This window comes from Acinetobacter seifertii, from assembly GCF_000368065.1.
Lineage (GTDB): Bacteria > Pseudomonadota > Gammaproteobacteria > Pseudomonadales > Moraxellaceae > Acinetobacter > Acinetobacter seifertii.
Genome location: NZ_KB851203.1, coordinates 230,686 through 346,028, shown reverse-complemented (window position 1 = coordinate 346,028; position 115,343 = coordinate 230,686). Strand labels below are relative to the sequence as shown.

The 115,343-nt window shown below is 39.4% G+C and carries 106 protein-coding genes, 8 tRNA genes and 6 pseudogenes (2 of these 120 only partly in view); 54 read left to right on the top strand and 66 right to left on the bottom strand.

Features of this window, described 5'->3' with window-relative positions; translation table 11 throughout:
- The 15 genes and pseudogenes from F985_RS21695 to F985_RS21625 all read right to left on the bottom strand — a co-directional run.
- On the bottom strand, nucleotides 1–1,167 hold the 5' portion of the coding sequence (locus tag F985_RS21695; RefSeq protein ID WP_004705217.1) for a PglL family O-oligosaccharyltransferase. It extends 462 nt beyond the left edge of the window; 1,167 of the gene's 1,629 nt are visible here — the first part of the coding sequence; the start codon lies at nucleotides 1,165–1,167; its stop codon lies beyond the left edge, outside the window.
- A 98-nt stretch (nucleotides 1,168–1,265) separates the two neighbouring features.
- Nucleotides 1,266–1,976 (bottom strand): TfpX/TfpZ family type IV pilin accessory protein, encoded by a 711-nt coding sequence (tfpZ, locus tag F985_RS21690; protein ID WP_004705215.1) that lies wholly within the window; start codon nucleotides 1,974–1,976, stop codon nucleotides 1,266–1,268.
- A gap of 55 nt (nucleotides 1,977–2,031) precedes the next feature.
- Nucleotides 2,032–2,541 (bottom strand): pilin, encoded by a 510-nt coding sequence (locus F985_RS21685; RefSeq protein ID WP_004705212.1) that lies wholly within the window; start codon nucleotides 2,539–2,541, stop codon nucleotides 2,032–2,034.
- A gap of 341 nt (nucleotides 2,542–2,882) precedes the next feature.
- Nucleotides 2,883–3,443 (bottom strand): TPM domain-containing protein, encoded by a 561-nt coding sequence (locus F985_RS21680; protein WP_004705211.1) that lies wholly within the window; start codon nucleotides 3,441–3,443, stop codon nucleotides 2,883–2,885.
- Nucleotides 3,437–4,519: a TPM domain-containing protein gene (locus tag F985_RS21675; protein ID WP_004705209.1), complete on the bottom strand. Its 1,083-nt coding sequence runs from the start codon at nucleotides 4,517–4,519 to the stop codon at nucleotides 3,437–3,439. The genes F985_RS21680 and F985_RS21675 overlap by 7 nt, the downstream gene beginning before the upstream one ends.
- Nucleotides 4,520–4,540: 21 nt before the next feature.
- On the bottom strand, nucleotides 4,541–5,131 hold the full coding sequence (locus F985_RS21670; protein WP_002051712.1) for a LemA family protein: 591 nt from the start codon (nucleotides 5,129–5,131) through the stop codon (nucleotides 4,541–4,543).
- A gap of 131 nt (nucleotides 5,132–5,262) precedes the next feature.
- On the bottom strand, nucleotides 5,263–6,150 hold the full coding sequence (locus tag F985_RS21665; RefSeq protein WP_004705204.1) for a metal-dependent hydrolase: 888 nt from the start codon (nucleotides 6,148–6,150) through the stop codon (nucleotides 5,263–5,265).
- A 173-nt stretch (nucleotides 6,151–6,323) separates the two neighbouring features.
- On the bottom strand, nucleotides 6,324–7,745 hold the full coding sequence (locus F985_RS21660) for a glutamate synthase subunit beta (RefSeq protein WP_004705203.1): 1,422 nt from the start codon (nucleotides 7,743–7,745) through the stop codon (nucleotides 6,324–6,326).
- Nucleotides 7,746–7,814: 69 nt separating this feature from the next.
- Nucleotides 7,815–12,290: a glutamate synthase large subunit gene (gene gltB, locus F985_RS21655; RefSeq protein WP_171063681.1), complete on the bottom strand. Its 4,476-nt coding sequence runs from the start codon at nucleotides 12,288–12,290 to the stop codon at nucleotides 7,815–7,817.
- 461 nt (nucleotides 12,291–12,751) lie between these two features.
- A pseudogene (locus F985_RS21650) lies at nucleotides 12,752–13,625 on the bottom strand (hypothetical protein).
- 15 nt (nucleotides 13,626–13,640) lie between these two features.
- On the bottom strand, nucleotides 13,641–14,723 hold the full coding sequence (aroB, locus tag F985_RS21645; RefSeq protein ID WP_004705197.1) for a 3-dehydroquinate synthase: 1,083 nt from the start codon (nucleotides 14,721–14,723) through the stop codon (nucleotides 13,641–13,643).
- A gap of 28 nt (nucleotides 14,724–14,751) precedes the next feature.
- Nucleotides 14,752–15,321 (bottom strand): shikimate kinase AroK, encoded by a 570-nt coding sequence (gene aroK / locus F985_RS21640; RefSeq protein WP_004705195.1) that lies wholly within the window; start codon nucleotides 15,319–15,321, stop codon nucleotides 14,752–14,754.
- Between the two features lie 11 nt (nucleotides 15,322–15,332).
- A complete protein-coding gene (gene pilQ, locus F985_RS21635) occupies nucleotides 15,333–17,459 on the bottom strand; it encodes a type IV pilus secretin PilQ (protein WP_004705194.1) in 2,127 nt (708 codons plus the stop codon).
- A gap of 61 nt (nucleotides 17,460–17,520) precedes the next feature.
- Entirely contained in the window at nucleotides 17,521–18,048 is a 528-nt protein-coding gene (locus F985_RS21630) for a pilus assembly protein PilP (RefSeq protein WP_004705193.1), read from the bottom strand.
- A gap of 10 nt (nucleotides 18,049–18,058) precedes the next feature.
- Nucleotides 18,059–18,796 carry a type IV pilus inner membrane component PilO gene (locus F985_RS21625; protein WP_094078918.1) on the bottom strand — a complete coding sequence of 246 codons (738 nt, stop codon included), beginning with the start codon at nucleotides 18,794–18,796 and terminating at the stop codon, nucleotides 18,059–18,061.
- Between the two features lie 6 nt (nucleotides 18,797–18,802).
- Here F985_RS21625 and F985_RS21620 point away from each other — a divergent pair, with 6 nt between their 5' ends.
- The gene (locus F985_RS21620; protein ID WP_001223318.1) at nucleotides 18,803–19,504 is read left to right on the top strand and encodes an IS1-like element ISPa14 family transposase; all 702 of its coding nucleotides are present in this window, start codon (nucleotides 18,803–18,805) and stop codon (nucleotides 19,502–19,504) included.
- An 87-nt stretch (nucleotides 19,505–19,591) separates the two neighbouring features.
- Here F985_RS21620 and F985_RS21615 read toward each other — a convergent pair whose 3' ends face one another.
- Both F985_RS21615 and F985_RS21610 read right to left on the bottom strand, forming a co-directional pair.
- On the bottom strand, nucleotides 19,592–20,236 hold the full coding sequence (locus tag F985_RS21615) for a PilN domain-containing protein (RefSeq protein WP_004705190.1): 645 nt from the start codon (nucleotides 20,234–20,236) through the stop codon (nucleotides 19,592–19,594).
- A complete protein-coding gene (locus F985_RS21610) occupies nucleotides 20,236–21,294 on the bottom strand; it encodes a pilus assembly protein PilM (RefSeq protein ID WP_004705187.1) in 1,059 nt (352 codons plus the stop codon). The genes F985_RS21615 and F985_RS21610 overlap by 1 nt, the downstream gene beginning before the upstream one ends.
- 161 nt (nucleotides 21,295–21,455) lie before the next feature.
- Here F985_RS21610 and ponA (F985_RS21605) point away from each other — a divergent pair.
- From ponA (F985_RS21605) to ponA (F985_RS21595), 3 genes and pseudogenes are all read left to right on the top strand, one after another.
- Nucleotides 21,456–23,087 (top strand): annotated as a pseudogene (ponA, locus tag F985_RS21605) (penicillin-binding protein PBP1a); the annotation flags it as partial.
- Nucleotides 23,088–23,145: 58 nt separating this feature from the next.
- Entirely contained in the window at nucleotides 23,146–23,847 is a 702-nt protein-coding gene (locus F985_RS21600; RefSeq protein ID WP_001223318.1) for an IS1-like element ISPa14 family transposase, read from the top strand.
- Nucleotides 23,848–23,874: 27 nt separating this feature from the next.
- A pseudogene (gene ponA, locus F985_RS21595) lies at nucleotides 23,875–24,807 on the top strand (penicillin-binding protein PBP1a); the annotation flags it as partial.
- 17 nt (nucleotides 24,808–24,824) lie between these two features.
- Here the strand turns inward: ponA (F985_RS21595) and F985_RS21590 are convergent.
- From F985_RS21590 to F985_RS21550, 9 genes are all read right to left on the bottom strand, one after another.
- On the bottom strand, nucleotides 24,825–25,649 hold the full coding sequence (locus F985_RS21590) for a putative RNA methyltransferase (RefSeq protein WP_085945714.1): 825 nt from the start codon (nucleotides 25,647–25,649) through the stop codon (nucleotides 24,825–24,827).
- 2 nt (nucleotides 25,650–25,651) lie between these two features.
- A complete protein-coding gene (locus F985_RS21585) occupies nucleotides 25,652–25,984 on the bottom strand; it encodes a DUF7709 family protein (RefSeq protein WP_004705180.1) in 333 nt (110 codons plus the stop codon).
- Between the two features lie 60 nt (nucleotides 25,985–26,044).
- Nucleotides 26,045–27,163, bottom strand: coding sequence for a phospho-N-acetylmuramoyl-pentapeptide-transferase (gene mraY, locus F985_RS21580; protein ID WP_004705178.1), 1,119 nt, complete (start codon nucleotides 27,161–27,163; stop codon nucleotides 26,045–26,047).
- A complete protein-coding gene (locus F985_RS21575) occupies nucleotides 27,164–28,564 on the bottom strand; it encodes a UDP-N-acetylmuramoyl-tripeptide--D-alanyl-D-alanine ligase (RefSeq protein WP_004705175.1) in 1,401 nt (466 codons plus the stop codon).
- Between the two features lie 8 nt (nucleotides 28,565–28,572).
- A complete protein-coding gene (locus tag F985_RS21570; protein WP_004705174.1) occupies nucleotides 28,573–30,072 on the bottom strand; it encodes a UDP-N-acetylmuramoyl-L-alanyl-D-glutamate--2,6-diaminopimelate ligase in 1,500 nt (499 codons plus the stop codon).
- 3 nt (nucleotides 30,073–30,075) lie between these two features.
- Nucleotides 30,076–31,908 carry a penicillin-binding protein PBP3 gene (gene ftsI, locus F985_RS21565; RefSeq protein ID WP_004705171.1) on the bottom strand — a complete coding sequence of 611 codons (1,833 nt, stop codon included), beginning with the start codon at nucleotides 31,906–31,908 and terminating at the stop codon, nucleotides 30,076–30,078.
- 11 nt (nucleotides 31,909–31,919) lie between these two features.
- Nucleotides 31,920–32,252, bottom strand: a complete 333-nt coding sequence (ftsL, locus tag F985_RS21560; RefSeq protein WP_004705170.1) for a cell division protein FtsL — start codon at nucleotides 32,250–32,252, stop codon at nucleotides 31,920–31,922.
- Nucleotides 32,252–33,175, bottom strand: a complete 924-nt coding sequence (gene rsmH / locus F985_RS21555; protein ID WP_004705167.1) for a 16S rRNA (cytosine(1402)-N(4))-methyltransferase RsmH — start codon at nucleotides 33,173–33,175, stop codon at nucleotides 32,252–32,254. The genes ftsL and rsmH overlap by 1 nt, the downstream gene beginning before the upstream one ends.
- Nucleotides 33,176–33,401: 226 nt before the next feature.
- On the bottom strand, nucleotides 33,402–34,400 hold the full coding sequence (locus tag F985_RS21550; protein WP_004705166.1) for a sulfate ABC transporter substrate-binding protein: 999 nt from the start codon (nucleotides 34,398–34,400) through the stop codon (nucleotides 33,402–33,404).
- 400 nt (nucleotides 34,401–34,800) lie between these two features.
- Between F985_RS21550 and F985_RS21545 the strand changes: the two genes are divergently transcribed.
- The 8 genes from F985_RS21545 to F985_RS21510 all read left to right on the top strand — a co-directional run bounded on the left by F985_RS21545 (nucleotide 34,801) and on the right by F985_RS21510 (nucleotide 39,888).
- Nucleotides 34,801–35,100, top strand: coding sequence for a hypothetical protein (locus tag F985_RS21545; protein WP_004705163.1), 300 nt, complete (start codon nucleotides 34,801–34,803; stop codon nucleotides 35,098–35,100).
- Between the two features lie 117 nt (nucleotides 35,101–35,217).
- Nucleotides 35,218–36,726 (top strand): glutamate--tRNA ligase, encoded by a 1,509-nt coding sequence (gene gltX, locus F985_RS21540; RefSeq protein ID WP_004705162.1) that lies wholly within the window; start codon nucleotides 35,218–35,220, stop codon nucleotides 36,724–36,726.
- Nucleotides 36,727–36,783: 57 nt separating this feature from the next.
- Nucleotides 36,784–36,859: transfer RNA gene (locus F985_RS21535), tRNA-Ala, on the top strand.
- Nucleotides 36,860–36,884: 25 nt separating this feature from the next.
- Nucleotides 36,885–36,960, top strand: a tRNA-Glu gene (locus F985_RS21530).
- A gap of 135 nt (nucleotides 36,961–37,095) precedes the next feature.
- Entirely contained in the window at nucleotides 37,096–38,514 is a 1,419-nt protein-coding gene (locus tag F985_RS21525; protein WP_004705160.1) for an amino acid permease, read from the top strand.
- 115 nt (nucleotides 38,515–38,629) lie between these two features.
- Nucleotides 38,630–39,514: a PGAP1-like alpha/beta domain-containing protein gene (locus tag F985_RS21520; protein WP_004705157.1), complete on the top strand. Its 885-nt coding sequence runs from the start codon at nucleotides 38,630–38,632 to the stop codon at nucleotides 39,512–39,514.
- A 134-nt stretch (nucleotides 39,515–39,648) separates the two neighbouring features.
- Nucleotides 39,649–39,724 (top strand) — tRNA-Glu (locus F985_RS21515).
- Between the two features lie 88 nt (nucleotides 39,725–39,812).
- Nucleotides 39,813–39,888 (top strand) — tRNA-Glu (locus tag F985_RS21510).
- Between the two features lie 92 nt (nucleotides 39,889–39,980).
- On the opposite strand, the gene F985_RS21505 is transcribed toward F985_RS21510, so the two are convergent.
- Complete coding sequence (locus F985_RS21505; RefSeq protein WP_004705155.1) at nucleotides 39,981–40,928, bottom strand: hypothetical protein; 948 nt, start codon at nucleotides 40,926–40,928, stop codon at nucleotides 39,981–39,983.
- Nucleotides 40,929–41,201: 273 nt separating this feature from the next.
- On the opposite strand from F985_RS21505, the gene F985_RS21500 reads away from it, so the two are divergent.
- Nucleotides 41,202–41,540 carry a zinc-ribbon domain-containing protein gene (locus F985_RS21500; protein WP_004705152.1) on the top strand — a complete coding sequence of 113 codons (339 nt, stop codon included), beginning with the start codon at nucleotides 41,202–41,204 and terminating at the stop codon, nucleotides 41,538–41,540.
- An 18-nt stretch (nucleotides 41,541–41,558) separates the two neighbouring features.
- Here F985_RS21500 and F985_RS21495 read toward each other — a convergent pair whose 3' ends face one another.
- The 8 genes from F985_RS21495 to F985_RS21465 form a co-directional block, all read right to left on the bottom strand.
- Complete coding sequence (locus F985_RS21495; protein ID WP_004705149.1) at nucleotides 41,559–42,515, bottom strand: cation diffusion facilitator family transporter; 957 nt, start codon at nucleotides 42,513–42,515, stop codon at nucleotides 41,559–41,561.
- 130 nt (nucleotides 42,516–42,645) lie between these two features.
- Entirely contained in the window at nucleotides 42,646–45,804 is a 3,159-nt protein-coding gene (locus F985_RS21490) for an efflux RND transporter permease subunit (protein WP_004705148.1), read from the bottom strand.
- On the bottom strand, nucleotides 45,794–47,002 hold the full coding sequence (locus F985_RS21485) for an efflux RND transporter periplasmic adaptor subunit (protein ID WP_004705147.1): 1,209 nt from the start codon (nucleotides 47,000–47,002) through the stop codon (nucleotides 45,794–45,796). The genes F985_RS21490 and F985_RS21485 overlap by 11 nt, the downstream gene beginning before the upstream one ends.
- Complete coding sequence (locus F985_RS21480; RefSeq protein WP_004705145.1) at nucleotides 47,002–48,411, bottom strand: TolC family protein; 1,410 nt, start codon at nucleotides 48,409–48,411, stop codon at nucleotides 47,002–47,004. The genes F985_RS21485 and F985_RS21480 overlap by 1 nt, the downstream gene beginning before the upstream one ends.
- Nucleotides 48,412–48,468: 57 nt before the next feature.
- Nucleotides 48,469–48,864 carry a cation efflux protein, CzcI-like gene (locus tag F985_RS21475; RefSeq protein ID WP_025465216.1) on the bottom strand — a complete coding sequence of 132 codons (396 nt, stop codon included), beginning with the start codon at nucleotides 48,862–48,864 and terminating at the stop codon, nucleotides 48,469–48,471.
- Nucleotides 48,865–49,061: 197 nt separating this feature from the next.
- A complete protein-coding gene (locus F985_RS25505; RefSeq protein ID WP_002050594.1) occupies nucleotides 49,062–49,235 on the bottom strand; it encodes a hypothetical protein in 174 nt (57 codons plus the stop codon).
- A 137-nt stretch (nucleotides 49,236–49,372) separates the two neighbouring features.
- Nucleotides 49,373–49,990, bottom strand: coding sequence for a methyltransferase family protein (locus tag F985_RS21470; RefSeq protein WP_025467861.1), 618 nt, complete (start codon nucleotides 49,988–49,990; stop codon nucleotides 49,373–49,375).
- Between the two features lie 230 nt (nucleotides 49,991–50,220).
- A complete protein-coding gene (locus F985_RS21465; protein ID WP_025469236.1) occupies nucleotides 50,221–50,619 on the bottom strand; it encodes a cation efflux protein, CzcI-like in 399 nt (132 codons plus the stop codon).
- Between the two features lie 278 nt (nucleotides 50,620–50,897).
- Here F985_RS21465 and F985_RS26235 point away from each other — a divergent pair.
- Both F985_RS26235 and F985_RS21460 read left to right on the top strand, forming a co-directional pair.
- Nucleotides 50,898–51,013 (top strand): annotated as a pseudogene (locus tag F985_RS26235) (hypothetical protein); the annotation flags it as partial.
- Between the two features lie 368 nt (nucleotides 51,014–51,381).
- Entirely contained in the window at nucleotides 51,382–51,762 is a 381-nt protein-coding gene (locus F985_RS21460) for a tetratricopeptide repeat protein (protein WP_004705135.1), read from the top strand.
- A 42-nt stretch (nucleotides 51,763–51,804) separates the two neighbouring features.
- Here the strand turns inward: F985_RS21460 and ettA are convergent, their stop codons facing one another.
- Complete coding sequence (gene ettA / locus F985_RS21455; protein WP_004705132.1) at nucleotides 51,805–53,466, bottom strand: energy-dependent translational throttle protein EttA; 1,662 nt, start codon at nucleotides 53,464–53,466, stop codon at nucleotides 51,805–51,807.
- 220 nt (nucleotides 53,467–53,686) lie between these two features.
- Nucleotides 53,687–55,408 (bottom strand): thiamine pyrophosphate-dependent enzyme, encoded by a 1,722-nt coding sequence (locus tag F985_RS21450; RefSeq protein ID WP_004705130.1) that lies wholly within the window; start codon nucleotides 55,406–55,408, stop codon nucleotides 53,687–53,689.
- Nucleotides 55,409–55,663: 255 nt separating this feature from the next.
- Here F985_RS21450 and F985_RS21445 point away from each other — a divergent pair, with 255 nt between their 5' ends.
- From F985_RS21445 to F985_RS21430, 4 genes are all read left to right on the top strand, one after another.
- Nucleotides 55,664–56,947, top strand: coding sequence for an O-acetylhomoserine aminocarboxypropyltransferase/cysteine synthase family protein (locus F985_RS21445; RefSeq protein ID WP_031944572.1), 1,284 nt, complete (start codon nucleotides 55,664–55,666; stop codon nucleotides 56,945–56,947).
- Between the two features lie 273 nt (nucleotides 56,948–57,220).
- The gene (locus F985_RS21440) at nucleotides 57,221–58,111 is read left to right on the top strand and encodes an SDR family NAD(P)-dependent oxidoreductase (RefSeq protein ID WP_004705127.1); all 891 of its coding nucleotides are present in this window, start codon (nucleotides 57,221–57,223) and stop codon (nucleotides 58,109–58,111) included.
- 253 nt (nucleotides 58,112–58,364) lie between these two features.
- Entirely contained in the window at nucleotides 58,365–59,288 is a 924-nt protein-coding gene (locus F985_RS21435) for a DUF2167 domain-containing protein (protein ID WP_004705125.1), read from the top strand.
- Nucleotides 59,289–60,038, top strand: a complete 750-nt coding sequence (locus tag F985_RS21430) for a hypothetical protein (protein WP_004705124.1) — start codon at nucleotides 59,289–59,291, stop codon at nucleotides 60,036–60,038.
- 73 nt (nucleotides 60,039–60,111) lie between these two features.
- On the opposite strand, the gene F985_RS21425 is transcribed toward F985_RS21430, so the two are convergent.
- Together F985_RS21425 and F985_RS21420 are read right to left on the bottom strand one after the other, a co-directional pair.
- A complete protein-coding gene (locus tag F985_RS21425) occupies nucleotides 60,112–62,301 on the bottom strand; it encodes a bifunctional SulP family inorganic anion transporter/carbonic anhydrase (protein ID WP_025469235.1) in 2,190 nt (729 codons plus the stop codon).
- A 299-nt stretch (nucleotides 62,302–62,600) separates the two neighbouring features.
- Nucleotides 62,601–64,952: a Tex family protein gene (locus tag F985_RS21420; RefSeq protein WP_004705119.1), complete on the bottom strand. Its 2,352-nt coding sequence runs from the start codon at nucleotides 64,950–64,952 to the stop codon at nucleotides 62,601–62,603.
- 659 nt (nucleotides 64,953–65,611) lie between these two features.
- Between F985_RS21420 and ompR the strand changes: the two genes are divergently transcribed.
- The 5 genes from ompR to F985_RS21400 all read left to right on the top strand — a co-directional run bounded on the left by ompR (nucleotide 65,612) and on the right by F985_RS21400 (nucleotide 70,117).
- Nucleotides 65,612–66,376, top strand: a complete 765-nt coding sequence (gene ompR / locus F985_RS21415) for an osmolarity response regulator transcription factor OmpR (protein WP_000060753.1) — start codon at nucleotides 65,612–65,614, stop codon at nucleotides 66,374–66,376.
- A gap of 17 nt (nucleotides 66,377–66,393) precedes the next feature.
- Complete coding sequence (locus F985_RS21410; protein WP_004705117.1) at nucleotides 66,394–67,851, top strand: ATP-binding protein; 1,458 nt, start codon at nucleotides 66,394–66,396, stop codon at nucleotides 67,849–67,851.
- 59 nt (nucleotides 67,852–67,910) lie between these two features.
- Nucleotides 67,911–68,006 (top strand): hypothetical protein, encoded by a 96-nt coding sequence (locus F985_RS25495; protein ID WP_228128590.1) that lies wholly within the window; start codon nucleotides 67,911–67,913, stop codon nucleotides 68,004–68,006.
- Between the two features lie 35 nt (nucleotides 68,007–68,041).
- Complete coding sequence (locus F985_RS21405) at nucleotides 68,042–69,556, top strand: acetyl-CoA hydrolase/transferase family protein (protein ID WP_002116671.1); 1,515 nt, start codon at nucleotides 68,042–68,044, stop codon at nucleotides 69,554–69,556.
- Nucleotides 69,557–69,685: 129 nt separating this feature from the next.
- Nucleotides 69,686–70,117, top strand: coding sequence for a GNAT family acetyltransferase (locus tag F985_RS21400; RefSeq protein WP_004705115.1), 432 nt, complete (start codon nucleotides 69,686–69,688; stop codon nucleotides 70,115–70,117).
- Between the two features lie 170 nt (nucleotides 70,118–70,287).
- Here the strand turns inward: F985_RS21400 and F985_RS21395 are convergent.
- From F985_RS21395 to F985_RS21385, 3 genes are all read right to left on the bottom strand, one after another.
- Nucleotides 70,288–70,363 (bottom strand) — tRNA-Phe (locus tag F985_RS21395).
- Between the two features lie 126 nt (nucleotides 70,364–70,489).
- A tRNA-Phe gene (locus F985_RS21390) sits at nucleotides 70,490–70,565 on the bottom strand.
- A 105-nt stretch (nucleotides 70,566–70,670) separates the two neighbouring features.
- The gene (locus F985_RS21385) at nucleotides 70,671–71,054 is read right to left on the bottom strand and encodes a GNAT family N-acetyltransferase (RefSeq protein ID WP_004705113.1); all 384 of its coding nucleotides are present in this window, start codon (nucleotides 71,052–71,054) and stop codon (nucleotides 70,671–70,673) included.
- Between the two features lie 103 nt (nucleotides 71,055–71,157).
- Between F985_RS21385 and hisB the strand changes: the two genes are divergently transcribed.
- The 5 genes from hisB (at nucleotide 71,158) to hisA (ending at nucleotide 74,621) form a co-directional block, all read left to right on the top strand.
- Nucleotides 71,158–71,751: an imidazoleglycerol-phosphate dehydratase HisB gene (hisB, locus tag F985_RS21380; protein WP_002116767.1), complete on the top strand. Its 594-nt coding sequence runs from the start codon at nucleotides 71,158–71,160 to the stop codon at nucleotides 71,749–71,751.
- Nucleotides 71,751–72,368, top strand: a complete 618-nt coding sequence (hisH, locus tag F985_RS21375) for an imidazole glycerol phosphate synthase subunit HisH (protein WP_004705110.1) — start codon at nucleotides 71,751–71,753, stop codon at nucleotides 72,366–72,368. Before hisB ends, hisH begins: the two co-directional genes overlap by 1 nt.
- A gap of 152 nt (nucleotides 72,369–72,520) precedes the next feature.
- Nucleotides 72,521–73,069: a DUF805 domain-containing protein gene (locus F985_RS21370; RefSeq protein WP_004705109.1), complete on the top strand. Its 549-nt coding sequence runs from the start codon at nucleotides 72,521–72,523 to the stop codon at nucleotides 73,067–73,069.
- An 84-nt stretch (nucleotides 73,070–73,153) separates the two neighbouring features.
- Nucleotides 73,154–73,795: a 3'-5' exonuclease gene (locus F985_RS21365; protein WP_004705107.1), complete on the top strand. Its 642-nt coding sequence runs from the start codon at nucleotides 73,154–73,156 to the stop codon at nucleotides 73,793–73,795.
- Between the two features lie 94 nt (nucleotides 73,796–73,889).
- The gene (gene hisA / locus F985_RS21360; protein ID WP_002052186.1) at nucleotides 73,890–74,621 is read left to right on the top strand and encodes a 1-(5-phosphoribosyl)-5-[(5-phosphoribosylamino)methylideneamino]imidazole-4-carboxamide isomerase; all 732 of its coding nucleotides are present in this window, start codon (nucleotides 73,890–73,892) and stop codon (nucleotides 74,619–74,621) included.
- A gap of 55 nt (nucleotides 74,622–74,676) precedes the next feature.
- On the opposite strand, the gene F985_RS21355 is transcribed toward hisA, so the two are convergent.
- Both F985_RS21355 and F985_RS21350 read right to left on the bottom strand, forming a co-directional pair.
- Nucleotides 74,677–76,368 (bottom strand): ATP-binding cassette domain-containing protein, encoded by a 1,692-nt coding sequence (locus F985_RS21355; protein WP_004705106.1) that lies wholly within the window; start codon nucleotides 76,366–76,368, stop codon nucleotides 74,677–74,679.
- 183 nt (nucleotides 76,369–76,551) lie between these two features.
- Nucleotides 76,552–77,103, bottom strand: a complete 552-nt coding sequence (locus F985_RS21350) for a helix-turn-helix domain-containing protein (protein ID WP_025469234.1) — start codon at nucleotides 77,101–77,103, stop codon at nucleotides 76,552–76,554.
- A gap of 98 nt (nucleotides 77,104–77,201) precedes the next feature.
- On the opposite strand from F985_RS21350, the gene F985_RS21345 reads away from it, so the two are divergent.
- On the top strand, nucleotides 77,202–78,104 hold the full coding sequence (locus tag F985_RS21345) for a DMT family transporter (RefSeq protein ID WP_004705104.1): 903 nt from the start codon (nucleotides 77,202–77,204) through the stop codon (nucleotides 78,102–78,104).
- A gap of 34 nt (nucleotides 78,105–78,138) precedes the next feature.
- On the opposite strand, the gene F985_RS21340 is transcribed toward F985_RS21345, so the two are convergent.
- The 3 genes from F985_RS21340 to F985_RS21330 are packed head-to-tail and all read right to left on the bottom strand — an operon-like array spanning nucleotide 78,139 to nucleotide 80,163.
- The gene (locus F985_RS21340; protein ID WP_004705102.1) at nucleotides 78,139–78,534 is read right to left on the bottom strand and encodes a DUF4870 family protein; all 396 of its coding nucleotides are present in this window, start codon (nucleotides 78,532–78,534) and stop codon (nucleotides 78,139–78,141) included.
- A gap of 37 nt (nucleotides 78,535–78,571) precedes the next feature.
- Nucleotides 78,572–79,201, bottom strand: a complete 630-nt coding sequence (locus F985_RS21335; RefSeq protein ID WP_004705101.1) for a DUF1294 domain-containing protein — start codon at nucleotides 79,199–79,201, stop codon at nucleotides 78,572–78,574.
- Nucleotides 79,202–79,212: 11 nt separating this feature from the next.
- Nucleotides 79,213–80,163: a homoserine kinase gene (locus F985_RS21330; RefSeq protein WP_004705099.1), complete on the bottom strand. Its 951-nt coding sequence runs from the start codon at nucleotides 80,161–80,163 to the stop codon at nucleotides 79,213–79,215.
- 112 nt (nucleotides 80,164–80,275) lie between these two features.
- Between F985_RS21330 and hisF the strand changes: the two genes are divergently transcribed.
- Nucleotides 80,276–81,034, top strand: a complete 759-nt coding sequence (gene hisF, locus F985_RS21325; protein ID WP_000880078.1) for an imidazole glycerol phosphate synthase subunit HisF — start codon at nucleotides 80,276–80,278, stop codon at nucleotides 81,032–81,034.
- A 41-nt stretch (nucleotides 81,035–81,075) separates the two neighbouring features.
- Here hisF and F985_RS21320 read toward each other — a convergent pair whose 3' ends face one another.
- A complete protein-coding gene (locus F985_RS21320) occupies nucleotides 81,076–81,714 on the bottom strand; it encodes a hypothetical protein (RefSeq protein ID WP_004705096.1) in 639 nt (212 codons plus the stop codon).
- A 109-nt stretch (nucleotides 81,715–81,823) separates the two neighbouring features.
- On the opposite strand from F985_RS21320, the gene F985_RS21315 reads away from it, so the two are divergent.
- Together F985_RS21315 and aqpZ are read left to right on the top strand one after the other, a co-directional pair.
- The gene (locus F985_RS21315; protein WP_004705095.1) at nucleotides 81,824–82,828 is read left to right on the top strand and encodes an AraC family transcriptional regulator; all 1,005 of its coding nucleotides are present in this window, start codon (nucleotides 81,824–81,826) and stop codon (nucleotides 82,826–82,828) included.
- 132 nt (nucleotides 82,829–82,960) lie between these two features.
- On the top strand, nucleotides 82,961–83,650 hold the full coding sequence (gene aqpZ / locus F985_RS21310; RefSeq protein WP_004705093.1) for an aquaporin Z: 690 nt from the start codon (nucleotides 82,961–82,963) through the stop codon (nucleotides 83,648–83,650).
- Between the two features lie 221 nt (nucleotides 83,651–83,871).
- On the opposite strand, the gene F985_RS21305 is transcribed toward aqpZ, so the two are convergent.
- The 3 genes from F985_RS21305 to F985_RS21295 form a co-directional block, all read right to left on the bottom strand.
- On the bottom strand, nucleotides 83,872–84,114 hold the full coding sequence (locus F985_RS21305) for a hypothetical protein (RefSeq protein ID WP_004705090.1): 243 nt from the start codon (nucleotides 84,112–84,114) through the stop codon (nucleotides 83,872–83,874).
- Nucleotides 84,115–84,158: 44 nt separating this feature from the next.
- Entirely contained in the window at nucleotides 84,159–84,758 is a 600-nt protein-coding gene (locus tag F985_RS21300) for a LysE family translocator (protein WP_004705089.1), read from the bottom strand.
- 98 nt (nucleotides 84,759–84,856) lie between these two features.
- Entirely contained in the window at nucleotides 84,857–85,939 is a 1,083-nt protein-coding gene (locus F985_RS21295) for a DNA/RNA non-specific endonuclease (protein WP_025469233.1), read from the bottom strand.
- Between the two features lie 255 nt (nucleotides 85,940–86,194).
- Between F985_RS21295 and F985_RS21290 the strand changes: the two genes are divergently transcribed.
- Nucleotides 86,195–86,614 carry a hypothetical protein gene (locus tag F985_RS21290; protein WP_004705086.1) on the top strand — a complete coding sequence of 140 codons (420 nt, stop codon included), beginning with the start codon at nucleotides 86,195–86,197 and terminating at the stop codon, nucleotides 86,612–86,614.
- A gap of 55 nt (nucleotides 86,615–86,669) precedes the next feature.
- Here the strand turns inward: F985_RS21290 and F985_RS21285 are convergent, their stop codons facing one another.
- Nucleotides 86,670–88,547 (bottom strand): potassium transporter Kup, encoded by a 1,878-nt coding sequence (locus tag F985_RS21285; RefSeq protein ID WP_004705082.1) that lies wholly within the window; start codon nucleotides 88,545–88,547, stop codon nucleotides 86,670–86,672.
- Nucleotides 88,548–88,664: 117 nt separating this feature from the next.
- Between F985_RS21285 and F985_RS21280 the strand changes: the two genes are divergently transcribed.
- The 3 genes from F985_RS21280 (at nucleotide 88,665) to elbB (ending at nucleotide 90,455) form a co-directional block, all read left to right on the top strand.
- Nucleotides 88,665–88,754 (top strand) — tRNA-Ser (locus F985_RS21280).
- Between the two features lie 136 nt (nucleotides 88,755–88,890).
- Nucleotides 88,891–89,703, top strand: a complete 813-nt coding sequence (locus tag F985_RS21275; RefSeq protein WP_004705081.1) for a helix-turn-helix transcriptional regulator — start codon at nucleotides 88,891–88,893, stop codon at nucleotides 89,701–89,703.
- An 89-nt stretch (nucleotides 89,704–89,792) separates the two neighbouring features.
- The gene (elbB, locus tag F985_RS21270; RefSeq protein ID WP_004705077.1) at nucleotides 89,793–90,455 is read left to right on the top strand and encodes an isoprenoid biosynthesis glyoxalase ElbB; all 663 of its coding nucleotides are present in this window, start codon (nucleotides 89,793–89,795) and stop codon (nucleotides 90,453–90,455) included.
- A gap of 60 nt (nucleotides 90,456–90,515) precedes the next feature.
- Here the strand turns inward: elbB and F985_RS21265 are convergent, their stop codons facing one another.
- From F985_RS21265 to F985_RS21255, 3 genes are all read right to left on the bottom strand, one after another.
- Nucleotides 90,516–90,857 carry a DHCW motif cupin fold protein gene (locus F985_RS21265; protein WP_004705075.1) on the bottom strand — a complete coding sequence of 114 codons (342 nt, stop codon included), beginning with the start codon at nucleotides 90,855–90,857 and terminating at the stop codon, nucleotides 90,516–90,518.
- 133 nt (nucleotides 90,858–90,990) lie between these two features.
- On the bottom strand, nucleotides 90,991–91,770 hold the full coding sequence (locus tag F985_RS21260) for a hypothetical protein (RefSeq protein WP_004705073.1): 780 nt from the start codon (nucleotides 91,768–91,770) through the stop codon (nucleotides 90,991–90,993).
- Between the two features lie 144 nt (nucleotides 91,771–91,914).
- Nucleotides 91,915–92,472: an NAD(P)H-dependent oxidoreductase gene (locus F985_RS21255; RefSeq protein WP_004705070.1), complete on the bottom strand. Its 558-nt coding sequence runs from the start codon at nucleotides 92,470–92,472 to the stop codon at nucleotides 91,915–91,917.
- Nucleotides 92,473–92,587: 115 nt separating this feature from the next.
- Between F985_RS21255 and F985_RS21250 the strand changes: the two genes are divergently transcribed.
- The 7 genes and pseudogenes from F985_RS21250 to F985_RS26230 form a co-directional block, all read left to right on the top strand.
- Nucleotides 92,588–92,923 (top strand): winged helix-turn-helix transcriptional regulator, encoded by a 336-nt coding sequence (locus F985_RS21250; RefSeq protein WP_005300806.1) that lies wholly within the window; start codon nucleotides 92,588–92,590, stop codon nucleotides 92,921–92,923.
- Between the two features lie 27 nt (nucleotides 92,924–92,950).
- On the top strand, nucleotides 92,951–93,169 hold the full coding sequence (locus tag F985_RS21245; RefSeq protein ID WP_004705067.1) for a DUF6500 family protein: 219 nt from the start codon (nucleotides 92,951–92,953) through the stop codon (nucleotides 93,167–93,169).
- Nucleotides 93,170–93,246: 77 nt separating this feature from the next.
- A pseudogene (locus F985_RS21240) lies at nucleotides 93,247–93,510 on the top strand (hypothetical protein); the annotation flags it as partial.
- 43 nt (nucleotides 93,511–93,553) lie between these two features.
- Nucleotides 93,554–93,982, top strand: coding sequence for an IS66-like element accessory protein TnpA (gene tnpA / locus F985_RS21235; protein ID WP_000364662.1), 429 nt, complete (start codon nucleotides 93,554–93,556; stop codon nucleotides 93,980–93,982).
- Nucleotides 93,979–94,314 (top strand): IS66 family insertion sequence element accessory protein TnpB, encoded by a 336-nt coding sequence (gene tnpB / locus F985_RS21230; protein ID WP_000618090.1) that lies wholly within the window; start codon nucleotides 93,979–93,981, stop codon nucleotides 94,312–94,314. The genes tnpA and tnpB overlap by 4 nt, the downstream gene beginning before the upstream one ends.
- A 74-nt stretch (nucleotides 94,315–94,388) precedes the next feature.
- Nucleotides 94,389–96,035, top strand: coding sequence for an IS66-like element ISAba17 family transposase (locus F985_RS21225; RefSeq protein WP_001094416.1), 1,647 nt, complete (start codon nucleotides 94,389–94,391; stop codon nucleotides 96,033–96,035).
- A 32-nt stretch (nucleotides 96,036–96,067) separates the two neighbouring features.
- A pseudogene (locus F985_RS26230) lies at nucleotides 96,068–96,211 on the top strand (hypothetical protein); the annotation flags it as partial.
- A 34-nt stretch (nucleotides 96,212–96,245) separates the two neighbouring features.
- Here F985_RS26230 and F985_RS21220 read toward each other — a convergent pair.
- Nucleotides 96,246–96,560, bottom strand: coding sequence for a winged helix-turn-helix transcriptional regulator (locus F985_RS21220; protein WP_004705064.1), 315 nt, complete (start codon nucleotides 96,558–96,560; stop codon nucleotides 96,246–96,248).
- 111 nt (nucleotides 96,561–96,671) lie between these two features.
- Here F985_RS21220 and F985_RS21215 point away from each other — a divergent pair, with 111 nt between their 5' ends.
- Entirely contained in the window at nucleotides 96,672–97,088 is a 417-nt protein-coding gene (locus F985_RS21215) for a carboxymuconolactone decarboxylase family protein (protein WP_004705061.1), read from the top strand.
- Nucleotides 97,089–97,143: 55 nt separating this feature from the next.
- Here the strand turns inward: F985_RS21215 and F985_RS21210 are convergent, their stop codons facing one another.
- Nucleotides 97,144–97,695 carry a TetR/AcrR family transcriptional regulator gene (locus F985_RS21210; protein ID WP_004705060.1) on the bottom strand — a complete coding sequence of 184 codons (552 nt, stop codon included), beginning with the start codon at nucleotides 97,693–97,695 and terminating at the stop codon, nucleotides 97,144–97,146.
- Between the two features lie 762 nt (nucleotides 97,696–98,457).
- Here F985_RS21210 and F985_RS21205 point away from each other — a divergent pair.
- Nucleotides 98,458–99,360 (top strand): helix-turn-helix domain-containing protein, encoded by a 903-nt coding sequence (locus F985_RS21205; protein WP_004705058.1) that lies wholly within the window; start codon nucleotides 98,458–98,460, stop codon nucleotides 99,358–99,360.
- Nucleotides 99,361–99,471: 111 nt separating this feature from the next.
- Nucleotides 99,472–100,473: an aldo/keto reductase gene (locus F985_RS21200; RefSeq protein WP_004705057.1), complete on the top strand. Its 1,002-nt coding sequence runs from the start codon at nucleotides 99,472–99,474 to the stop codon at nucleotides 100,471–100,473.
- A gap of 47 nt (nucleotides 100,474–100,520) precedes the next feature.
- Here F985_RS21200 and F985_RS21195 read toward each other — a convergent pair whose 3' ends face one another.
- Both F985_RS21195 and F985_RS21190 read right to left on the bottom strand, forming a co-directional pair.
- Nucleotides 100,521–100,916: a hypothetical protein gene (locus tag F985_RS21195; RefSeq protein WP_004705055.1), complete on the bottom strand. Its 396-nt coding sequence runs from the start codon at nucleotides 100,914–100,916 to the stop codon at nucleotides 100,521–100,523.
- A gap of 24 nt (nucleotides 100,917–100,940) precedes the next feature.
- A complete protein-coding gene (locus tag F985_RS21190; protein ID WP_004705054.1) occupies nucleotides 100,941–101,684 on the bottom strand; it encodes a hypothetical protein in 744 nt (247 codons plus the stop codon).
- Between the two features lie 230 nt (nucleotides 101,685–101,914).
- Between F985_RS21190 and F985_RS21185 the strand changes: the two genes are divergently transcribed.
- Nucleotides 101,915–102,802: a DMT family transporter gene (locus F985_RS21185; RefSeq protein ID WP_004705051.1), complete on the top strand. Its 888-nt coding sequence runs from the start codon at nucleotides 101,915–101,917 to the stop codon at nucleotides 102,800–102,802.
- On the opposite strand, the gene sxtR is transcribed toward F985_RS21185, so the two are convergent.
- Entirely contained in the window at nucleotides 102,799–103,719 is a 921-nt protein-coding gene (gene sxtR, locus F985_RS21180) for a multidrug efflux pump transcriptional activator SxtR (protein WP_004705049.1), read from the bottom strand. The two genes, F985_RS21185 and sxtR, sit on opposite strands and share 4 nt — an antisense overlap.
- A 139-nt stretch (nucleotides 103,720–103,858) precedes the next feature.
- Between sxtR and sxtP the strand changes: the two genes are divergently transcribed.
- The 3 genes from sxtP (at nucleotide 103,859) to F985_RS21165 (ending at nucleotide 105,640) form a co-directional block, all read left to right on the top strand.
- Nucleotides 103,859–105,103 (top strand): multidrug efflux MFS transporter SxtP, encoded by a 1,245-nt coding sequence (sxtP, locus tag F985_RS21175; protein WP_025469232.1) that lies wholly within the window; start codon nucleotides 103,859–103,861, stop codon nucleotides 105,101–105,103.
- Between the two features lie 23 nt (nucleotides 105,104–105,126).
- Entirely contained in the window at nucleotides 105,127–105,453 is a 327-nt protein-coding gene (locus F985_RS21170) for a gamma-glutamylcyclotransferase family protein (protein ID WP_004705045.1), read from the top strand.
- A 111-nt stretch (nucleotides 105,454–105,564) separates the two neighbouring features.
- A tRNA-Thr gene (locus F985_RS21165) sits at nucleotides 105,565–105,640 on the top strand.
- A 334-nt stretch (nucleotides 105,641–105,974) separates the two neighbouring features.
- Here the strand turns inward: F985_RS21165 and F985_RS21160 are convergent.
- From F985_RS21160 to F985_RS21145, 4 genes are all read right to left on the bottom strand, one after another.
- The gene (locus F985_RS21160; RefSeq protein WP_004705043.1) at nucleotides 105,975–106,400 is read right to left on the bottom strand and encodes a GFA family protein; all 426 of its coding nucleotides are present in this window, start codon (nucleotides 106,398–106,400) and stop codon (nucleotides 105,975–105,977) included.
- Between the two features lie 8 nt (nucleotides 106,401–106,408).
- Nucleotides 106,409–107,236 carry an SAM-dependent methyltransferase gene (locus F985_RS21155; RefSeq protein ID WP_025469231.1) on the bottom strand — a complete coding sequence of 276 codons (828 nt, stop codon included), beginning with the start codon at nucleotides 107,234–107,236 and terminating at the stop codon, nucleotides 106,409–106,411.
- Nucleotides 107,237–107,240: 4 nt separating this feature from the next.
- A complete protein-coding gene (locus tag F985_RS21150) occupies nucleotides 107,241–108,539 on the bottom strand; it encodes an FAD-dependent oxidoreductase (protein ID WP_031944570.1) in 1,299 nt (432 codons plus the stop codon).
- Nucleotides 108,540–108,978: 439 nt separating this feature from the next.
- Nucleotides 108,979–109,851 carry a pirin family protein gene (locus F985_RS21145; protein WP_004705040.1) on the bottom strand — a complete coding sequence of 291 codons (873 nt, stop codon included), beginning with the start codon at nucleotides 109,849–109,851 and terminating at the stop codon, nucleotides 108,979–108,981.
- Nucleotides 109,852–110,127: 276 nt separating this feature from the next.
- On the opposite strand from F985_RS21145, the gene ycaC reads away from it, so the two are divergent.
- A complete protein-coding gene (gene ycaC / locus F985_RS21140; protein ID WP_004705039.1) occupies nucleotides 110,128–110,754 on the top strand; it encodes an isochorismate family cysteine hydrolase YcaC in 627 nt (208 codons plus the stop codon).
- Nucleotides 110,755–110,774: 20 nt separating this feature from the next.
- Nucleotides 110,775–111,749 carry a LysR substrate-binding domain-containing protein gene (locus F985_RS21135; protein ID WP_025469230.1) on the top strand — a complete coding sequence of 325 codons (975 nt, stop codon included), beginning with the start codon at nucleotides 110,775–110,777 and terminating at the stop codon, nucleotides 111,747–111,749.
- A 103-nt stretch (nucleotides 111,750–111,852) separates the two neighbouring features.
- On the opposite strand, the gene F985_RS21130 is transcribed toward F985_RS21135, so the two are convergent.
- Nucleotides 111,853–113,301 (bottom strand): NAD-dependent succinate-semialdehyde dehydrogenase, encoded by a 1,449-nt coding sequence (locus F985_RS21130; RefSeq protein WP_004705037.1) that lies wholly within the window; start codon nucleotides 113,299–113,301, stop codon nucleotides 111,853–111,855.
- On the bottom strand, nucleotides 113,298–114,590 hold the full coding sequence (gabT, locus tag F985_RS21125; RefSeq protein ID WP_004705036.1) for a 4-aminobutyrate--2-oxoglutarate transaminase: 1,293 nt from the start codon (nucleotides 114,588–114,590) through the stop codon (nucleotides 113,298–113,300). Before gabT ends, F985_RS21130 begins: the two co-directional genes overlap by 4 nt.
- 156 nt (nucleotides 114,591–114,746) lie before the next feature.
- Here gabT and pdxR point away from each other — a divergent pair, with 156 nt between their 5' ends.
- Nucleotides 114,747–115,343, top strand: the start of a protein-coding gene (gene pdxR / locus F985_RS21120; RefSeq protein ID WP_004705035.1) for a MocR-like pyridoxine biosynthesis transcription factor PdxR. Its footprint extends 903 nt past the window's final position; only the first 597 of its 1,500 coding nucleotides appear in the window; it begins with the start codon at nucleotides 114,747–114,749; its stop codon lies beyond the right edge, outside the window.

The following is a 115,343-nucleotide window of genomic DNA, read 5'->3' as shown; positions in this document are numbered from 1 at the left end:
TAAGAAATAGGCATAGCGCTGCGGAAACTCTAACATCGCATGAATAAGTACTGTGCATACCATCATTATTGCAATGATTGAGATCGTTTCTTTCGCTTGTTGGTTCAACCAAAACAACCAACATGTAAAGTAGGCAATCATCACAGTAGCAATTGGAATACCATTCCAAATAATAAGATCAAGCAGCACATTATGAGCGCTGGTCGTCCACTCTGTTGTTGGGAAAAGAGCATAAGCGGACATTTGAGCAACACTGGTTTGATTCCAGCCATATCCCAGCCACGGATGTTGCTGTACAGCGAGTAACATTTGAGTCCAGATATTAAAGCGTAAGTAACCAGAACTTGCCCGTTCAGCCAAGCTACTCGCCTGAGTTATATCAGTATGTGACCACGTTTCAATTAAGCTTGTAATAAACGGTAAAACCAAACCAGCCATTAAAAAAAAGCCAGCGCACCAAAGTAGGCCTTGAAATAGTCCAAAACGCTTAGGTTTATTAAATTGCTTAACAACCCAATAGATGAGTAAAAAAGGCAAAACAATCCAAGAGGTTCGTGATTGACTCAGAACAACTGCAAATAAAATAGTTAGTGCTGATGGCAAGAGCAACCAAACTGAAGCCTTGTTCTTTTCATATAAATATAAGCACCCTAATAGCCCCATAATGAGAAATGTTGCCATATTATTAGGTTGGCCAAAATTTCCGTAAGGTCTATTACCTATTAAATGCAGCATGTGTGCAAAATGTGTATCAACGTTTAACCACTGACAAATTGCAATAACGCTTGTTGCAACTGAAACAATAACAGTAAGAAAACTAAAACCTATAAAAATCTCATCTCTTTTTTGTGGCTCTAATGATAGGTTATAGCCCGCTACAACCATAAACCAGAAGCCTAAAAAATAAAGTGAACTTAACAAAGCTGTACTAAAATCAAAAACTAACCCCAAAGCCCACTGCACCACTGGAATTAAAATAAATGGTAACAACAATAATTGTGCACGCGGAATTTTAATATTTTGATGAAAAAGCGCAGCTAAGACACCTAGACCTGCTGCAAAGGTACTCATTTCGCTAGAAAACATCACCCAAGGGTTATAGTGAAATGGCGATAGCCACGCAAAACCTAACAGGATTGCTGCGAGGAACAGAAAGAATACTTGCATAATGACAGGTTATAGGCCAAAAACTTGAGAAGGATTATACATGGAAGAAAGTGAGAAGAATTAGCTTGTATATGTATCTTCTCACAAGAGTTCCTGATTTATTTCCATGGTCGTAGGTCTACAATTTTAACCACTTGAGCCGAGTTTTTATCCATTAAAACAACCATATCTACAGCATTTGCTTTTAAAGGAACCCATGCATTCGCTTCTGGATATTTTTTTAAAATATTTTCTACTTGCTGTTTAGAGTTAAATTTTTCAAGTATTTCTAGACCTTGTAAATGTTGTAAGAGTTGTGGTTTTATTTGACTTAATTTTTTATAGTTTTTGGGATCTTGTGCTAAAGCTATTCCACTGAATAACTCTTGAAACATTTCTTTTTGCTTTAATTGAGGAACATTAGAATATTGGATACCAACAAATTTTGGGCCTAAAAATGAAGATTGATATGATTTAGAAACCACTTCATTGTCACGTATTAATTCAAATTGATCGACACTGTATACTATCCATACAGGTCTGCCCTTAAACACATGATAACAGCCAAAAAGAAACGCACTAATTTGTAAAATACAAATTATAGCCAAATCAAACTTTAGAGTTTTTTTACCTTCTTTATAAATCAACAATCCTAAAAGCGGCCCAACAATAACATCGACTAAAATTAGTAAAAATAATATGTGTTCTAGTCCTGTCGCTTTACTCAAAGGGGTGGGATACCACATAAGAAAAATACAACAAATTAATAAACTAATGACTATAAGTGAAAATGTTATATGTAGTATGAAGAACTTAATACGTTTACTCATATGTAATCCAAATAAAAAGCTGGAATAAATCCAGCTTTTCACTTTAAAAAAATATTTAGTTTTTGCAAGAACCAGGTAGGTATTTAGCATCAATGGTTGTATTATTTGTTGCAGTAGTAGCTAATGTTACACCTTTAGGCGTTGAAGCATTACCACAAACCCAAGTAACGTTTTTAGCTGTATCAGAACCAGGAATAAGTGATAACACTTTGGTCGCTAATGCATTTGTGTTTGCTTTATTACCATAAGTAATATCAACGCCACCATTCGTCACATCAACTTGTGTTACATAATTACCTTTATAATCAGTATTTGTACCACCAGCACAAACTTTAGTTGCATTTTTACCGCAAACAGCAGCTTGAATATTAGCTGGCCAATCACCTACATCAGCAAAATAATCATTTACAGCTGTTTTAACACCACCCGCCACATTCAACCCTTCTGTTACTTGTGCACGAACAGTGTAATCCTGATACGCAGGAATCGCGATTGCCGCCAAAATACCAATAATCGCAACTACGATCATAAGTTCAATTAATGTAAAACCTTTTTGTGCATTCATAGCCTTTTCCCCAAAGATTGTATATATGTTTTTATATAAGCTTTTTAAGCTAACAACTATATTGCAGCAACCATGCCAACTTTTATTTTTTATTTAAAAACAGTAAGTTAAGATTTATCAAAATTAATTTTATTTGTATATTAAGCACATAACTGACAAAAATTGTCACCATAATTTTATTAGTATTGAATCACTAATAAAAATTACTTCACATCCTATTTCTTTTTTTCACTCTTTAATGTGACAAAAATCTCTTTAAAAGCAGTTAAATAGGTGACATTTTTTGTCAACCACCATATCAAGAATAAATACTAAAAATAGTTAATTTCTAGAGCAATAAACTAATTAATAATAATCGGTGCATTTCCCAATTCATCATTTTGATCTGGCATATTCTCATCGTAAAAGCGAGACATCACATCACCAATTTGCTGAACCCCAATTACTACAGCTTGTAGATACTGTTTTTGTTTGAGCTGTTGAACAATAGACTCACAAATCTTTTGCCACACTTGATCAGTAGTTGCATTGCTAATACCGCGGTCAAATATAATTTCTACTGTGCGTTCACATAAATTTAAATAGAGCAGCACACCGCTATTAAGTTCGGTATCCCAAACTCCAAGTTCTGCAAATAGTTGTTGTGCCCTTAAGCGCGTATTTTGTCTATACGCTTGTGAACAAGGAATATGCCCTTCTATAACGACCTGTATTTCACCGACATGACCAAGTTCTGCTTGTTGAACAGCTTTAGTAATCGCTTGTTTATCCTTTTTACTAAAATAACGGCTACTCGCAGGAAAATAACATATATGCTTAAACCAACGTTTTAAACTTGGCTCTACAAATTCCTCAATTTTGGGTTGAGTAATAATTTGTGTTGTTTCTGATGTTGTTACCATGAGCCTGAAGCACCTCCACCACCAAAACGACCTCCGCCGCCACCATAACCGCCGCCTCCACCACCGAAGCCGCCTCCGCGTCCACCACCACCAGAACCACTTAAAATAGCCTGTAAAATAAGTTGGGCAATTGAGGTAATGAGTAAAAAGAAGATACCAAATCCAAGTAATAAACTAGTGACCACGCCTGCACCGTTAACAAAACCTGCTACTGCAGCGGCAACACCTGCGGTAGAAGCACTAAGAGGTCGACCAACAATAAATGAGCCTACAATTCCGGCAATAAGAATAAATAATGCCATCGTCAGCGTTGTTTGTTTGGCTTGTTGTTCTTCGGCAGCCTGATGTTGGCGCTCTTTTAAATCTTGGGCAGCTTGCTGAGCAACTTCCGGATCTAGATTTAAAATTCTTGTAATTTCATCGACACCAGCATTTAAGCCTTGTGCATATTGGGCTTGTTTAAAGTAAGGTGTAATTTGATTTCGAATAATTCGGCTTGCAACGATATCTGGTAATACGCCTTCTAAACCATATCCAGTTAGAATTTGTATTCTATGATCATTAATTGCAACTGCGATAAGCAAACCATTATCACGTTTACTTGAACCAAGTTGCCATTTCTCACCGACACGCAAAGCGTAATCAAAAATATCTTCTTGGCCCGTAGTCGGCACAATCACGATACCTATTTGTGCCTTACCTTGCTGATATAAATTTAAAATTTTCTGGTTAAGTTGCTGCTTTTCAGCTTCACTTAAAATATTGGCTTGATCAATGACAGGCTGATTTAATGTAGGTAAACCACGAATTGATTCACCAGCAGCTATGTCATTTGCAACCTGAGCTCGAGGCGCGGCACTTGAAGCAGCCTGCTCATTTACTTTAGGCTTCGATGCTTGAGCTTGCTGCTGTTGAATAATTTTACCTGCCACCACCGTGTCAGTTTCATCTGTAGCAGTGGCAATATTATTCTCACTCCAAGCCGCACTCTGAAAAAGAACACTGCAGCAAAGCACCATTAAGGTAATAACGAATACCTTAATTTGCTTAGACTGAAGCAATATCGTATTTCTCATGCGGCACTTCCTTGATTTAAATTAATCAAAAGAAACTTTTGGAGCCTGCTGAGCCGATGCTTCCGCAGAGAAATTAGCTTTTGGATGCATACCAATCACTTTCGCTGTTACAGCTTGTGGGAACTGACGGACATAAGAGTTATAGTCTTGAACAGTTGTAATATAACGATTACGTGCCACAGCAATTCGGTTTTCTGTACCCTCAAGCTGAACCTGTAATTCTTGGAATTGGGTATTGGCTTTTAAGTCTGGGTAATTTTCTGAAACAGCAATCAGTCGAGATAACGCACCAGTTAACTGGCTTTGCGCTTGTTGATATTTTTCAAGTAATGCTGGGTCTTCCAATACTTCTTTATCGACTTTCAACCCTGCTACATTTGCGCGTGCCTGAGTTACTTCAGTTAATACTTGCTCTTCGTGCTTAGCATAACCTTTAACTACGTTTACAAGATTTGGTACTAAATCTGATCGACGTTGATATTGGTTCTGTACCTCAGACCAAGCCGCTGTTACAGCCTCATCTTTGACCTGTAAAGTATTATAGCCACAGCCGGAAAATAGTAAGGTGCTTGCAAGTGTTGTCGCGATTACAAGTTGTTTAAACGTTTTCATCGTCACTTTATCCTCAAGTTTTTCTTTATATTTTTAACCTCTTGTCTCGATTGTATGATGAATTTGGCATTATTGTGTTGCTTTTATTTTATAGATTTAAAAAAACCGGATCTTTAAATCCGGTTTTTATTCTAGCTTGGTCTTAACCTTGTTTCCTTTTGGAAACTTGTCATTTGGTATTCATCGGCCAAATAACTCTTCCAGTAATCGACCATCTGGCCATAATTTTTTTGGCTCGGATGAAAGTCCTTTTTGTAATAAGCAAAGTATTCTGGTGTCAGTTGTATAATCATTTTAACAAGCAAATATACGCCAAAAATATTTCCTCCCATTTTAGGCAAGCTTTTCCATTTATCTTGCCAAAATAATCGCGTTGTACCATAGAAAGCAAGACTCGCAAATCCTGTAGTGACACTACGCATGAGTAAACGGCGAATACGGTCATCGCCATAAACATGTTGATAGACATCAAATGCAACTGAACGATGTTCAATTTCCTCAATAGCGTGCCAGACCCAAAGCTTTAGAGCATCTTGATCTAAAGTTTTTAGTAGTTCAGGATGCTGTAAAATATATCCTCCAAGCAAAGCCGTAAAATGCTCAAATGCACATGTCAGTGCCAGCTGTAGCTTAGGTGGAATTGTCCTTAAGTATTTATCACGTTCATTTAACCACGCTTGAAAACGATCCAAATTATAGTCATCACGGCGCCAAGCCTCATTAAATTCACCATGCGCTTTTGAATGCATTGCTTCTTGCCCAATAAAAGCTGCAATTTGTGCCTGTAGTTGAGGGTCTGAAACTTTGTCGCGTACATTGCGCACACTATTTACAAAAAACTGTTCTCCAACTGGAAATGTTGAAGAGAGTGCAGTTAAAAAATGGGACATTAAAGGCGAATTTGCAAAATAATAGCGCTTGATTGCTTGAGGATTAAACTCAAGCCGACGCACCGTAATACCCAACGCTTTTCGACGATTTAAATATGATTTTTCTGCCGTCATACCTGCGATGTTCATGCTCAACACCTACTGTATTGAAGAAGAGAGCTTTGAGTATGTCGTGGGACTTAGGCACTAAAAAGGGCAAAAAAGCTTATTGTATTTGCCAAAAACGTCAAACCGATTAATGGCAAAAAATAAAGCCTGCATATCGCAGGCTTTATCAAAAACTTTAGTAATGATTTTTTAGATTAAACACCAAGGTAATCTAAAATACCTTCAGCAGCTTGGCGACCTTCCCAGATTGCTGTAACCACAAGGTCTGAACCACGGACCATATCACCACCAGCAAAGATTTTTGGATTTGATGTCTGGAATTTAAATTCTTGCTGTTCAGGTGCAACAACACGGCCTGAACCATCAAGATTGATATTTACATTACCAAACCAGTCTGCTGGGCTTGGGCGGAAACCGAATGCTAATAAAACTGCATCAGCTGGTAATACTTCTTCAGAACCTGGGATTGGCTCAGGACTACGACGGCCACGACTATCTGGTTCACCCATTTGAGTCGTCACCACTTTTACGCCTGTCACTTTGCCATTCTCACCAACAATCTCGATCGGTTGACGATTGAATAGGAATTTCACACCCTCTTCGTAGGCATTTTTTACTTCACGTGCAGAGCCTGGCATGTTGCTTTCGTCACGGCGGTATGCACAAGTTACATCGTGAGCACCTTGACGTAAAGAAGTACGGTTACAGTCCATTGCGGTATCACCACCACCTAGAACAATAACTTTTTTACCATCTAAGCTAATATATTCACTTGGATCTTTTTCCCAACCTTGACAACGGTTTACGTTAGAGATCAAGAAATCCAGTGCATCATAAACACCATCAAGATCTTCACCAGGGAAACCACCCTTCATATAAGTGTAAGTTCCCATACCCATGAATACTGCATCATATTCTGCAAGTAATTCATCAATAGTGACGTCTTTACCAATTTCAGTATTTAAACGGAATTCGATACCCATACCTGTGAAAATTTCACGGCGGCGTTTCATGACATCTTTTTCCATTTTGAATTCTGGAATACCAAATGTCAGCAAGCCACCAATTTCAGGACGCTTATCGAATACAACTGGCTTAACACCACCACGAGCTAAAATATCTGCACAGCCTAGACCCGCTGGACCTGCACCAATAATTGCAACTTTTTTACCTGTCCACTTCACATGTGACATGTCTGGGCGCCAACCCAAAGCAAAAGCTGTGTCATTGATATATTTTTCAGCATTACCAATAGTGACCGCACCAAACCCATCATTTAAGGTACAAGCGCCTTCACACAAACGGTCTTGCGGACATACACGACCACATACCTCAGGTAAGGTATTTGTTTGATGGCAAAGCTCAGCAGCTTGGAAAATTTGACCTTCAGCGATGAGTTTGAGCCAGTTTGGAATGTAGTTATGTACTGGACATTTCCATTCACAATAAGGGTTACCACAACCTAAACAACGGTGTGTCTGATTAGTGACTGTTTCCGAAGTAAAAGGTTTATAAATTTCCACAAATTCTGCTTTGCGGACAGTAATATCTTTTTTCTCTGGATCTTGACGTGGTACATCCAGAAATTGAAAGTCATTATTTAGGCGTTCTGCCATGTCTCTCTCCGTGGGTAGGCGCGGATTTCACTGTTGCCCGCACCTGCCTATGTCTTTGCAGTCGTGGAATTATTGTGGGTCAGCTTGTGTAGTTTTCAAAAGCGATTGCAAGTTAGCAGCTTTTGGTTTTACAAGCCAGAATTTACGGCTGTAGAAGTCGAACTCATTGCGGATTTTATAAGCCCAAGCACTACCTGTTTCTTTGATATGCTCGTCAATAATACGCAACAAGAACTCTTTATGATCTTCCATAGATTCTGTTGAAATACGAGTTAAGTCAATTAACTCGTGGTTGTAGTAATCTACAAAGTCATTATCGAGGTCAAGTACATAAGCAAAGCCACCTGTCATACCTGCACCGAAGTTATGACCCACTTTTCCAAGCACAGTCACAACACCACCAGTCATGTATTCACAGCAGTGGTCGCCTGCACCCTCAATAACAGCGAACGCACCAGAGTTACGAACTGCGAAACGCTCACCTGCCGTACCAGCTGCAAATAACTTACCGCCAGTTGCACCATATAAACAGGTATTACCAATAATTGCTGTATTTTGGGTTTGGAAAGGTGAACCTTTTGGTGGGAAGATCGAGATACGACCACCAGCCATACCTTTACCTACATAATCGTTTGCATCACCTTCAAGACGGATATGCAAACCACCAGCGTTCCATACACCAAGTGACTGACCAGCTGTACCTGTTAAGTTCATTACAACTGGATGTGCTTCCATACCCAAGTTGCCATAACGACGAGCAATTTCACCCGATACACGTGCGCCAATTGAACGGTCACAGTTCACGACGTTAAAGTTGAATTGACCACCTGCACTTGACTCAATTGCAGGAAGCATTTCTGCAACCATTTTCTCAGCCAATATACCCTTATCAAATGGCGCATTACCTTGAACTTCACAATACTGCGCTTTACCTTCAGCAGAAGGATGAGAAGTTAATAATGCACTTAAATCAAGGTGAGCATGTTTTTCAGTTTCACCCGGTAATACTTCAAGCAAGTCCACACGACCAATTAAGTCTTTCAATGAAGAAACACCTAATGCTGCCAACCATTCACGAGTTTCTTCCGCAATAAAGTGGAAGAAATTAATGAGCATTTCTGGCTCGCCAATATAATGTTCTTGACGTAAATGATCTTGTTGAGTTGCAACACCAGTTGCACAGTTGTTTAAGTGACAAATACGGAGGTATTTACAACCTAAAGCGATCATTGGTGTTGAACCAAAACCAAAACTTTCAGCACCTAAAATTGCAGCCTTGATCACATCAAGACCAGTTTTTAAACCACCGTCAGTTTGTACACGTACTTTGCCACGTAAGTCATTTACACGAAGTGCCTGATGCGCTTCACTTAGACCAAGTTCCCATGGCGAACCTGCATGGTGAATTGATGAAAGCGGAGATGCAGCAGTACCACCGTCATAACCTGAAATGGTAATGAAGTCCGCATAAGCTTTTGCAACACCAGCAGCAATCGTACCTACACCTGGTTCAGATACCAACTTCACAGATACCATTGCTTTCGGATTAACTTGTTTCAAGTCAAAAATTAACTGAGACAAATCTTCAATTGAGTAAATGTCGTGGTGTGGCGGAGGTGAAATAAGTGTCACGCCCGGTACTGAGTAACGTAAACGCGCAATCAAGCCATTTACTTTACCGCCTGGTAACTGACCACCTTCACCCGGTTTTGCACCTTGAGCAACTTTAATTTGCAATACTTCAGCAGAAGTTAAATATGCAGGTGTTACACCGAAACGACCAGATGCGATTTGCTTGATTTTCGAGTTACGAATTGTGCCGTAACGCGCAGGGTCTTCACCACCCTCACCAGAGTTTGAACGACCACCAATGGTGTTCATCGCAATTGCAATCGCTTCATGAGCTTCTGGAGAAAGCGCACCTAAAGACATCCCTGCCGAGTCGAAACGAGGCAAGATCTCTTCAACCGATTCAACTTGTTCAACTGGGATCGGATTAGTTGTTTTTAACTTAAATAAGTCACGAATAGTCGCTACTGGACGGTTATTTACCAATTCAGCATATTCTTTAAAGTCTTCGTATTTACCAGAGCGAACCGCTTTATGTAGTGAGTTAATCACATCTGGGTTAAACGCATGGTACTCTTTACCAAATACGAATTTAAGCAAACCACCCTGATCAATTGGTTTACGACTTGACCAAGCTGTTGCTGCTAATTTTTTCTGATCATTTTCAAGATCAACAAAAGTTGCACCTTGGATACGACTTGGAACGCCCAAGAAACACTGATCCACAACTTCAGAAGATAAGCCTACTGCTTCAAAAAGCTGACCACCACGGTAAGAAGCAACTGTAGAGATACCCATTTTTGAAAGAACTTTTAATAAGCCTTTCTCAATACCTTTACGGAAGTTTGCTTGTGCATGAATCGGATCACCTAAAAGCTCACCTTTAGCAATCAAGTCATTGATGACGTCATATGCAAGGTATGGGTAAACAGCAGTCGCACCAAAACCAAGTAATACCGCAAATTGGTGCGGATCACGTGCAAAACCAGTTTCAACCATAATGTTTGCATCAGTGCGCAAACCAGTTTTAATGAGGTAATGGTGTACCGCACCTGTTGCAAGTGCTGCGTTTGCTGGTAATAAACCTTGGCTGACATTTTTATCTGTTAAGACAATTAAAGTTTTGCCATCACGAACTGCTTGCGCCGCTTCTTCACAGATACGTGTAATCGCAGCTTGCAAACCTTCTTCTTCGGCATAGTTTAAGTTGATATCAACTGCTTCATAACCCGGACGCTCAATGCTACGGATTTGCTGCATTTTTGAATTTGACAATACTGGACTAGAGATGATGATACGATCAGCATGCTCAGGGCCTTGCTCAAATACATTTTGCTCACGACCCAAACAGGTCTCTAACGACATTACAATTGACTCACGTAGCGGGTCAATTGGTGGGTTTGTTACTTGTGCAAACTGTTGACGGAAATAATCTGTCACATGGCGTACTTGACGAGACAATACAGCCATAGGTGTATCATCACCCATAGAGCCTACTGCTTCCTGTCCACTTTCAGCGATTGGGCGTAATAACTGGTCACGCTCTTCAAATGTCACCATAAACATTTTTTGAGCTACTTTTAATGCCTCACCAGTTAAACCTTTATCAACAAGTTGTTCTTCAAGTTCTGGGTCTGCTTTTAAACGAATTGCATGATCACGTAGCCATTCGCGGTACGGACGCATGTTTTTCAAATGTGTACTCACATCTTTAGTATCGAGTACTTTACCTGTTAGGGTATCAACTACCAAAATTTGACCCGGACCTACACGGCCTTTAGAAACTACATCTTCAGGTTCATAGCCCCAAACACCGATTTCAGATGCTAAGGTGATGTAATCATTTTTGGTAATTACCCAACGTGCAGGACGTAAACCATTACGGTCAAGCATACAAATCGCATGACGACCATCTTGAATAACAAGACCGGCAGGACCATCCCAAGCTTCCATATGCTTAGAGTTAAACTCATAGAATGCACGTAAGTCTGCATCTAAAGTTTCAACGTTTTGCCAAGCTGGTGGAACGAGCATGCGTAATGCACGGAATAAATCCATACCACCACCCACCAAAATCTCAAGCATGTTATCTAGGCTTGAAGAGTCTGAACCTGTGCGGTTTACAATCGGATTAAGCTCAGTAAGACCAGGTAATAATGGGTTTTCAAATTTAGGCGTACGTGCCAATGCCCAGTTACGGTTTGCTGTAATGGTATTGATTTCACCATTATGCGCAAGGTAACGGAATGGCTGAGCCAAAGGCCAACGCGGTAATGTATTTGTAGAGAAACGTTGGTGGAATACCACAATATGCGATTTTAAGCGCTCATCTGCCAAGTCTGTATAGAACTCAGCAATTGCCGCAGGCATCATCAAGCCTTTATAGCTAATGACTGTTGAACAAAGTGTAGTCACATAAAATAGCGGATCTTTTTGGAGTTGTTGTTCCGCACGGCGACGCGCCAAGAATAACTTACGGTTAAATTCAACCTCAGTTACACCCATTGGACAGTTCACAATGACTTGTTCAAAAGCTGGTAAAGATTGAAGCGCAATTTCACCTAATGCATCGTTATTTGTAGGAACGATACGCCAAGCAAGTACACGTAAACCTTCTGACTCGATTTCTTTCGTTAAAATATTTTTAGAGTGCTGTGCTAATGCTGGATCAATATTTAAAAATACCGTACCCACAGCAAAAATTTCACTGAGTGTAATATCACTTAGTTTTTTTGCTTCATCACGGAAAAATTGCTTTGGCATCGCCAATAATAAGCCGCAACCATCTCCCGTCTTGCCATCTGCGGCAATACCACCACGGTGCGTCATGCAACTTAAACTGTGAATCGCGGTTTCTACTAGATGATGACTTGATTCACCCTTCATATGGGCAATTAGTCCAAAACCACAGTTATCCTTAAACTCATCAGGCTGATATAAACCTTGAGCGGGAGCTACAGTATTAGGCGATGGCATGTGCATAGCGTACCCTTCTTTCAATAATGCTCTTTCGAGCGTCAAACAAACAACTTCTTTTTGCGATAGTGCCTACCGATGATAGTTAGCTCAATGTTTCGCAAATAAAAAATTTTGGGCTGATAAGCCAATATACGCTGTTCCATTTTTACGTACACTGGTTTTTGCTAGAAAAATGTTTTGACTTATTTCGCACTCTTTTAAAGCAGTTCGACCCCACGACTCTGCATAGAATTCACTTCTTAGAGGGCTAAAATAGTTTGCAGCACATTAATAAGCACAACAATAAAGCAAAAAGTGTGCCATATAATAAAAATTAATCTAAGTACTTATATTCAATATAAATATATCTATTTTATTCGCGTTATCACACCAAAAAATGACTAAATATGCACCAGATATGGTCAAAAAATATTATTAGATTCTATTTTGCACTAATATTGTGCATATTATTGAGCAAATTATCTCCTTTTCCCGCCCTTATTTGAGGCATTTTTATTGAACATCGTTTGACCGTGTTTGAGCTGGCTTATTCGGTTGATCAATATTTGAATTCGATTGTTGTACATCCACTACATTTCCTTGAGCATCACGGCGAACAATAGTGGTATTAGTGGCTGAATTGGTTGCTGGAGCTTTCGGCTGAACATTAACTGCGGCATTAGTTGATCCAGCCATCAATAATGATTCATCAATTGTAGGTAGAGCGGCTGGACGCAGACGAACCTCATAAAGCTGATTATTCCCACCTTTCATCTCATCTGCACCCAAATCATTGACCAAAGGAGCATAACTTGAGAACTGTTGTGGCTGAGGCTTAATAGACTCAGGCAATTGTAGGTTAATCTGCGTTAACTGCTGAATTGCATCGTCTGAGCGTTTAAAGGTTCCATAAACCAAAACATACTGCTCCGCTTGCTGTTCACCACTTAAGCGAAAATAAATAAATTTATTACGATCACTACGATTTTTTAAAAAGTTTTTAATGATGTCTTCATCAGAGGCTCTAAATATCTCAAGCGTCCATTGTTTTTTATTTTCGTTAATAAATTTCGTACCACGAAACTCTGGCTCATGCTCACCAGATGCAACTGTACGAGTTGTTAGATCAAGTGGACGAACTTCATCAGCTAAAGCACCTAAGTTAGGTGTCGTAGCAACTTTCTCTGGTTGAATTTGAACAGGCGCATCAGAATCAGCTGACTTTTCAACTTCAACCAACTTCTTACTATCGGTAATTACCCAAAAAATAAAAGCAAGGAATAAGCAGGCAATACCACCAACCAACCAGATATATTGTTGAACATTCTGCCAAAGTGTACGTGATACAGTCATGCTTTACCTTATTTTTTATCCGTGTTGATTTGCCAAAATAGCTTGCTTCATCAATTCGACATCAAAGTCTTTAGTAATGACAGCTTGTCCAAGTTGTTTTAATAACACCAAACGTAATTGCCCATTGAGAACTTTTTTGTCATGCGCCATGTATCCAAGGAAATCATCCAATGGAATTTGTGGACATGATATCGGCAAATTCGCACGTTGAATGATTTTTTTTGTACGTGCTACATCTTCAGTTGAGATCCAGCCCAAACGCTGAGATAAATCTGCTGCCATGATCATACCGGTTGCAACAGCTTCACCGTGTAACCAAGTACCATAACCAAGATATGACTCAATCGCATGACCGAAAGTGTGGCCTAAATTAAGTAAAGCACGTTCACCTTGTTCCTTTTCATCATTCGCAACGATACGCGCTTTGTGAGCACATGAACGATAGACAGCTTCTGCAAGTAAATTAGCATCTCTCGCAACAAGCCCATCCATATTTTCTTCAAGCCATACCAAGAAATCGACATCACCTAAAAGAGCATATTTAATCACTTCAGCTAAACCTGCTGAAAGTTCACGTTCTGGTAATGTATTGAGTTGTGCCATATCAGCCAGAACAACTTGCGGCTGTTGAAAAGCACCTAACATATTTTTACCAAGTGGATGATTGATTCCTGTTTTTCCACCAACACTTGAATCTACTTGTGAAAGTAATGTGGTAGGAACCTGAACAAAGTAAACTCCACGCTGGAAACAAGCAGATGCAAAACCAGCCATATCACCAATCACGCCACCACCCAAAGCTAAAACGGTACAATCACGGTTAAAACCAGCTTCAAGTAATGCATCAAAAATCAAATTTAGATGTTGAATATCTTTGTATTTTTCACCATCAGGCAAAATACAAGTCGCAACTGTTTTACCTAAACTTTTTAAAGCTTCCTGATAGTGGCTTAAATATAAAGGCGCAACCGTCACATTACTGACTATCATGACCTGTTGACCATGAATATAAGGCTCTAGTAATTGTTTCGGGTCAAGTTGACTACCAATAAAAATAGGATAACGGCGTTCGCCTAATTCAACATGTAATGTTTGCATGAATTTATAAAACCACTAGTCAGTTTGTCTATTTTAGCTTGTTCGATAGAATAAGTTGCAAAATCTTTTGTGCGAGATCACGTGCAGCGCCTTGATTCGTTTCAATCGTATAATGTGCAACTTCACGATACAAAGGGTCTCTGATCTTTAATAGGTCTCGCAATTTCTGTTCAGGATTTTCAACTTGTAATAATGGTCTGTTTTTGTCGCGGTAGGTTCTTTGTAATTGTAATTCGACAGGTGTATAGAGATAAATAACTATTCCGCGTTGCTTTAAAAATTCTCGATTAGGCGCTTGGGTAATTGCGCCACCACCTGTTGCCAAAACCAACGCTTTACGTAAGGTCAGCTCATTTAAAACCACAGTTTCACGAGTTCGGAACCCAACCTCTCCCTCTTTTTCAAAAATCCAAGGAATAGTAGCCCCTGTCTTGCGCTCAATTTCATGATCACTATCTAAAAATTCACGCCCTAATAGTTCTGCTAAATGACGTCCAACGGTTGTTTTTCCTGCCCCCATGGGCCCTACCAAATAAATATTTGGTAGGGTTTCAAACGCTTTGCTTGGCAAGGCGCCACCTATTTCAATTGCTTTCATTGAAAAATATATTAATGATTTCTCGCCAAAGTGTCATTAACAATTCGTGGTGTTACGAAAATCAGTAACTCTTGTTTATCATCAGACTTTACATCTTTTCTAAATAAACGCCCAACTAAAGGAATATCCCCAAAGAATGGAACTTTAGTTTGGGTATTTGTCGTTGTTTGCTCGAATACACCACCCAAAATGACGGTTTCTCCGTTATCAACCAGCACATTGGTATTAATATTATTCTTATTCAGAATTAACTCACCATTTGGCGCTTCACCCGCTACAGAATCCTTAGAAATATCTAATTTCATTTGAATTTTACCGTCAGGCGTAATGCTAGGTGTAACATCAAGACTTAAAAGAGCATCTTTAAATGATGTTGTGGCTGCTGAACCCGCACCAGATATCGTTGTCGTTAGATAAGGAACTTGTTGACCCGTGGCAACTTTTGCAGTTTGCTTATCGGCAGTCATGACTTTAGGGGTTGAAATGACTTCACCATAACCATCAGCCTGTAAAGCTGAGAGTTCAAGATCTAACATAAAATCAGACATACTGATAAGACCAAAGGCAATACTTCCCGCCGGATTAGAGACTCCCAAATCAACGTTTAAGTTATCTGGACGTTCGATGGTATATTTATAGCCTCCAGTAGTTTCATCTTTTTTAGGGTCACGTAAATTCCATAAAGTTGTTTCACTACCACCAACCAATAAATTTTTATTATTAGTAATACCTTGTGAAAGAATACCCCACTTAACTCCAAGTTCTTTAGTAAATGACGTAGACGCTCTGACGATACGCGCTTCAACCATCACCTGCTTAACTTGCACATCAAGTAGTTCAATCATTTTACGAACTTTATCAATATTTTGTGCTGTATCATTTACAATCAAAGTATTAGTCCGGGTATCAGCAACAGCGCTACCACGTGAACTTAATAAGCTCTCCAACGCAAGAGAATCAGAGTTTGCGGTACGATTTGCAACTGCACCTTTACCATCACGAGTATCTTCAATCAACTTAAGCACATCAGTCGCTTTTGCATAACTCAAACGAATATAATCTGTTTGGATTGGCGCTAACTTAATCGTTTGAGCTAAGGCTTTTGCCTCATCATCTTCTGCTTTAATTAATTCAGTAACAGGAGCAATCCAAATTACATTTCCATTACGACGTTTATCAAGATTTTTAGTTTTTAAAATAATATCTAGTGCTTGATCCCAAGGTACATCTTTCAAACGTAGCGTGATGTTACCTTGCACACTATCAGCAGCCACCATATTGATGCCTGTAAAATCGGCAAGCAACTGTAATACACGACGCACTTCAATGTCTTGGAAGTCTAATGAAAGCTTATTACCAGAATAACTTGGTGCTTTATACGAAGCTGATGTACTTTTATCTTGTGGACGTTTCAAACTAATAGTGAGCTTATTTTCAGCTTGATAAGCCATATATTCATAACTACCAGATGACTGAATTGTGATTACACCAGCACCTTTTTCATTATAAGCATCGATACTTGATACGGGCGTTGCAAAATCATTTACATTTAAACGACGTGCTAAATGTGTCGGAATCTTTGTACCTAATGTTCTTATAACAACCTTACTGCCTTGTTGTTGAACATCTACAGGTGTATTACTTCCCAAAAGATCGACAACAACTAAACCTTCTCCCTGACTACCACGCTGAAAGCCAATATTTGAAACACCTTGTGGTTGTGCGGTAGCTGCTAGTATCGGTTTATTCGTTGTTTGAGCTGAATTAATTTTTAGAATAAAAGTATTGCCTTCCACGCGCGTTGTAAAAGCACCAGCATCTTTTAGATTTACAGTTAAGCGTGAACGTACATCATCTGAAGTCACATCAACGGAACTTGCTTCATTCGTTGCAACAGCAATTTTAGACTGCTTTAAACTTTGTTGCGCTTTATCAAAATCTAGTATTAAACGCGAAGGGTTTTCAAGTTGGTAAGCTTGTGGCTGTGGAGGCAAACCATTAAACATGACTCTAATTTCTGTACCCTGACCTGCAATTTGCGTTGGTACAATATTGGTCATGCTGACCTGTGCAGATGCAGCCTGCATAATTGCAATCGCTACAGCCCCCATAGAAAACTGACGGAATACCTGATTCATTGTCTGACCATCCCCAATAAATAATCTTTAAAAATACTTTTTCGTTGTTATTCCCTAAATATTAGGGTGCAGGCCCAATCAAGACCAATGTTCTCGGTCTTTCGACATAGCCTTCTCGACCATCTGGCACAATCTCGACCAAATCAATCTGAGTCGGACTAATCTGGGTAATACGGCCCTGATTCATGCCCATATAATTGCCCACTTGTACGCGTTCAACTTGATGATCTGGCGTCTGAATGAGAGCTAATATTTGACCACGACTATTCCGCATGCTTCCTTTCATACTTAAAGCCTCAAGTGCATAGCTTTCTAATGGCTGTGGCGTACGTGAGAAATTTGGATAAACACGTTTTCCAGCCATAATTTTGAGTTCAGCAGCCAGTGAGCTTGGCATAAATGGACTTTTTAATTGATGAGCAGCATAATTAAATTGTGGTACAGGAGTAAAAATAGGTGCTGGTTCAATAGCTAGCGGCGGTTGATTACGGATATTTGCCATTTGCTGATTGACTGCATCAATTCTTGAATCACATCCTACAAGCGCAGCACAAGCCAAAATATAAAGAGTAATTTGCTTAATTTTCATCATAACTCTCCTATTTCGGCTGAACATTAGCGCTAGTTGAAGCAGGTGTTGTTGGAGCTTGGGTCGATTGCTTCGCTGTATCTGTTGCTTCTACATAACGATAGGTTTTCGCTTTAATAGAATAGTTCAATACAGGAATATCTGACTTGCTGTCTTTAGCTGGAGATACATCAACAGTAAAGTCGTGCATGGTTACGATACGCGGCAACGCAGCAATACTACTCACAAAAGCTCCAAAAGCGTGATAATCACCTGTGGCTTCTATCGCAATCGGTTGTTCAATAAAGACTTCCTGTTTTACTTCATTCTCCAAGCGAATATTTTTAAATTTCAATCCTGAGTTCACACCCGTTAAATTGATATCTTCAACTAAACTAGGAATCTCTGTTTCTTTAGGCAACTGCTCTAATTGTTGATTAAAATTTGCTTGCATCTCCTGAAGTTGAACTTGATACTGCTGCAAGTTACGTAATTTCGAATCTTTTTCTCGAAATTCGTTTAACAAGTTACTTTCCTGAGCTTGAGCATTATCAATTGCTTGTAGCTTTGGCTGAATGGCAATAAAATAACCCAAGGCTAATACAGCAAAGAAAATAAAAATCCAACAAGTAATTTTTACAGATATGGGCCAACTACCGTAGTTGTTCATATCCAGCGTATTAAATTGTTGAAGGAATTTATCGAGATTAAATTTCGGTGGTGTTTCAAAAAGTATGCTGAAACAAAGCAGGTTGAATTTTGATAAAATAGAGAAATGCGAATAACTCTAGAAATCAAATGTCCAACCTGCCTCAGTGACAGTATAAAGAAAAATGGCATCAAAGTAGATGGGAAACAAAACTATCAGTGCAAAGACTGTAAACGTCAGTTTATTGGTGACCATGCTCTGAGCTATCTAGGATGTAATTCAGGCATTACTCGAAAAATATTACAGTTGATGGTCAGAGGTAGTGGTATACGAGATATCGCTGAAGTTGAGCGAATCAGTATCGGTAAAGTTTTACGTACTTTAACCGAATCGACCTACCAAATTCAGCCTAAACAAAGTCATTATGAGTCTCTTGAAGTTGATGAGTTTTGGACTTTTGTGGGAAATAAAAATAATAAACAATGGCTTATTTACGCCTACCATCGAGAAACAGGTGAGATTGTTGCTTATGTTTGGGGTAAAAGAGACTTAGCTACAGTTCAACGATTGAAAACAAAGCTTAAACAATTAGGTATTCACTACACCCGAATTGCAAGTGATCATTGGGACAGTTTCATAACTGCTTTTAAAAACTGCAAGCAAAGTATTGGTAAATTTTTTACTGTAGGTATTGAAGGTAATAATTGCAAAATAAGGCATCGAATTAGGCGTGGTTTTAGAAGGAGTTGTAATTTTTCAAAAAAGATTGAAAACCATTTTAAAGCTTTCGACTTAACCTTTTTTTACATCAATAATGGCTTCATTTAATGTCAGCATACTTTTTGAAACACCACCTAAATTTCTTGTTCTTTGAAGATGTTTGCTCTAATGATAATTCTTGAAGTTCATCTTGACTCATTTTGCTGCCCCCGTATCTTTAGCTACGGCTGGTTTATCAGCATTATTATCAGCTGTGGTCATGCCCATTTCCCCTAAATCGACAGTCACAACAAAACTACCGTAATGATCTTCTACCCTAGGAAGAAGAGAACTTGCTGCCTTATCTTTTTTATCTTCAGTAGCCAAGAAAGAGTTCATAAAAGCATTTCGATACCAAGGAGATGCTTCTAGATTACGGAGTAGTTCAGCTACCGTATTTGGACTTTCAGCTTTACCTTCAATCGTAAATTTATCCCCAGTTCGGCTAAATTTCGTTAAATACATTGCAGGCGGCGTGACTCTGACTAACTCATCAACCAGTCTTACCACGACTGGACGCTGACTCTGTAAATCTTGAATCAATTTCATACGCTCAATGATGGCATCACGTTGTTCTTGTAAACCATTTAATGCTTTTAATTGCTGATCAAGGTTTTGATTAGTACTTGTAATAAGTTGATTTGCTTGTTCTTGATCATCTAATTTATGATCAAAATAGAACCACCCCCCAAATACGGTTGTAATTCCTAACACAACCACCCCAAAGCATAACGTTATAAATTGTTTTTTTCTTTGCTCCCTCAGCTCTTCACGCCAAGGTAGTAAATTAATTGTTGCCATTAATCAAAACTCCTTAAAGCCAAGCCACACGCCACCATTAAAGAAGAGGCATCATTTTCAATTTTTTGAACGTCGACTTGAGGAGAAAAACCCATCTGTAAAAATGGATTGGCAATAGTGACACGGTAACCTAATTTTTGCTGCAAAAGCTTGGCAAGACCTGGAATATTCGCATTTCCGCCTGCAAGCAGAATATGGTCTATTTCGTTAAACTGAGATGAAGAAAAGAAGAATTGTAAAGAGCGAGCCGCTTGCTGAACTACGGCATCTAGAAACGGATCTAATACTTCAATTTCATAGTCATCCGGTAAAGAACGATCTTTTTTCGCTCGACTTGCTTCGTCTAAAGACAAACCATAACGACTTTGAATTTCAAGCGTAAGTTGTTTTCCGCCAAAAACTTGCTCACGGGTATAAATAATTTTGCCGTTTTGCATGACAGACAATGTTGTCATGGTATGGCCAATATCTAAAACCCCTATCGTATTTGCACCCATAGGTAAGCTATCAGCAAACACACTAAATGCGCGCTCAACAGCATAACTTTCAACATCAGCCAATTTAGGATTTAAATCTGCCAACTCAAGAACCTCAACGCGCGTTTCTACGTTTTCCGTTCTTGTTGCGACTAAGAGTACATTTACACGATTTGAATTCGCGAGTCGGTCAGGTAGAACCTCAAAATCTAGGCTCACCTCATCCAAAGGGAACGGTATATACTGCTCCGCATCTACACGAATCTGAACTTCACGTTCATCATCGCTCATATCCGCATCCATCTCGATAGTTTTATGAATAACCGTCGATGTAGGAACAGCAATTGCAGCATTTTTAGTTTGGGGATTTGCTAAGTTAATCGCCCTTTCCAATGCTTCCGCTACTGCTTCTGGATTTAAGATATTTTTTTCAACTACACTGTTTTCAGGTAAAGGCATCAAAGCATAGCTTTCAACCCAATATTTACCGTTCTTGACAGAGAGCTCTAACAACTTAACAGAAGTCGAACTAATATCGACGCCCATTAACCCCTTATTAGGTTTACGATATAACCTGAGCACACTATTGTCCTATTATTTTTTTATCCCCAAAAAAAATTACAAACCAACAATCTCGGTCTTTATTTTTACACGGATACAATATCTCATCTAACAATCCGCATGTCTAAAGGCTATACTGACCACAATTAGTTTGTATTCGATCTTATTAAAGCTTACTTATCATGAAAAAGCTATCCAGTTTGGGCTTCGTGCGTCCAATTTTTTTGATCATTATTATTATCTTAGTCTCACTTCCGATGGGATTTTATGGCATGTATCTCTATATTGCCCCAACCCTCCCGGAAATGAGTTCATTAAAGAAAGCACCACTTCTAAAACCATTACAAGTCTATACAGCCGATAATCAACTTATTGCTGAGTATGGTGGTAAACTTTCGATACCGGTTGAATACAAACAAATTCCTCCTGCTTTTATTCATGCATTTTTAGCTGCAGAAGACTCATCTTTCTTTGAGCATAGCGGTATTAGCTTTAAAGGTTTAGGTCGTGCTTTAAGCGAGAGTGTGACTGGTTCCGATGTGCAAACTGGTGGCTCTACCATCACAATGCAGGTCGCAAAAAACTATTATTTAAGTCCCGAGAGAACACGAAAACGTAAACTAACAGAAATCTTTTTGGCTCGGAAAATTGAGCAAAACTTATCTAAAGAAGACATCTTAAGTCTTTATGTCAATAAGATTTTCTTGGGGAAAAATGCGTACGGTATCGCAGCAGCAGCCAAAATTTACTATAACAAGAGCATTAATGAACTTAGCATTGCTCAGATGGCAATGATTGCAGGTTTACCAAAAGCGCCATCCAAATATAACCCTGTTGTTAATCCTGAACGTGCACTTGAACGCCGTAACTGGATTTTAGGCCGTATGTTGCAACTCGGTTATATTTCTCAAGCGGAATATCAAAAAGCTGTGGCTGAGCCTATTAATTTGAATATGCCCAACCGCGACTTAAATAATATTCATCCATATGCTGGTGAAATGGTTCGCTCAGAGCTTGTAAAACATTTTGGTGAACAAGCAATTGACTCAGGTTATAAGGTTTATACGACCATTAATGCCCAACGTCAGGCTATTGCAGAGAAATCTGTACAAGATGGTCTTGAGGCTTATGACAGACGTCATGGTTGGCGTGGCGCAGAAGCACATGATAAACCATTAAGCCAATTTAGAGCTTATGCTAACACCTACCCCGCAGAAGTGACTAAAGTAAATAGCAACTCTTTTGATGCTTTAATGCAAGATGGTTCAACCGTCACTGTGCAATGGTCTGGTATGTCATGGGCCCGCCCCTATCGCAATGCAAATAGCGTAGGTGGAGCACCTTCACGTGCATCTCAAATTGTTAAAGTGAAAGATATTATTCGCTTACGTCCAAATGAAGCTAAAACTGCATGGTCGCTAGTTCAAGTACCAAAAGTTCAAGGCCAGCTTATTGCAATTAATCCAAATGATGGCTCAATTGAAGCGATTGTTGGTGGCTATAATTTTTATCAATCAAAATTTAACCGTGCTTTGCAAGGCTGGCGTCAACCGGGTTCTACCATCAAGCCATTTCTTTATGCTTTGGCATTAGAACGTGGTATGACACCTTACACCATGGTCAACGATAGTCCGATTACCATTGGCAAGTGGACACCAAAGAACTCTGATGGTCGTTACCTAGGTATGATCCCATTACGACGTGCTTTGTATTTATCTCGTAATACTGTATCAGTAAGACTTTTGCAGACTGTAGGGATTGAACGTACTCGTCAATTATTCATGGATTTTGGTTTACAAGAAGATCAAATTCCGGTGGTGTTTCAAAAAGTATGCTGAAACAAAGCAGGTTGAATTTTGATAAAATAGAGAAATGCGAATAACTCTAGAAATCAAATGTCCAACCTGCCTCAGTGACAGTATAAAGAAAAATGGCATCAAAGTAGATGGGAAACAAAACTATCAGTGCAAAGACTGTAAACGTCAGTTTATTGGTGACCATGCTCTGAGCTATCTAGGATGTAATTCAGGCATTACTCGAAAAATATTACAGTTGATGGTCAGAGGTAGTGGTATACGAGATATCGCTGAAGTTGAGCGAATCAGTATCGGTAAAGTTTTACGTACTTTAACCGAATCGACCTACCAAATTCAGCCTAAACAAAGTCATTATGAGTCTCTTGAAGTTGATGAGTTTTGGACTTTTGTGGGAAATAAAAATAATAAACAATGGCTTATTTACGCCTACCATCGAGAAACAGGTGAGATTGTTGCTTATGTTTGGGGTAAAAGAGACTTAGCTACAGTTCAACGATTGAAAACAAAGCTTAAACAATTAGGTATTCACTACACCCGAATTGCAAGTGATCATTGGGACAGTTTCATAACTGCTTTTAAAAACTGCAAGCAAAGTATTGGTAAATTTTTTACTGTAGGTATTGAAGGTAATAATTGCAAAATAAGGCATCGAATTAGGCGTGGTTTTAGAAGGAGTTGTAATTTTTCAAAAAAGATTGAAAACCATTTTAAAGCTTTCGACTTAACCTTTTTTTACATCAATAATGGCTTCATTTAATGTCAGCATACTTTTTGAAACACCACCCAAATTCCACGTAACTACACTATTGCCTTAGGTACACCTCAAGTATTACCAATTCAAATGGCAACGGGTTATGCAACCTTTGCAAATGGTGGTTACCGTGTTCAACCACATTTCATTCAACGTATTGAAGATGCATACGGTAAAGTTATTTACGAAGCTAAACCAGAATATGCATGTATTCCATGTATTAACGCACCTGAAACAACAGATGATGCTCAAGCAACCACGCCAGATGATCAAGTTGTTGAAGTGACCAATAAAGAGTTGGAGCAGAAAGAAAAAGCAGCAAAACAGCTTAATCTTAAACAAACAGATAAAAATAACAGCCAATATCGACAAGCTCAGCGCATTTTAAAATCAAGCTCTGCTTATGATATGGCGAATATCTTACGTGATGTAATTGAGCATGGTACTGGTCGTGCTGCACTTAAAATTGGCCGTAGTGATTTAGGTGGTAAAACAGGTACAACAAACGATGCAAAAGATGCATGGTTTGCAGGTTTTAATGGCAAATTAGTCGCTATTACTTGGGTTGGCTTCGACCAACCGACAACACTTGGTCGTCGCGAGTATGGTGGTATTGCCGCATTACCAATCTGGATTAACTTTATGGATCAATCGCTTAAAGGTACTCCAGCGTCTTGGGTTCGTTTAGAGAAAGATGCTCAAGCACCTATTTCTCGTGAAAAACAAGATGTCGCAAGTGAAGTTGGCGATAAGAAAACATATCGCGCAGCACCACCATTGGCTCGACCACTTTATCGTCCTGCACCGCCACAGCCTAAAAACACTACCAATGACTTCGATGACTTACCAGGCGAAGAAATTGTAATTCCATCTAAGGCAGCGCCTCCAGCAATGAAGCCTGCACAAGGAGCAGCACCGAAGCGTGACAAAGATGAATTAGAAAACTTGATTAACCAAATTGAGTAAAAATAAAAAAGCCATCGTTAGATGGCTTTTTTATTACGCTTTTGAAAAAGATAGATTTGAAAAGATGCCGTTACCTCTAATTGAGACTGCTGCTCTAACTGCATTCGACGTTCTGGAGAGGCCTTGTATGCATATGGCGTCATAGCGATCAGATTTTTTAAAGCCTCTTGGTCAAGTAATAAAGGAGCATCTATAACTTGCTGTTCTTTCAACTCAAATAAATCTTGCAGTTGTTCAACAAACTTTTGCGGTGTGTGCGGATTGACCTGCTCAAACAGTGCCTCACGCATCGCATATAAATGTTCAGTTGCAGGTGTGACAACAATTAAATATCCATCATCTTTTAGCACACGTAAAATTTCTGCTTGGGGAATTGGACTAAAAAGGCTGGTACACGCATCCATACTTCGATCGATTACAGGCAAAGTCGCTCCTGTACCAACAACCCATGTCACGTTGTGATTTAACTTTGCTGCACGTTGTACTGCATTTTTTGCAATATCTACGCCTATACACTGCTCAACAACATGCTGCATTGCACTAGTGTAATAACCCTCGCCACAACCAATATCAAGTACAACGTTGGCTTTAAGCTGTTTCAGTAAATCAACCATAGCTTGCTGTAAAGGTTGATAATAACCACCTTGTAAAAAGGCACGGCGCGCATCTACAGACTCGGGAGTATCCCCCGGATTTTTACTGTGTTTATGCTGTACAACGTGTAAGTTTACATAACCTTGTTTTGCAATGTCATAACTATGGCCTTGATCACATCGCCAAGTTTTACTTACTAATTCGAGTCTTTGACGACACACGGGACACATTAAATTTTGCATAGTCACTTTTAATTATTCTCTTGTTCTTTTTGTTGTAAATAAGCCTTTGCATGCAGTCCAACAAATGTGCGGCCTGCATTTTTTCCAGAAATCCATTCATCTACATCAAACAAATCAAATAAACCAATTTTAATTAAAGTCGGAATCGCAATTTTTAATTCCTCTTCAATTTGGCCTCGCTGCCCTGCATTATACAAATCAATATTATGCAACATCGTCGCTACTGTTCCAGTTTGTACTTTACTACCATCTTTAAGTACAACTTGAGGTAATACTTCCCCATCACTAACCACTTTTTGGTTAATTACAGATAATTGGTCTAGTCCAACAACCTTTGTCATTTACCACTCCAATAAAAAAAGCCAGTAGAAACTGGCTTTATATTGACACCAAAATAATTTCTAGCGCAATTTTAAGGTCATTAAGCCTAATACGACTAGTATAATCGTAATAATCCAGAACCGGATAACCACTTGAGTTTCTTTCCAGCCTTGTTTTTCATAGTGATGATGTAAAGGCGCCATCAAGAAGACACGCTTATTCCGCATCCGTAGCGACCCAATTTGCAGGAATACCGAAACAGCTTCCATCACAAAAACACCGCCCATAATCGCAAATACGATTTCTTGGCGCACCATCACAGCAATTGTTCCAAGCATTGCACCTAGAGCTAAAGCACCCACATCACCCATAAAGACTTGCGCCGGGTGTGCGTTATACCAAAGAAACGCCAAGCCTGCACCAATCATAGCAGAACAGATTACAACCAGCTCTGAAGTATATTTCACATATGGAATATGCAAATAATTAGCAAAACGGATGTCACCAGATAAGTAAGCAAATACACCTAAACCTGAAGCAACCATAACCACTGGCATAATGGCCAAACCATCCAAACCATCAGTTAAGTTAACCGCATTAGATGCACCATTAATGACTAAATAAGTGAATACAATAAATGCTAAACCCAAAGGAACGATAGAAAGTGGAATAGAAAGATTCTTAAAGAAAGGAATCAATAAATCCAACATATTTGCAGTATGTTCTGCATTAGATTGTTCAGTTGCAATTAGATATAACGCAATACCAGCACCGAGTGACGCAATAGAAGTCCAGAAGAATTTCTTACGAGCAGGTAAGCCAGCATTGTCTTTGTAGCGGATTTTAATCCAGTCATCTGCCCAGCCAACCGCACCAAACACAACCATCACACCAAGCACAATCCAAACATACGGATTAGATAAATCAGCCCACAATAGAGTACTAATACCAATTGAAAGCAGGATTAGAATCCCCCCCATCGTTGGTGTACCCATTTTTTTTGCATGATTTTCAGGAGCAAACGAACTTACTGCCTGACCGTATTTTAACGCTTGTAATTTACGAATCATGATCGGTCCGAGAACCAAACCAATGGTCAGTGACGTTAATACACTGAGTAAAGAACGTAATGTTAAATAACGAACGACTTGAAACGAACTGTGATAGCCCGCAAGTTGTTCAAACAACCATAACAGCATTTAAAGTTTCTCCATCAAATCAGCCATCAACGTTTCCATATGAGTAAAGCGAGAACCTTTAAACAGGAAACTCATGGACTGGGGTTGATGTGTTTGGATTAGATTGATTAAAAATGGAAGCGCCTCAGCTTGAGTCTGAAATGCTTTCAATTTATTAGAATGAAGGCCTGCACCTTCAAGAGCTGCCGAGGCAAACTGCCCAACTGCAACAATATGGTCTAAAGGAAGTTCTGCAAGATCTCGACCTAAGTCGTGATGCTCTTGCCAACTACTATCGCCAAGCTCTCCAATATCACCCATCACCATGACTTTAATGCCATTTTGCTGAAGTAATACTTGTGCCGCAGCACGCATAGAGGTTGGATTGGCGTTATAAGTATCATCAATAAACAAGTAAGGCGCTTTTTGAATAAAGTTCAAACGACCTTTCGCACCTTGCGCTTGCTCTAAACCTTTTACAATATCTTCTAGGCTAATACCTAATGCTAAAGCAAACGCTACGGCTGCCGTTGCATTTTGTACATTATGCTCGCCAGCAAATGGCAATCGTACAAGGCTAGAACCTTGAGGCGTATATAGCTGAAAATTGGCAGACTGTGGTAGCAGCTCAACTTCTGTAGCAAATACATCACCACCTATACCAAAGCTAGAAATTTGATGATCTTTGGCTGCTTCACGAATCTCGGCAGTGAAATCGTCTTGTTGCGGAACAATAGCAACGCCCTGAGGCAAAATATGACGATAAATTTCCGATTTAGCACGGCAAATGCCATCACGTCCACCGAACTCACCTAAATGAGCAGTTCCAATATTTAAAATGCCCGCGACGTGTGGCTGAACGAGTTTTGATGTGTAATCAATTTCACCTTGATGATTTGCACCAAGTTCCATCACCGCGTATTGATGTTCCTTGCGAAGCTCAAGCAGCATCATCGGCACGCCAAGGTCATTATTTAAGTTGCCTCGGGTGATGAGTGTAGGTGCCAAACGTGACAGTATGCTTCCTAGCATTTCTTTCGTGGTAGTTTTGCCACTACTTCCCGTTAAAGCAATCACTTTCAATTGAGCATTTTGTTGACGGCGATAAGCACCAAGTTGCCCCAAAGCTAAACGAGTATCAGCAACCACAAGCTGAGCAATATCAACATCTAATGGACGTTCAACAATTGCAATTTGACAACCCTTTGCTGCAACTTGTGCAACGAAATCATGTGCATCGAAACGTTCACCTTTTAGTGCTAAAAAGGCGTCCCCACTTTCTGCATGACGCGAGTCAGTCAAAATACGTTTAATTTCAGTTTGAGGGATCTGGTCTTTATGCCAGTAACCCTGTGTTGCCTGTTGTAATTGTTGAGCTGTCCACGGTTCCAAAGGCACGGTACTGGTGGTTGAAGTATGCATAATTGTTCCTATTGTGCAGGGTAAGCAGCATCTACCGTATGATGTTGTGCATCAATCGCAGAACGCACTTCAACCACATCATCAAACCAGTGACGCACACCATTAATTTCTTGATAATTTTCATGACCTTTACCGGCAATCACCACAATGTCACCAGCTTGAGCTTGTTCTGCAACAAATTTAATTGCCTCACGGCGGTCATGAATTTCATGCATACGGTGCCCTGAAAAATCGATTCCTTGCTTCATGTCAGCAAAAATCTGTTCAGGGTCTTCTGTTCTTGGGTTATCTGAAGTCAAAATAACCGGATTTGCACCATCTAAAGCGGCTTGGGTCATGAGTGGGCGCTTGCCACGGTCACGGTCTCCACCACATCCAAATACTGCCCAAAGCTCATTAGAGACATGTCGCTTTAAGGTCTTAAGCACTTGAATTAATGCATCTGGTGTATGTGCATAATCGACTACAAACAGTCGCTCATCATCACGAATGACTTGCATTCGGCCTGGGGCACCAAATAATTTAGGAACAAAATTAATTAATGCTTGTAAATCGAAACCAGCTTGCTCAGCAGCTATGAGCGCGGCAATCAAATTTTCAACATTAAAATGGCCTAATAGCGGACTTTCTACCGCAAATGAACCTTGCAGACATACCAGATTAAAGGTTGCACCAGTCAAGCTATAGCTTAAATCGGTAATGTAATAATCGGCTGTATTTTGAGTTAATGAATAAGTCAAAATTTTAGGTTGCGCTGGATTATTCTGAGCAGACTTAATCATTACATCTGCATGTGCATCATCTAAATTAATAACAGCAATTTTTAATGAATTAAATTGGAACAAACGAGCCTTTGCTTCTGCATAAGCTTCTAAAGTGCCATGATAATCAAGATGGTCACGACTTAAGTTACTATAAACAGCAATTTCAATCTCACAGCCATTTAGTCGCCCCTGCTCAAGACCATGCGAACTCGCTTCTAATGAAGCAAAAGTTGCACCCTGCTTAGCATAAGCATGTAATTCATTTTGTAATTGTAAAGCATCAAGAGTGGTATGCGTAGAAGGAGTCAAGTCTGGCAAAATACCATTACCAGTTGTCCCCATCACTGCACAGCGCTGCTGTTGTGAACTAATTAACTCAGCAATTAAGCGAGAAATAGTCGTTTTACCATTCGTCCCTGTTACAGCAATAATCCTTAATGGTTTAACTGTATCAGTCTGTTGTAAATAACGTTTTTGCCACTCACCCATGCGCTGGCGCACATCAGGGCATACCCACTCATTTGCAACACCTAATTCGGTTTCACTAATTACAGCAAGTGCCCCATTTGCTAAAGCTGCTTCAGCAAATGTACGTGTTTTTTCAGGTTGGCTATAACTGGTCAACGCAATAAAAATTTGGCCTGTTTCGATTTTACGACTATCTAAACCAAAGCCATGAAATGGCTGGTGAGGCCATTGTGCATCAATCTCGATTGGATTAATTTCTTGAAAAGAAACAGTCATAGCTTACCTGCGAGTAGGATTCTGTGGAGTATTAAGTGGCTTATCAAGCGGTACGTTCATTAAACGCAGTGACTCTTGCATAATACGAGCAAAAACTGGTGCAGCAACCAAACCACCGTAGTAACGACCTTGTGGATTCTCCACAACCACGATAACTGCTAAACGCGGGTCACTAATTGGTGCAACGCCTGCAAATAAAGCACGATATTCACTATTTGAGTAGCCTTTACCATCCGCACGTAATTTATGAGCGGTACCTGTTTTACCACCTACTCTATACCCTGGGATATTGGCCTGTGTCGCCGTACCACCCGGCATAGTCACTTGCTCAAGCATTAACAAGACTTGATCAGCAATTTTAGGATTTAAAACCTGCTCACCTTTAGGTGCCTGATCCAATTTATGCAAGCTTAATGGCATTTCGACGCCATGATTTGCAAGCATCGCATAGCCTTGTGCCAACTGAAGAATAGTTGCGTTTAGACCATAACCATAAGCCATGGTACCAATTTGAGAAGAGTTTAATTTACTTACAGGAAGTACTAAACCAGCACTTTCACCCGGGAACTTCACTGCTGAACGCTTACCAAATCCAACACGCTTAAAGAAGGTCGGCAATGTCTCTTTCGGAAGTGATAATGCAATTTTTGCAGAACCTACGTTTGATGACTTAATAATGACACCAGTTACAGTCAAAGCCCCGTAGTTATGGGTATCACGAATCGTATGCCAACCCAGACGCATTGAGCCGGGTGAGGTATTTACAATGGTATTCGGCGTATATTGCCCAGTTTCCAAAGCAGATGAAATCGTGAATGGTTTCATGGTTGAACCTGGCTCGAACATATCGATCGCACCACGGTTACGCATAGCATCTTTATTCGATAAACCATTCTTATCATTTGGGTTATAAGATGGCCAACTGGTCATTGCTAAAATCTCACCAGTTTTAACGTCAACTGCAATTGCCGTTGCTGAACGTGCATTATTCGCAACGCCTGCGGCCGTCAATTCACGGTACATAATGTACTGTAAGCGAGAGTCGATACTTAAAGTGATGTTCTCACCCGGCTCGCCCTCACGGATTACTTCAGAAACTTTTAAGCGATTCCCACGCTTATCACGAATAATTTTTTGTTCGCCATCGACGCCAGAAAGCTGTTTATTCAACTGCATTTCCAAGCCCTCGACACCTTTTCCATCACTATTGGTCAAGCCAATAATTTGGGCATTCGGCTGTGGTTGAGGATAATAGCGTTTGTAAGTTTTCTCCGCATAGACCCCTTGGAAGTTGCCTTTCATAATAAGGTCAGCTTGTTGCGGTGGAACTTCTTTTTTCAAAACTAGATAGCGAGAACGCGGACGCGCATTCATCTGCTTCTTAAGATCAGCACGGTCAACACCAACTACATCAGCAAGCTCATCTAGGTTTAAATTTTTATCAGGTAGCTGACGTTTTAATTTACGATTTTTTGGATCTTGTTTTAGTTCAGCCGTAATCTGATCGTATAAATGTTTGGTTTCAAAATAATCACGCGGATCCATCACAATTTTCATGATTGGACTACTAATCGCTAAAGGCACACCGTGGCGATCGCTAATCACCCCACGCATAGCTTCTATACGTTCAGTACGCAAAATATTGGCATTGGCCTTATTTTGTAAAAAGTCCTTATTAATGATTTGAACATAAAATGCACGCGCAATTAATACCACAAAACACAGTAGTACCATTGCCCAGAGCAGATAAAACCGCCACATATCAAAGGCAAGACTTGGTTTTTCCGAAATAGACTGCTGTTTTTTTCGTGTTTGCTTTGTTCGCTTATCTACCATACAGCAAGGCCTTACTTATTGTGCTCTGGAGTCATCGGTAAAGAAATTACCACCGTTTCTGCAGCAGGTGGCGAAAACATTCGTAATTGTGTGACAGCACGTGTACCAATTTGAGCAGTAGCACCAAACGTTTGCTGCTCAATCAATAAACGTCCCCATTCAGCATTGAGATCGTCACGTTCACGCATATAAGAGCTTAGCTCTCTATAATCATGACGATACTCAAACACCTGTAATACCACCATCATGGCACTGATAAAAACCACTGCCACCATGACTGCATACACTACGAATTTTTTGACCACTTTTTTTCCTGTGGTTTCGATTTCATCACTGCTTTTCATTACTCGCCTTTTTGTTCCAAGCGTTCAGCAACCCGAAGCCATGCACTACGTGAACGTGGGTTCGCTTTTACTTCTTGTTCACTCGCACGAACCCGCGAAATTTTCTTTAATCTTCTCGTATCAATCTGCTGCTCTGGCATACCCCAACCAGAATCCTCGGCCAAAGTTGATTCTTTTTGAATAAATTGTTTAATCAAGCGGTCTTCAAGCGAATGGAAGCTGATCACCGACAAACGTCCTTTTGGTTTAAGCAAGTCTACAGCTTGCGGCAAAAACACTTCAATATCATCCAGTTCTTTGTTAATAGCAATACGGATTGCCTGAAAAGTACGCGTAGCTGGATGCTTATGCTTTTCCCATTTTGGATGAGCTGTTTTTACAAGTTCAGCCAATTGCGCCGTAGTATCTAATTTTCCGGCTTGTTTAATTGCTTTCGCAATACGTCGACTATATCGTTCTTCACCGTATTGATAAATGATATTAGCCAATTGTTCTTCTTCAATTTCAAGTAACCATTCAGCAGCCGTCAAGCCTTTAGAATTATCCATGCGCATGTCTAAAGGGCCGTCTTGCATGAAACTAAAACCTCGTTCTGCGTGGTCTAATTGAGGAGAAGACACACCTAAGTCAGCCATAATCCCATCAACGCTTTGCACCCCAATTTCCTGCATTTTTTCTTTAATTTCAGCAAAACTTGCATGAATAATGGTAAATCTTGGGTCTTCTTGTGCTAAAGCAGCCGCAACTTCCAGAGCTTGAGGGTCTTTATCAAAGGCATATACTCGAGCATTTTCATCGAGTTTAGACAATAATAAGCGCGTATGCCCGCCTCGTCCAAAGGTTGCATCGATATACACCCCAGTTGTGCGATCTGCCAATAAGCTTTCAACGGTCTCAAAAAGTAAGACAGAAATATGCGACATAGGAGTTAAATCATAGCGTAAAAATGTAACTGCACATTATCACCTTGTTTATGATGAACACCAAACGGCTTTTTGTAGGAAAATATTAATTTTTCATAGAGAAAACCGTTTTCTTTGCATTTTTTAAGCAAAATAAAAAAGCAAGCTCACCTTTTCAGGTTCACTTGCTTCAATATTAAAAGTTTAAGTAATTTTTAAACGGATACTCTAGCTATATTTAGCTCTACTATTTTCCTTCATAAATCTGATCGAAGATGGCTCCATTGGCAAAGTGAGTTTGCTGAGCTTTTGCCCACCCACCAAAGACATCGTTAATCGTAAATAATTTAATTTTTGGAAATTGTGCTGCATATTTTGCAGCAACCTGAGGATTACGTGGTCGGAAGTAATGTTTAGCGGCCAACTCTTGTCCTAAAGGTGAATATAAAAAGTTAAGATAGCCTTTTGCCAAGGTACGGTTACCATCCTTATCGACTGTTTTATCTACAATCGCAACAGATGGCTCTGCCAAAATTGAAATGGATGGGTAAACAATTTCATATTTATCTTTATCAAGGCCTTTAGTTGCCAATAATGCTTCATTCTCCCAAGAAAGTAGAACGTCTCCAATTCCGCGCTCAGCAAATGTAGTAAGCGAACCACGTGCCCCAGAATCTAGCACTTTGACATTGTGATAAAGTTTTTTAACCAGCTCTTTTGCTTTTGCATCATTTCCACCTGGCTGTTTTAAAGCATATCCCCATGCAGAAAGATAAATCCAGCGCGGTGCTCCCCCCGTTTTCGGATTAGGCGTAATAATTTCAACACCCGGCTTAGTTAAATCATTCCAGTCACGAATATTCTTTGGATTACCTTTTCTAACTAAAAACACGACTGTAGATGTATAAGGTGCCGAGTTATTGGGAAATTCTTTTTGCCAGTTTGGCTGGATATATCCTGCTTTAACAATTTCATCAATATCGTTTGCTAAAGCCAAAGTCACCACGTCAGCCTGAAGACCAGTTGCTACAGCACGCGCCTGTTTTCCTGAACCACCATGGGATTGTTTAAAGTCGACATCTTGACCGGTGCGCTGTTTCCAAAATTTTCCGAATGCCTGATTATATTCTTGATAAAATTCACGAGTTGGATCATAAGAAACATTTAAAAATGCAGTCGCAGCCTGCACCGCAGTTACTGCCAACCCCATATATGTTGCGACTGCAATTATTGCTATTTTTTTCATTTATTAAAAAATCCAATTTATTTTAAACCCTAATATATTTTTATTTTTTTATTTTTCAATCAAACACTTATAATATTTTAAGGTTTGCTAATTACTTTAAAAGATATAACCAACGATTACTTTTTATTCATAATTTCGAAAAGTTTTGTAATTATTCTTATAGTTTATTTATAGTCTTCACTTTATCTACACATTAATTTGTTAAATAATGAGACGTAATGGATACAGATAGGCTACATTTGAAAGATACCAAGGTGAAATAAAGGTATTTTTTGTAAAAAGTGTGACATAGTTCTACTTTTTTATTAAAATTTATGTTTGAATCGTAGCGTTACCGTAATTTACATTTGGTTAAACTCAAAAAATAGACGAAATGTACATACTGAGGGGATGAGCAAAAATGAAAATTAATTATGGAAAAGCTTTGAGTTTGGGTTTGGTGCTCAGTTTTGCATCGCAATTATCTACTGCCGCAGCACTCAAAGATACACCGAGCAAAAGCGTTTCTGACCGTCAGTCTTCGCTTATTGAAAAAGCGTTAGACCAACAAAAACGTAATACCATAGCCTTACCATCTACAGATGATGAGCTAAAAGTACTTAACACTATTCGTGTAACACCTACTCAAAATTTTCTTGCTGCACAGCATGAACGTTTTTCACGTTTTGTTCAGGCAATCTTCCAGCCGCATACCTCTTAATATTTGAAACGGCCCCTCATCGTTTCAAATTAAGCCCAGTCTGTCGTTAAATAAAAACGTCAGAATACTGGGCTTTTTCGTTATAATAGTTTCAATTTTTATTTTGACCCATAATCTATGAAAGTTCGTACTCGTATTGCACCTTCTCCTACTGGTTTCCCACATGTTGGTACTGCCTACATTGCTTTATTTAATATGTGTTTTGCAAAACAACACGGTGGGGAATTTATTTTAAGAATTGAAGATACAGACCAACTTCGCTCTACGCCAGAATCTGAAAAAATGATTTTAGATTCATTACGCTGGTTAGGTTTAAACTGGTCTGAAGGTCCAGATGTAGGCGGCCCTCACGCACCTTATCGCCAATCAGAGCGCATGGGAATTTATAAGCAATACGCGTTAGAACTTGTTGAAAAAGGTCATGCTTTTTACTGTTTCGCGACAGCCGAAGAACTAGATCAAATGCGTGCCGAGCAACAAGCTCGTGGTGAAACACCAAAATATGATGGTCGTGGTTTAAAGCTTTCTCAAGAAGAAGTTACTCGCCGCCTTGAAGCAGGTGAACCTCATGTCATTCGTATGAAAGTACCAGAAGAAGGTGTATGTAAATTTAATGACTTATTGCGTGGGGAAGTAGAAATTCCTTGGGCACAAGTCGACATGCAAGTCCTTCTTAAAACAGATGGTTTGCCAACTTACCATTTAGCCAATGTAGTTGATGACCATTTAATGGAAATCACTCATGTATTACGTGGTGAAGAATGGCTTCCATCTGCGCCAAAGCATCAGTTGCTTTACCAATACTTTGGTTGGGAAATGCCAACACTTTGCCATATGCCATTGTTACGTAACCCAGATAAATCGAAGTTATCTAAACGTAAAAATCCAACATCAATTAACTACTACCGCGATATCGGCGTTCTACCAGAAGCCTTACTCAACTATTTAGGCCGTATGGGCTGGTCAATGCCAGATGAGCGTGAAGTATTTACCCTGCAAGACATGATGGATCACTTTGATATTCAACGTGTATCTTTAGGTGGTCCAATTTTTGATGTCGAAAAACTCAATTGGTTAAATGGTCAATGGATTAAAGGCTTAACACCAGGCCAACTATTAGACCGATTACTTACTTGGAAAAGTGATCGCAACACTTTAGAAGACATTGCTGCCGCTATTCAACCACGTATTAATTTACTTTCTGAAGCTGTGAATTGGGCTGGTTTTTACTTTAACCATATGCCACAAATTACAGCCGAAATGTTTGAAAGTAAAAAATTGACTCAAGAACAAGTTCGTCAAAGCTTACAATTTGCAATTTGGCGTCTTGAAGGTCAATTTACTTGGAATAATGACACGGTTAGCCAAACCTTAATGGACTTGGCAAATCAGATGGGCATTAAATTACGTGACTTTATGCCAGCGTTCTTTATTGCAATTGCTGGTTCAACTAGTTCAACACCAGTTATGCAATCAATGGTTACGATTGGCCCTGATTTAACCTTTGCTCGCTTACGACATGCATTAGAAATTGTAGGTGCACCGAGCAAAAAAGAGGTAAAAATCTGGGAAAAACTCAATGAAAGCTTAAAACTGCCGAAAAATGAAGCAACTAGCGAAGCTTAATTCATTTTTTTGTTGACGTGTGAGCGCATTCACCCTAATATTGCGCTCACACAAACTGGGGCCATAGCTCAGTTGGTAGAGCGCTACAATGGCATTGTAGAGGTCAGCGGTTCGATCCCGCTTGGCTCCACCAAGATCCTTTGTGTTTGCCTCATCAAGTCCCTATCGTCTAGAGGCCTAGGACATCGCCCTTTCACGGCGGTAACCGGGGTTCGAATCCCCGTAGGGACGCCATTTTCTATTAGAAAAACTCATTTTAAAGACTCTTTCGTCATCTTCCTGTCTATTCTTTGACACCTTCTTGATTGCACATTTGTCTATTTTATCTAAAATAGCGTCTTTCTCAAATTCTCTCAATGTGTATGTAATATGCAGCCATCTGACAATCAACTAGATGCTCAGCATCAGAACAGTACTGCACCTTTAAAAAGAGCCATGAGTACTCGCCACCTTGTGATGTTATCGCTCGGGGGAGCAATCGGTACTGGTTTATTTTTGGGTTCAGGGGAAGTCATTTCACAAACTGGACCTATTGGCGCAATTATTGCCTACATTCTTGGGGGCGCGATTGCTTACATGGTTATGCTCTGTTTAGGCGAGCTGGCTGTCCACATGCCTGTATCTGGCTCTTTTGGTGCATATGCTCAAAAGTACATTAGTCCAAGTACAGGTTATATGATTTCATGGATGTATTGGCTAACATGGACAGCAACGCTAGGAACCGAGTTTACTGCTGCTGCTCTACTGATGCAGGAATGGTTTCCACAAGTCTCAATGTGGATTTGGACTCTCATATTTGCAGTGACGATTTTTGGACTCAATATTAGTTCAACTCGAGTATTTGCTGAGTCTGAGTTCTGGCTAGCACTGGTTAAAGTGGTAACTGTTATTGCATTTATTGTGCTTGGGTTATTAGCCATTTTTGGTTTAATTCCTTTTCATGGCGCTCAAACTGCTCCTCTATTTAGTAATTTAACTGCCCAAGGCTGGTTCCCACACGGTTTCCTTCCTATTTTTACGACCATGCTGATTGTGAATTTTGCGTTCTCTGGAACGGAACTGATTGGTGTGGCTGCTGGCGAAACTAAAGATCCTGCTCAGAATGTTCCTAAAGCGATTAATGCTGCGATCTGGCGTCTTCTTATTTTCTTTGTCGGCACCATTATCGTGATCAGCGCATTACTTCCTTTCCAGCTTGCAGGCTTAAGCAGTGAAAGTGTAAGTAGCAGCCCTTTTGTTACTGTATTTAATTATATTGGCATTCCATATGCTGACGACATCATCCGTTTTGTAATTATTACTGCTCTACTTTCAGCTGCCAATTCAGGTTTGTATGCAGCATCACGCATGATGTGGTCTTTATCAGAACAAAAGCTTCTTCCAAGTGTATTTTCAACTCTTTCAAAAAGCGGAACGCCTATTGTTGCTTTAGTAGTAACTATGTTTGGTGCAATTCCCGGTTTATTGTCAGAACAATTTGCACCTGAAACCATCTTTAAAAACTTACTCGGTGTTGCAGCTTTCACCATGGTTATTGTCTGGATGAGTATCTGTTTAAGTCAGTTCAATTTCCGTAGGCAGTGGTACCGAGCTGGGCATACAGTTAAAGATTTAAAATATGCAGCGCCATTATTTCCTATCGTTCCAATTTTAGGTTTTCTTTTCTGCTTTATTACCTGTTTAAGTATGGCAGCAGATCCTCAAATGCGAGCTGGTTTTGTAGGTTGCTTAATTTTTACTGCTTTATGTTATGTGAGTTACTTTATTTTTTATCGTGACAAAGCTTAAGTACTTGTAATTAAAAGTGTAGCAAAAAGCTACACTTTTTTTTGCCTAGACACTGGCTTTATATAACCTACCGTTGTAGATTAAAATTCATATTAAAAACAATTCTTTGCCTACAATGAAAATTATATTTATCCACGGGATGAATCAGCAAAATTACACAGCACATAGCTTAAAGGAGCATTGGCTAAAAGTATTTAAACTGGGCTTAAAACAATTACATTGTAGAGTTAATTTAAGAGATCTACATATACATATGCCATTTTATGGCGATTTAATGACGAAATATCAATTATCCAATCAATTAGACCTAAACACCCTACTTCCAAAATCTTTTAACTTTCATTTACCTGTTCATCTACACCAGCAACAATCTACACCTAAGGAACATACTCCTTTTGTTCCTCAGCTTCCGCTTTCCCCAGATCAACCAGCAGAAAACCTATCAGAGCGCTTATATCTAACCTCTCAGCTAGTAAAAGACCGTGTTCTTAAAGAAATGGTGATCCTTCTAAATAGTTTTCCAAAACTACATGAGAGCTTAATTCAGCAATTCCTGATTGAAACGTATATGTATTTATCAAATCCTGATTTTATGCATGAAGTTCACCAAAGAATTTTAAAACAAATGCACGATGATGAAGACTGCATTGTAGTTGCGCACTCTTTGGGTTCTGTAATTGCATTTCACTTATTATCAGATCCGGCTTATCATTTTTCAGTACAACGCTTTGTTACCTTGGCTTCACCACTTTCTTTTCGGGTGATCCAAAGTAAACTTCCTATTCCGATTGAACGACCAAAATGCCTCAATGGTGATTGGTATAATTTCTACTCAAAAGATGATTTTTTAACAGCTTTCCCATTAAGTGAAGCACCTTTTGATTTTACCCCACCAATTATCAATCAAGAAATTTTTACTTTTGCCAACCAGCCTCATGAAATTGTAGGGTACTTACAACACCATGCCGTCATAAAAGCCATTATTGAACCTTTTCAATAAAAATTAGCCATAAATGCCTATATTTTCTACAATTTGAGTTATTTTTAAGCGCTTGACCGTTTTTTTTAATATTTCTTCAGAAAACTATTTGACACTTTTATTAAATCGACCTAATATACGCCCACCTCTGAAACGTCCCTATCGTCTAGAGGCCTAGGACATCGCCCTTTCACGGCGGTAACCGGGGTTCGAATCCCCGTAGGGACGCCACTAAATTCGAGGAAAAGCAAAGTTTAATTATCTTTGTCGAGAATTTAGGTAAGCAGTTTACTGCACACAGGTAACTAGCCTCATATAAGTCCCTATCGTCTAGAGGCCTAGGACATCGCCCTTTCACGGCGGTAACCGGGGTTCGAATCCCCGTAGGGACGCCAAATTCTAAAAAGCCACTGCATAATGACAGTGGCTTTTTTCTTATCTAGACAATAAGAAAGCTGATCATCAACCAGCTTTCCATCATTTTAATTTAATTCGCGATTCCAACTTGGACTTCAAGACGACCCGATTGAACTCGCAAACCTTTTATTTCGAACTGATCTACCAATTGCTGTACAAGCTCACGGCTTTCTCTCAAAATATTAAGTCCCGGTAAAATACTAAAGTCGGTTAAGTTTAAAAGCTTCTCGACCATCCATGAACGGTTATTAATGAAGTCAATAAATCCGGCCTGTTCAAGGTCAATAAACCACATACGGTGACCATCACGCTGAATGCCTGGAATATCACGAATCAAATGATTAATCAGCGATGGTATAGGCAACATGTTAATCACTTCAAAACCAACTCGTCCAATTCGACGCACAGCCCAATTCGACAAAGTTCCCCCATGACGAATTTGCACATCTAAACTTTCATCCATTTGGCGTAAGCGTAAAAATTTTTCTTGCCCAATTCGACATTCCAACACACGGAAATCTAAACTAAGTCGATATATAAAACGGCGATAGTGTCCATCTATTTCAACCTGAAATCGATCGTTCCCACACTGAACTTTAATATCATCAATTTCTGAACGATCTATTCGTTTACGAATTTGACTGTTTAACAGCATTTCAGGCAAATATAAATTCAGCGTGCTTTTACCTAAAAAGGTACGTGCCATGATTAAGGCAACTTGCCGCGCAGTTTCGCTCGTTTCAGACACCATGTCTCTAACAGTTCCAGCTGCCAGATTGGTCATGCCAACAACTCCTCTCTTTGTATGAGTTGTTACATGGTCTAAAGCATCTAAAGCTGCATCTGCAACCTCTGCAAGATTACGTGTCCTATCACTAGCAAAGCCAACTGCATCATGAGCATGTTGCAAGGTCTTATGCAGCAATCGGCGTGAGAATGACAGTTTTATAGGGTCAGGGGCCCCTGAAACTGTTGATGTCGTTATAGGCTCCGACTTATTGTCATCTTCTTGACCCAAGTCCTTCTCCTTTTTATATTTCTTTCGCATCCTACTAATAAGCTTTTCAGCTCATTTCCAGTGTTGAATACACTTGGTTTTTATCTAGATTAGCATGCTCTACAGTATTATTTTAACTTTTATGTGTACGCATAAATCATCATTTATTCATATACCCTTGTTTCAAAAAAGTATTTTATATCTCATTTTCACGCCACTTTTTAAAAAGCCTACAATTTTTTTTCTTTCTTTGCATTTCCGTTAGAATAGATTCAAATTTAATGTGGAGCTGTCATGCAATATCGTTGCCCTCAATGTCAAAGTGTTAAAATTATGCCTGTAAGCCAAGGTGTTAACAGTGCCAAACCTGTTGTGCCTAAAAGCTTAGTGATTTTAGTTCCTGCCATTTTTGTACTATTACTCTTGGTGGTGATTAGTATTTTTATGTGGATTTTTGGCAACGGTGCAGGCACTTCTCTACAAATTGCAACGGTCGTTGTTTTTGTTGTGACTTTAGGGACAGGTTTTATGTTCTGGCGTGATTTGCCGGACTTTAAATTGTCTATGCAAGCATTTATGCAGTCACAAAAACATTGGAAATGTCGTGACTGCAATCACGAATGGGAAATTTAAAAAAGTATTCACATCAGCTTAGTGCTGATGTGAATGTTCTTTGTCAGTCTCATCATGTTCATGTGAAGCATGTTGAGCAATATGCTGGCAATTGATCTCGGCATCATCTTCAATTTGCAATGTCACTTCGCCAATACCATGCTCATGGGAAAGCATTTCAACAGCATCTTGATAGAGCTTAGTACGGTCAGCGTCAGGTGCAAATAAATGCACAGTTAAATGGATGTTTTTAGAAGTAATTGCCCATACCTTGAGTTGGTGAATACTTTCAACACCATTTAAAGACAGTAAATCAGCACGTAACTTTTCAATATCGACTTCTTCGGGTACACCTTCGAGCAAAATATTAATACTTTGTTTGAGCAAAACCCATGTTCTTGGTAATACCCAAAAACCAATCAGTACCGCAATAATCGTATCGACCCAGTACCAGTTGGTGAAATAAATCACAACTGCACCAATAATAACGCCAACCGAGCCTAGCGCATCACTCAAAACCTCTAAATAGGCACCTTTGACATTTAAGCTGTTATTAGCACTCGACATGAGGATTTTCATTGAGATGAGGTTAATCACCAAACCAATGGTTGCTACAATGAGCATGCCCACACTTTGAATTTCAGGTGGCTTAGAGAAACGGATATAAGCTTCATATAAAATATAAATCGCCACCACGAAAAGCATAAGCGCATTAAATAATGCAGCCAGAATTTCAAAGCGCTGATAACCAAAAGTACGTTTATTATCAGCTGGACGCTTCGCGATCTGAATTGCAACCAAAGCAATTGCCAGAGCAGCTGCATCGGTAAACATATGCGCGGCATCGGAGAGTAATGCCAAACTTTGCGTGATTAAACCAGCAACGACCTCAACAATTAAAAATGTTGAAGTCAGTGCTAAAGCAATCATTAATTTCTTAGCATTACCTTCAGTCACTACAGCATGACTATGATCATGACCATGTTGTCCACCCATTTTGCGGACTCCTTATTATTTATCTTTATGGAGAGGTAAAAGTAACAATAGATACATTTTACTTTTACCTCTTTCAAATACTTTTTTGAATTGACGCTGTCATCAAAAAAGATATCTCAAAACGATGACATTATGAATGCTCAGCGTTTTTTGCTTTGCTTTCATTCATCCATCGGTAAATCACTGGTAATAAAACCAAAGTTAATATCGTAGATGAAATAATGCCACCAATTACAACCGTTGCCAAAGGTCGTTGTACTTCTGCTCCGGTTCCTGTCGCCAAGGCCATCGGAATGAAACCAAGTGAAGCTACGAATGCTGTCATTAATACTGGACGTAATCGTAATACCGCTCCTTTCCAAGTTGCCGCATGAACATTTAAGGTTATTCTTAGCTCTTTAATAAATGTGAGCATGACCAGACCATTCAATACAGCAACACCCGATAAAGCGATGAATCCGACCCCAGCAGACATGGAAAGTGGAATATCCCTCAACCATAAAGCGACTAATCCACCGGATAAAGCGAAAGGAACACCACTAAATACCAGTAAGCTATCTTTAAAATTGCTAAATACAGCCATCAGCAACACAAAGATCATGATGAGTGCCATAGGTACGACGATTTGCATTCTTGCAGTAGCAGAAGCAAGATTCTCAAACTGTCCGCCATAGCCTAACCAATAACCGCTAGGTAGCTTTTGCTGTGATAGCTTGCTTTGCATTTCTTGTACAAAAGACCCAAGGTCCCGATCACGCACATTTGCTGTCACAACAACACGGCGTTTACCATTTTCACGACTTACTTGAGCAAGGCCTAAAATATTCTCAACCTTAGCAACGTCTTGTAACTGGATCAAACCACCGTTTGGTAAGCGAATCGGTAACTGGGCTAACTGCTGAGGTGTACGCATGTTTTCCTGTAGGCGGATCACAAAATCGAAACGTCTATCACCCTGTAAAATTTGTCCTACACTCTGCCCACCGATGCTGGCAGCCACAATATCCTGAATCGATTTAACTGATAATCCGTATTGGGCAGCCAATGCATGATCAACATCTACATTCAGTAATGGCAAACCGTCAGTCTGTTCAACCTTAACTTCACTAGCACCTTGAATACTACGTAGTTGTTGGGCTATTTTCTCCGCTTCCTGATTGAGGACCTGCATATCATCCCCAAAAACTTTCACACCAATATCACTTCGTACACCTGAAATAAGCTCATTAAAACGTAGTTCAATTGGTTGTGAGAATTCACTGTTATTACCAGGAATCTGGTTAACGAATTGCAGCATTCTGGCACGCAATTCATCTATTGTTTCTTTAGGGTTTGGCCACTGATCGTGTGGTTTTAATAGCACAATACCATCAGAAATATTAGGAGGCATCACATCTGTAGCAACCTCTGCCGTTCCTGTTCTGGCAAAAATGGCTTTAATTTCGGGGAAAGCTTTCAGTAACTGTTTTTCAACGTTCTCCTGAATCTTAAGTGATTCCTCTATACCTGTACTCGGTGCACGCATGAGTTGCAACGCAAAATCACCTTCACTTAACTGAGGCGCGAACTCACTTCCCACTCTTGTTGCAATTGCACTTGTCAAAATCAAGATGCTGACCGCTGCTGTGACAACAACATATCGGAAGGCATATGCTTTATCGAGTAAGCCTGCATAACCTTTTTTCAAGGTCATCATCCAACGGCTTTCTTTTTCCTTCACTTCACCCGTAACAAACAAAGCGACAGCTGCCGGTACAAAGGTCACAGATAGAATAATTGCTCCCAATAGCGCTAGGACAACGGTCATTGCCATAGGATGGAACATTTTTGCTTCTACGCCTGCCAGAGCAAAAATTGGTAGGTACACGACCATAATAATGATCTGACCAAATATTAGTGGGCGTCGTGCCTGTTTAGCTGCGAGGAAGACCTCTGTAAAACGTTCTGAACGTGTTAATAAACGGCCTTTTAAATGCTGTGCTTCAGCTAAACGCCGAATACAGTTTTCAACAATAACAACTGCCCCATCCACAATGATCCCGAAGTCTAAAGCTCCTAAGCTCATGAGGTTAGCACTGATTTTTTGTTCTGCCATACCCGTTAAGGTAAAAAGCATTGCCAAGGGAATAATACAAGCGGTGATTAAAGCGGCGCGAAAGTTTCCTAAAAAAATGAAAAGGATAACAATGACTAAAATCGCCCCTTCAATCAAATTTTTGGCTACCGTTTTAATCGCTTTATCTACGAGACTACTACGATCATAGACTGTCTCAATCACAACACCCTGTGGGAGTGATTTTTGAATTTCTTGAACTTTCTGATCAATCGCTTTGGCAATGGTTTTACTGTTTTCACCCATCATCATCATGGCGATACCTAAAACAGTTTCCTGTCCATTATAGGTAGCACCACCAGTACGCAAGTCATGACCAATCGATACTGAAGCCACATCAGCAACCCGTATAGGTAAACCGTTTTTAGTTGCGACCGTAACGTTCTGAATGTCTTGTATCGACGTCAGCATACCCGGAACACGAACTGTGAGTTGCTGACCATTCTCTTCAATAAATCCAGCACCGCGGTTTTCATTGTTATTTTGAAGCGCATCCTGTAAGTCGGTGAGTGGAATCTGCAACTGCTGTAACCGCGTCAGATCTGGTGAAACCACATAGGTTTTGTTATATCCACCAATACTATTAACCTCGGCTACCCCTTGTACGCGTTGTAACTGAGGACGAATAATCCAGTCTTGAATTTCACGTAGATCCATCGCGCTATAGGCTGAACCATCTGCTTTTTTGGCATTTGGCTCTGCTTTTACCACCCATTGATAAATCTCACCCAGTCCAGTTGAAATTGGAGACATTTGTGGATCAATGCTATCGGGTAAAGCACTCTTAGCCTCTTGTAAACGCTGGTTAATCAGCTGTCTTGCCCAGTAAATATCTGTACCATCTTTAAAGATAATCGTGACCTGAGAAAGACCATATCTGGAAATTGAACGCGTCTGTTCCAGATTTGGAATACCAGACATGGCATTTTCAATCGGATAAGTGATCCTTTGCTCAACTTCTGGTGCCGTAAAACCATTGGCCTGACTATTGATTTGTACCTGCACATTGGTGATATCTGGCACGGCATCAATTGAAAGTTTCTGGTAGCTATAAATTCCAACACCAATCCAAGCAATAACAAACATCATGACCCAGATGGCATTTTTAATTGAAAACTGAATGATCCGATCAAACAAACCTTCAGCCTCTGGCAAATCAGGTTTATTAATGTCCATGCTCAGCCTCCCCTTTTTCAAGTTCGGACTTGAGCAAGAAACTACCTTGAGTCACATATTGCTGCTTTTCAGTAATTCCGGATTTAACCTCGACCCATTGTGCATCTGAAGAATAATTGCCTAACTCTACGGTAACTGGAGCGAAATGAATTTTGTCTTTCTCTTGTTTTGCAACAAAGACCACATTCTTTCCATCAATCTGTTGTACCGCTGCCTTGTTAACCCGTAATACCGTCGCTGCATTATTTTGTTTCAGTAACACGTTGACCATTAAGTTAGGACGTAATTCTTTTGAAGGTGTCAGCACCTTGGCACGAACCTGTAATCGACCAGTTTGACTATCCGCTTCTGAAGTTAAACTTTGTACCTGCGCTTTGAAAATATTGTTCGTTTGCAGTGATTTAAATTCAATTTCCTGATTAGGCTGAATATTGGTATTTGTACTTGGTAACACAAACTCAACCCATAGCTGATCTAGGCGATCAATCACAAATAACTGTTTTTCAGGGCCAATTTGCTCACCAATGACGATGTCTTTATTGCTGATTACACCGCTTAAAGGCGCTGTTAAAACATATCGACCGCTACTTGAACGATTCGCTCCCAAGGCACTTAAACGGCTATTTGCAGCTTGTACCTGAATTTGTGCCTGACGATAAGCATTGTAAGCACGCTGATAATCTTGACGTGCTGAAACACCTTGTTCCCACAATTGCTTTTCACGTTGATAATCTTGCTGAGCTAATGTGAGTGCTTCTTGTGCCATGCTTAAGTTAGCTTGTTGATCGACCAAATCTGGTACAAATAAAGTCGCAAGCGCCTGACCCTTTTCAACTTGTTGTCCCAGCGCAACATTTACACTATCCACTCGTGCAGAAAAAGTAGAAGAGACATGTGCTTGCTGATCTGTATTTACGACAAGTTTGGCAGGATAAGAGAGACTCTGCTCAACCTCCCCACGCCCTACTTGCTCTAACTTCACACCATATTCAACCAGTTGCTTAGAAGTCAGATTTAAACTTCCTTCCTCTTTTTCAGACTCACTATGGCCTGCTTCACCTTCTGTATGTCCTTCTTCACTTTTCTCAGTATTAGGCTGTTTTTTCCCTGAGAAAAATAACCAAGCACTTATAACAAGACAGACTATCAGGAGCAAAATAGCAATAAGCCATTGGTTTTTCATTTTTTTAACTGACATTAATCTGCCCCTCCAACTGTCGGCAACTTATAAGTGTCTTGCCATAAATTTTGATTGATTTGATTTAATGCATCCCCAGCCATCACCATATTAGGATCGATCCCGAGAGCTAAACTTTCTGCTTCAATTGCTTTTTGCCAAGCAGATTTAAGTAGTTGAACTTTTTTCAACCTTTGTTCTTGTAATTGCAAGGTAGATTGCTGAACATCAGTAATTGCAAATTTACCGACTTTGAAACCAAGCAACATTTTCTCCTGTACCGTTTCTGATAAAGGAATCTGCTGTTCATTCATCAAGTTATATTGCTGCTTTAAACCAGCCAACTCGTACTGTAAGGTGCGTATAGAATCTAAGCTTTGCTTTTTATAAAAACTTTGCTGCTGAGCAATTAAATCAAGTTTGCTTTGAGCAATTTTCAGGGCATATTGTTGACGATTAAAAATATTTAAGGGAACTGCAATACCTACTCGAATCTGATTTTCAGTACTATTTGTATCTGCAGTTTTACTACGAACCACACCCATATTTACCGTAGGCGTAGGGCGATTTTTTGCTTTTAAATAATTAATTTCAGAATTTTGCTGTATTGCTTGAAGCCGCATGGACTGTTCTAACAAATTCTGTTTTAAGTATTGATCGATATCACCTTCATTTTTTAAAGGCCAAGCACTTTTGATATCTGGACGTAAGGTGAAGTTATCTTCCGTCTCACCCCATAAGTTCGCCAGTTTTCGTTTGGCACTACTCAGTGATAATTCAACTTCTTGATATAAACGCTGATTTTCAACATGCGTCATTAAAGTCCGGTCTAAATCAACCTGAGCAATACTGCCTGCTTGAAAGCGTAAACGCGTAGCATCAAGAAAGTTTTGACTTGTTCTTAACTGAGCTTTTGCAACCTCATGTTGAAGCTCTAAAATTGATACTTGTGACCATAAATATTTAACAGCCAGCTTGAGTTGAGCCTCATACAAAACCTGATTTAACTCAACTTGATTTTGCTGGACAGTTGCTAGTTTTTTTGCCGCGGAGCGTACACCAAAAATATCTAGCTTTTGGGAGATACCAAGTTCAAGCTCCTGATCTTTTCCAGAGTTAAAACCCGTTTGCTGTACTGAAACAGTAGGATTTTCCCATAGCTGGCTCTGCTTGATATTACTGTCTGCAATATCTTGTTGAGCTTGCCAAATTCCTGTTTGAGTCTGAAACTGCTTAACCTGATCAAGTACTTGGTCGAACGTTAAAACATTCTGTACGCGCTGCGCTTGAGTGTTCTCAGCAAGATTTTGATTTGAACTAGCAGCAGTTGTTATCACACTAACTGAAAGTGCAACAGCAACAACTAATGATTTAAGTACCCAAGATGAACTCAGACTAACGAAACGTTTTTCGTATAAAAAAATAGACATAAAATAACCCTATGAAATAAATAATATTTCTGGTGGGCTAATTTTCGGCTACCCCACCTATAGCAGGGTTAAAACAGGAGGCGGATCTTGTTTAGAGATATGAGGGGACTTATAAGAATTGGACCAATAGTATTGTTGTTTGAGCTCAGATGATCGCATTAACGGTGAAACAATTTTTTCTTGCGCTTCTACAATCACAACATGAAAACATGAAGGTAAATGATCATGATGATCAGACAAGTTCAAAGGAGCTTTGTGAGTGGTCCCTGCGACGTCAGTCTTTTCAGTATGGCTATGCTGTGAAATTTCATAATTCAACGCTGCATGATGACCAAAATGATGCAATGCTTTTTCCTGATTTTCATGGGCGCAGAATGCCGCTGCCACATTCCATAAACTTTGGAATATGAGCAAACAGAACAAGACGGACATAAAAAGTGCAGAACGTGGCAACAGCACACCATTAAACTAAAAAGTTGAACAAGGGCACTATAACAGGCTCATAGCATGTAATAAAATTACATCTCTGAATGCCAACATAGAAACAATACCGAATAACTTGGATTAAAGATAAATAAGCCATTAAAAATGTTTATCTTTATAGCTAGAAAGCTAATTATTAAATAATTAGCTTTCTGCAAAAATAAAAATTATTTACGTTTACATGTTAAATGAGGATTCTTACTTTTTTCTGTTTTAGCTTTCGTTTCTTGCTGAGACTTAATATTCTTTTCGAGGAATATTAATCCTCCATCAGCATGAGCCAAACTCGTTGAAAGAAATAGAACCATCAAAGCCGATTTTATATTTAACTTAATTAACATCATAATCACCTAATCTAAATATTCCGAATGTATTGAAGGAGTTAATCCTTAAATACATATAATTTTTTGCATGCCTCGATTCATCAATTCAGTACAATCTTCCGATTCTTTGAAAAGCATGCACATTTCACTTTTTACTAGAACCAACTAAATAATGAAGGAAGAACACCATGCGATCGCAGCTCATCAAAAAGTTGGACCAACGCAGCAATCCAGATAAACCAAACGACTTGAGTCAAAAAAAGACGAAAATGCTTTGGTGAGACTTGATAAAAATCTGGTTCTTTAAAATTCTGGAAACTGGGTAAAAAACGGGGAATTGTCTTTACATAATCTGTATATGCTGTTCCATATTTTTCACTTAAAAAAGCTTCTTCTTGACTAATGACATAATGGTAATAACAGAAGAAATAAAGCGTGAATAATATGGGAAAAATGAAAGTCTCAGTAATCAACATGATTCCGAGTCCTCCCAAATAGCTAAACAGATATAGAGGATTTCGACACAGAGAATATGGGCCGTCAGTCACTAACTTGGCATTTTTAAATCCGGAAATGTAAAGACTGCACCATATTCTTCCCATTACTCCGATACCAACAAATAGCCATCCAAAAACCCATAAGATATGTTCTACAAATGCCGCCTGAAAATGCCATTTGCTGAAACTTAAAGCGAGAATAATAGCCAAAACAAAACCAATAACTCTGGAACTCACAGTTCGAACACGGGGGGAAAATAAAATATTCATTTCCATAATCCCCCATCACTGTGAATACTCAGAGACAAGGTAACTGTTTTGTTTAGATGATATTTCTGTTCTTCAGAAAAATTTGATGGAAACTTATATTCTGCCTTTTGATTAGAATAAAGACGTGAATATCTAAATGAGTAATCCACATAGAGGACTACCGTGCCTTGTTTACACATACAATTAACCCTTTGAAATAAATAAATTTCTAGTGGGTTATTTTTCGGCTACCCCACCTATAGCGGGGTTAAAACAGGAGGGGGATTTAAGTCTCCAAGATACGGAGACTGATAAAAATTAGACCAGTAATAGACTTGTGAACGCTCATGTACATATACAACAGGTTCTTGAGCCTGTTTGGCGTTATCAGTCATGACTACATGAAAACATGAAGGTAAATGATCATGATGATCTTGCCAACTTAGTGGAGCATTATCAGAATTTTCTACAATACCCACATGTTCATTCTGCATATGGTCTGAAGATTGATACACATTTAAATCTGCATGATGACCAAAATGTTGTAATGCTGTTCCCCTATTTTCATGCACACAAAATGCTGCTGCCACATTCCATAAGCTTTGGAATATAAGCAAACTAAACAAGACGGACATAAAAACTGTAGAACGTGCCAACGGTACACCATGACGTAAATTGCACAAAGTCACTATAGCAGGCAATCTACATGTAATAAAATTACAGAATCTTGATTTGTAGGTTCAGTTCTTGTAAATCAAATTGTTCCTAAATTTTCTTTCGTGGCTAAAAATCTAAAAATTAGGATTTGAAAAAATACTGCCTAATTGTAAAAATTATAAATGCCGCTTTTATATCCTTTCACATCAATTAGTTGCAAAACAGTAAGTTTAGCAAACCACTAATACCTTAAAAGCCGAGCGGATAATTTAGAAACTTTAAGATCGCATTACAGCAAAAAGATGAAATACGTTTAAACGTGTAACACGTATGGCACTTTATTCTTTAGGAATGGCATTTGATGTAGTCATAATAGCACCCTCTCTTATATGATCAGATTTAAGAGGTGACTTTACTAAGTAGAAATTTCCTTAATAGTGAACAACTAGTTCTTAAACTGGTTTTGTTTAAAAAAATTTCTTTTGTTTGATATTTATAAATTTTCTTAAGAATTTTTTAACTTCATTAAACTTATTTTCTAATTTTAAAAGTTCTAGCTTTACTTAGGAACACCGCTATTTCTATTGTAATTTCGCTAAGCGTAAAAACACGTGTAACTTTTATGTAAGCTAAAACCTCATCATTTTTCATCCAAATGCGCTATATCACATTTACAAAATAAAACATAAGATTTCTGTATAAGGGACTAGCTTAAAAGTGTGAGTCAATTCAATCAAATTGAGGAACAAGGGGAGACTATCATGGATATGAAAACAATCAAACATGGGCTTAATCACTTGTTTGCCTTTGAAAACTTACCCGCCGATATGCATTCGCAAGCTGAGGATGAAATTGAGCAAGGCTTACGTTTTGAAGAGTTAGCCCTACAAGATCATGAGCGTATGCAAAATTGGTTAGATATTACCCCAAATGACCGCAATGCAATGTGGTGTTATCTTCGTGCAGCTTTAAGAGGTAACGCCGATGCTTCCTTTAAACTGGGTATTGGCTATTTAAACGGTCAATTTGGTTTAGATAAAAACTACACTGAAGCTGAAAAGTGGTTAAACAAAGCAGCAAGCCAAGGTCATCCCGACGCTGAACGCTGCCTACAAGAAGCCTTTAGTAAACTCGCCTTCTAATAAAAAAACCAGCCCTTAGGCTGGTTTTTCATTTACGGATAATTAACCCGTAATCTTTTTGTATTTCGTACGTTTTTGAGATGCATCTTCGCCTAAACGTGACTGACGGTAAGCTTCATATTCTGCATAGTTACCAGTGTAGAATTCTGGCTGTTCGTTCTCAAACGACAAGATGTGCGTTGCAATACGGTCAAGGAACCAACGGTCATGCGATACCACCATTACCGTGCCTGGGAACACAAGAATTGCATCCTCAAGCGCACGTAAAGTTTCAATATCCAAGTCGTTCGATGGCTCATCCAGTAAGATCACGTTTGCGCCCATCTGTAAGATCTTCGCAAGTTGTAAACGGTTACGTTCACCACCAGACAATTCACCTACACGTTTTTGCTGATCTTGGCCTTTAAAGTTAAAGCGACCAATATAAGCACGTGATGCGATTTCGTAATCACCAATTTTCAGGATATCTAAACCGCCAGAAACTTCTTCCCAAACCGTTTTATTGTTATCCAAGGTGTCACGAATCTGACCTACGTAAGCCACTTTAACCGACTCACCTAAAGTCACAGTACCCGTATCCGGTTGCTGTTCACCAGTCATCATACGGAATAAAGTGGTTTTACCCGCACCGTTTGGACCAACGATACCCACAATAGCTGTTGGAGGTACGGTAAACGTTAAGTTTTCGTACAACAAGCGACCATCGAATGATTTGCTGATGCCTTCCACTTCCACAACTTTATTACCCAAACGCGGGCCAGGTGGAATATAGATTTCAGACGTTTCATTACGTTGTTGGAATTCTTTAGAGTTAAGCTCTTCAAAACGTTCCATACGTGCTTTGTTTTTCTTTTGCTGACCCTTCGCATTTGAACGAACCCATTCAAGTTCTTTTTTCAATGCTTTAGCAAAAGATTCTTCTTGTTTCTGCTCTTGTTCTAAACGAGCATTTTTCTGTTCTAACCAAGAAGAGTAGTTACCTTGGTAAGGAATACCATGCCCACGGTCAAGCTCCAAGATCCACTCGGCAACGTTATCAAGGAAATAACGGTCATGCGTAATCGCAACGATTGTGCCAGGGAAATCTTTCAAGAAACGCTCTAACCAAGATACAGACTCTGCATCCAAATGGTTCGTCGGTTCGTCAAGAAGAAGCATGTCCGGCTTAGAAAGCAATAAACGACAAAGCGCTACACGACGACGTTCACCACCTGAAAGTAATGTTACATCTGCATCCCAAGCTGGAAGGTTCAAGGCATCTGCCGCGATTTCAAGCTGGTTATTTAGGTTGTGCGCATCCCAAGCATGGATAATTGATTCTAATTTTTCCTGCTCTTTTGCAAGCGCATCAAAATCTGCATCTGGGTCTGCATATTCTGCAAATACCTGATCTAGACGCTCTAAAGCATCTAAAGCTTCACGTACGCCATCTTCAACGTTACCACGAACGTCTTTAGTTGGATCAAGTGGCGGCTCTTGCTCTAAATAGCCGATTTTAATTCCAGGTTGTGCACGAGCTTCACCTGAGAAATCTTTATCTACGCCAGCCATAATACGAAGCAAGGTAGATTTACCCGCACCGTTCAAACCGAGAACACCAATTTTGGCACCCGGGAAAAATGATAAAGAGATGTCTTTTAAGATTTCGCGCTTTGGCGGAACCATCTTAGACACTCGGTTCATCGTATAAATATATTGGGCCACGCAGGACTCCTCAATTGAAAAACCAACAGATCGCAATGAGCGAAAAATAGTAGCTATTATATGCTGAACGCGGCAAAAAAATAAGGCGTGATTGAGTTTAATCGGTTTTTATGACTGATAAATGTCGTCAAAATTGTTTCCTGATATAAAAAATGCATGACCTTGAATCATGCATTTTTCACTTATCAGAATGCGGAGAGTTGAACTGATTTACATAGATTTATTTAATGAAATTATTGACTAATAAGTTTTTAACATCATCTACCCGACCCGACATTAATGCTTTAATTGCATAGAGTGAGGTTGATGAAACCTGATTCAGGTTAGGATCTGGCGGCATTACCAGTTCCATCGGATTGGTATGAACATCGAGTAAAGCTGGACCATCGTGTTTTAAAAAACTTTCAACCGCCTGCTCCAACCCGTCGCCATGCTTTATTGTTTGCCCATGTAACCCAATGACATTGGCAAGTTGACCAAAATCAGGATTGAGCAAATCAGTATAATGGTCAAGTAGTCCTTCAACTTTTTGTTCAAGCTCTACAAAATTCAACGAACTATTGTTAAATACCACAATCTTGATGGGTAATTTTTCCTGAATTGTAGTGAGCAGGTCTCCCAGTAACATGGCTAAGCCACCATCTCCACACAATGCAATAATCTGGCGATTCGGAAATGCTTTTTGTGCTCCAAGTGCTTGTGGCATGGCATTGGCCATAGTGCCATGTAATAAGCTGGTAAAGGTTCGACGTTTGCCATTGACGTCAATATGTCTTAATACCCATACCATCGGTGAACCACCATCTCCGAAGAAAATTGCATCCTGATCTGCATAGCGGTTGAGTAGCGAAACTAGATATTGTGGATGGATCAGCCCATCTTTACCTACCCGTTCTTCGTTATGACGTGTTTCATCACTCTGATGTTTCAGCGCAAGACAATGATCTAGAAAGTCACGCTCATGACGTGTTTCAAGTAGTGGCAATAAAGCATCGAGCGTCGATGAAATTTTACCCACGGCACCCAATGTAATTGGATGGCGTCGCCCCAAATGAGTCGGATCAATATCAATCTGCAAGATTTTGGCATGACTTGGATAGTACTGTGCCCATGCAAAATCGGCACCCAGTAAAATTAGTAAATCACAATCCATAAGGGTGTGATAACCCGCTTTATTACCAAAAATACCTGTCATACCCATATTGTATGGATTGTCATATTCGACAAAATCTTTGGCACGGGAAGTATGTGCTACGGGAGCTTTTAACTTCTCTGCAAAAGCCACCAGTTGGTCATGCGCACCCTCACATCCTGCCCCTGCATAAATTCCAATTTTTTGATGCTGTGAAATCAGATCAACAATCTGTTTGAGCTCAGATTTACTCGGCAAAATATCGGGATCTGTTTGGCGTGGTACAAAAGGTAGACCTGCTTCAGCTGACGCTTCACTGATATTCGCAGGAACAATGACTACGGCGACACCACGCTTGGTCAGTGCAGCCTGACAAGCCATACTCATAATATGTCTGGCTTGTGAAGGTTGGGTTATTTCTTCACAGAAAACCGAATTTTTGGCATAAACCGATTTAAAATCGACATATTGTGGAAAGTCGATAAATCCGGCCATCTCGGTGGAAATCTGGCTGGCAATCAAGATGACTGGGGCACGATTACGATGCGATTCATACAAACCATTAATAAAGTGCAGACTCCCTGGTCCACAAGATCCTGCACATGCCGTTAAGTGACCACTGAGTAAAGCATCCGTACCTGCTGCAAAGCCACCAACCTCTTCGTGGCGCACATGAATCCATTCAATTTTACTCTTAGACATGGAGTCGGTGACATGGTTTAAGGTGTCACCCACAATACCGTAGCAACGTTGAACACCTGCTTGTTCCAGCACCTCAATGATAATGTCAGATACTTTTTGAGTACTCATTACTTCACTTCTCCAGCTTTTTTATCATGAATTGAATTACTTTTGCTTTTTATAGTGTTCTTGCAAGGTTCAGACTGCCAGTAAGTTTTTGTGGCGTTCTCTCAACATCATGTAAATTCAATTTAGTGATCTGGAAAAATTAAACTAAGTTCTTTTATGCTTAAAACTGCTGAACTTTACATAAAAATATCTAAATCATGCATAAAGAGTATGCTAAAAAATCTGGATTATTCTTTGACCACTTCGATGATAACAATGTCACATACATACCGAGACGAAACCTTAGCCATTCACGCAGGCTACACTCCTGAAGCAACAACCAAAGCAGTCGCTGTTCCTATTTATCAAACCACTTCTTATGCCTTCGATAATACCCAGCATGGTGCAGACCTTTTCGACTTAAAAGTACAAGGTAATATTTATACCCGTATTATGAACCCGACCACTGCTGTACTTGAGCAACGCCTTGCTGCACTCGAAGGAGGCATTGGTGCTTTAGCTTTGGCATCAGGAATGGCAGCTATTACTTATGCCATTCAGACCATTACTGAAGCTGGAGATAATATTGCTTCTGTCTCAACTTTATATGGCGGTACATATAACTTATTTGCCCATACACTACCAAAACAAGGAATTGAAGTTCGCTTTTTTGATTATCAAAAGCCTGAAAGCTTGCGCAATTTAATTGATGATAAAACTAAACTTGTCTTTGTTGAGTCAATTGGTAACCCGCTCGGCAATATCATTGATCTAGAAGCAATTTCAAAAATCGCCCATGAATATGGTGTACCTGTCGTTGTCGATAACACGGTTGCCACCCCTGCTTTATTAAAGCCATTTCAATATGGGGCTGATATCGTTATCCATTCGCTTACTAAATATATTGGTGGCCATGGCAATAGTATTGGCGGTGCAATTGTCGATAGCGGCAAATTTCCTTGGGGTAAATATCCAGAGCGTTTTAAAGTTTTGAATACACCAGACCCAAGCTATCATGGTGTGAACTATGTCGAAGCATTAGGTGAGGCAGCTTATATTGCGCGAGCACGTGTAGTGCCATTACGTAATACAGGGGCTGCGATTAGCCCGCTCAGTGTTTTCTTAATTTTACAGGGTCTAGAAACGCTTAATTTACGGATGGAACGCCATACTGAAAATGCACAGAAAGTCGCGGAATATTTGCAAAATCATCAAAAAGTAAAATGGGTCAATTACGCAGGCTTAAAAGATCACCCACAACACCAACTTGCACAAAAATATGTAAAAGGTAAACCTTCTGCAATTTTATCCTTTGGTGTTCAAGATGGTCGTGAAGGAGGTACTCGTTTCATTGACGCACTACAGCTATTTACTCGTCTTGTGAATATTGGTGATGCTAAAAGTCTGGCTTGCCACCCTGCAACAACCACTCACCGCCAGCTTAATGAACAAGAGCTAAAAGCCGCTGGGGTAAGTGAAGATATGGTTCGTCTTTCTATTGGTATTGAGCATGTTGATGACCTGATTGCCGACTTAGAACAAGCACTTTCATCTGTATAATTTTTAAACCAATAAATAAGCCTCTGGAATATAGAGGCTTTTTTATTCTCATTTGATTTAACCCTTCACAATAATTAATGGATTAGGGTAATAATTTAGAGTTTTTACTCTAAATAAATTGTTAAATTTCATATATTTACACACTAGACAATTTTTATACATCTATTAAGATAGGGCAATATTTAGGAGTTCATCAGGATGAACCAACGGTTGTAAAAAATAAAAATTACATACCGGAATAAATAGCCCCTGCCCCTACTTAGGTAAAATGCTGTGAATAAAAAATTAGAAGCTCTGTTCCAAGAAAAGGTACAAGGTAAAGTCATTTTAGTGACAGGTGCCTCAAGTGGAATCGGTTTAACGGTTTCGAACAAACTTGCTGACGCTGGTGCGCATGTTTTACTGGTTGCCCGTACTCAAGAAACATTAGAAGAAGTGAAAGCAGATATTGAAAGCCGTGGCGGTCAGGCATCAATTTTCCCATGTGATCTTAACGACATGGACATGATTGATCAGGTTTCTAAAGATATTTTAGCTTCTGTTGATCATATTGATATTTTAATCAATAACGCAGGTCGCTCTATTCGTCGTGCTGTTCATGAGTCTTATGATCGTTTCCATGACTTTGAACGTACCATGCAATTAAACTACTTTGGCGCTGTACGAATGGTGCTTAATATTTTGCCTCACATGATTCAACGTAAAGACGGTCAAATTATTAATATTAGTTCAATCGGCGTATTAGCAAATGCAACACGCTTCTCTGCTTATGTCGCTTCTAAAGCTGCGCTTGATGCATTTAGTCGCTGTCTTTCTGCCGAAGTTCATGCGCATAAAATTGCGATCACATCAATTTATATGCCTTTAGTGCGTACCCCAATGATCGCACCAACCAAAATTTATAAATACGTACCGACCCTTTCACCTGAACAAGCAGCTGACTTAATTGCTTATGCAATTGTGAAACGTCCAAAACGTATTGCAACTAACTTAGGTCGTTTAGCGTCTATGACGTATTCAGTCGCGCCGGGCATCAACAACATGTTTATGTCGATTGGTTTCCGCCTGTTCCCAAGTTCTGATGCAGCAAAAGGCCAAAAAGCTGAGAAATTGAACTGGGCACAAAAAGCTTATGCACGAATTTTCCCAGGTGAACATTGGTAATTCGGCATATTAAGATGAGTTAATAATAAAAAAGCAGAACACACTTGTTCTGCTTTTTTATTAGCAAAATCTAGATTTCCAATAAAATATTTTATGTCGTATTAATAATTATTATTGAACCTTCTATCTAATATATACTTTAAATTTAATAAATATTTTAATTTTAAATAAAAATAATTTAATATAAACAAATAAATGACGCAAAAAATAAATTGCTATAAAGCTGAACTTTAAAATTCATTGTGAGAACTTCATGTTAAATCCTTTACACTCAAAAAAAATACGCCCATTGGTTTATGCAATTTCAATTAGTTTTACAACACTCGGAACTCTTTCTATTCCTTGTGGTGTACATGCATCAGAAAATACTGAAAAAACTACTACCAATAATCAATCGACACCACAAACAAATGAAAATCCAATGTCTAAACTAGATTGGCATATAGGACCCAAAAAAGAAAATGTCGCTAATGTCGCAACCTTAAATACACTTAAAGATGAAGGTTTTCTAGATCCCAAAAATTCAGATAAATTTTTAGAACTTACTGGAAATTTAACGGATGGAAGCACAAATATTCTTGTTTCACCAAATGAAACATGGTGGGCAACCTTTAATTTTGATCCATCTGGTTATGTAAAAGATGATGAAAAAATTGATGCTGATGCGTTATTAAAACAACTTAAAGAATCAGATGGCCCATCCAATGAAGAAAGAACTCGCTTAGGATTACCTAAACTTTATACTGTAGGCTGGGCAGTTCCTCCCCATTATGATAATCAAACCAAACGATTAGAATGGGCTTTAAAAGTACGTTCAGAAGATAATTCAGAAATAATCAATTACACGATTCGCATATTAGGCCGTACAGGTGTAACTAGCGCAACGCTTGTATCTGATGAAGAACAACTTACACAGAATATTGATGAGTTTAAAAAGAGTTTAAACGGATTTGACTATAACTTTGGTGAGAAATACGCTGAATATAAAGAAGGCGATAAAATTGCTGGATATGGCTTAGCAGCCTTAATCGCAGGTGGCGCAGCAGTTGTTGCAACTAAAAAAGGTTTTTGGGCTGTAATTGCGGCATTCTTTGCAGCAGCTTGGAAATTTATTGCTGTAGGTGTAATTGCTGTAGGTGGATGGATTAGCTCACTTTTCAAAAGAAATAAATCATAAATGCATCTTTCTTTAGAATCTCTTTTGGTTTTAGGTATAGTTGGGTTCTATATATATGACTCAACTTACCTTTATTTTTATAATGAATTCATTATTAAAAAAGGCTTTAAACACTCTTTTAAAGCACAATTCATTTCTAAAAAGTTAAACTTTCTTAGCAAATATCTAGTAATTTTTGAGTTTTTTTTACCTTATCAACTTGTTTTCAAATGCTCATGGAGACTAAATGATTTCAAAAATCAGGTACTCTCTCGTGAGGATATAGAAAATATTCAGCTCATAACAGCTACTCTAAAACCCCTTCAGTTCGTCAATATTATTTTATTTATACTGATTCTTATATTATTACCTATAATTTTTTTATTAAAGTTGAATTACGTCATTCTAGCTATCACTATTACTACGATTTATTTTTTAAATCTGATTAATATTTTTTATGTGATATCTAAAAGAAAAAAATTAAAGCTTTCTTGGAGTAAAGTTTCACAACTAGCACTTGATACTTTTTTGTGCCCCCCTTTTTCTTTAAATTTATTAAGGAAAATAAGCTTAAATTATGCAGTAAAGTCTGAGGGAACTCTCCTAGCTAAACAGATTCTGACTAAAAAAGGTTATCAAGACTTTTTAAATAATATCTTGAAAGATCTCAAAGTATTAAAATCAATATCAAACCAAGAAAGTATCTCTAAGATTGAACATAAAGAGCAACAACTTATCGCATCTCAAGACTTAAGCTATAAAAATGAATAATAAAAAGCCCCTTATCAGGGGCTTTTTATTATTCATATAATCAATTTACTGCTTAAATTTAGACTAAAGAACATTACGCATCTAAAAATTCAACATGCCCTGTTTTAACATCGTAAATCGCACCAATAATTGCAATCTCACCACGGTCTAGCAAGTCTTTAAGTACTGTACTGTTATTAATAATATATTGGATGTTGTAGTGAACGTTTATTGCTGTCACCTGATTAATAAAAGCTTTGTTTAACTCACGTGGTTGCATAATGTCATATACGCTTTCTACCGAACGCATGAGTGGTCCAAGCACATATTGAATATGCGGCATTTCTTTGACATCAGAAACTTGTTTTTCCTGTAACCTTAGCTGACATGCACTGGTCACTGCTCCGCAGTCGGTATGACCTAAAACTAAAATGACTTTAGAACCTTTGGCCTGACAGGCAAACTCAAGTGAACCTAATACTTTTTGACCTGCGATATTACCAGCAATCCTTAAACTAAATAGATCACCAATCCCTACATCAAAAATCATTTCGGTAGGCGCACGTGAATCCATACATCCCAAAACAGCCGCAATCGGGTGTTGACCTTCATCTGCAGTGACACGGATTTGACGGTAAATATCACGTTGTAAACGTTCATTTTTTACGAAACGTTCATTACCTTCTTTAAGTAAAGTAACCACCTGCTGCGGACTTAATTTACGCTGTAAATCTCTAGTACTAATGTAGATATCAAGAACTGCATCATCTACTTCTTCATAGTGCTGTTTAAACCCTATAAGCTTCAAATCAACCTGACGCTTAACTGCTGTTTCATTTTGATAATCTTGAATGACCTGATATATATCGGGATCAATCGAGTCACATTGAGTAGCATCAATAATCAACTGCTGATCTTTATGAACATGCTCCAATGCAGAAATGAGCGCTGAACGATTAAGAAAAGTCACTTGTGATGGAAGCTCAATACGGGTCACGATTCCGTGTAAATGCTTTTCTTTATAAACACGAACGCCTTTATTGAAGTTGCCATATAAAATAAATGCGCTACTGGTAAATAAACCCACCAAAATTCCGGTTAATAAGTCTGTCAGCAAGATTGCAACAAGGGTGATAATGAAAGGTAAAAACTGTTTCCAGCCTTTTTGATAAAGCTGTTTAAATAGCTTTGGATGAGTCAGTTTAAAACCAGTCACGATTAATATCGCTGCAAGCGCAGACAATGGAATCATATTCATGAGTTGAACAAAGAATAAAACTGCTAGTAGCAATAATATGCCGTGAATAATCGTGGAATATTTACTACGTGCGCCTGTATTTGCATTTACAGAACTGCGGACAATGACTGAAGTGACTGGCATGCCGCCAATTAAACCTGAAACAATATTGCCCGCGCCTTGTGCCCACAGTTCACGATTAGGTGGAGATGAACGCTTTTGAGGATCAAGTTTATCTGCGGCTTCTAGGTTTAGTAATGTCTCTAAAGACGCCACAATCGCGAGTGTAATAGCTCCAGTATAAATTAATGGTTCAGTCAGATAGCTAAAGTCTGGAAAAACCAATACCTCTTGCGGCGCTTGCAATATGTTTGGTAGTTGAATCAAATTATTGGTTTGTACGGCCCAAGGCGAGCCGATATTCATTAACACAAAATTTAAAACTGCTGCAATGACCACAGCAATTAAAGCCGAAGGTATGGCCAACTTTTTAAGTGGACTATTATCCCAAGCTAAAATTAAAAATAAACTCAGTAGGCCAATAAGTGCTGCGCCAGCGTCAAAGTGCTGAAGAAAAGTATCAGGTGTAGCAGTCCAAACGTTTTCCCATGAAAAGTCAGTCAGCCCAAATAAATATGGCAACTGAGTCACAATCAGAATGGCACCAATAGCAGCCAATAATCCTAAAATGACGTTGTTTGGAATAAAGTTAGCAAAGAAACCTAACTTAAATATTCCAAATAGAATTTGTAAAATTCCTGCAAATACAATACACAATAAAAAGGCGGCATAGTTGCCGCCTAATTGATCTAACTGTACAAGGATGACCGCAGTCAGCCCTGCTGCTGGGCCAGAGACACTGATGTGAGAACCACTCAGTAGGCCAACAATAATTCCACCAACAATCCCGGCAATAATACCCGAAATGATTGGAGCGCCTGAGGCTAAGGCAATACCCAAACATAAGGGTAACGCCACGAGAAATACGACCACTCCCGAGAGTAGATCGTTTAAATGAAATCTATTTTTCAGTTCTAAAGCCGGCATAAAAACAACCATTTATAATATAAAAAAATAATCAATTTTTAATGTAACTGCCTGAAAGTGAGGAACTTACTTCAAGGCTTTGTCGATATTGTCTGACAACTGAAAAGGGTTAAAGTTGAGTTATGCTATAACGTTGTATAGTTGATTGTAGATTTCACAACGTTTTTGTTGATCTTAAGATTCACCTCATCTTTACCACTGCGATTTCTGAAAAAACGAATTCCACGCTCTCTAAAGCAAACTACGAAACAATAAAAAACCTCCCGTTTGGGAGGTTTCTTTAGGTCTCCTAAAGGCTCTTATTTAGAACCTTTAATTCCCGCTTGTAATAACAATGCACCAAAACCACCAATTTTTTGTTCTTGAGGTTTTTCTTGCTTGCTACGTTGTGGACGCTCAACCTGATCTTTACGCGGCTGTTGAGGGCGTTTACCTTGCGGTTTACGCTCAGAACGCTGTTCGTTATTTTGCTCACGACGCGGTGGACGCTGTGCTTTTACAGGAGCTGCACCTTCTGCGCGCATACTCAAGTTCACACGGTTACGCTCAGCATCAACTTGCATCACACGTACTTGTACAATCTGACCAGGTTTAACTACTTTATGCGGATCAGAAACAAACTCATTTGCTAATTCAGAGATATGAACTAAACCGTCTTGATGTACACCAATATCAACAAAGGCACCAAAGTTTGTGACATTGGTAATTACACCTTCAAGCTGCATGCCTTCAGTCAATTGACCCACTTCAGTGATATCTTCGCGGAATTTAGCAGTACGGAACTCTGGACGCGGGTCACGGCCTGGTTTTTCAAGTTCAGCTAATACGTCTTGAACTGTTGGCAAACCAAATTTGTCATCAACAAATTCATCAGCTTTTACTTGGCGAATGATTTCGGTATTACCAATAATGTCTTTAACTGTCGTCGCTTTCGCCGCAACAATTTTCTCAACAAGACCATAACTTTCAGGGTGAACAGCAGAAGCATCTAAAGGTTCAGAGCCATTTTGGATACGCAAGAAGCCAGCCGCTTGTTCAAAAGTGCGCTCGCCTAAACGAGGTACGCTTTTCAACGCTTGACGGTTATCAAAACGACCATGCTCTTTACGGTATTCAACGATTTGCTGAGCAATTGCTTTGTTTAAACCTGCTATATAAGCCAAGATTGCTGGTGAAGCAGTATTTACATCAACACCAACAGCATTCACACAGTCTTCAACTACCGCATCAAGTGTTTTTGCCAAACCAGTTTGATTTACGTCGTGTTGATATTGACCTACACCAATCGATTTCGGATCGATCTTCACAAGCTCAGCAAGTGGGTCTTGTAAACGGCGAGCAATTGAAACTGCTCCACGAATTGAAACATCAAGCTCTGGAAGTTCTGCCGAAGCAAGTTCACTTGCAGAGTAAACAGATGCACCTGCTTCGCTTACAGTCACACGTGTTAATTTAAGGTCTGTGTTTGTAGCCATCATTTCAGCAACTACAGCTTCTGTTTCACGGCTCGCAGTACCGTTACCAATCGCAATAAGCTCTACGTTATATTCACGACACAAACGAGCTAATTCAGCAATTGAACCTTCTTTGTCTTCTTTAGGCGCAAATGGGTAAATCGTGCTATGAGCAAGTACATCACCTGCATCGCTTACGACAGCCAGTTTCACACCTGTACGGATACCAGGGTCAACGCCCAAAGTTGTACGGCTACCTGCTGGGGCAGATAACAATAAATGACGAAGGTTTTCAGCAAATACCTGCATTGCTTCTGCTTCAGCAGCAAGACGTTTTTCTGTTAGCAATGAATGCTCGATTTGAGGACGAACTTTACCTAACCAGAATAATTTTGCAGTTTGCTTTAAGAAATCTTGGCGAGTTTGTGGCTGAACTTGATCAAGGTTGTATTCAGTTTCAATACGTGCCAAAGGTGCATCATCTTCACCATCTACTTTTAAACCAAGTACGTTTTCTTGACGACCACGTAACATTGCCAATAAACGATGTGAAGGTAGTTTGTTTAAGCCTTCAGAGAATTCAAAGTAATCGCGGAACTTTTTACCGACTTCTTTCTTTTCTTCAGAAGCAACTGCACTTTTTAATACTGCTGTTTTTGCAAAAGTTGCTTTTAATTCTGTAGTCAGCGCAATGTTTTGTGCCCAGTCATCAATCAGAATATGCTGAATTGCATCTAACTGACTTTCAACATCTGGATATTCTTCATGACTAAAACCAGCCAATGCTTCTGTTGGGTCAATTTGTTCTGCAATAATTTTTTCAGCGATTGGTCCTAGACCCGCTTCTTTCGCCTTGAAAGACTTACTCGTACGCTTAGGACGGTACGGTGCATAAATTTCTTCTAAAGCATTTTTTGTTTCGGCTGCATTCACCCGCGCCAATAAGTCATCATTCAATTTATTCTGTTCTTGCAATGACTGAATGACCTTTTCACGGCGCTCATATAAATCACGTAAATACGCTAAACGAGTATCTAATTGGCGTAACTGCGTATCATCTAAACCTTGTGTTACTTCTTTACGGTAACGGGCAATAAATGGAACACTGGCACCTTCGTCAATTAAGCGGATGGCAGCTTCTACTTGGTTTGGACGTACGGCAAGCTCACTTGCCAACTGCTGAACTAAGTCAGTCATCGTGTTTGATCCCACAAGGATAAAGTTTAAAAGCAATGATTATAAAGACCAAGCCCATAAAATCCACACTTGTTTGCGTATTCAAAACGTTTTTTTGTATTGACTATGAATTTTTCACATTCTTATCTTAAAAAAACTCTTTTAAAACTTGATCTATTTGTCATTCTACTTTTCAAGTCGAACTTTATTTAAAAATATGAGTTGTAGCAACTCTTCTAGTATCCAATTAAATTTTTTAATACAAATTACGAGAAAATGAACATATTGATACATGGCTAGAAGGTTTAAAAACTTCATTTTTCTTCTTTTTATATATAAATTTTGAACCACTCATCAATAAAACATCTAGCAATGCTTGTAAAAACTAAAGAATAAATGAATAGAATTTTTTTAAATAATTTATTTGAAACAAATATTTATTAAAATTTAATCGATAAAAATCTAGCGAATGATTGAATATTTGGTTTTTTATCGCGGGCTTTGCTAAATTATGGGCATAAGATGTTGTTTTTTGGTTTCAAGCACCTACGAAAATTGTAATTTTGAGCAAATTGATACATAGTCTTAACAAGAACATCGGCATTATACTGAGGGCTTGCTGGCAATAAGCCTGAGCGCCCCAATAATATATAAATTATGACTTTAAAAGGGAGTACATCATGAGTTTAGTTGTACCTGCTGAACATCCTGAAACCGTACATAACGAAACGGATCGTGTCGAGCGCATTTTAGTAGTCGATGACGATGTGCGTTTACGTACCCTCTTGCAACGCTTTTTAGAAGATAAAGGCTTTGTTGTAAAAACTGCCCATGACGCTTCGCAAATGGATCGTTTATTACAACGTGAGTTATTTTCTCTTATCGTTCTCGATTTCATGTTACCCGTTGAAGATGGTTTAAGTATTTGCCGACGCTTACGTCAGTCAAACATTGATACTCCTATTATCATGTTAACTGCTCGTGGTAGTGACTCTGATCGTATTGCTGGTCTAGAAGCTGGTGCAGATGACTATTTACCAAAACCATTTAACCCTAATGAGCTTCTAGCACGTATTCGCGCAGTATTACGTCGTCAAGTTCGTGAAGTTCCAGGTGCTCCAAGCCAACAAGTTGAAGTAGTTAGTTTCGGCCCATGGTCTTTAGATCTATCTACACGTACGCTTACTCGTGAAGGTCAAATCGTTACATTGACTACAGGTGAGTTTGCGGTATTGAAGGCTTTGGTACAGCATCCACGCGAACCATTAACACGTGACAAACTCATGAACTTGGCTCGTGGTCGTGAATGGGGTGCAATGGAACGTTCTATTGATGTTCAGGTATCTCGTCTACGTCGTCTGATTGAAGATAATCCAGCACGTGCGCGCTACATCCAAACTGTGTGGGGCGTGGGTTATGTGTTTGTTCCAGACGGTGCTGAATAAGTTTGAGATAAAATAGAGTGACTTTAGAGCCAATTCCACCACAAAACTTTACCGATTACGTTACGTACTCAGAGCGTAAACGGACGAGGTGGGAGCGTTTTCTCGACAAGATTAAGCCACGTTCTGCTGCCATGCGTACCACTATTTTGGTACTACTGGTGGTGTTCTTTAGCCTATTTATGTCATTGTGGTTTTTTTGGCGCACTCTCTATTTACCAGAAATTCAACAACATGCCCGTTATCTGGCTGTTGAACTAGAACTGGTCAATAACCCTAATATTCGTATTTTACATGGTAATAACGAAGTTGATATCGATACCTGGTTACGTAATCGGGTTGGTATTGAATACATAACCGACCCTAAAGAATATCCTAGTGTCCGCGATAAAGTTATTGCTGAGTTTTTTACTAATCATGTTGAGCAGAAACTAGCCAATGAGATTGGCACTAAGGACGTTACGGTTTACTTCCAATTTAAACCAAGTCCTCGTATTTGGATTCAAACTCCTGAAATGCATGGTAATTGGGTCCGTGAGCCTCTAAAAACATATGCAAACTATAGCCCTGAACTATTAATTGGTTGGGTTGTGGGTGTTCCTTTAGCCTCAGCCATCATTATTTTGATTTTGGTTCGACAAATGAACCGCCCTTTGCGTCGTTTGCAAAATGCTGCCAATGAATATAGTAAGTCAGGAACAGCGCCTTACCTAGATACCAATCATGGTCCACTAGAAATTCGCCAAGTAAACCAAGCCTTTAATCGCATGGTATATACCCTTGATCAAACCGAGCGTGAACGACGGATTATGTTGGCCGGTATTTCACATGATTTGCGCACGCCCCTTACACGTATTCGTTTAACGGCAGAAATGTTGCCTGATGAGTTTTTTCGTGAAGGCTTGGTGTATGACGTAGATGATATGGATGCGATTTTAAATCAGTTCATCTCGTATATGCGCGACGGTTCGGATGAAGAATTAAAAGACACTAATATCAATATGTTATTGCAGGAATTAATTGTTCAGTTTAAACCGCTTGATATTCGTTTCGAAATGCAAGATGTACCGATTATTCCTGCACGTAGCCTCTCATTAAAACGTCTCATTGCCAACCTAATTAATAACGCAAAGCGTTATGGTGCAGAGCCAATCGAACTCAGTGCAAAAGTTGAAAATGAACATATTTTGATTACAGTGGCCGACAATGGTGAAGGCATTCCCGAAGACCAAATTGAAGAATTAATGCAACCTTTTGTTAGAGGTAACGCTGCTAGAACAATTCAGGGTAGCGGTTTAGGTCTTGCAATTGTTAAACGTATTGTCGATATTCACCAAGGTGAGATCCAAATTCACAACCGTGAACAAGGTGGCTTAGAAGTTATTATTTCGTTACCTATCCCAAAACCAGCGGTTGAAGAAAATACCACGACAAATCCGTTAGAAAAAATTAAACAAACTTTAAGTGAGCGCTTCTAATTTAATCGAATGATCATTTAAAGTGCTATTTTAAATTTTTAAAAAATATTTAAAATCAATTGAATATAAATCATAAAAATAAATTATACCCACATTTATTTAAAAAATTAGACCTTAGCCTAACACCTATGCACTTTTCATTTTTTCATAGCTAAAATCCCGTATGTTTTGACAATATTGAGGATGTCCAATGTCTTTAAGTCGTATTCGCCTAGCTTCTCTTCATGACAAGGTCATCAGTGCTGAACAAGCTGCGCAATTCATCGAAAATGGAATGACCGTTGGTATGAGTGGTTTTACTCGTGCCGGTGAAGCTAAAGCTGTTCCACAGGCACTTGTAGAGCATGCAAAGAAAAATCCGTTAAAAATCACGTTAATTACGGGTGCTAGCTTAGGTAATGACTTAGACAAACAACTCACGGAAGCAGGTGTTTTATCTCGTCGCATGCCTTTTCAGGTAGACAACACTTTACGCCGCGCAATTAACAACGGCGAAGTCATGTTCATTGATCAACACTTATCAGAAACTGTTGAGCAAATGCGCAACCAACAATTGAAACGTCCAGACGTTGCAGTAATTGAAGCAATTGCAATTACTGAAGATGGCGGCATTATCCCGACTACCTCTGTAGGTAACTCAGCAAGTTTTGCTATTTTTGCCGAAAAAGTTATTGTTGAAATCAATACATCTTTAAGCGAAAGCTTTGAAGGTTTGCACGACATCTACATTCCGACTTACCGTCCAACACGTACACCAATTCCATTAACAAAAGTGGATGAGCGTATTGGTACAACAGCAATTCAAATCGATCCTGCAAAAATTGTAGGTATTGTATTTAACGATACGCATGACTCACCATCAACAGTCACTCCTCCAGATGATGAGACTCAAGGTATTGCAAACCACTTAATTGCTTTCTTTAACAAAGAAGTTGCAGAAGGTCGTTTACCGAAAAACCTTGGTCCATTACAAGCAGGAATTGGTTCTATTGCCAATGCTGTATTAACAGGTTTAAAAGATTCTGATTTTGAAGACCTCATCATGTACTCAGAAGTACTACAAGACTGTACTTTTGAACTCATTGATGCAGGTAAAATGAAGTTTGCTTCTGGTAGCTCAATTACCCTTTCAGCGAAATGTGGCGAAAAAGTTTTTGGCAATATCGAAGCTTACAAAGACAAATTAGTGCTGCGTCCGCAAGAGATTTCTAACCATCCTGAATTAGTTCGTCGTTTAGGTATTATCGGCATTAACACTGCACTTGAGTTTGATATTTACGGTAACGTGAACTCTACTCATGTATGCGGTACAAAAATGATGAATGGTATCGGTGGTTCAGGTGACTTCGCGCGTAACGCACACTTGGCGATATTTGTAACCAAATCAATTGCTAAAGGCGGCGATATTTCCTCTATCGTGCCAATGGTAAGCCACGTTGACCACAGCGAACACGACGTTGATATTTTAGTGACAGAGCAAGGTCTAGCTGACTTACGTGGTTTAGCACCTCGTGAACGCGCTCGCGCTATTATCGATAACTGTGTACACCCACTTTATCGTGATGCATTAAATGACTACTTTGATCGTGCATGTGCCAAAGGTGGACATACTCCTCACTTACTTCGTGAAGCATTGTCTTGGCATGCAAACTTTGAAGAGACAGGTCAAATGCTTCAAGCAGCACCAGTTGCAAAATCAGCTTAAATCTCTGGTTTAATTCAAGCACTCCTTCGGGGGTGCTTTTTTATTTGTTTAAATTATTAATAAACACTGCTCAAACTCATATTTTTATTTTATCTTTTCAGCACATCAAAACAAAAAGTAGAAATCCGCATGTTCATTATTCGCCAATTTACAAATGCAGATCTGGATGATGTCGTTAATTTATGGGAAAGCTGCGGTCTCACCCGCCCTTGGAATAGTCCTGAAACAGATATTTTCAGAAAAGTTTCACAACAAGATGATTTATTTTTAGTTGCTATTAAGGATGAGCAACTCATTGGCACGCTCATGGGCGGTTACGACGGTCATAGAGGCTGGATTAACTATTTAGCTGTTCACCCCCACCAACAACGCTTAGGCATCGCTACAGCGCTTGTACAGCAACTTGAGAAGCGCCTCATCGCTCGTGGTTGCCCAAAACTTCAATTATTGGTGCGTAAAGATAATTTGAATGTATTGAACTTTTACGAACAGCTCGGTTACGACGAAGTAGAAGCCGTGTGTTTAGGCAAACGACTCATTAATGATAATCCTAACGAGTAGAGACAAGTTTTCAGTTGAGCCATTTTTAGAAAGTGAAGGTAATATTGGGGATAACCCTATTTGCTTGTGGATAAAATGAGATTTATACACAGGCACAATCTTCATATTTTTTATTAAATCAGCAGACATGAAAAAGCCCCATACTTTAAAGTATGAGGCTTTTTCGAATATGGTGGCGAGACCCAGGATCGAACTGGGGACACACGGATTTTCAATCCGTTGCTCTACCTACTGAGCTATCACGCCGATGGCCTGTATTAAGCCGTATCTCAGAACAATAGTCAACAATTATCCTGAGTTTCTGATTTAAATGGATATTTTTTATACTTAAAAAAAATCCCTGATGGGATCAGGGATTGAAAACACAAATAATGGTGGCGAGACCCAGGATCGAACTGGGGACACACGGATTTTCAATCCGTTGCTCTACCTACTGAGCTATCACGCCGAAGTGGGCGTATTAAACAATGTTTATTAGTTAACGTCAAGTAACTTCCGCATTTTTTGTAACAAGTGATTATTTTTAAATCACAGTTACATTAAAAATAGGCTTTTAGGTATGTAGTTTACCAATATGTGCTAAACAACGATGGATAGCTCCACATCCCGGTTCAAAAGTTTTAACGCCATTTGATTCTTCTATACGGCAAGCTTCTTCAACTAAGCGCTCAGCGACACCACGACCACGGTTAGCAGGATGCACAACAATATATTCAAGAACCTTGCTTTCACCTTGTCCTGAAGACCAAATTGCACCTATAATTTTGGTGTTAAATTCTGCAGTGTATAGCGTGGTATACTGCTGTAAATCTTGTTCAAGTTGTTCAATCGCATCGTGCCCGTCACCAAACTCCGGACTTGTATCATACAAACGCTCAAGCTGATCACGAATCTCTGAATTATCTAGAGAACTATAAGCATGTACGGTAATAGGCATTGATTAACCCTCCTGAGCAAACTATGATGCTGTCACGAATTCGTCACAGCGAAATTGTCGTTAACATCCAATCATTTTTGACGTTTTTTTGAGGAACGTGTCCATGACGCAACGTATCAGTGAAGTGGTTAGAAATACCAATGAAACCAAAATTCGAGTTCGCTTAAATCTCGATGGTACTGGTCAAGGCACACTAAACACCGGAGTTCCATTTTTAGACCATATGATTGATCAAATCAAGCGACATGGCTTATTTGATATCGATATTCATTGTGATGGAGACCTCGAGATTGATGATCATCATACCGTAGAAGACTGCGGTATCACGCTTGGACAAGCTTTTGCACAAGCTTTAGGTGATAAAAAAGGTTTAAAACGCTATGGTCACTTTTATGCACCATTAGACGAAGCTTTATCACGTGTTGTCGTAGATTTATCTGGTCGTCCGGGTTTATTTATGGATATTCCATTTACTCGCGCACGTATTGGTACTTTTGATGTGGATTTATTTTCCGAGTTTTTCCAAGGTTTCGTAAACCATGCGCTTATGACCTTACATATCGATAACTTGAAAGGTAAAAACAGCCATCATCAAATCGAGAGTGTATTTAAAGCACTAGCGCGTGCTTTACGTATGGCATGTGAAGTTGATCCACGTGCTGAAAACACGATTGCATCGACAAAAGGTAGCCTCTAATGACACGTATCGCGTTACTTGATTATGGCATGGGCAATCTACACTCAGCAGCTAAAGCACTTGAGCATGTGGGCGCTACAGTCGATGTAACTAACGACCCAAAATTAATTGCACAAGCCGACAAAATTGTTTTCCCAGGTGTTGGGGCAATGCGTGACTGTATGCAAGGCATGCGTGAGGCAGGTATTGATGAAGTCGTACGCAAAGCTGCTTTTAATAAACCAGTTCTTGCGATTTGTGTAGGCATGCAAGCATTACTGCAAAGTTCTGAAGAAAATGGCGGTGTAGACGCACTAGGTATTTTTGACGGTGTAGTAAAGCACTTCCCTCAAATGGAAGGTTTGAAAGTCCCACACATGGGCTGGAACCAAGTTCACCAAATGGACCCAAGCCATCCAATGTGGAACAACATTGAACAAGATGCTCGCTTCTACTTTGTACACAGTTACTATGTTGAACCGAAAGATGAAAAGCTTGTGGCTGCAACATGCGAATATGGCGTGAACTTCTGCACAGCAATTCACAAAGATAATTTATTTGCGACTCAATTCCATCCAGAGAAAAGCCATACTGCTGGATTGCAGTTACTTAAAAACTTTGTGGAATGGAATATTTAATTTCACGAAAGCTTTAAACAGATCAGGTCTAGATGGCCTGATCTTTTTTTTTATTTATAATAATAAGCAATCATTTATAGAATGATATTTTATTCAACAAAATATTGAATATTCATACTTTTAAATAAAACCAAATGAACAGGATAAACAAAATGAATTCACCTTTTGAAAATCAACCACTTCAGCAGGATTCACCCTTTAAGGCAAATGGTCGTTTTGGACGACTCTCATATGCTGCTTGGACCTTCCTATTTACCCTAACTCTCGCTGCTGTTGTTCTACTTATTATTTTTACTTTCGGTCTTACACAAAATGAGGGCACTTCAGGTTTTACTGCGCCGGGCATCGTCGCTATTGCCATTCCCTATATCGTTGGTATTTATATTAGCTTCGTATTTACTATTCGCCGTTTGCATGACCGTAATAATACAGGTTGGTTATCTTTACTCATGCTCGTACCAGTCGTGAACATTGGCCTTGCCATTTATTTATTCTGTGCAAAAGGAACTGAAGGCCCTAATGATTATGGACCAAAGCGTCCAACACCAAGCTGGGAACGTGTTTTAGGTTGGATCTATATTGTCATTATTCCACTCGCATTTGTTTTCGGAGTTATTGTTGCAATGATGGTTCCGAGTTATCAAAGTTATATCGAAAGAAGCGAAAGTATTGAAATTGGTACACCATCTCAGTCTCAATAATTTTTAAAGTTTCGTAAAGCCTAGTTCTCTAGGCTTTATTCATATATAAAGGGAATAGCTCAATTTATTTGTACGCTGTTAAATATGTCTGAAACCCTTCCCCTCCTCGACAAAGCCTCTATTCAACAGCTCCCACTTTTTAAAAATCTTAACCACCAAAATATTGTGGTGATTGAAAATATTGAGCAATGCAAAACTATTGAAGAAGAACTAAAAGCAGCGATCTTTTTAGGTTTTGATTCAGAGTCTAAACCGACTTTTCGGGTGGGTGAAGTTTCGACAGGTCCACACTTAATTCAACTTGCCACAGAACATAAAGCCTATTTATTTCATGTAAATTCTTCGACTTTAAAATTTTTGCAGCCTATTTTGTCAAACCCTCAGCAACTTAAAGTCGGCTTTGGTCTTAAAAATGATAAGCACATTTTTCATAAAAAAGGCATAGAGCTTGAAAGCTGCGTTGACCTTGCTAAAGGTTTTAGTCACTTTGGTTTTACTCAGCAAATGGGTGTACAAAAAGCCGTAGCACTGTTGTTTGGACAGTATCTTTCAAAGTCAAAGAAAGTCGGAACATCAAATTGGGCGCAAAAACCACTTACACCACAGCAAATCAGTTATGCAGCCGCTGATACTTATGCAGCTCTACTGGTATTTTTAGAGCTTCGTAAACAAAACTTATTACCGGCTCACATTTCACAAACGATTCAAACCGCACTTCACGCGTAAAGTTATAAAAGTCTTTTCTAAGGCTTAGCGATTGATCAATACTTTGCTAAGATGTGCACAATTTCATAAACATGATGAAGCAAGGAGCGAAAGCATGCTAATCATTCCAGCAATTGACCTGAAAGATGGTAAATGTGTGCGTTTAAAACAAGGGCGTATGGAAGACGATACCGTTTTCTCTGACGATCCGGTTGCAACTGCCCAGCATTGGGTAAATGAAGGCGCACGTCGTTTGCATTTGGTCGATTTGAATGGTGCTTTCGCAGGTACGCCTATCCATAAACCTGTTGTTGAAGCGATTGCTAAAGCTCAGCCAGAATTACCAATTCAAATTGGTGGTGGTATTCGTTCATTAGAAACGATTGAACACTACTTAGAAGCTGGCGTGACTTTTGTCATTATCGGGACTAAAGCAGTTCAAGAGCCAGAATTTGTAGAAGAAGCTTGTAAGCGCTTTGCAGGTCACATCATTGTTGGTATTGATGCCATGAATGGTATGGTTGCAACTGACGGTTGGGCTAATGTTACTGACGTGAAAGCAACTGATCTAGCAAAACGCTTTGCAGATGCTGGTGTGTCTAGCATTGTTTATACAGACATTGCACGTGATGGCATGATGCAAGGTGTAAACGTTGAGCAGACTGTCAACTTGGCTCAATACTCAGGTTTACCAGTGATTGCTTCAGGTGGCGTAACTAACCTTGATGACGTTCGTAACTTAAAAGGCAAACCAGGCATTTTAGGTGCAATCACTGGTCGTGCAATTTATGAAGGTACTCTAAACCTTCGTGAAGCTCAGCTTCTGTTAGATGAAAACCGTCTTTAATTTTTAAGATGTAAAAAAAGAGCCTGTTTAGGCTCTTTTTTTATTTTAATCATTTCTAATTTAATAGTTTTTCTAAATCGATCACCTCATCTGCCAGTTCCATTGCATAGGGTGAATGCGTAATCATAATCACGGACGGAACAACTTGCTGAATATATGCAAGTATATCTTTTGCAGTATCTACATCTAAAGCTGCGGTCGGTTCATATAATATGATGAGTTGTGGGCGTGCTAAAAGACCTCGAAGGATACAAATTCTTTGCTTTTCTCCCCCTGAAAAATTCTTATAAATTTCAGTTAGATCATCATCGAGCGTTAACTCATGCTTTTTCAAAATATGCGATAGTTTAAACTGCTCAAGCATCTGAATTAAGTAAGAATCTTCATATATATACTGAGAGTTATAAACCAAATTATCTCTTAAAGAATAAGGAAAAATAACAGGTTGCTGGGCAACATAGACCACTTCATCAAAAATATGCTTAGAAAAGTTATGACTGATATCGACATTTTTATAAAAAAGCTGCCCTGACTGAATCTGATATACCCCCATTAAATAATTCATCAAAGAAGTTTTACCTAGCCCTGTTTGCCCAATCACGACATACGTTTTATTAGCCAAAATTGTTAAATTAAAATGGTCTACTGCTCTTTTTCCTAACGAAAATTTGGCATTTATAAATTGAAATATAACTTCGGAATGTTGAATGGTAGACGACGTATATTGCTCTTTCTTGAGATTAAAATACTGTCGGTATTTTGCTAAAGCCACAAAGTTGCCATTTAACCGCATCAAACTTTGGGAAACAGCCAAAAATGGATTGGTGAGTTGAATAATATAAGTACTTATCAATACGAAAGCCCCAGCTGTCAATTGCTTGTCAGTTGAAAGAAATACAGTAAATAACATAAAAATAAGTAAGAATAAAAAGATCATAAACAACTGAGAAATCATCAATAATCCTATTTTCTTATTCCTATCTTTTGCCGTTGTGATATATAAATTTAGAGTGTCATTAAATTTCGACAACTGAAACGGCACTGCATTTTTTACTTTAATTTCATAGGAGTTAGATATTTGATGTATTAAATGACTATTCACTAAATTGTCTTTTTCATACATAGCATCGAAGAGTGAACTACTTCTTTTATTTATATAAAAGGAAACGATAAAAATAATAATAGCGACCAATAAAAAGCTAAAACTGAAAAGTAAACTAATGGTCGTAAACAAAACCGCAAAAATCATTACCAATTGGAAAATAATTGGTCCTAAATAAAAAGTTAACGTTAAATTAATCTCACCAAAAGCAGTACTTCCTCTTTCAAGATCACTCATTACTGTTCCAGCCTCGATTTGATCTTGTGCATCTTTTTTTAGATTTAAATAATTTTTTAAGCCTGCAGAAATTAATGATCCTTTGAAATCGACCATCAAATAAGCCCCAAAAATATTTTGCGTCCAATGGCATAACTCATTGACTAACCATGCGGTCGCGTAGGCAAGTACAAGTAGATATAAAAAATTAAATGGGAGCTGAATATTGAGTAAAAAGTTATATTCATGTGCAGAATAATCGATAATAATTTTTAGCAAGTATGGTAATAAAGTCGTAAAAAATGCTGCAAATACCACTAATAAAAACATAAGAAACATACTACTTCTTTGTTTCTTATAATTTTCTTTAGAAATATTCCAGACAAATTTATAGTTCTGAATATCTTGCGAACTTAATAAAAACTTCATTTCTCTATCTTTTTTCTGTTAAAACGATTTAAAAATAATTTCATTACACAAGAAATATCATAACTTGTCTTATTTATTGTTCTTCATGTTTTTTGTTTAAAACTAAACTTACAACTTTTTAAATAAGATAAATGCAAGATATAAAACCGAATACTTCATATAGTTTTAAAAAAGATTTTAAAGTTAATACACCACATTACGAATGAATTTAAGTATTTGATTACCGCTATTCACATACGTATAAGTCACTGAACTGGCATATATAATTGAAGAGCCAGCAGCTATAGTTTTTGAGCCATCTGCAAATTGTATCGTTAGCTCACCTTCTAATACATAAATAAGTTCTTGCCACCCTTCTGGGTCTGCTTCAGCAATATAAGACTCCCCTACTGCCAATGACCACGTCCAAAGCTCAACTTGGCTATGAGACGGAACTGAAGCCAGTAATGTTGCTTTGCTTTCCTCTTTTTCACCCTGCCAAGCAAGTACATTAACCAAGGCTTGTTCTTTATGCTCGGGTGCGCTCACAATCGTTCTAAAGTCTACCCCCAACACTATCGCAATCGCGTCGAGTTTAGCCAAGCTGATATTGACTTGTCCTGTTTCTAAAGCAGCAATGGTACGTCTACTTACACCTGCCTGATCTGCCAATTCCTGTTGGCTTAAACCACGCTCATCTCTTAGTGAACGGATATTTGTGCCTACGTGCTGTAAAACGGTACTCGACTGGCTCATAGAATAGGTAGTAAAGAAAATTTGAGCAATATATTGCACAAAACTGAAGAATAGCGCAATATGTGCAGTATATTGCACAATTTATTTTAATTTTGAGTATGCCACCAATTTCTTTGAGTTCAAGCAAAGCCCCTCAGTTAGCACTCGTTTTGATTACTATGATTTGGGGTGGAACATTTCTTACAGTGCAATATGCACTGAATTTTACATCGCCTATGTTTTTTGTAGGCTGCCGCTTTGCTGTAGCAGCGCTAACGTTATTGCTTATTTCATTCAAGAGCATGAAAGGCGTTACCTTAAAAGACTTAGGTGCTGGTACTGCAATTGGTGTAGTGATTGTTGGCGGTTATGGAACTCAAACGATTGGTCTGCAAACTATTCCGAGTAGTGAGTCGGCTTTTTTAACGGCGCTTTATGTTCCACTTGTTCCTATTTTAATGTGGCTCATCTTTAGAAAGACACCACATGTCATGACTTGGGTAGGAGCAGCTTTGGCCTTTGCTGGTCTTGTTTTATTAACAGGTAATGGTTTTGAGCAAATCTCTTTAAATTTTGGACAACTTTTAACAGTACTTGGCTCAGTTGCGATTGCTTTAGAAATTATTTTTATTAGTTACTTTGCTGGAAAGGTAAATTTACGCCGTGTGACCATCATTCAGCTCGCTGTCGCGTCTCTACTTTCTTTTACTATTATGCCTGTAGTGGGTGAACATACAATTCCAGCATTTTCATGGCCGCTTGTACTTACAGCTGTTACATTAGGTTTAGCAAGCGCACTGATTCAATTTGTGATGAATTGGGCTCAGCGTATGGTTGATCCTTCACGTGCTGCGATTATTTATGCAGGAGAGCCTGTTTGGGCAGGAGTTATTGGCCGAATCGCAGGTGAGCGATTACCAGTTATTGCTCTTTTTGGCGGTGCTTTAGTGGTGTTAGGTGTTTTAATCAGTGAGTTAAAACTTAAGTTACCCATTAAAAAAACTAAAAGAATTCGAGAATAAAAAAAAGAGAGCTTAACGCTCTCTTTTTTATTGATTAAGGCTGATACATAGGGCGGTTATCATTTAACGCAATCAGACCGCGAATTGCACGATATACAATCCAGATCCATGCCGCTGTAATCACGCCCACACAGAATACGGTCGATGAGATCGCAACACCTGCAAATAAATCGGTATTTTCACCTGTAAAGAACAAGAAAATAAACGGTAAAAAGGCAATAATATTCCAAGCGAGATACCACCAGAATGTTCTGATTTGCCATGTAAAGTGACTCGCAAAAATTGAACCTTGTACATCGGAACGTTTTACGTAGTTAATAATTAAAGCAATAATCGCAAGTAAGCCGCCCGTAAAAATGGCAACAATATAAAGTACATACAAAATAAGTGTTAAAGTACGATTCGGATCTTGGTCGATAGAACTATTCATTTTTATACCTCTCAAGTTTAATAAAAACAATTTACTTTTATGATCCCCGCAAAACATTTAAAGGAGAAATTAGCCACAAAATCAAAAGTAAATGAAGGAATATGGTACAAAAATAAATCTTACGAAATGGTTGTTTTTGTGTTTTATGTCTCAGTTTTTGTTGTGCCCACCATGCAGCTGGCCAACCGCCTAAAAAGCTCACAATATGTAAAGTCTGTTCAGGAACACGGCGATTTCCCAATTGTGCAGCTTCTTTGTCTTGTGAATAAAGCCAGTAGCTTAAGGCATTCATCATCAAGACGAACAACAAAGTATAGGCTGGTAAAGTATGGATAAAACTCATAATGCTCATTAGAACAAAATAAAATACGATGCCCATTTGCATGGCAGACCATGGTTTTGCCTGAAATGAAGATTCTGTTTTTGCTGACTTTGAAGCTTTACGTGTTTGTGATGCCTTTAAATAGGTGACTTGCTGGGCACGGAAGCGACCTCGCTCATCTAAAATGACCAGATACTCAAGTGCACAACCAATAATTGGCCGAGGTCCGGGGCGTGCAAAATCTTTGATATGCAAAAAGACTCGCTCTTTTTCAGCATCATCCGGCTGAATAAAGCCATAACCTTTTTCGTCGAACCATTCGACTAAACGCCCCTGATCTCGCATCTCTATTCCTTTTATGCTTTTACATGACTTAAACGGTCTTGCATCATTGCTCGCATTTCCTGCGGGTCTTTTTGCAAAATGTCGTCGCCTGTACGTCCTTCTTCTTTATTTTTTTGAGCAACTTGCAAACGCATTGACCAAAAACGGCATGCTGCCATTGCTAAGAATACATCTAAACACTCAATTTCATCTGAAGTAAGCACACGAATCTTTTGGTATGCCGCTAAGTAAGCTGCCACTTTGTCTGAGTTTAAATGCGCTGCTGGATATTCGGTACAAAAATCATTGATGGTAATCGCAATATCAAACAGCAATTCATCTTGATTTAACTCGTAAAAATCTAAAATACCTTGTAATTGATCACCTTCAAACAATGTATTGTCGCGGAATAAATCTGAATGAATAAAACCTGTTGGTCGGTTTGAATACTGTGCTGTTTTAGCATTAAACGCTTGATAGACCTGCTCAAGTAAAGCTTGGTCTTCTTGAGTCATATTTGGTTTAAGCTGCTCTGCAACGCCTGTCCAGTATTGATGATCGCGTCTATATTCACGTTCAAGTGGAAAGTCTTGTAAAGCCACATGCAGTTTTGCCTGTGCATCTGCAATTGCTGCAACTTGTGCTACTGTGGTTTGCATGGGATGGTGACCCATGAGGCGTGGTGCAATCTGTGCAGGCTTTTCTGCAATCACGTGAACCGCTTGTCCGCTATGTTTTAACGGTACAGCAACGGGTACATCATGAGTCCCCAATTGTTCAAGTACAGGAATAAGTTCACCTGCCCCTTGTGCATCTAACTCTTCAAACACGGTAAGTACATACTGTTTGCGGTTTACATCAACCAAAAAATAATTGGTGTTTTGAATACCTCCCTGAATTGGGTTCAGCTCCAACACCTCTAATCCATAAGGTGCAGCAAAGGTGCGAACTTCATCTAAACTCAACGGGGTATAAACCGACATGGAAAACCTGCAAAAAACATCTGTGAAGTTTGATAGAATACCTCTTCCCTCCATGAAGGTGTAGCGCCTGTGTAGGAACTTTCACCAACGGCGATTATTTTTGGAAAAAGCTATGCTTGCTAAACGTATTATTCCTTGCCTAGACGTTGATAACGGACGCGTAGTTAAAGGCGTTCAATTCCTCGATATTCGTGATGCTGGCGACCCTGTTGAAGTGGCACGTCGCTATAACGAACAAGGTGCAGACGAAATTACTTTCTTAGACATTACCGCTACACATCATGGACGCGATACCACTTACCGTACTGTTGAACGTATGGCCGAGACTGTATTTGTGCCATTAACTGTCGGTGGTGGGGTACGTAAGGTTGAAGATATTCGTGCGTTATTAAATGCAGGTGCAGACAAAGTGAGTATTAACTCGGCTGCCGTATTTAACCCTGAATTTGTTCAAGAGGCTTCACAGCACTTTGGCGCGCAATGTATAGTGGTTGCAATTGATGCCAAAAAAACTGGTGACAACAAATGGGAAATCTTTACTCACGGTGGCCGTAAACCAACAGGTATTGATGCCATTGAATGGGCTGTGAAAATGGCTGACTACGGTGCGGGTGAGTTACTCATTACAAGTATGGATGCCGACGGTACTAAAGCGGGTTACGATATTGCCTTAATGCGTGCTATTAATGACCGCGTGACCATTCCAACGATTGCCTCAGGCGGTGTAGGTAACTTACAACACCTTGCAGACGGTATTTTACAAGGTGGTGCAGATGCGGTATTGGCTGCAAGTATTTTCCACTTTGGCCAATATACGATTCCAGAAGCTAAACAATATTTAGCTGAACAAGGCATCGAAATGCGCTTGTAAGCGCATTGATAGTAAATGGGGCGATATGCCCCTTTATTTTTTTATGCAGCACCATCAACCGAATTTATGTCGTTAACCAGTTGAGGCTTTTCTTTTTTCTCGACCCATTTTGCAGGGAAGATTTTTTCTACTGCTTGAGACAGTGGTTTAGCAAGTGCAGTCGGTAATCGTATACCCAAAGGGTTTTGTTCTTTTAAATCTGCCGAAGACACCACACGTGTTCCCATCACGTAATCAAACCAAGGCTTAGTCACACACCAATTAGCATCTTGATTAGAGTTCATGTGGTGATCGTAATGCCACGGAATTTTACGCTTAGCCCAGTCAGGCTCTAAATGTGCACGGCGATGAATATAATAATAATTACCAGCGCTGTACCAAGCTGCAAGTGCCATACCTTTTGAAAATGGATAGAAAATTGCACTTGAGACGGTTGCCACTACGGCAAGAGAAATTAACTCATTTTTAGTTCGCCAGTTGCCAACGCCTTCCACATAGCAATCATCATGAAATTGCTGTTTGCGTACTTCACGATGGTGTGCCCAATGTGACTCCATGCTTCTTGGCACTGGGCTATAGCGCGGTTGTCCAGCACGGTGCACACCATGCAAAATATATTTGTGTGCCACCCATTCAAATGCATTTGCAACTGCAATTCCTGCAATAAACCCTTTTAACATCGCCTTACTCCTTTTTCTTTTTATTCAGCATATAAAATTCGTTATGCTAGGTATTGACCAGAATTTATGGTTTCATTGACAAATCACGACAAGAAAGAGGTGGTCACGGATGCCACAGCTAAAAAATTATACAGGCTCGGTGTATGGAGGGCTGGGACATCTATTAAAAGCTTATTGTGAAGCAAATGAGTTAGTGATTCCTGAACAATTAGAACACATTCAGAATCTGGAACGCTTTGACTATGTGGTTTGGCGTGACTTATTAGAAGTGATTTATAAACTCGACCCGAAGCCCGGTTTAGGCCTAGAAATTGCCAAATATGTACAACCCAAACACTTAGGGATTATTGCCTACCTTGCACTCTCTTGCGATAACTTAGGCGAAGCCTTAATTCGTTATCATGACTTTCACCGTCTGATTTATGACGGAAGTCCATTAGTTGTTGAACTACAGGGACAATATGCTTCTATTCGCTGGGAAGCGACCGAGCTACATCCTACTCAACTTACCGATGAAATCGCAATTGCGCTGGTCATTCAGTTCTTACGTCTTTTTATGTCTCATGAAGATGTGCATTTGCATGAAGTACATTTCTTAAATACTGCCCCTAAAAATATCAGGGTTTACGAGCAGTACTTTCAATGTCCCGTTCGTTTTAGCCAGCCACGTACCGAGTTACTCATTCCAATTACGGAAATTCATAAGCCGCTTAGCAGCGCCGACCACACCCTACAACAACTATTGGTTCAGCAAGCACAAGCACTTTTAGAACAGTTACCAAATTCAACCCAGCTCGATCAGCGCTTACAGCATTCAATTTTAACTGGCTTACAAAAGGATCAATATCAAATTGAATATATTGCAACACAGTTAGGACTTTCAGTTCGACAGCTCCAACGGCATTTACAACAGCAAAACACCACCTTTCAGGAACGTGTACAGCAAGTGCGCTTTATGCTGGCAACTGAGTATTTAAAAGACCCGCATTTAAGTTTACAAGAGATTGCCCTTTTGCTTTGTTACTCAGAACAAAGTGCTTTTCAAAGAGCTTTTAAACATTGGACCAATCAAACACCACAACAATGGAGAGATCATTTTTTAGACAAAGAATAACCAACCAAAACTTACAAATCTTTTCTTGATTAAAACAACACTGAAAACAAAAATTTCATATAGTCACATGCTTAATTTTTTGTGACATATTTCACACTAATTAAAAAATAGATCAATAGATGAGTAATCACAATGAATAAATATTTTGCTGAATTCTTAGGTACGTTTTGGCTAGTCTTTGGTGGTTGTGGTAGCGCTGTATTAGCCGCAGCTTTCCCTGAACTTGGTATTGGCTTTGCAGGTGTAGCCCTTGCCTTTGGTTTAACCGTACTCACTGGTGCTTATGCTTTAGGGCATATTTCTGGTGGACATTTTAATCCTGCTGTGAGTGTCGGTCTTTGGGTCGGCGGTCGTTTTGATATTAAAGATTTAATTCCTTACATCGTTGCACAAGTAGTCGGCGCGACTGCTGCTGCATTTGTTCTTTATATTATTGCTCAAGGACAAGCTGGCTTCACTGGTGTAGGCGGCTTTGCTTCAAATGGTTTTGGTGATTTATCACCAAATAAATTTGGTTTAGGTTCTGCTTTTATTATTGAAGTGGTCCTTACTGCTTTCTTCTTAATCGTTATTTTAGGATCAACACATGGTCGTGCACCTGCTGGTTTTGCGCCTATTGCGATTGGTCTTGCATTAACACTTATTCACTTAATCAGTATTCCAGTGACAAATACTTCGGTGAACCCTGCACGTAGTACAGGTGTTGCATTCTTTGCTCAAACTGGTGCTTTAAGTCAGTTGTGGTTGTTCTGGGTAGCACCGATTTTAGGTGCTGTGATTGGTGCGATTATTTATAAGGTGGTTGCTGGGGATAAGGATTAATTCTTTATATCTATAGCCTTAATCTGCTATCGCGGTGGGTGACATGGATGTCACCTGTTGAGCAGGGGTACACGGAAGTGCCCTCTGCTCAACAAAGCCTTTTGCTTACTTTTGGGCTTTCAAAAGTAAGAAATGTCTATACAAACTCACTAACACCTAACGTGGTATTAAAGACTGTATGGCAACATGACTATGCTCAACATCACATATAGAATATAAAATTATAAAAACGGATTATTAACTTCTTGTTCAGCTGGACGTTCAATTTTCTCAGGCAATTCTTCTTTTTCCAAAGCTGCAACCACATCGTTTAAAAAGCTCTGCAATACCTTTGCCTGCTCTAAGCCGACTTTGTCTTTAGTAATTTGCAAATTGCCATAAATGCTCACGCAATCGACATCATTTTCTAATGTTAAATCTTCAATTGAAGAAGACTCGGTACCCTTTTCAAATGGCTTAAACATAAGTGTGTCTCGTTGTTATATCTTCACAGTGTAATACGATCAATTTAAAAAAAATCAATCAAAATTAAAAGTGCCGATAAAATTAAAAAAGCGCCCATCAAGATATTAAAATATTTCAAACGGTTACCTTGGTTTAGCACCACTGAAAATTTATCACCACAGAATCCCCAAAAGAACAAACACACATAACAGGTGAAAAAATAAATAACGATAAAAATCGGCAACGCCTGCGGGTTTTCAATGCTGGTAAACATGGTTATACCCGATACACAAGCTAACCACGCTTTAGGGTTAAGCCACTGTAACAAGAACCCATCTTTAAAATTGGGAATAATGATCTGTTCGACAGGATCACTTGAAATAGAAATATTTGCAGCAGAAAGAATAATTTTAATCCCGATATAACAAACAAAGAGCGTTCCACAAATCGCAAGAATTTTTAAAACAACTGGAAATTGAGTTAATACACTTTGCAGGCCAAATGCCATAAAAATCAAAAGCAAAGTAAAACCAATGGTAGCACCTGAAATATACGGAACTGATCTTTTTAAACCATGATTTAAGCTGGTCGATAAAATGACGGTATTGACGGGACCCGGGGTAATAGACATAGCAAAAGAAAAAAGAAACATCGAGGCAAACATTGTTATTGTCCTTATTCGAATAAATGGATAAACAGACAGATCTGTATGCTCATCTTATTGTATTGAATAAGAACTGTGCAACAATGTTTACATGCGAGTTATTTAATGATTTGCAAGAAATAGTTCACCAAGGCTTCTACCAATTGTTTCACAATCGCCTTTCTAGTTTCTTCATCAATACTTGGAACTTTTGATTCCATAGGTTCAGAAGACGTATTTTTTTGCTTTTTAAACTGATCTTGTAATGCGTGAATCTGATCTTTAGTTAAATCTTGTTCACACTGGCTTTCTCCATCCCAGTGCAAATAATCTAATTTCTGATTTGGCTTAACTTGGCTAGATGTTAATGGCAGACGATAAACATTACGTTTTTGTTGTTCGGTAAGTTGAGGAAATAAGTTAATTCCTAACTTTTCTTCCAAATAACAAACACTCACGACCTTAACCTGCTGCGAGTTGTTATTTGGTGCATAGTAAGCGCCAATTGCACCCGTTTTAGGATAATAAACAGCTTTATATACGGCGCTTGGAACAATAACACCACGCCCAATCGTTTTGAGTCGTTGACCTTCAAAAATTGGTCCCGTCACGATATAGGCATCTTGCTTTTGCTTAGTAACAACAGCACGTGTAGCGTCTTCAAGCTTACGCCAAACTTCCTGATTATTTTTAGGGGCCTGCGGAACCATATTACTGAGCGAGAAGCTATCGTATTGCGAGTCTTTAGTTGGCATATCACCATTTGGGGACATGTGCCCACGGTCATAGCCTGAGCCACGATAATCGCTTAACAATGAACGGTGACGCTCTGGGACACGTGTTTCTTCGTGGAAATTATCTTCACGTTTAATTCTAGTGCTTAAACGTTCAGGACTTAGATATTCAGCTGACCATAACGGCGTTTTAGACATACCCGAGTACAGAACATTGAAGCCATTAAAACACAGCGCATAACTGTCTTTTTTTAAACTTTCTTTATTTAGGGCAGGTGGAACTTCACGATAAAACTGATTTAGACAAGTCGAGTTGGTACTTAAAGGCGAAAACCATTGTGAAATTTTTTCACCACCAAAAGCGATGGCAAAGCTTCCTGCTGCCACTCCGGCCAGTACAATTTTGCCAAAATGCTCACTTAAAGAAAAATCACCGAAGATGCCTGAACTACTTTTTTTGCTTGCCATGTTTCTATCAATACCACTGTCCACACGCAGCTTAACAATCCTGCTTTTTTAAGTATATCGCTTATCTTTCAAATGGTTAAAACATGGTCATCTTTTTTGTAACTCCATTTCCCCTTACGTAACAATCTGTTGGGATTGTGAGGAACTTTCACTATTGAATTGGGTTAATTGCGTATCTTTCATTGAAAAGCCCTTATGCCTTATGACATGGTTAGCTCCACAAATTTGGATAAAAATATAAACGGAGTCCATTTAATGATCCATTCAAAGATTATTGGTATTGGCGTAATTGCTGGACTGTGCAGTATGGCAGCCCTAGCTGAACCTGCGGTCCAACCAGGTGAAACTTTAGAAAGTTTGTCTAAAGTAAAAGTCACTACAACCGTCAATGGCCAGCCTGGCTCTATTAGTGATTTAGTGAATAGTGGGAAAGTACAACCTGTTTCTGCTCCGCCAACAGGTGCAGCCCCTACGGGTGCTCCTATTCCAGCTGATGTACCTCCTGCTCCTCCAGCAGATGCACCACCAGCACCTCCAGCGGGCGGTGATATGGCTGCTCCAGCGCCACAAGACCCAAATACTCCACCGCCACCAGCCGACCCGAACCAGTCTGCGGACCCAATGGCAAAAGATGGTGCTTTACCAGCAGATGCGCCAATGGCACAAGCTCAATAATCGGAGCCATAAAAAAACCAAGACTTATGTCTTGGTTTTTTTATTACATCAAATTTTATATTTCGATTTGACTACCTAACTCCACCACTCGGTTGGTTGGAATTTGGTAGAAGTCACTCACCGGACTGGTATTACGCTGCATCGAAATAAACAGCTTTTCTCTCCATGGCGACATACCATCACCCACCGAGTGAACAATACGATCGCGCGAAATAAAGAAGCTGATATGCATTAAGTCGTATTCAAGACCTAACTGCTCATAAGCTTTCATGAGTGCTTTTGGCACATTCATTTCATCTTTAAAACCATAGAAAATTTTAATACGGTAGAAATGTTCAGCTAAAGCTTCTGTCGTAATACGTTCTTCTGGTGCAACGAAAGGTACATCTTCAATCACCACAGTGACCAGAATATTACGCTGATGCAGTACTTTGTTGTGCTTGATGTTATGCAACATGGCATGAGGTACAACGTTTGGTGTACCTGTCATAAACACGGCATCACCCGGTACCCAATGCACGCTATTACCAATACTTTTCACAAACAAGTCTAAAGACAACGTGTCATGTTCGAGTTTAGCAAAGGTAAGCTCACGACCACGTTTCCATGTCATTAAGATAGTGACCGCAATACCACCAATGAGCAACGGCACCCAACCACCTGATAGCACTTTAAGTGAAGTTGCTGCGACTAAAACCGATTCTAAAATGAAGAATGGAATAATCAGTAACACCACTTTTGGCCAGCTCCATTTCCACGCCGAGTAGATAAAGATGGAAACCAAAATCGTGTCACACAGCATGGTTAAGGTCACTGCTAAACCATAAGCACTTGCCAAGTTTGAGCTGGTTTTGAAAATCAGAATTAAGATAATAATTGCGATTAAAAGTAACCAGTTTAAGAACGGTACATAGATCTGACCTTCTTCAGACTCAGAGGTATGTTTAATACTTAAACGTGGCAAATAACCCAATTGAATCGCTTGGCGAGCAAGAGAAAACACCCCTGAAATTACAGCTTGAGAGGCAATCACTGTTGCCATAGTCGCCATAATAATCATTGGGTAAAGTGCCCACTGAGGAACCAGTAAATAGAATGGGTTTTCAATTGCCGCAGGGTCACGAAGTAACAATGCGCCCTGTCCTGCATAGTTTAAAACTAAGCATGGCAACACCACAAAGAACCACGCAAGACGAATCGGAACTGGTCCAAAATGTCCCATGTCGGCATAAAGTGCTTCACCACCTGTCACGGTTAACACCACAGCACCCATCACAAAAAAGGTCATGACTGGATGATGATAGATAAACTGAATTGCCCAATGCGGGCTAAACATGCCGAGTACAATTGGTGTTTGAATCACGCTATGAAGGCCTAATGCACCTAAAGAGATAAACCACACAAGCGTAATTGGACCAAAGAACTTACCTACAAACGCAGTACCATGTTTTTGCACTAAAAACAGCGTAATGATAATGGCAATTGCAATTGGCATAATGAACGGGTCAAAAACATTGGTTGCAATAGACAACCCTTCGACCGCGGACAATACCGAAATTGCTGGGGTAATAATACCGTCACCAAAGAACAGCGATGCCCCAATAAAGCCAATGGCAATCATGTAGATTTTTTTGTTGTCGGCAATTTTTGCTTTACGCAAATTCAATGCGAGTAAGGCCATAATACCGCCTTCCCCATTGTTATCTGCACGCATGACAATTGCGACATACTTGATGCTGATAATCAGCATTAAGCACCAAAAAATAATGGATAAAATTCCTAATACGTTTTCAGGCTGAATTCCCAAACCATGGGCAGCATGGAAGGACTCTTTCAAGGCATAGAGCGGACTCGTTCCGATGTCTCCAAAGACCACCCCAAGAGCTGCCAAAGCCGTGGCAGGCAAGGTCGCTTTTTTGGCCGTATTTTGCATTGTGTAATTAAACCAATAGATTTTTAGCGCAATCTTATCACCTCTATTATTTTTTTTCTGTAATGCTCGTCTTAAATCTTGGCAGAACCTGATTTTTTAGTTACTATCGCACGCCTTGGTGAGGTGTCCGAGTGGCTTAAGGAGCACGCCTGGAAAGTGTGTATACGTTTGCGCGTATCGAGGGTTCGAATCCCTCTCTCACCGCCAGAATTCAAATTTAAAGAAGCTTAAACTTAATCGGTTTAGGCTTTTTTATTGGCTAAAACACTAAAAATAGCCAAAAGAATATTGATAATTTTTATATCCATCACAACGTTTAAATTTAAGTAAATATTTAAATTCAATGCAGAATCTTATCTCTTTAGCTAAAAAAAGCCTGCTCGAGCATCGCAACTTAAACCTGCCTTTTGCGGTCTATTCAGCTTACCAAGAGCAAAAAATCACAAACGTTCCGATTTCTAAACCCCTACTCATTATTGTATTAAGTGGATACAAAGAACTTGGAAAATCTGAAAATATTAAGTGTGATGCTGGTTCTTTTATTTTTTTAGCCAACAGCTCTAGCATTGATATGCGTAATATTCCTGATCAGGAAGAATATTTCGCTCTTCTTATCGAGTTTGATTTTGAAGATTTTAATGACTTGCCTCAAAACGCGGGTACTTCTCAGAACTATGTTCAAGGCCAGCTTAATTCTCTTTTAGAAAGTGCCCTGTATCAGTTTATAGACTTCTCTTTAGTTGCCCCTCCTTCTGCGTTTAAATTTAGAAAAAGAGAACTTTTAGAACTTATTTATTATTCGGGCTATACCGACATTGCTAAACTCAAAATGAATACAAGCTTGAGCGAAAAAGTTCAGGCTTTTATTTCTGATCATTTATCTACTGAACTCACCGCTGAATTTATCGCGGCTCAACTTTTTATGAGTTCATCGACGCTACGAAGAAAACTGAAAAGCGAAGGAAACAGCATTCAGGACATTCGTAATAGAGTACGACTAGGCCATGGACTGCATCTTATTCAAACCACCAATAACAGTATTGGCAATATTGCATTTGAATGTGGCTATCAATCTCAATCTCGATTTACTGAACAATTTAAAAATTTGTTTGGGATTACCCCACGTGAGCTACGCAAAACCAAAATGCTCACTTAGGGCGAATTTATGGCAAATCTGCGTATAAAAAATTTTTAGAAGAAAACTTAAGATCTTTTGCACACTTAAAAAAGTTCTTGAGAAAGTAAATGAAAAAAGTAGCAGTAATTTTGTCGGGTTGTGGTTATTTAGATGGTTCTGAAATTAGAGAATCTGTTTTAACCCTATTAGCTTTAGATACAGCCAATATTGAATATCAAATTTTTGCACCTGATGAGCCTTTATTTCATGTCATCGACCATGCGAGTGGCGAAATAAACATGACTGAGCGGAGAAATATTTTACAAGAAGCGGCAAGAATTGCCCGAGGTGAAATTTCACTACTGCATAAGCTCGATGCAAATGAATTTGATGGGCTTCTACTTCCGGGTGGTTTTGGCGTCGCAAAAAATTTATCAACTTTTGCGTTTAAAGGCGCAGAGGCACGAGTACATGGTACGGTAGCTTCAATTTTAAAAGCGTTTCATCAGAGTAAGAAACCGATTGGCGCAATATGCATATCCCCTGCACTCTTGGCACTTACGTTTGGAGAATTACACCCAACTATTACGTTAGGGTCGGACCTTAACATTGCTAAGGAAATTGAAAAAACGGGTTCAATTCACCGTGTTTGTCAAACCTCAGACTGTGTGGTCGATCAACAAAACTTATTTGTTACTACCCCTGCCTATATGGATGATCAAGCTAACTTAAAAGATATTTATGCAGGGATTACAAGCTTGGTTGATGCCATGACAACTTTGGAAAATTAAGATGTTTGATGAGGGATAGAGATTTCTATCCCTTTATTTGATTGCGTTCTTTGTATAAATCTAATCAACGATAAGTAACTTCGCACCATTTAAGCTAAAAGACTGGTGTGGCTCTGAATTGTCTCCGACTTGATAACTCATGCCTGACGTTAAAGTAAATGTTCGCCCGTCTTTCAATCTACTTTCTAGCTCACCTTCTAGGCAAAATAAAATGTGCCCTTTTTCACACCAATGGTCTGCCAAATAGTTTGCAGAGTACTCGACAAGCCTCACTCTAATTTTATTTCCTTCTTCACCAAAAAATTGGGTTTTCCAATAAGGTTTTCCTGTTTCACCGCTATATTCAGTGACTTCAATTTCTTCCCAGTTTGTAATTTGAAATGGAAAAGGCGCGATATTCATAGTTTTTCCAGAGACGTATTATTGTATTTTCAACTTATAGACAAAATTGGTTTTTGCAAACGATTTAAAGCATTTACTCTTAAGGTCCACTGCCTAAATCAAAAAGAAGTCCGTTAGATTTCCCTCATCAGCCTTAATCCAAATCGAACACTTCTAATGACTCTACATAAGGCAAAATAAGATATTCATGATGAGATAAATGTTGTTCTAGCTGGTTATGCGTTGTTTGATTGAATTGATAAAAGTTGCTCAACTCATTAAGCAATTGAGGCGTTTTATTTGCATCAAATTTTGGTGTTTTCATAAAGAATAATAAGCTTGCACCTAAACCCACATACTCTAAGCCATAGTTTTGATCTAAATGCTCAATCAAGCTAAAAGACTCAAAAGGGTTCAAATCACAACTAAAATATCCATTGAGGCATGCTGCAAATTTTTGAGTTTCAGTTTGACTATTGACTAACTTTACTTGAATAACAGCATCTAAAATTTTTTCGGGTTCAGCATTGATCTGTAGCAGAGTCGCTTGATCTTCATCGCTATAGTTAAGCTTTTTAGGCAAGTTATTAAAGTCTATATAATTTTCTGGCTTCAATAACTGTTCAATATGATATTGAAGTTCTAAAGGTCGAGTATTTTCCCAACTTGCTGCACTGTCATCTTCAACGAATTCTGTAGTATCAAAATAAAGACCATCTCCCATTGAAGCATGCATGGATGTGTATTCACATTGCCCAATATCTTCTAAAAGTAATAATACTTTTTTAGGTAAATGCTTCTGCTTAATTTCTGAATATAAGTTAACAACATCGTTCCATGAGTTTATTTCACTGATTGTTGCGTAGCATATTAATTCATGAGCATCGTCAGTTATAAGGGAATTTTCTTTTTCTTTAATATCAAGAATAGTCATAAATTTTTAAATTTAATCTATATTTAGCGGACATTTATACCATAAATAAATTGTATATTTAACTTAAAACCTTAATCTAATTTTTCAAAAATCTTCTATATAAGAAGCCCAAACTCTCAAGTCTAGGCCTCCCCCTTTTTAAGCTTACTCAGACAGCGCTAATAACTTCTGAACATACTGAACCGCATTATCCGCTATGTCTTGTTGAGTGGGCACATCGTCATCTTCTGATGGATTTGTGTCTATACCATAAAATGCATGAAGTGGTTGATAGTCTGCCCCAACATATAAAGCTGTTAGCTTAAATGGAGTAAAAATTTGCTCTAAAGAAAGGTTATATCCACCATACTCTGAATAAACTTTTTCTTGCACACCCGCAGATAAAGCCAACATAAACTTTTTATTTTTAAGCTTGTCACCTGTTGAACCATACCCCCACCCATAAGTCACAACTTCATCAATCCATTGTTTCAATAGCGGCGGACAGTTAAACCAATACACTGGAAATTGAAATACTAAATTTTCGTGTTCTTCGACCAGTGCTTGTTCTTTAGCAACATCAATCACCCCATCTGGGTAGGCTTGATAAATTTGGTGAACCGTAAATTGGTCGGGGTGTTTTTCTAGTTCTTCTACCCATCTTTTATTTACAACAGATTGGTCTATGTGAGGATGGGTAACAATGACTAATGTCTTTTTCATTATGAAAACACTCTTATCGGAAAGTTGATAAATCGATTATAGAAGTGTGCTTTCCTAAATATAAGTACGGTAATTTATGTTATATACTATACTAAAAGATAGTGTAGATTTTAAAATGACTGAGTGCATTCCTTCATATACACCATTAGAAGATACGGGTTTTGGCTATACCCTTTCTTTGATTAATGGCAAATATAAAATGATTATTATGTATTGGCTGTATGAAAAAAATGTCATGCGTTTTAATGAGATGCAACGTTGTATTGGCAATATTTCGTTTAGAACACTCAGTAATACGCTTAAAGAATTGGAAAGAGATGGACTGATTACTCGCAAGGAATATCCTCAAATTCCGCCAAAGGTTGAGTATCGTCTTTCAGAAAAAGGGCAATCTTTAATTCCTTTGTTAGATATGATGTGCCAATGGGGCGAGCAAAATAAGCCGTCTTAGTTTTATAGACTTGAAGTGATACTAAATATGAGAAATGAATTAAGAGAAATGTTTATTAAGGGATGCGACGATAAAATTGAGAAGAAGGGAGACAATGTCGGTCTGTCTTTTTATGCTTTTTTTAAAAATAAGAATGATAATCCTGAGCTACTGATGGAAGCAGCGCATTGGTGGATTATGGAGCATAAGCTAGATCACTTTGAGAAGGCGGTTAAAATTAAACAGTTGGTTTTAAGTGAGCAGTAAAAGTTAGAGTGAAAGACTATTCTAAAAGAGGATAGTCTTTAATTTTCATACTAGAGATAAAGTGAGAAAGGATAAAAATGTTTATAAATACTTTATCTAGTTTTCTTGAAAAATTAGCCTCAAAAGAAGAATTGGATGAATGGTATTTATCTACTTTCATTGATGAGAATATTTATTCGCTATTACCAGCAGAAGCTTTTGAATTTTCTTCACATGTTATAAAGCTTATTAAAAATGACGCTCAGCTAGACTATACCTATGAATTACTAATAATTTTATTAGCCCTCCAACATCAGTCTGACAGTAAGCGTCCGCTGAACCCCACTTTTTCTAACTCATTAATACCGCGATAGTGTCCACTTAAATTTAAGTGGACACCTATTTATGGATTTAAAGACAGTTATAGACAGTGCACCAACGCTAAAAAAGCCCCGTCGAACCTTCACAGCTGAATTTAAACATCAACTTATTCAGCAATGCCAGCAGCCAGATACATCAGTGGCCAAGGTAGCAATGCAACATCAGATCAATGCCAATCTGCTACATAAATGGATTCGTCAGTCCAGATCAATGCCCCCTGCATTAAAAACCCCATCCATTCCACAGACTGACTTTCTTCCGGTCATTCTTCACCCGACTCCAGTCAAACAAGAAGCACCTCTACCACCTGTGCCAGAGAAGAAAGCTGTCGCTCATATCAGGATTCCATTACATGAGGCACCAAGTTCCGCAAGGGATCAGATGATCGAGATCGACTGGCCGGTGGAGTCAGTAACTGAATTACTGTTGCTGATCCAGGGTTTGACTCAATGATTCGTATTGATGAGATCTGGTTGTCTACCCAGCCGATGGACATGCGTGCAGGGATGGATACAGCCATGGCTCAGGTGCTGAGAGCCTTTGGCTACATCAAACCGCATTGCGCTTACCTGTTCTGTAATAAGCGTGGCCATCGTATGAAAGTGCTGGTGCATGATGGACTGGGTATCTGGCTGTGTGCCCGGCGGCTGGAACAGGGGAAATTCCACTGGGCTAAAGTTCACCAGGGTGAAAGTATGGCGATCAGCCCGGAGCAGTTACAGGCACTGATCCAGGGTTTGCCCTGGCAAAGAATCGGACTGCAGCAAGTGGTAACAATGCTCTAAACCAGGCTCATCCATTCTGCTATTCTCCAAACGTTCTATTTCCTCTGCATCATGACCTCAGGCATACTGCGGTCATGAATACGCTGCCTGATTTAAGCCAACTGACCCATGAACAACTGCTGGAATTTACCAGACAGTTGGCGATGCAGCATCAGTCTCTGGCACAATCTAAACAACAACTGGAACAATCAAATCAGCAATTAGATGCCAGAGTTCAACATCTTGAAGTCACCAATCAGCAATTAGATTCTAAAGTTCAACATCTTTCTATTCTCAATCAAAAATACGAGCATGAGCTTGCACTATTTAAACAGCATAAATTCGGCAGTAAAAACGAACATCTAACCGCAAAACAAATCCATCTCTGGGATGAAGCGGTTGAAGAAGATATTGCAGCGGTTGATCTGGAACTGGAACGACTGAATGCAGATAAAACCAATGCAGCTGCACAGAAAGCCCCAGTCAACAAACCTAAACGTCGGCTGTTGCCAGATCATCTACACACCCTCCGTATTGAGCATGAACCTGAATCAACACAATGCAGTTGTGGCTGTACCTTGCGTCGTATCGGTGAAGATGTCAGTGAAAAACTGAATTTCAGACCGGCACAGTTCTATAAGGAACAGCATGTGCGTGGTAAATGGGTCTGTGATCAGTGTGACACTCTGACTCAGCAAGCGATGCCAGCCTATGTGATTGATAAAGGCATTGCTTCACCTGAATTGCTTAGCCATGTGCTGGTGTCAAAGTATGCCGATCATTTGCCTTTGTACCGTCAACGTCAAATCTTTCTACGCGCAGGTGTTGATCTGTCTAGATCAACGTTATCTGACTGGATTGGCCGCTGTGGGGTGGAACTGGAACCTCTGGCCAATGCCTTAAAACAGGTGGTACTGCAACAGCAGGTGATCCATGCAGATGAAACACCGGTGACGGTCATGCAGATGGGTGAAAATGAGAAAAAGCCCAAAAAAGGTTATGTCTGGGCCTATGCCAGCACACAGTACAATCCAGTTCAGGCAGTGATCTATGACTTTCAAGATAGCCGTTCTGGCCAGCATGCTGAAGACTTCCTGAAAGGCTGGCAGGGTCATTTGGTCTGTGATGATTACAGTGGTTATAAAGCACGCTTTAGATCAGGTCAGGTCATTGAGGTGGGCTGCATGGCACATGCACGTCGTAAATTCCATGAACTACATGTGACCAAGAAAAGTCAGGTCGCTGAACAGGCATTAGTGCTGATTCAGAAATTATATGCGATAGAAGCAGAATTAAGAAAAAAGACGGATGGTACAGCGGAAGACCGCTGCGAATACCGACAACAGCATAGTCAACCGGTCATGCAACAACTATATGAATGGCTCAACCAACATCAGCTGACGGTGCCATCGAGTTCTCCAACCGCCCGGGCGATCAATTACAGCCTAAAACGTTGGACTGCTTTAAGCCGCTATCTGGATGATGGCAATCTACCCATTGACAATAATTGGATAGAGAACCAAATGCGTCCCTGGGCCTTGGGGCGTAAGAACTGGCTATTTGCAGGTTCGCTGCGCAGTGGTCAACGAGCTGCCAATATCATGACTTTAATCCAGTCAGCAAAGCTGAATGGCTTGGATCCGTATGCCTATTTAAGTGATGTGCTGAAAAGGTTGCCAACACATAAAGTGCCCCAAATAGAAGAATTACTACCTCACCGCTGGAAACCTGAACCCCGTTAAAACTTGGCGATGGCGTTCAGCGGATGCTTACGTCTGACACAACTCAGCTGCCTGAAATTCTAAAAAATAGTCCTAATTTTTTTGATGAAATTATTCAAAAGAATCCTGAAATATATATTCTAAATTTAGCTCATGAGTTGGCTCAAAATTATCGAATCATGAGTTCCCCTCCTTAAAATAATCAAACAACTCCTCTTACGCCAAACAAAACTATCTCGATTTAAGCCATCCACCAATTTCTTTTAATACATCAACTAGCTTTTCTAATTTTCGGCCTTCCTCAGTTAAAGAATATTCAACCTTAACAGGAACTTGTGCATAGACTTCTCTTAGAATAAAACCTTCTTCTTCTAAAAAACGTAGCTCTAAAGTCAGCATTCTCTGAGAAATATTAGGAATTGCTCTGCGTAACTCATTAAAACGCATCGTTCTTTCTAATAAAAAAGAAATAATGAGCATGCGCCAACGGCCGCCTAACACCGTTATGGCTTCTTCGACTGTACAGCCTGAAATGTTATCTTTCATAGATGATTACTAAGTATAATAAATATACCTACATAACAAAAAAATGCCTAATTTACAACCTATACCTAATTATAAATAATGCTTCTATCTAACCAGTCACGGATATTTACTGTGGAATATAAAGAAATTTCAAAGAAAACCATCGGGCATTTATATTCAGCTCATTCTTCTATTAGATCTTCAGATTTAGACCCAAAACTGACTGCTTTAGCCGAGTTGTATGTATCTCAAATCAATGGTTGTGCATATTGTTGTGCTTTTCATTCCAAGGAGTTAAGAGACTTTGGCATAGCTCAAGAAGTTATTGACCAAATACCGGGGTATAAACATTCAAAAGCCTTTTCTGAAAAACAAAAAGTCGTTTTGGAGTTTGCGTCCGCAATTACCTATTTAAATGCTCCGAAACAAATTGAAGCGACCAGAGAAAGTTTGGCTCAGTATTTTAGTGAAAAAGAGATTGTAGATTTAACAGCGAGTATTTCTTTAATGGGAGCATTAAACAGACTAAGAATTACCTTAGGCGATTAAGCCCCATACAAATTTTTAAGTTTAAAAAAGGCCTAAAGTTAGGCCTTCCCCCCCATCAAATCCATTTTAAAAAATACTCAAGCAAAGCATCTCTTTCCCTTTCTTCATCTGAACTTAACAGCCCCAGAATTGTGCCATCCATCATAAATACAAAGATCTCCGCTTCTGTATAGGAAACCGTTTTTTTGGTTTCCATGAGCAAGCAGAAAATTTCATTTTTAAGCCATCGCCTATATCTGAGTGCGATTTGGTATGCATTTGGATAAAGCTTTTTAATTTCAAAAATCGCCTTAAACAACAGATAATACGCGCTTTTTAAGTCAGCATGTAAAAGATAAATTTGCCTGAGTTGATCAGACAAATCTGCATTTTGGTAAAACTCACTCACCACACTCACTTTTTCTTGTAACTGCTCTTTTTGCGTGAGCAAACACCTTTCAATAAATCTTTCTTTAGAGTGAAAGTAGTTGTAAAACGTGCCTTTATTTATTTGAGATTCGGCAATAATTTGGTCTACCCCGACCTTATTAAAGCCATATTGTTTAAATAAATCTGTTGCTGTATCAATCACGTGTAATGCCCTACGTGAAGCGTCTAAATTTTTCATGTGTACCGCTTAAAATAATTTTTTGTTGTAAATAAAAGAGATAGAAATGCCGTCACTCTTAAATTGAGCGTTAAAAACAGGCATGCAAAAGCCGCACAAAAAGGTGTGCTCGCCTACCTCGGGTTTTATTGTTGCTATGATTTTTTAGTCGTAATGACCTATGGCTTAAAACCTAGAGTCGGTTAAACCGCTCTAAAGACCAGTGGGATGTAGACCTAAAGATTTTGGCAATGGTTGCCAATGAGAGAGATGAAATAGTACGCATAATGGCGGACTCCTTGTGTATTAAAGAAGAACTACCACGATTACTGCTAAATAATGGTGGCAGAACGAAAGGGGTTAGCAGACTGGTACACAAGGACCCAGCACGCGCAAGCGCGTCCCCCTCCGTCCTACCATAGAAAAAAGGGGGACGTAAGGATCCAGTACTGAAAAGCAAGCTTTTCGTACTCTTGTGTAAAAGGGTCTGCTAAAACCCACTGGCAATATGGCCAGCAGGCAAAGGATAATCCGCGTGTTTTTAAGTGTCAATGTGATATTGGCTATTCATTTATAAAGATTATTTTTATTTTTCATTGGCCTAGTGATTTAAGAATATATTTTCTTAAAGTTTAATTTATCTGCTTATTTTATTATTAATTTACCGTTCATTTTCAAACCTGTTTAAATGAACAGATTGATCACGCTATAAATAAAAGCTACAGTAAATAAAGTTTGAATTTTATAACTTTAAATAAATTGATAACGCATGCAGGCAATGACATGGAAACCATACATGATTTTTATCAACGCTTTTCTTTAACCAGAGGTAGCGACTACTCGGTTCCATCGACTTCGTTTGGACATTTTAACGTATTCCAACGCGATGCCTGCTCGTTTCTGACGCCTTATAGCCGCCGCGATTATTATAAAATTTCACTGGTTTTAGGCACAGGCGAACTACACTACGCCAACCGCTGGATACGAGTCGACCGCCCTGCTCTACTGTTTTCTAACCCCATGGTTCCCTATGCATGGGAAATTAATTCGCCTGAACAGGCAGGCTGGTTTTGTCTATTTACCGAAGAATTTGTAAACCAAGAGTCGCGACAAAGCTTTTTAAAAGACTCACCGCTATTTAAAGTCGACGGCGACCCGCTATATTTTTTAAATGACCTGCAGGTTGAAGAAATTTCATTTATTTTCAAAAAGATGATGAATGATATAAATTCAGACTATATTCATAAATACAACGTTTTAAGAAACTATTTGCACCTACTTGTGCACGAAGCCATGAAAATGCAACCGACCCAACAGTTTGAAAAACATAGTAATGCTGCAGTTCGGATTTGCCATTTGTTCTTTGAGTTATTAGAGCGCCAGTTTCCCATCGACTCGCCACATTTTCAGCTTAAACTCAAAACTGCAAATGACTATGCTTATGGTCTGTCGGTACATGTGAACCATTTAAACCGCGCTGTAAAAGAAGCCACAGGTAAAACGACTTCTGACCATATTAGCTCGCGCATTACGCAAGAAGCCAAAGCACTGCTCCAACACACCAGTTGGAATATTTCCGAAATTGCCTATAGCTTAGGTTTTGAATATTCAGCGTATTTCACCAACTTCTTTAAGAAAAATACGGGTTTTTCACCTAAAAAATTCCGTGAAGACTGTGTGGCCTAAAAACAGATTGTTTGAATTTTATAATTATTGGTTTGAATGTTATACGTCAGTTTGAGGCAAAGCATTTTATAGTTTTTCTACTCAAGTGATTTTGCAAAAAGAGTGTGAAAAATGAAATATAGAACTTTAGGACAAACAGGCGAAAAAGTATCAGCACTTGGTTTAGGTTGCATGGGAATGAGCTTTGCCTATGGTGCCTCAGACGACACACAAAGCATTGCCACTCTAGAAAAGGCATTAGACCTCGGCATTAACTTTTGGGACACTGCCGACATGTACGGCAACGGCGCAAACGAAGTTTTGCTCTCAAAAGTTTTAGAAAAACATCGTGACAAAGTATTTTTGGCAACCAAATTTGGCTTTCGTTATAAAGAAGATAACCTTAACCCGCAAAACTCTTTAGAGTCTTATATCGACGGTTCTCCAGAGTGGATTAAAGTTGCGGTCGAAAACAGTTTAAGACGCTTAAATACAGACGTAATTGATTTGTATTATGCGCATCGCATTGATCCAAACATTCCAGTTGAAGACACCATTGGTGCAATGGCTGATTTGGTGCAACAAGGTAAAGTTCGTTATCTAGGACTGAGTGAAGCGTCGGCGGAAACTATTCGTAAAGCGCATGCAATTCACCCAATTGCAGCAGTTCAACACGAATATTCATTGCTTACTCGTGAGCTGGAAGATACGCACTTTCAAACCATTCGTGAGTTAGGCATTAGCCTTGTGCCGTATTCACCGCTGTCGCGTGGTTTAATCACCAATACGCTTGATGTGGGTAGCCTAGATGAAAACGATTTCCGTCGTCAGTTGCCACGCTACCAAGGCGATAACTGGAAAAATAACCAAAGCTTGGCACAAGCATTTAGTGACTTTGCCCAAAGCAAAAATGCGACAGCGGCTCAACTGGCTTTGGCTTGGATTTTGGCGCAAGGTGACGACATTATTCCAATTCCGGGTACGCGTAAAATCGAACGCCTTGTAGAAAATGCGGGTGCTGTAGACCTTCATTTAACAGCGGCAGATTTGGCAGAAATTCAAGCGATTATCGCGAGATACCCAAACATGGGCGCGCGCTATAACGCTCAGCAACTTGCTGCGGTGAATCACTAATATCTAAGCCATAAAAAAGTCCGACTCAGTGTCGGACTTTTTTTAGTTTAGTCTTTGCTATATGTGCCTTGTTGGCGTCCACCGTCCCAGATCGCGTCTAAAGATTTATCTGAAATCGTTAAACTTTCAGGGAAAATACTTAAACCCTTTTTAAATTTAGCTTCTGGCTTTAAACCAATACAGTCACCGTTTTTCCACCATGTGCCTTCGGCATATTGGTCTAAAGCACCCACAGCAAGCATCCATTTAAACTTGCCATCGGGCTGAAGTAGAAGTTCCGAACCAACTTCCATCACACCATGTAAATAGTAGTGCCCACTCCACGCCTCATCGGCCTTTTGGAATTTCACTTCTTTACATGTTGTATTTGCTACATCTGCATAAACCTGAGCAGACAAAATAACCGTCGAAAGAAGTAGTAAACGTGCAAATATATTTTTCATTATTTAGTTCCTAGAGTTTTAAGCTTATTTTGCAGACTCAACTTTTAAATAAGTGCCGTCTGCATAAACGTTATGTCCAAAGCCACAGCCCGAGTTGCCATCGTTTTGTTTAACTTGAATGTAATTGCCTAATTTCGCATTAGTTTTAAAATCGAGCTGAATGCGGCAGTCTTCGTCTTTATAAATAGTTTGCTTGGCATTGGTCGGCATTTTGGTATCGAACTGCCCCATGTTTGGGCCATAAATTAAGCTTCGTAAACCCATATAAACACCTGAATAGCCAATCGCATATTGGCCCTGTTTGCGACTTACCGTGATGTGATCCCACTCACCAAAACCCGAGTAACGCACATACTCACCCGATAGGTCATTGGACACTTTAGGGGCTGGTAACTGCTGAAGGTTAAACAGGCTCGACTTTGATTTTTCATCAAGCATAAACCATGCTCTCGCCCACAGTGGCTGACCCAATTTGGCGTAGGCTAAGCCCACGTTATTGTTGGCAACTTCAATATCACGGTCGGTAAATTTAACTGTGGTTTCATCTTCATTGGCTTTACAAAATGCAGTCCAAGAGGCTTGGTTCTGAAAGTTTTCGAGCGCTTTTTTATACTGTTTTTGGTCGTAGTTTTTCTTACCTAAGCTCGCGTATTGCTTCACTTTATTACAGCCTTGTTGTAATTCTTGTTCAAAAGAAAACTCTGCATGTGTGACCGCCAAAGCCGAAAGTGTAAGAACCGCGCAACCTGAAATAATAGATTTAATCATTTTTAAAATTCTTTAATAATTAACTAATTATATAATATGAGTAAGTTTTATAAATCACAATTCTTTGAAACAAAAGTCTATTAGAATGCTTTTAGTCTTAAATAAAAATTTATTAAATCAATTCAAAATAAATCATTGAAAATACCAAGCGTTAATTGGTTATTTTTGTTGAATATTCATCCAAAGAATATTGTAGACTTCATGCGTAAAACTTAGGAAGAATTATAAGAGTGAATAATCTTGTTATTGGAACCCTATTTGCACTTTGTGCAGCAGCTTTAAATGCATCTATTGGTGTAATTAGTAAATTACTCATGCACAGTGGTTTAAGCCCACAAGATATTGCCTTTTTAAAAACCATTATCGCGTTTTTCTTTTTAAGTGTTTTTTTATTTAAAGTGCCTGTGAGCCAAAAGATTGCCTACATCAGTAGCACTCCAAGCAAGCTCAGTGTTTTTACTCAAATTGCCATCTGTGCCTTTTTAGGAATTTTCTCGCTATTCTTTTTTGAAACAATTGCCTATAACCACGGTGCTGCCGCCAATGTCGTGGTGGTACTCATGGCTTCGGCTGCTATTTCTGCCCTATTTTTTGGTCGATTCATTTTAAAAGAAAGCATCTATATTCACTCTCTTATTGGAACATTATTAGCAGTTGCTGGTATTAGTATCATTTCGTGGAAAGGTGAAAATAGCCTTTTAATGCTGATCAATGCCTCAATTGCTGGCACGGGTTATGGCCTATTTTCAGTTTTAGTTAAAAAGTTCAAATTAAACGGCGGGCTGTTTCTTACCAAGTATTTATTGCTCTTTGGCAGCGTTTATCTTGCCGTTCCGTTTTTAATAAACTTGCATAGTATTCATTTTAATACTTATATTGTTTTAGGTTTGATTGGTTTAGCTGTTCTACCGACCATACTTGGCTTTTTCTGTACCACCAAAGCGTTGTCTTATATGAGTGCCGCAAAGGTACAAGTGACCGAGCTTTCCGAACCTATTTTTGCAGCGCTTATGGCATGGGTTTTCATTCATGAACAACCGACTTTATCATTTTTATACGGTGCAATCTTTATTATTTCAGGCATCTTTTTAATGAATAAAGCGCCGAAATCAAACTAGCCAATTTCATCAATTTCGTTGGCGTGGTGGCAAGCCACTTGCACCACACTGGCAAAGTTAATCGCCATTTGTGAAGGGGCATGTTTTTTATAAGCAAGCCCCAAACCCACCGTAGGTACAGGTGCTTTTAAAGAGCGATACGCGACACCTTGTATTTGCAATTGTTTAGTCGACTCTGGCACCAAAGACACCCCTAAGTTTGCAGACACCAAAGATAAAATCGACACAATTTGCGGGGCATTTTGTCCAATTTTCGGTTCAAAACCACGCTCATGACAGGCTTGTTTAATTGCATCAAAAAGCCCTGCGCTAATGGATGGTGGCGAGACAATAAAATCAAGCTCTCGCAGTGTGGTTAAATCAATTTCTTGCGTTGAATCATCTAAACTCAAAGACTCGGAAGGCAAAGCCGCAATAAGTGGTTCTGCTAATAATTCTTGAAGAATGAGACTATCTGGAATGTTGCGTGGTGAGCGAATAATTGCCACATCTAAACGGTCTTCAAGCAATAGGTCGATGAGCAACAAGGTATTGGCTTCTTCAAGTTTTAAATCTACTTTCGGATATTGCTGCTGAAAATAGCGAACGCATTTAGGAATGAGAGGGTTCAGCATTGAAGTACCTGTAAATCCTAATCGTAGTTGACCGACTTCGCCATTTGCCACTTGTTTAACAAGGTTGGCTGCATCTTCTACACGCTGCTGTACTGGCTGAATCGCATTTAAAAAGGCAAGCCCCGCTTCGGTCAGCTCCACCCCATGTGGTGAACGAATAAATAAATCTGCGCCTAATTCTTCTTCTAAGTCACGTATTTGCATACTTAAAGGCGGCTGGCTCATGTTTAAACGCTGCGCAGCTCTGGTAAAGTTTTTTTCTTCTGCTACTGCTAAAAAGTAGCGTATATGTCTGAGTTCCATCGCTATATATAAAACATATTATGACCTATTGTTAAATATATTAGAAAAATACCCTCTAAATTGCTAATTTTAATTCATCGAATTTTCTCGATGCAGTATGCCCCAAAGCACTGCTCTTTCTTTCTGTCATGGTCATGATATGAGCTCTTCATCTACACCCAGCACTTTAGACACAGAGGCGACTTCTCTGCTTTCACGTGAGTGGATTCACAAAGGTACTAAAGCCTACAAACATGCAGGTTTCGCCTTATTCCTCGTAGGTTTTGCCAGTTTCTCTCTCATTTATTGTGTACAGCCGCTGTTGCCTGCATTTAGCCAAAGTTTCCAGATTAGTCCTGCGAGTAGCTCTTTGGCACTGTCATTAACGACTGCCTTTTTAGCGATTTCGATTGTGCTATCAAGCGCGTTTTCACAAGCGATTGGTCGTCGTGGTGTAATCTTTACATCTATGCTTTGTGCAGCAATTTTAAATATTGTCTCAATGTTTACCCCTAACTGGCACAGTTTGCTGATGGCGCGTGCATTAGAAGGTTTGCTGCTCGGTGGTGTACCCGCAGTGACAATGGCGTGGATTGCTGAAGAAATTGCACCTGAGCACTTGGGTAAAACCATGGGGTTGTATATTGCAGGGACAGCCTTTGGCGGCATGATGGGCCGTGTCGGCATGGGGATTTTGATTGAATATTTTTCATGGCGCACCGCTTTAGGTTTGCTGGGCGCAATCTGTTTTATTTGCTCAATTGCCTTTTTAAGCTTACTGCCTGCTTCGCGTAATTTTGTACAGAAAAAAGGGCTGAATTTAGGCTTTCACATGCAAATGTGGCGTGCTCATTTAAGCAATACTAAATTATTACGCCTTTTTGCGATTGGTTTCTTGCTCACCAGTGTGTTTGTGACCTTATTTAACTACGCGACTTTCCGTTTAAGCGGCGCGCCTTATTCACTGAGCCAAACACAAATTAGCCTTATTTTCTTGTCGTATAGCTTTGGTATGGTGTCTTCATCGTTGGCAGGTAGCTTAGCCGATCGCTTTGGTAAAAAAACCATGATGATGAGTGGCTTTGCGCTCATGATTGTGGGTAGCCTCATGACCCTGCTAAGCTCGCTTTTTGGCATTATTATTGGGATTGCCTTTATTACCACTGGCTTCTTTATTACCCACTCGCTTACCAGTAGTTCAGTCGGCGCTGAAAGCAAACAAGCCAAAGCCCATGCAAGTTCACTCTACTTGCTGTTTTACTATATGGGTTCAAGTATTGTCGGTTCGGCAGGTGGTTGGTTCTGGTTACACGGCGGCTGGAGTGCGATTGTCGCTTTAACGGTTGTATTGTCATTAGCTGGAATATTTTTAGTAATTTATACAAAACACGCAAAAGCACATTAATGAGTAATTTAAAGGAAAATCACATGTCGAGTTTATTTGTTTATGGCACTTTAGGTCCCGGCCGTCCTAATGCCCATATACTTGAAAATATTGGCGGACAATGGTCGGAAGGCTGGGTAAACGGAACCTTACGTCATGAAGGTTGGGGAGCAGATTTAGGCTATCCGGGAATTGTGCTCGATGATAGTGCTAACCAAGTGCAAGGTTTTGTTTTTAGCTCGGAACATCTAGATGCAAATTGGAAATTACTGGATAACTTTGAAGGCGAAGAGTACGAAAGAGTACCTGTTCGCGTCACTTTAAATAGTGGTGAACATGTTGATTCTTTTATTTATATGTTGAAGCCTTAAGCCATTTTTAAAGCTCAAACGCATAAGCGCTTAAAAATTGATAGAAAAAATTCAAATGCTCATTTTTTGGCTTGTATTTTTTTTAAGAAACTGTAAAATTCACTCCACATTGCCGGCATAGCTCAGTTGGTAGAGCAACTGACTTGTAATCAGTAGGTCCACAGTTCGAATCCGTGTGCCGGCACCATCATTAAACCTCATGAATATTTGATTTATGGGGTTTTTTGTTGTCTGTAGGTTTTATATTCTGGCTTGTGAATCTATTATCCTCAGTGTGAAATAAATTCTTTAATAAGAAATGAAAAAAAGCCCAACATCCTGTTGGGCTTTTTTCGTATTTCGTTACTAGGTATACATCCTGTAATACCTCACGTCCTGATGCTTAAACTTATTATTGTTGTTTTACGTTTTGGAACTTCCTGTTCCTGATGAGTTCATCATAGGTAATTCATGAAGTCATAGAAAGACGTCAATTTCCTGAATGGACGTAGGAAAAAGCGTACGGGCTTGTCAGACTACCTCTACCCTTCTTTCTTCTTCTCTATCATTTTTTCAAAGTGTCTAAGGTTAGGGTTCAACGTATCCCAAGCATAAGCTTGGCTCACAAATACCTCAGCTCTAGGCTCATAAAGACTTGGGTCATCAAGCGTACCTGCACGTATTGAAATCATTTCAGGGGCAATTTCAGGTAAGCCAAAAAGCTGAGAACCACATGTCGGGCAAAATGCTCTTTTAATGGAACGGCCAGAAGAACCTACGGTCTCAAAATATTTAAGTTCACCATTCACTTTCAATTCAGATTGGTGAAAAAAAGCAATTGGTGCATATGCTGAACCTGTGGCTTTTTGGCAATCTCGACAATGGCAATTAAAGCTATAACGTGGCGCTGCTTCACTTTGGTAGCTCACAGCTCCACATAAACACGATCCTTGATATTTGGCTGACATGGCTCATCCTATTTTTTTATTGCTGTTATTTGAATATAACGGACATATCCACTTTGGTAGAGTTGCTGGCATAACTTTGCAGTCATTTGAATTTTAAAATTCGCCAACCCTCGGCTATGAGATTGTCCTTGTTGTTTTTGAATATACTCTGAAAAACCTAATAATACTTGTTCAGATAAATCTTCAATTTGAATATCTGTAAAACCTTGCTGTTCCAAGCTCGTTCTTAGAGTTTGTTCAGTTGGTACAGCATTCCAAGTCACGTCGGCTGCTTTAAGTAAATAACGATACTTTTGCTCTTGCAGCATTGTCATGTTTTGACATAATTCAGCTCGCATTAAGTAATGAAAACCTAAGCGTGCATTTGAATTTAAAACGGGAGTGACCGAATCTAGAAATGAATTTAAAGAACTGTGGTAAGCCGCATCAATGCACATCACCACATCGAAAGCTTGTTTAAATTTAAATTGTTTTAAATTTAAAAATGAACCGCAAAAAATCTGACTTATTTCAGGAATAAGTTTTTGAATTTTATTCACACATTGAGCTTGTAGCTCAACGGCACTCATACTTTTGGGCTGATAGTGTTGTAACCAGTGCAACAAACTTGCACCCTGTCCGCAGCCTAAATCGAGTAAATAATCTTTTGAATTTAAATTGACAGCTTGTGCCAAATGGTCGGCCAATTGGCGACAAGCTTCAGGATAGTTTTGGGTATTTTTCCAAAAACCCAAATTTGTCCAAGCAAGCTCTCCATCATCTCCCAAGCTTGATGCATCAATGGCATATTTATGGGGAATGAGTCGAGAAAGAGCTGCTCGAACTTTTGTTTTCACAATTTTAGTAGCCGAGTTCTGGAGCAACTTCAACCTGAGGTTTTAAACCTACAAATGGTAAAGGTGCACCTAAAATTTCAGCAATATGCATTGCAGAAGTCACGGCTGACTCTAAAATTGGCAAGCCATCACATGACCATGAACCACAGTAAAATACTTTACGGTTTGGTTCTAAATGACGTTGCTGTAACTCTTTGTTTAGAGCAATGGTTTGCGAGTCTACAACTGCACGCGTTAAGGTCACTTTTGAAATGATTTTTTTAGGGTCAATATCAGTCACTGGACGCCAAGTTTGGAATACAGGATTTTTACCTACAAGTGATGGCTCAACCGCATTCATCCAAACCGTAAACTGCTGACGAGTAAACTTACGGTCCATCATATAGCTCAGCACTGACCAGTCTTTACGGCGTGGCGGCATGACTGTCGCGTCTGTATGAATAACTAAGTCACCTTGCTCAAAACGGAACTGTTTAAGCAGGTTCATATCATCTGCAAACTGCTCAGGGTTTAAGAACTCTTCAATCTTAGATGTTGGTGTCGCCACAATAACGCGGTCATATGTGCCCTTATCGCCTTGCGCATTTTCAACCAGTACTTTTTCGCCTTGTTGCTCAACTTTCTTAATTGCCGAACCACTATGGATATCGATGCCTTTAATTAAGCTGTCTACAAATGCAGGTGTACCGCCTTTCATACGCAATAGCATGTCGCCATCAGTTAAATGACGCAAAAACTCAAGAAGGTTTTTTGCAGGCCAGTCACCAATTGTTTTTGGGTTACATGTACAAATGGTATAGAGCACTGGCATCACTACACCGTGCCAGAATACTTCTTCTATGTCGTTCTGATTAATAAATTCAGCGAGAGTAATATCTTGATTTTTAGATTTGAAAAACTGGTGGATCGCAGTTTTTAATTGCAACATCCCTTTCACAAGACGCCAGCCATACTGCTGAATGCCTTTACGGTTATTGATAATCGGGAAATTACCAATACGGCTACGAGATGTGGTTAACCATGTTTCAGTACGATCTTCAAATAACCAGCTACAAGACATATAGGTACGAACTGGGAAAGTTTTAATACCTAAATGTGCAGCAAGGCTGAGTGTATTTTTCCATAGATGCGGGTTCATAACACGCAATGGCGCATCAATAATTCCACCATCGAACTCAATGCTATGGCTATCCATTCCCCGGCCAGGAAGTGCTTCAAATATCGTGATTGTATGTCCTGCATCTTTCAGAATTCTTGCTGCTGCAAGTCCTGCCATTCCACTACCAATAATTGCGATATCCAAAATGATGTCCCATTTTTCGAGAATTTTTTTGATTATCACTCATACCTAAAAAAAACACCGTATTAAAAACTACCAGATTTTTATTTTTTACATGAATTTATACAGAAAAATTTTCTCTGATGAATGCAAATTTATTTATAAAACTTTACAAAAGAAAATAAGTCGATAAAACTTTATATTTTTTAAAAATTTAAAAAAAATTCTTTTAAATAAAATGAGATAATTTAACTAAATTTATATCAAATATTTTACAAAACACTCTTTTTGCGATATCATGCCACCACAACAATGAGAACCAAGTCACATAAAACAATGCCCAAACAATAATGATATCTATTATAAAAATAGAAACTTTACAGCGAAAAAGCCCGCTATTCACACTTGATAGCGGGCTTTTTATTACTTTGCTTGAATAGCTAATTAAGCTCAAATAAACAATTTATGCTTCTTGCATGAGAGAACCAAATTTTCCACGATTAAAATCATTAATCGCTTCCATAATCTCGGCTTTGGTATTCATGACAAATGGACCATAACCTTCGATTGGTTCATTCAGTGGTTGGCCAGTCAACACTAGGAATTTAGTGTCTTCTTCGGCATTTAAACTAAACTCAACACCTTCACGAGATAAAATCGCAACGGTTTTACCTTCAAGACGGTTGGTATCATTAATGACCACAGCACCATCTAAAACAACAACAAGTGTAGTATGTCCTTCAGGCACATAAAGGGTGTGTTTTTGGCCTTTGACTAACTTACCATCCCATACGTTTAATGGGCTAAAGGTCGTTGCGGCACCTTTTGAATCTGCATATTCACCCGCAATCACACGTAAATGACTACCGTGCTCATCTAGCGCGATGTCTGGAATTTCTTTCGCTTCAATTGCTTGGTATTTTCCAGGAGTCATTTTTGAATGAGCAGGTAAATTTACCCACAATTGCACCATTTCAAACAGACCGCCATGCTCTGCAAATTCAGGAGAATGGAACTCTTCATGTAACACGCCTGCACCTGCAGTCATCCATTGTACGTCACCCGTTTTAATGGTTCCGCCGCCGCCGCTTGAGTCTTTGTGTGTTACTTCACCTTGGTAGGCAATCGTCACGGTTTCAAAGCCACGGTGAGGATGCGACCCGACACCTTGTTGTTCGGTGGTTGGTGAGAAGTTATAAGGCGCTGCATAATCCAGTAACAAAAATGGGCTTAGGGTTTGGCCTAAACGGTCATAAGAGAACAGGTTATATACAGGGAAACCATCACCAACCCAATGCATGTGGTTATTTTGATATGCACCAAGAAATTTCTTCATCTGATCTCTCCTATATATGTAGGATTTTCTTGAACTGGGATTGATTTTACGCCTCAATAATTGCAGTTTATAGATCAGGTTTAGCAACACATTATTTCATATATGAGACAATCTTAAAGTTTGAGGTACGCTTCAAAAGATCGTCCTATTTTTAAAATTCTTAATCCTATTTTTTAGACTTAATCACGACAACAAACTCAACTAGCATAATTTTAGGCACTAACGACCTACTTAATAATTTTTAATTATTCATTTTGATAACATGAGGATATAAAAATGGCTCAAGATTACGTCCGTTTAGACAAGGATAATGCTGCGGTTCTTTTAGTTGACCACCAAGCTGGTTTACTTTCTTTAGTTCGAGATATCGAACCAGATAAATTTAAAAATAACGTATTAGCGCTTGCAGATGCAGCAAAATATTTTAACTTACCGACTATTTTAACGACCAGTTTTGAAAATGGTCCAAACGGTCCTTTAGTTCCAGAACTAAAAGAACTTTTTCCAGATGCACCATTTATTCCACGCCCTGGTCAAATCAACGCTTGGGACAATGAAGACTTCGTAAAAGCAGTTAAAGCGACAGGTAAAAAACAACTGATTATTGCAGGTGTGGTCACTGAAGTTTGTGTGGCATTCCCTGCTTTATCTGCACTCGCTGAAGGCTTTGAAGTGTTTGTGATTACCGATGCTTCTGGTACTTTCAATGAATTAACCCGTGATGCTGCTTGGGACCGTATGTCAAAAGCAGGTGCTCAGCTGATGACTTGGTTCGGCATGGCATGTGAGTTACACCGCGACTGGCGTAATGATGTGGAAGGTCTAGGTGCACTCTTCTCAAATCATATTCCTGATTACCGCAACCTGATGACAAGCTATAGCTTTAATACCTCACAAAAATAAGTTCTATTGACAAGATTAGAGTGCTTAAGCGCTCTAATCTTAAATTTAAATGGAGTGATCTGACATTGATAAGCTCTTTTGATGATTTTTATTATTTCTATTTGGTCGTAAAACACGGCGGATTTAGTGCGGCCAGTGAAGCTGAAAATATAAGTAAATCTAAGCTCAGCCGACGTATTATTGACCTTGAAAATAAATTTAATGTCAGCCTGATTCAAAGAACAACCCGCCATTTTAAAGTGACCGATTTAGGCCAAGAGTTCTACGAAGAATGCTGCAAAGTTATTGCCCAAGTTGAATGCGCAGAAAACGTTTTGTTAAAGCAAAAAAGTGAGCCTCAAGGAGTAGTAAAAGTCAGCTGCCCACCTTTAATGATGCATTTTCAAATTAGAAGAATTTTAAATCAGTTTTTAAAAACTTATCCTAAAGTTGAGATTGCTCTTGAGCTGACCAGCCGTCGAGTAGATATTTTGCACGATGACATCGACCTCGCGATTCGAACCAATTTCGAACCCAATGAAGATTCAAATTTAATTGTTCGGGATGTAATTAAAACCGACCACTGTCTAGTGGCTTCGCCTGAATTATTACTAGGCCGTACCATTGAGCATTATTCTGAATTACAAGACTTTCCAAGTATTAGCTTAGGCACGCAAAAGCAAAATTATATTTGGCATTTATGCAATATTCAAAATGGTGAATCAGTTGATGTGCCTTATCAACCACGAATCAAAAGTAATGACTTGGCAGGTGTTTACTATGCCGTGATGGATGGTTTAGGCATTGCCGACCTTCCCTTTTTAACTGTTGAATCTGAAATTCGTAAAGGTTCTCTTGTTCATATTCTTCCTGACTGGAAATCAAATATTGGCATGCTACAACTGGTTTATGTGTCTCGAAAAGGCCAACGTCTTGTGGTCGAAAAACTGATTGAAACTCTGATTGAAGAACTCAGGCGTTTACCCGAAAGCCATGAAGGGTATTTGCCGACTTAAATAAAAAACCGGTCATGAATGGGCATGACCGGTTTTTGTGAAACATCACACACAGCATAACTGCATGTTTTCGTTCAGAACAAAGCGAACTCGCTTTTATTCCTTACTCAGATAAGTCTACGCAGAGGTATTTCATTTCGACATATTCTTCGATGCCGAATTTTGAACCTTCACGGCCTAGACCTGATTGTTTTACGCCACCAAACGGAGCAACTTCATTTGAGATTGCACCTGTGTTAATGCCGACCATTCCATACTCAAGTGCTTCACCTACTCGCCATTGACGAGCTGTGCTTTGAGTAAACAAATAAGCAGCTAGACCAAACTCTGTATCGTTCGCCATTGCCACTGCTTCATCTTCAGTTTTAAAGCGGAATAGTGGTGCAAGTGGACCAAAAGTTTCTTCTTTAGACACTTTCATGTCTTGCGTTACACCAGTTAACACAGTCGGTTCAAAGAATGTACCGCCAAGTGCCGAACGCTGACCACCAATACGAACTGTTGCACCTTTCTCAGTTGCATCTGCAATATGAGATTGCACTTTTGCAATCGCATCTTCATCAATTAAAGGCCCTTGAGTTGAACCTTCTTGACGGCCATCGCCAACTTTCAATTTAGACACGGCTTCAACCAAACGGTCTGCCAGCGCATCGTAAATACCGTCTTGAACATAAATACGGTTAGCACAAACACAAGTCTGACCGCTGTTACGATATTTACTTGCCATGATGCCCTGAACTGCTTGTTCAAGATTAGCGTCGTCAAATACCACAACTGGTGCATTACCACCAAGTTCAAGTGAAAGCTTTTTAATGGTTGGCGCACATTGTTGCATCAAGATACGACCCACTTGAGTTGAACCTGTAAAGCTTAACTTACGAACAATATCGCTTTCGCATAGGGTTTTACCAACTTCAACCGCATCACCACTAATGTTAATTAAAACATCGGCTGGTAAGCCTGCCTGTAACGCCAATACTTCAAGTGCATAGGCAGTTAACGGTGTTTGCTCTGCTGGCTTAACCAACATTGAACAACCCGCAGCAATCGCTGGACCTGCTTTACGCGTAATCATGGCAGCCGGGAAGTTCCACGGCGTAATGGCAGCAGTAACACCAATCGCTTGTTTAATCACGAGCAGACGTTGGTTTGGCAACGTAGGTGTTAACACTTCACCATCAATACGTCGCGCTTGCTCGGCAAACCAGCGAATAAATGATGCTGCATAACCAATTTCACCACGTGCTTCTGCCAATGGTTTACCTTGCTCAGCTGTTAAGATTTGAGCCAAATTTTCTTTGTGCTCAAGCATGAGGTTGTACCATGCCAATAGCACATCAGCACGCGCCAAGGCAGTTTGCTTTTTCCAAGCGGCCTGCGCTTTTGCTGAACGGTTAATTGCGGCTTCAACTCCTGCACGGTCATAGGTTTTTACCCATGCCAAAGTTTCGCCCGTAGCAGCATCATTCACCTCGATATAGTCATTTGATGCAGGTGCTTCTAACGCAATATCAGGATGTTTTAATAAATACTGCAAAGTATTTTGAATCATGCAGATTGCTCCATTGCTTTTGCACTACCTGCTTTGAGTGTCGCAAAACCTTGTTTCAAAATATCAAGACCTTGACGGAATTGCTCAGCAGGAATGGTTAATGGATATAAGAAACGAATTACATTACCGTATTTACCACAAGTAAGAAGTAACAACCCGTTTTCCATTGCATAGTTTTGTACAACTTTTGCTTGTTCAGCCGTTTCAAGCTCTACTGCAACCATTGAACCTAAAGCACGAATATCAGTTACGACGTCGCCTGTTGCTTGTTGAATATCTTTAAGGGTAGCGACTAACTCAGCACCTAATTCATTTGCACGGTCGCATAAGTTTTCTTCTTCAATCGCATCAATTACCGCGTGTGCAGCTGCAACCGCAATCGGGCTACCTGCGTAAGTACCGCCTAGACCACCTGGGTTTGGTGCATCCATGACTTCTGCACGGCCTACAACACCCGAAATAGGGAAACCGCCACCTAAGCTTTTCGCCATCGTGATAAGGTCTGCTTTAGTCTCGTAATAGTTCATTGCAAACAATTTACCAGTACGCGCAAAACCAGATTGCACTTCGTCAGCCACAAGTAAAATGCCGTGCTTATCGCAAATTGCGCGTAAACGTTTTAAGAACTCAGCTGGTACTACATTGAAACCGCCTTCACCTTGTACTGGCTCAAGTACAATTGCTGCAACATCATGCGGTGCAATATCTTCACTGAAAATATCTTCAACACTTTCAATTGCTGCATCTACTGAAATACCTTTAGCAGGTACAGGGTAACGTGCGTGGAATACACCCGCTGGCATTACACCGAAATCACGTTTGTAAGGTGCGGTTTTACCTGTCATTGCCATCGTCATAAATGAACGACCGTGGAAACCGTTACCAAAAGTAATAATGCCGTGACGACCTGTATAAGAACGAGCGATCTTTACTGCATTTTCAACAGCTTCTGCACCAGTTGTGAAAAACGCTGACTTCGCAGGACCAGCAATTGGCGCACGCTCATTAATACGTTCAGCCAAAGCCACATAGCTTTCATAAGGTGTTACTTGATAGGCAGTGTGCGTAAATTTAGTAAGTTGTTCAGTTACTGCTGCAATCACTTTAGGGTGGCGATGGCCTGTATTTAAAACCGCGATACCACCAGCAAAGTCGATAAATTGGTTGCCTTCCTTGTCCCAAAGCGTGGCATTTTCAGCTTTTTCCGCATACCACTGACACATCACGCCTACACCACGTGGAGTTGCTTGCTGTTTACGTGCGTTAAGTGCAGAATGTTGATTATCCATTTGATTCCCTCATATTTTCATCATCAGTTGCAGCTTTGGTTTCTTGCATCCTGTGCTTAATTTTCAGGGTGCTTTACAACGACTGCCTATGCATGTAATTTCGCTCGTCTGACGCCAACTGACGAGAGCCACTTTTTAACTGTAGGAGAGAGCCAATTGCGTAGTTTACTTGGAGATCATTTGCTACAACGACTCCAACAGGACACTGAAGGGAAACTACATCAACGCCTTTTCCGTTGCCTGCGTGGTGCCATTATTGATGGAGTCATCCAGCCCAAGACTCGTCTACCTGCGTCACGTGACTTAGCTAGTGAAATTCATGTTTCTAGAAATACAGTGCTTACAGCCTACGAACAGCTACAAGCTGAAGGCTACTTAGAAGCCCGTACAGGACACGGCACATGGGTTGCCGAAAAATTACCAGAGAGTTTTTTAAATACTCAAAATAAGAAAAAAGCGGTTTCAAGCCTGAAAGTTCAAAGCTCTTATGCCCTTTCGCAGCGTGGTTCTAACTTATTAGGCTATGCAGCAGCGTCGCCACACCAATGGGGAGCTTTTGTGCCAGGAGCGCCTGATGTGACTGAGTTTCCACATCATATTTTTAGTCGTATTCAAGCACGCCTAAGCCGCGAACCGGACATTAACCGCCTGATTTACAGCAACGCTGGTGGCTGTATCGAGCTTCGAAGTGCTTTAGCAGATTACTTACGTGTTGCACGTTCGGTTCAGTGCGATGCAGACCAGATTATTATT

Excerpts from the sequence above, each read along its gene's own strand:
- tfpZ (WP_004705215.1), bottom strand. The coding sequence starts at position 1,976 with ATGAGTAAACGTATTAAGTTCTTCATACTACATATAACATTTTCACTT.
- F985_RS21685 (WP_004705212.1), bottom strand. The coding sequence starts at position 2,541 with ATGAATGCACAAAAAGGTTTTACATTAATTGAACTTATGATCGTAGTT.
- F985_RS21680 (WP_004705211.1), bottom strand. The coding sequence starts at position 3,443 with ATGGTAACAACATCAGAAACAACACAAATTATTACTCAACCCAAAATT.
- F985_RS21675 (WP_004705209.1), bottom strand. The coding sequence starts at position 4,519 with ATGAGAAATACGATATTGCTTCAGTCTAAGCAAATTAAGGTATTCGTT.
- F985_RS21670 (WP_002051712.1), bottom strand. The coding sequence starts at position 5,131 with ATGAAAACGTTTAAACAACTTGTAATCGCGACAACACTTGCAAGCACC.
- F985_RS21665 (WP_004705204.1), bottom strand. The coding sequence starts at position 6,150 with ATGAACATCGCAGGTATGACGGCAGAAAAATCATATTTAAATCGTCGA.
- F985_RS21660 (WP_004705203.1), bottom strand. The coding sequence starts at position 7,745 with ATGGCAGAACGCCTAAATAATGACTTTCAATTTCTGGATGTACCACGT.
- gltB (WP_171063681.1), bottom strand. The coding sequence starts at position 12,290 with ATGCCATCGCCTAATACTGTAGCTCCCGCTCAAGGTTTATATCAGCCT.
- aroB (WP_004705197.1), bottom strand. The coding sequence starts at position 14,723 with ATGCAAACATTACATGTTGAATTAGGCGAACGCCGTTATCCTATTTTT.
- aroK (WP_004705195.1), bottom strand. The coding sequence starts at position 15,321 with ATGAAAGCAATTGAAATAGGTGGCGCCTTGCCAAGCAAAGCGTTTGAA.
- pilQ (WP_004705194.1), bottom strand. The coding sequence starts at position 17,459 with ATGAATCAGGTATTCCGTCAGTTTTCTATGGGGGCTGTAGCGATTGCA.
- F985_RS21630 (WP_004705193.1), bottom strand. The coding sequence starts at position 18,048 with ATGAAAATTAAGCAAATTACTCTTTATATTTTGGCTTGTGCTGCGCTT.
- F985_RS21620 (WP_001223318.1), top strand. The coding sequence starts at position 18,803 with ATGCGAATAACTCTAGAAATCAAATGTCCAACCTGCCTCAGTGACAGT.
- F985_RS21615 (WP_004705190.1), bottom strand. The coding sequence starts at position 20,236 with ATGGCAACAATTAATTTACTACCTTGGCGTGAAGAGCTGAGGGAGCAA.
- F985_RS21600 (WP_001223318.1), top strand. The coding sequence starts at position 23,146 with ATGCGAATAACTCTAGAAATCAAATGTCCAACCTGCCTCAGTGACAGT.
- F985_RS21585 (WP_004705180.1), bottom strand. The coding sequence starts at position 25,984 with ATGACAAAGGTTGTTGGACTAGACCAATTATCTGTAATTAACCAAAAA.
- mraY (WP_004705178.1), bottom strand. The coding sequence starts at position 27,163 with ATGCTGTTATGGTTGTTTGAACAACTTGCGGGCTATCACAGTTCGTTT.
- F985_RS21575 (WP_004705175.1), bottom strand. The coding sequence starts at position 28,564 with ATGCATACTTCAACCACCAGTACCGTGCCTTTGGAACCGTGGACAGCT.
- F985_RS21570 (WP_004705174.1), bottom strand. The coding sequence starts at position 30,072 with ATGACTGTTTCTTTTCAAGAAATTAATCCAATCGAGATTGATGCACAA.
- ftsI (WP_004705171.1), bottom strand. The coding sequence starts at position 31,908 with ATGGTAGATAAGCGAACAAAGCAAACACGAAAAAAACAGCAGTCTATT.
- ftsL (WP_004705170.1), bottom strand. The coding sequence starts at position 32,252 with ATGAAAAGCAGTGATGAAATCGAAACCACAGGAAAAAAAGTGGTCAAA.
- rsmH (WP_004705167.1), bottom strand. The coding sequence starts at position 33,175 with ATGTCGCATATTTCTGTCTTACTTTTTGAGACCGTTGAAAGCTTATTG.
- F985_RS21550 (WP_004705166.1), bottom strand. The coding sequence starts at position 34,400 with ATGAAAAAAATAGCAATAATTGCAGTCGCAACATATATGGGGTTGGCA.
- F985_RS21545 (WP_004705163.1), top strand. The coding sequence starts at position 34,801 with ATGAAAATTAATTATGGAAAAGCTTTGAGTTTGGGTTTGGTGCTCAGT.
- gltX (WP_004705162.1), top strand. The coding sequence starts at position 35,218 with ATGAAAGTTCGTACTCGTATTGCACCTTCTCCTACTGGTTTCCCACAT.
- F985_RS21525 (WP_004705160.1), top strand. The coding sequence starts at position 37,096 with ATGCAGCCATCTGACAATCAACTAGATGCTCAGCATCAGAACAGTACT.
- F985_RS21520 (WP_004705157.1), top strand. The coding sequence starts at position 38,630 with ATGAAAATTATATTTATCCACGGGATGAATCAGCAAAATTACACAGCA.
- F985_RS21500 (WP_004705152.1), top strand. The coding sequence starts at position 41,202 with ATGCAATATCGTTGCCCTCAATGTCAAAGTGTTAAAATTATGCCTGTA.
- F985_RS21495 (WP_004705149.1), bottom strand. The coding sequence starts at position 42,515 with ATGGGTGGACAACATGGTCATGATCATAGTCATGCTGTAGTGACTGAA.
- F985_RS21490 (WP_004705148.1), bottom strand. The coding sequence starts at position 45,804 with ATGGACATTAATAAACCTGATTTGCCAGAGGCTGAAGGTTTGTTTGAT.
- F985_RS21485 (WP_004705147.1), bottom strand. The coding sequence starts at position 47,002 with ATGTCAGTTAAAAAAATGAAAAACCAATGGCTTATTGCTATTTTGCTC.
- F985_RS21480 (WP_004705145.1), bottom strand. The coding sequence starts at position 48,411 with ATGTCTATTTTTTTATACGAAAAACGTTTCGTTAGTCTGAGTTCATCT.
- F985_RS25505 (WP_002050594.1), bottom strand. The coding sequence starts at position 49,235 with ATGTTAATTAAGTTAAATATAAAATCGGCTTTGATGGTTCTATTTCTT.
- F985_RS21470 (WP_025467861.1), bottom strand. The coding sequence starts at position 49,990 with ATGGAAATGAATATTTTATTTTCCCCCCGTGTTCGAACTGTGAGTTCC.
- F985_RS21460 (WP_004705135.1), top strand. The coding sequence starts at position 51,382 with ATGGATATGAAAACAATCAAACATGGGCTTAATCACTTGTTTGCCTTT.
- F985_RS21450 (WP_004705130.1), bottom strand. The coding sequence starts at position 55,408 with ATGAGTACTCAAAAAGTATCTGACATTATCATTGAGGTGCTGGAACAA.
- F985_RS21445 (WP_031944572.1), top strand. The coding sequence starts at position 55,664 with ATGTCACATACATACCGAGACGAAACCTTAGCCATTCACGCAGGCTAC.
- F985_RS21435 (WP_004705125.1), top strand. The coding sequence starts at position 58,365 with ATGTTAAATCCTTTACACTCAAAAAAAATACGCCCATTGGTTTATGCA.
- F985_RS21430 (WP_004705124.1), top strand. The coding sequence starts at position 59,289 with ATGCATCTTTCTTTAGAATCTCTTTTGGTTTTAGGTATAGTTGGGTTC.
- F985_RS21425 (WP_025469235.1), bottom strand. The coding sequence starts at position 62,301 with ATGCCGGCTTTAGAACTGAAAAATAGATTTCATTTAAACGATCTACTC.
- F985_RS21420 (WP_004705119.1), bottom strand. The coding sequence starts at position 64,952 with ATGACTGACTTAGTTCAGCAGTTGGCAAGTGAGCTTGCCGTACGTCCA.
- ompR (WP_000060753.1), top strand. The coding sequence starts at position 65,612 with ATGAGTTTAGTTGTACCTGCTGAACATCCTGAAACCGTACATAACGAA.
- F985_RS21405 (WP_002116671.1), top strand. The coding sequence starts at position 68,042 with ATGTCTTTAAGTCGTATTCGCCTAGCTTCTCTTCATGACAAGGTCATC.
- F985_RS21400 (WP_004705115.1), top strand. The coding sequence starts at position 69,686 with ATGTTCATTATTCGCCAATTTACAAATGCAGATCTGGATGATGTCGTT.
- F985_RS21385 (WP_004705113.1), bottom strand. The coding sequence starts at position 71,054 with ATGCCTATTACCGTACATGCTTATAGTTCTCTAGATAATTCAGAGATT.
- hisB (WP_002116767.1), top strand. The coding sequence starts at position 71,158 with ATGACGCAACGTATCAGTGAAGTGGTTAGAAATACCAATGAAACCAAA.
- hisH (WP_004705110.1), top strand. The coding sequence starts at position 71,751 with ATGACACGTATCGCGTTACTTGATTATGGCATGGGCAATCTACACTCA.
- F985_RS21370 (WP_004705109.1), top strand. The coding sequence starts at position 72,521 with ATGAATTCACCTTTTGAAAATCAACCACTTCAGCAGGATTCACCCTTT.
- F985_RS21365 (WP_004705107.1), top strand. The coding sequence starts at position 73,154 with ATGTCTGAAACCCTTCCCCTCCTCGACAAAGCCTCTATTCAACAGCTC.
- hisA (WP_002052186.1), top strand. The coding sequence starts at position 73,890 with ATGCTAATCATTCCAGCAATTGACCTGAAAGATGGTAAATGTGTGCGT.
- F985_RS21355 (WP_004705106.1), bottom strand. The coding sequence starts at position 76,368 with ATGAAGTTTTTATTAAGTTCGCAAGATATTCAGAACTATAAATTTGTC.
- F985_RS21350 (WP_025469234.1), bottom strand. The coding sequence starts at position 77,103 with ATGAGCCAGTCGAGTACCGTTTTACAGCACGTAGGCACAAATATCCGT.
- F985_RS21345 (WP_004705104.1), top strand. The coding sequence starts at position 77,202 with ATGCCACCAATTTCTTTGAGTTCAAGCAAAGCCCCTCAGTTAGCACTC.
- F985_RS21340 (WP_004705102.1), bottom strand. The coding sequence starts at position 78,534 with ATGAATAGTTCTATCGACCAAGATCCGAATCGTACTTTAACACTTATT.
- F985_RS21335 (WP_004705101.1), bottom strand. The coding sequence starts at position 79,201 with ATGCGAGATCAGGGGCGTTTAGTCGAATGGTTCGACGAAAAAGGTTAT.
- F985_RS21330 (WP_004705099.1), bottom strand. The coding sequence starts at position 80,163 with ATGTCGGTTTATACCCCGTTGAGTTTAGATGAAGTTCGCACCTTTGCT.
- hisF (WP_000880078.1), top strand. The coding sequence starts at position 80,276 with ATGCTTGCTAAACGTATTATTCCTTGCCTAGACGTTGATAACGGACGC.
- F985_RS21320 (WP_004705096.1), bottom strand. The coding sequence starts at position 81,714 with ATGTTAAAAGGGTTTATTGCAGGAATTGCAGTTGCAAATGCATTTGAA.
- F985_RS21315 (WP_004705095.1), top strand. The coding sequence starts at position 81,824 with ATGCCACAGCTAAAAAATTATACAGGCTCGGTGTATGGAGGGCTGGGA.
- aqpZ (WP_004705093.1), top strand. The coding sequence starts at position 82,961 with ATGAATAAATATTTTGCTGAATTCTTAGGTACGTTTTGGCTAGTCTTT.
- F985_RS21305 (WP_004705090.1), bottom strand. The coding sequence starts at position 84,114 with ATGTTTAAGCCATTTGAAAAGGGTACCGAGTCTTCTTCAATTGAAGAT.
- F985_RS21300 (WP_004705089.1), bottom strand. The coding sequence starts at position 84,758 with ATGTTTGCCTCGATGTTTCTTTTTTCTTTTGCTATGTCTATTACCCCG.
- F985_RS21295 (WP_025469233.1), bottom strand. The coding sequence starts at position 85,939 with ATGGCAAGCAAAAAAAGTAGTTCAGGCATCTTCGGTGATTTTTCTTTA.
- F985_RS21290 (WP_004705086.1), top strand. The coding sequence starts at position 86,195 with ATGATCCATTCAAAGATTATTGGTATTGGCGTAATTGCTGGACTGTGC.
- F985_RS21285 (WP_004705082.1), bottom strand. The coding sequence starts at position 88,547 with ATGCAAAATACGGCCAAAAAAGCGACCTTGCCTGCCACGGCTTTGGCA.
- F985_RS21275 (WP_004705081.1), top strand. The coding sequence starts at position 88,891 with ATGCAGAATCTTATCTCTTTAGCTAAAAAAAGCCTGCTCGAGCATCGC.
- elbB (WP_004705077.1), top strand. The coding sequence starts at position 89,793 with ATGAAAAAAGTAGCAGTAATTTTGTCGGGTTGTGGTTATTTAGATGGT.
- F985_RS21265 (WP_004705075.1), bottom strand. The coding sequence starts at position 90,857 with ATGAATATCGCGCCTTTTCCATTTCAAATTACAAACTGGGAAGAAATT.
- F985_RS21260 (WP_004705073.1), bottom strand. The coding sequence starts at position 91,770 with ATGACTATTCTTGATATTAAAGAAAAAGAAAATTCCCTTATAACTGAC.
- F985_RS21255 (WP_004705070.1), bottom strand. The coding sequence starts at position 92,472 with ATGAAAAAGACATTAGTCATTGTTACCCATCCTCACATAGACCAATCT.
- F985_RS21250 (WP_005300806.1), top strand. The coding sequence starts at position 92,588 with ATGACTGAGTGCATTCCTTCATATACACCATTAGAAGATACGGGTTTT.
- F985_RS21245 (WP_004705067.1), top strand. The coding sequence starts at position 92,951 with ATGAGAAATGAATTAAGAGAAATGTTTATTAAGGGATGCGACGATAAA.
- tnpA (WP_000364662.1), top strand. The coding sequence starts at position 93,554 with ATGGATTTAAAGACAGTTATAGACAGTGCACCAACGCTAAAAAAGCCC.
- tnpB (WP_000618090.1), top strand. The coding sequence starts at position 93,979 with ATGATTCGTATTGATGAGATCTGGTTGTCTACCCAGCCGATGGACATG.
- F985_RS21225 (WP_001094416.1), top strand. The coding sequence starts at position 94,389 with ATGAATACGCTGCCTGATTTAAGCCAACTGACCCATGAACAACTGCTG.
- F985_RS21220 (WP_004705064.1), bottom strand. The coding sequence starts at position 96,560 with ATGAAAGATAACATTTCAGGCTGTACAGTCGAAGAAGCCATAACGGTG.
- F985_RS21210 (WP_004705060.1), bottom strand. The coding sequence starts at position 97,695 with ATGAAAAATTTAGACGCTTCACGTAGGGCATTACACGTGATTGATACA.
- F985_RS21205 (WP_004705058.1), top strand. The coding sequence starts at position 98,458 with ATGGAAACCATACATGATTTTTATCAACGCTTTTCTTTAACCAGAGGT.
- F985_RS21200 (WP_004705057.1), top strand. The coding sequence starts at position 99,472 with ATGAAATATAGAACTTTAGGACAAACAGGCGAAAAAGTATCAGCACTT.
- F985_RS21195 (WP_004705055.1), bottom strand. The coding sequence starts at position 100,916 with ATGAAAAATATATTTGCACGTTTACTACTTCTTTCGACGGTTATTTTG.
- F985_RS21190 (WP_004705054.1), bottom strand. The coding sequence starts at position 101,684 with ATGATTAAATCTATTATTTCAGGTTGCGCGGTTCTTACACTTTCGGCT.
- sxtR (WP_004705049.1), bottom strand. The coding sequence starts at position 103,719 with ATGGAACTCAGACATATACGCTACTTTTTAGCAGTAGCAGAAGAAAAA.
- sxtP (WP_025469232.1), top strand. The coding sequence starts at position 103,859 with ATGAGCTCTTCATCTACACCCAGCACTTTAGACACAGAGGCGACTTCT.
- F985_RS21170 (WP_004705045.1), top strand. The coding sequence starts at position 105,127 with ATGTCGAGTTTATTTGTTTATGGCACTTTAGGTCCCGGCCGTCCTAAT.
- F985_RS21160 (WP_004705043.1), bottom strand. The coding sequence starts at position 106,400 with ATGTCAGCCAAATATCAAGGATCGTGTTTATGTGGAGCTGTGAGCTAC.
- F985_RS21145 (WP_004705040.1), bottom strand. The coding sequence starts at position 109,851 with ATGAAGAAATTTCTTGGTGCATATCAAAATAACCACATGCATTGGGTT.
- ycaC (WP_004705039.1), top strand. The coding sequence starts at position 110,128 with ATGGCTCAAGATTACGTCCGTTTAGACAAGGATAATGCTGCGGTTCTT.
- F985_RS21130 (WP_004705037.1), bottom strand. The coding sequence starts at position 113,301 with ATGATTCAAAATACTTTGCAGTATTTATTAAAACATCCTGATATTGCG.
- gabT (WP_004705036.1), bottom strand. The coding sequence starts at position 114,590 with ATGGATAATCAACATTCTGCACTTAACGCACGTAAACAGCAAGCAACT.